The organism is Cyanobium sp. Maggiore-St4-Cus (genome assembly GCF_024345615.1).
Lineage (GTDB): Bacteria > Cyanobacteriota > Cyanobacteriia > PCC-6307 > Cyanobiaceae > Cyanobium_A > Cyanobium_A usitatum.
Genome location: NZ_JAGQBL010000007.1, coordinates 55,511 through 170,056, shown reverse-complemented (window position 1 = coordinate 170,056; position 114,546 = coordinate 55,511). Strand labels below are relative to the sequence as shown.

The following is a 114,546-nucleotide window of genomic DNA, read 5'->3' as shown; positions in this document are numbered from 1 at the left end:
AAACAGGCCCAGCCCTACCTGCTCGAGGATCTCCGTGCTGCTCACGTCTGCATTCCAGCTCCAGTAGGTTATCCCTCCGTCCCTGCCACACTGCAGAGTATGGATCGGAATTTAGGCCGCTTCCCAAGGGATGTAACGCCTGCTTACATCCTGAGCCCTAGCCAAAGCGCAGGGACTTACGCATATTCTAAATATTAAAGCCGGCTAATCCTGCGCAGTTTTTTATAGCATTAAAGACTCAGGGATCGTGCTGGGCGCCATAATTTTTTACTGGTGCGCTGCCGCTTTTGCGACGGTTGCTACTTGCTCCTCAGTGCGTCGTGGATGTATTATCAGACAGTGTATTATTGGACGGTCTTGTTTTTGGCCGTAAATTCCTGCTTCTAGCTCGGGTCTCTATCGAAATTAATTTCCCTTGGGTTGTAGTTTCCTGAGACTATTTTTATCCATTAAATGTGAGATTACTTGGCTCCCTCCTGCTCCCAAGATAGTCTCGCCCGGTCCCAGTTTCCCTTGCCGAAGGCGTCTGTTTTTATTGTGAATATCGGGCGTTTGTTGCAGAAATTTCAGTCGCGTTTGCGTTGGCGTGCAAGCCGTAGCAGCTTTAGCCGCGTCACGGTGGTGAGCCAGTTTTTTCCACCCGATTACGCCGCCACCGGCCAGCTGCTCGACGACCTCACCTCACGCCTGGCTGCCCGCGGCTTGCAGATGCAGGTGCTCACCGGTCAGCCCGCCTATGCCTATTCGCAAGACAGCGCCCCGGCAATCAGCTTTGAGCCCAACCGCTGCATTCGCCGCACCTCCGTTACCCGTCTCTGGCCCCAGCAGATCCGTGGCCGTGCCGTTAACGGCGTGCTCTTCTGCCTGCGCATCTCCCTGCGCCTGCTGCGCTACGCCCGCCGCGGCGATCTGCTGCTCTACACCTCCGAGCCGCCCTACCTGCCCTTAGTTGGCTGGCTGCTCTACAAGCTCACCCGCACCCCCTATCTGGTGCTGGTTTACGACCTATACCCCGATGTACTCGCCGAGCTCGGTGTGCTGCCCAGCGACCACTGGCTGATGCGCCTTTGGCGCCGGCTCAACCGCTGCGTCTACGCCGATGCCCAAGAGGTGATCGTGTTGAGCGAGCCCATGGCTGAGCGGCTGCGGCGCCACTGCCCAGCCGTGGCCGACCGGCTGCATGTGATTCCCAGTTGGGCTGATCCAGCCGAGATTCAGCCCCTCGCCAAGAGCAGCAATTGGTTTGTGAGTCGCCACGGCTTAGAGCACTCGTTCACCGTGCTCTATTCCGGCAACCAGGGCCGTTGCCACGACCTGGTCACCCTGCTCGGTGCGGCCCTGCTGCTTAAGGACGAGTCCAGCTTCCAGTTTCTGTTTATCGGTAAAGGGCCCCAGCACCAGCGGGTGCGCCAGCTTGTCTACGACTGGGGTCTCAGCAACTGCCGCTTCCTGCCCTATCAAGACCTTGATGTGTTGCCCTATTCGCTCACCAGTGCCGATCTGGCCGTTGTGAGCCTGGGCATTGATGCCGAAGGTCTGGTGGCCCCCAGCAAGCTCTACGGCCACCTTGCCGCCGGCACCCCGATCGCGGCGATCACTCCCCCCGGCTCGGATCTGCAGCGCTTGGTGCAAAACCACGGCTGCGGCCGCTGGTTTGCCAATGGTGATTCAGCCCAGCTAGCCGACTGGATCCGCCAGCTCCGGGTCCAACCCGAGCTAGCCGCTGCCTGTGGTGCCGCCGCTCGCGAGCTGCTGCTCAGCTCTGCCTCGCCCCAGATCGTCACCGAGCGCTACTGGTCCCTGCTCCAGCGCCACCTGCCCGCAGACAAGCAGCTCAACACTCTGGCGCCTTAGCCACCAGATGAACCGCGTACGGCATCGGTGGGCAGCGATCTCGCCGGGCAACGGCGCATCGTGATGGTGATTTCATGCGGCTTCTCAATCTGCCCATCGCTAAGTTGCCCGTACTAAGGGATCAGGCTTGAAGTCGCGCTAGAGCTTCTACTGGTCATTACCGGTCATTTCAGCCCCCATTCCCTCTTTCACCCCCATGACCGTGCCCGCCAAAACCGCCCTGATCACCGGCATCACCGGCCAAGACGGCTCCTACCTAGCCGAGCTGCTGCTGGAGAAGGGCTATGCGGTGCACGGCATCAAGCGGCGGGCAAGCAGCTTCAACACCAGCCGCATTGATCACCTCTACCAGGATCCGCATGAGAGCGATCCCAGGCTCGTGTTGCACTACGGCGATCTCACCGACAGCACCAACCTGATCCGCATCATCCAGCAGGTGCAGCCCGATGAGATCTACAACCTCGGCGCCCAGAGCCATGTGGCCGTGAGCTTTGAGGCGCCCGAATACACCGCCAATAGCGATGCCCTCGGCACCCTGCGGATCCTGGAAGCCGTGCGCATGCTCGGGCTCACGCACAAAACCCGCATCTACCAGGCCAGCACCAGCGAGCTCTACGGCCTGGTGCAGGAGATACCCCAGAAAGAAACCACGCCCTTCTATCCCCGCAGCCCCTATGGCGTGGCCAAGCTCTACGCCTACTGGATCACGGTGAACTACCGCGAGGCCTACGGGATGTATGCCTGCAACGGCATCCTGTTCAACCACGAATCACCGCGGCGCGGCGAAACGTTTGTGACGCGCAAGATCACCCGCGGCCTGGCCCGCATCAACGAAGGCCTCGATGGCTGCCTGTTCATGGGCAATCTCGATTCCCTGCGCGATTGGGGCCACGCCCGCGACTACGTGGAGATGCAGTGGCGGATGCTGCAGCAACCCGGCACCCCAGAAGATTTCGTGATCGCCACCGGCCGCCAGGAATCGGTGCGGCGTTTCATTGAGCTGGCAGCCAGCGAGCTGGGCTGGGCTGCTGCTGGTGGGCCCGCCATCGAGTGGCAGGGAGAAGGCGTGGAGGAAATCGGCCGCCGCGCTGACACCGGCGCCGTGGTGGTGCGCATCGATCCCCGTTATTTCCGCCCCGCCGAAGTGGAAACCCTGCTCGGCGATCCCACCAAAGCCCAACAGAAGCTGGGCTGGACCCCCACCACCACCTTGGAAGAGCTGGTGGCCGAGATGGTGGCAGCCGATAAGCAAGAGGCGGCCAAAGAAGCCCTGCTGCGCCGCAAGGGCTTTGCGGTGGTGGGCTCGATGGAGAATCCACCCACCAAGTCTGCCGGCGTGAGTTGATGGCAGAAGACATCCGCTGGCAGCAGCGCTTCAGCAACTACAACAGGGCGCTGGCTCAGTTGGAAACCTTCGTAGAACCACCCGCGCTGAACGAACGCGAACAGCAGGGGCTGATCAAAGCTTTTGAATACACATTTGAACTGGCCTGGAATACCTTGCGGGATCTCTTGCGCAGCCAGGGCAATACGACGCTGCTGGGTTCGCGTGACACCCTGCGGGAAGCCTTTCGCCTTGGCCTGATTGATGCGGGGGAAAGCTGGATGTTGATGATTCAAGATCGCAATCTCACCAGCCACAGCTACAACCGCGCTACGGCTGATGCGATCGCAGCTCAGATCCTCAATAGCTACCTGCCCTGCTTCCAGCAACTAAGCCAGAGATTGAAATTGCGAGTTCTAGAAGAGCAGCAATGACCAACCATTGCACCCCTACACCAGCAACTAGCCCAGCGGCTCTCCTTGGAATCCCAGAGAGCTCAGCGAGCCAACTGCTGAATCTGCTCATAGACCAAGCCCAGCTCGACGCTATCTGGCTGTTCGGCTCGCGGGCCATGGGACGCCATCAGCCAGGATCTGACATTGATCTCTGCCTTGAGGCGCCCCAGTTGGGCCACAGCGATCTCCTGCGTTTGATGCACGCCGTGGATGAGCTGTGCCTTCCCTGGCGGGTGGATCTGCTGCTGCTGCATCAACTGGATGCCGAGGTGCGGGCCCATGTGCAACGGGTAGGGCGCCCCATCTGGAAGCGCCAATGACAGCCTCTCAATCCACCCTGATCACCGCCGCCGACCGCATCTACGTGGCCGGCCACCGCGGCATGGCCGGCAGTGCGATCTGCCGCGCCTTGCGGCGCTCTGGCTATGGCGATCCGGCCCAGGGGGGTGCCCTCCTCAGCGCCACTCGCGAGGAGCTTGATCTGCTCGATCCCTCAGCGGTTGCGGCCTGGTTTGCCATCAACAAGCCCACGATCGTGGTGCTGGCGGCAGCAAAGGTGGGCGGGATTGCGGCCAACAGCGCCTATCCGGCCGATTTCTTGCTGGAGAATCTCAAAATCCAGACCCACGTGATCGAAAGCGCCTGGCGCAGCGGCGTGCGGCGGCTGTTGTTTCTTGGCAGCAGCTGCATCTACCCCAAACTCGCTGAGCAGCCGATTCGGGAAGAAGCCCTGCTCAGCGGGGCGCTTGAGCCCACTAACGAGTGGTACGCGATCGCCAAGATCAGCGGCATCAAGCTCTGTGAGGCCCTGCGGGCCCAGCATGGCTTTGATGCCATCAGCCTGATGCCCACCAACCTCTACGGACCGGGCGACAACTACCACCCCACCAACAGCCATGTGCTGCCGGCCCTGATCCGCCGCTTCCATGAGGCAGCCGAGGCCAACTCCCCCAGCGTGACCTGCTGGGGCACAGGGAAGCCCCTGCGGGAGTTTTTGCATGGGGATGATCTCGGCGAGGCCTGCCTGTTTGCCCTCGAGCACTGGCAGCCCGGCTCTGATCAGCTCCAGTTTCTCAACGTGGGCACGGGCATCGACCTGAGCATCCGCGAGTTGGCAGAGGCCGTTGCGGCCGCCACCGGTTTCCAGGGCGAGATCTGTTGGGACGCCAGCAAGCCCGACGGCACCCCAAAAAAACAGCTCGATGTCAGCCGCCTGGCGGCGCTGGGCTGGCGGGCGCGAATCCCTCTTTCTGAAGGCTTGGCCAGCACCGTGGCTGAGTTCCGCCAGCAGCTGGCCCAGCAGAGCGTTCGCCTCTAGAGACCCCATGCACCAACTTTGTTGTGCTCAAACTATGCGTTTATGCAGCTAGACAGTTGCCGCGATAGGGCCGTCTCCGGGTTGCTCCAGAATGGAAAAAAGCCCCCGTGGTGTCATGACTGACCCTTCCCAGCAACCCGCACCCTCCTCCCCTCCTGAATTGCAACCCGAATCGCAGCATGATTTCGATGTGCAGAAGGAGCTGCACCAGAAGATCCGCAATGATCCCGACTACGACGACTGGGAATACGGCACCGAGCCCCTGCCCCACGAAGCCTGGGTCGCTAAGCAGGCCTCCGCTCAAGAGCAACCACCGGCCTCGGCCTGAGTCGCTTCACCAGGTTGAGGCCAGCCAGGCATAGCAGGGTCATGCCGATCCAGAAGCCACCGGCGTGTCTTTGGGCATCGAGGGCTAAGCCGGCCAGCAGTGGCGCCCCTAGAGCGCTCAGGGCAAAACATTGGGAAAAAAGAGCCATGGCCAAGCCCTGGTGCTCCCTGGGACTGAGCTCGATCACCGCTGCGGTGGCAATCGGCAGGAAAGCAGCTGCCCCTAGGGCCAGGGGCAGCTGGGCCAGCAGCACCAGCCAAAGCCCCTGGCTGCTAAGGGCTGAAAAGGCCAGCAGCACCGTGCCCATGGCAAAGCAGGCCAGGCTCAGCCCCAGCCCCTGCGCTATCGGACGCTTGGCCAGGGCCTGACCCACCGGCCACTGGATCAGCACCAGCACGCCTAGCTGCAGGCCAACTAGTAGAGCCCCCAGGCTTTCGGGCATGGCGGCCCGCTCCAGGCCGCCGCGCACCAGATCCAGGGGCAGGGCGCTCTGCATTAGTGCCGGCAGCGAGGTGGCCAGCAGGCTGATCGCTAGTAGCGGCAGTAGTGGCGGCAACCATTGGCGCCAGGGGGTGTGGTCGGCTGGATCGAAGCTGGCAGGGCTAGCCCGCTGCAGGGGCTGCTTTAGCAGCAGCAATACCACCAGCAGTAGGCAGATGATGTCGATCAGGTAGATGCCCCGCAGATGGCCGGCCGCCGCCAGCAGCGCCCCGAGCAGGGCTCCAGCCGCAATCCCAGCCGCGTCGGCGCTGCGCACCAATGCATAGCCCCGGGCGGTGGGAATCGGGGCCGGCCCCATGCGGCAGCCCAGGGGCACCGCCAGCTCAACCGCCGGCCAGTAGAGCCCGGCAGCGATGCCGATCAGCAATTGCCCCTGCACGTAGCCAGGGAAGCTGGCCGTGCCAAACAGCCGCAGATCCCCCAGCAGGGCTGCTAGGGCGGCCAGTAGCACCGGTATCGAGCAGGCCAGCCCCCGATCCAGCAGCATGCCGCTCATGAAGCGACCAGCCGTGCCCGCCAGCGCCGCCAGCGCCAAGCCCTGGGTCACCGACTGGGCGCTGAAGGCCGCCTGGTGGAACACGATCGGCGTTAGGTACAGCACCCCGCCGGCTCCAAACGAAGCCACCAGTCGCACTAGGGCCACCTGGCGCAGTGCCGCCGGAAACTGGCCCAGCCAGCCGGACTGCGCTGGACTGGCGGACTGCGCCGGAATGGCGGTACCTGGCGGACTGGCGGAAGGGAAGGGGCGCAAACGGGCCGTTAGCTAGGTGAGGTGAGTCTGGCGCCCTGGCGCGGGAGAATAAGAAACCCTTGCCTTTGGCCTTGGCTCGCCGCTCGTTCCGCCTTTGGTGTTGCTTTGCCGGAGCTCTGGCCCTGGGCTGCATGCCTGCTTGGGCTGCCGAGGAGTTGGTGCTGCAACTCGATGGCCTGGAGCTGCCCATCGACCTGGTGGCCCTGGAGTCTTGGACTCGCCAGCCCGAGCAGGCAGGGAATGGTCTGCAAGCGTGGCTCACGCTGCTGGATTCCCAGAGTCGCCGCGACCTGGTCCGCTTGCTGCAGGCGCCGCTGCTGCGGGATCGCAGCTTTGGGCTGCAGCTGCTCAACAGCTGGACCGGTGAGCAGATGCTTAAAGAAGCCGGCAGCCTGCTGACCATTGGCCCTGCTGACCGCAGCACGGCACCGCTGCTGCTCAGCAGCCTGCGTCAGTTGCTGGAACGGCAGAGCAGCGTCTCCGCCCTGGAGCTGCTGCGGGCCCTGCCTGTGGCCAGCGTCACCCTGCGCCTCGATGGGGCGCTTCAGCTGGCTGGACAGTGGCGCAGCCAGCTGAAGCGGCAAAACACTGCCCTCCAGCGGTTGCGCCAGCTGCCCCTGCCCCGGCGTAGCTCCAGTCCTTTGGGGTTTACGAGCGCCGTGCGGCGCCAGCCCCAGCGCCTGCAGTTGCCGGTGCCCCATCGGGTGGCGCCCCTGCCTCTGGAGCTATGGCCTGCCCAGCAGGCCCGCCGTGGCCCTTGGCTACTGCTGATGCCGGGCCTGGGCGGCAGCGCCGACCAGCTCAGCTGGTTGGCGGCGGCTCTGGCCGACCGGGGTTGGCCCGTCTTGGTGGTGGTCCATCCCGGCAGCGACCAGCAGGCACTGCAGGCGTCGCTGCTTGGTGATGCCCCACCGCCCGGGGCCGAAACCCTGCCCCAGCGCCTGGCAGATCTGCAGGCCGTGCTTGAGGCCCAGCGGGAGGGGCAGCTGCCTGCTTTGGGCCCGGCGCCTGCGGGGGAGCAGGGAGTGGTGCTGGGGGGGCACTCGCTTGGTGGCCTGGCTGCGCTGATGGGGGCTGGCCTGGTGCCGGAGCGGGGACTTGGTCGCCGTTGTGAGCTGGCCTTGGCGTCCTTGCCGCTCACCAACCTGTCGCGGCTGCTCCAGTGCCAGCTGCCTCGGATCACCGGTGATGGCGACGCCAGCGCAGGCCCCTTGCGGTCCCAGGCCACGCCCTTGCTGGGAGTGGTTGCCTTCAATGGTTTCGGCAGCCTGCTTTGGCCCCACCGCGGCCTGCAAGACCTCAACGTGCCTGTGCTGCTGGTGGGCGGCAGTCTCGATCTGGTGACGCCTCCGGTGCAGGAGCAGCTGGCCGTGTTTGCTGGAGCCACCCATCCCCACAGCCGGCTGGTGCTGGTGGAGGGAGCCAGCCATTTCTCACCGGTGCGTATCGACAACCGCGGCGAAGCGTTGTTTCGACTCGGTGAGGAGCTGGTGGGCATCGAGCCCCTGAAGGTGCAGGCGCTGCTGCTCAACGTCACCAGCGAATTTCTGCAGGGCTTTGAGCATCCATTGCTGCTTTCCCCCCAGCGGCGCGAACAGGACGGCGTCCGGGCCTATGTGCTCGATCGCCACCAGGCTCGCCGCTGGCAGGGGTTGCTGCCGGCGGAGTGAGCTTCAGCGGCTGGCCTGCAGCAAGGTGCAGAGCTGGCTGGGGTTGATCCTCTCGATTCCATCGCCGATGCCGTATTGCTCTTCACCGGCGTAAACCAGGAAGCTCCGCTTTGGCTGCAGGTCGGCCCGGGCCTGATGGAACCCCTTGCCTGGTTTCGCGGCCAGGCCGCGTTTCACCTCGATCGCCCAGCGCTCGGGCCCAGGCAGATCCAGCACCAGGTCCATTTCAGCTCCGGCAGCGCTGCGGTAGAAGCAAGCCTGTGTGCGCTCGGGAGCGACGCTGAGCAGCTGCTCGATCACGAAGCCCTCCCAGCTGCCGCCGGCCACCGGGTGGCCCAGGACCGCTTCCCGGTTGTCCAGGCCCAGCAGGGTGTGCAGCACGCCACTGTCCCGCACATACACCTTGGGTGATTTCACCAGCCGCTTGCCGGTGTTGCTGTGGAATGGTGGCAGACGTCGCACCAGCAGCAGGTCAACCAGCAGATCTAGGTAGCGAGCGGCCGTTTTGCCATCCACTCCCAGCGCCCGGCCCAGCTGGGCGGTGTTTAGGAGGCCTCCCTGGTCGTGGGCCAGCATGGTCCAGAAGCGCCGCAGGGTTTCCGCTGGGATCCGAGCACCGAGCTGGGGAATGTCCCGCTCTAGGTAGGTACGAATGAAGTTGCTGCGCCAGATCACGCTGCCGGGTTCATCACCGGCCAGAAAGCTCTCCGGAAAGCCGCCGCGAATCCACAGCAGCTCCTGCTGCGGTGCTCCCACCTCCAGCAGGTTGAAACCCTCCAGTTGCAGGTAGGCGATGCGTCCCGCCAGAGATTCGCTCGATTGGCGCAGCAGATCGAGGGAGGCGGAACCCAGCAGCAGAAAGCGATGGCTCCGCCTGCCGCTGCGGCGGCCCTGGTCGATCAGGCCCCGCAGCACGGCAAACAGCTCGGGCAGCCGTTGCACCTCATCCAGGATCACCAGCTTGTCGGCATGGCTGCTCAGATACAGCTCGGGGTCGCTCAGCCTGGCTCGATCGCCTGACGATTCCAGATCGAGATAGAGACTCGTTTGATCAGCGGCGATCTGTTCCGCGAGCGTCGTTTTGCCCACCTGCCTGGGGCCCAGCAGAGCCACGGCGGGAAACTGATTCAGCCGCTCGCGCACCAAGGCCAGCTTCTGCCGCTGCAGCACAGGTTCCTCTGCTTTTCCACACTATTTATCCTTGCATTTCAGGAGCAAGGCTCCCGATTTGCAAGGATTTTGCAAGTTTAAGACTCAGGTTTGAAGCTCAGGTTTAAGGCTCAGGGTTGAGCCTCAGAGACAAGGCTCAGGGTTGAGCCTCAGAGACAAGCCTCAGAACTTGATGCGCGGATCGAGCACGGCCACCAGTAGATCCACCAGCACCGTCACCAGCACCACCAGGCCGGCCACCACCACCACGATGCCCTGCACCAGCGGGTAGTCGCGCTGGCCGATCGCTTCCTGCAGCCGGAAGGCGATGCCGGGCCAGGAGTAGGTGACCTCGATCAGCAGCGCTCCGCCGATCAGCGACGCCACGGTGATGCCCGTGATCGTGAGCACCGGCAGCAGGGCATTGGGCAGGGCGTGGCGCAGCACCACCCGGGCCTCGCCCAGGCCACGGCTGCGGGCTGCTTCCACGTAATCGGAGCCGAGGCTGCGGCGCAGATTGAGTCGCAGCGAGTTGGCGAAGATACCGCTGAGCAATAGGCCCAGGGTGGCCGCTGGCAGCACCAGATGGCGCACACTCCCAAGCAGCTGCTGCCATTCGCCCGTGGCCAGGCCACTGCGCAGGCTGTCAAATAGGTAGAAGCCGCTGCCCTCGGGCGGCAGCAAGGTGGGCGGGAAGCGCCCCCCCACCGGCAGCCAGCCGAGCCACACCGCAAACACCAGCTGCACCACCATGGCGGCCCAGAAGGGCGGTAGGGCGTAGGTGCCGATGCCGTAGAGCCGGCCGGCTAGATCGAGCTTGCCTTCCGGGCGGGCAATGCCGGAAAAGCCCACCGCTATACCCACAACGGCAGCCAGCAGCAGGGCCACCACCCCCAGCTCCAGGGAGGCCGGCAGGCTTTGTCGAATCACTTCCGTCACCGGTTCCTGGTTGGTGAGCGAGGCGCCCAGGTCGCCATGCAGCAATTTGCCCAGGAAGCTGCCGTATTGGTGCAGCAATGGTTGATCCAAGCCCAGCTGGGCCCGCAGCGCAGCGCGGGCGCTTTCGGGAGCGCGGGTGCCGAGCAGGGCGTCGATCGGATCCCCTGGCGCCAGCCGCAGCAGCAGAAAAACCAGGCTGGCGATCAGCCACAACATCAATGGCGCCAGCGCCAGCCGGGCGGCCAGGTAGCGCAAAAGGGCCCGGCGGCGGCTCATGGTTTGGTGCTCCCTTGGGGGGTGTGCTTACGGGTCAATTCCTGTAGCAATAGGCGGCCGGAGCCATCGAAACGGGGCTGGCTGATGCTGGGCTTGGCCCAGGCCCGCGGTGCCACCAGCCACACCGGTAGGTAGGGGTTGGCGGCTGCCGTTTGGCGCTGGATGCGGCGCAACAGGGCGGCGCGGGCGGGGCCGGCTACGGAAGCACTGCGCTCCAGGTCTTGTTGCAGGCCGGGTTTGGCCCAGAAACTGCCACTGGCGGCGCTGGCCCCCTTGAGACAGCGCTCCCCTTGGGCTTCCTCACAGCCCAGCAAGGGCACCAGGTAGTTGTCGGCATCGGGAAAGTCGCCCATCCACTCCAGCAGGATTAGGGGGAAGGCCCCTTCCCCCAGCTGGCGGTAGGCGGTGGTGGCCTCCATGCCGGTCACCTCGAGCTCAACGCAATCGCCCAGATCTTGCTGCAGCTGGGCCTGCCAGGTGAGGGCAAACATCCGGTCGGCGGGGATGTTGGAGCGGAAGGTGAGCGGCAGGGCCAGGCGCTTGCCCTGGCAGTAACCGGCCTGGCGGTAGAGCTGGCGGGCCTTGGCTGGGTTGTAGCTGGGCCAGGCCTGGGGGTCGGAGCCCTTGAGGCTGGGGGGTACCAGCTCGCGCAGGGGCGGCCGCAGGCCCAGGGTTACCCGGCGGCTGATGGTGTTGCGATCGAGGCTGTAGGCCACTGCTTGGCGTAGCCGGGGATCGTTGAGGGGCGGCTGGTCGGTGAGCATGGTGAGGTAGCCGATCTCCAGTGCCGGACCGCTGCCCACCTGCAGGCTGCCAGCTGCAGCCTGGCGTTGCAAGGCGGCCTGCTGGTCGATTTCGAGGCTGGTCGAGAGCAGCACATCCACCTCGCCGCTCTGCAGGGCGCCGTAGAGGGCGGTGGAATTACTGAGCGACACCAGGTCGATACCGCCATTGGCGGGTTTGGCCCCCCAATACCCCGCAAACGGCTCTAAGCGTTGCTGCTGGCCTGTGAAGAAGCTGAGCCGGTAGGGCCCGGTGCCCACGAAGCGGTCATTGAGGAAGCGATTGCGGTGGTTTTTGTAGGCGCTGGGGGAGAGGGGCGTCAGGTTGACGGCGCTGAGCAGCTCGGCTAGGGGGCTGAAGGGGCGCTTGAGCGTCAGCTCGATTGTGTAGGGACCCACGGCCCGCGCTGCGCTTACCCGATCGCCCAGCAGGTAGCTGAGCTTGCCGATAGCTAGGAAGCGCTCCAGGCTGAACACCATGGCCGCGGCATTGAACGGCGTGCCGTCGTGGAAGCGCACGCCCTGGCGCAGCTGCACCTGGGCCTTGAGCCCGTCGGCGCTCAGCTTGGGCAGCGCCACTGCCAGGCGCGGCTCCAGCTGGCCAGCGGTATTGATCGCATAGAGCGGATCGCCGATCGCGCTCAGCAGCTGCATGGCGCCGAAGGTGTAGGCGCCGCCGGGATCAACCGTGTCGATGCGGTTTTTGCTGGCAACTACCAGCCGGTTGGCCGACGCCTCGTGCTCGGGCCGGCAGCCGGAAAGAGCCAGACCAGCTGCCAGGGCGCTGGTCAGCAGGGCTGCCGCCAGGGTTTGGTTCAGCCGCGGAGCGCGGGGCAAGGGGCGGCAGTCAAATCAACGCCATTCAAGACCGATGAGGCCAGGCAGGGCGCACCTGTTGCAGGGAAATTTCAAACACTTCAGATCCCTGGCGCGCCAGGGGCCAGCGGCGCAGCCAGCAGCGGTCGTGGTGGTCGTCGACGCCAATCACTTGGTAGAGCTGCTCATCGCTTTCAAGCTGCACGCAGGCGCCTTGGTGAAGGTTGAATGTGCTCGAGGCCTGGGCACTGGAGCAGGTGGGGCCGTTCATGGGATTAGGGGTTAACTGATTGGTGCTTGCTGGGCAGATGCTGCGGGGGACAGGGGCTAAACACTGTTCGCCTCGCTACAAACATCGACCTGGGTGTGGGGATCTCGACAGGGCTTGCCGCAGCAGCTAGCCCCTCCAGATCGGACCCCGCTGGGGTCTTAATAATTACTTTCGATTTATGCACCCACTGTGGCCTGCCGCTGGCCCCAGTGGCCAGTTGATGGCGATTTGGAGACCTGATGGAGTCAATCAGGCCCGCTGCTACAGGGTGCGCAGGCAGGCGGCCACGGCCTGAACGTCAGACAGGGCCTCGATTGCGGCTAGGGCCTGGCGGAAGTTGGCTTCGCAAACCTCGTGGGTGATCACCACGATTTCGGCGCCGCCGGCGCTCTGGGTTTCGAACTGCACTATCGATTGAATCGACACCCCCGCATCGCCAAAGCAGGTGCCGATCGCACCGATCACGCCGGCCCGGTCGCTGGTGCGCAGCCGCAAGTAGTTGCGGTGGCTGGTTACGGCGCTCTCTACCAGGCGGCAGTCGCGCCAGCTGCCAGCTGCCAGCAGGGGATCGAGGGGCGCCTGAGTTCCCCTATCGCCAGTGGCCTGGCGGATGCCGGCGATGTTGAGAATGTCGGCCACCACCGCCGATGCGGTGGGTCCTGCTCCAGCCCCAGGCCCGTAGAACATCACCTGGCCCACGGGGTCTCCCTCCACCAGGATCGCGTTGTTGACCCCGTTCACCCCGGCCAGCGGATGGGCCTTGGGCAGCAGGGTGGGATGGACGCGCACATCGAGGAGCTGCTCGGCTTGCTCGCCCGGCATGGCTTGCTCATTAGGCATCGCCTGGGCCACGGCCAAAAGCTTCACCACATAACCAAGCTGCTCGGCGTAGGCGATGTCGCGGGCATCGAGCTGGTCGATCCCCTCCGTTGGGATGGCCTCGCGGGGCACCGGACCGCCGTAGGCCAGGCCAGCCAAGATTGCGATCTTGTCGGCTGCATCTCCCCCCTGCACATCAGCGGCGGGGTCGGCTTCGGCGTAGCCCAGCCGCTGGGCGTCAGCCAGCACGTCTGGGTAGGCGGCTCCCTCTGCCGCCATGCGGCTGAGGATGTAGTTGGTGGTGCCGTTGATGATGCCGCTCACCCGCTGGATCCGGTTGGCTCCCAGGGACTGCTTCAGGGGCTCGATGATCGGGATGCCGCCACCTACTGCGGCTTCGATCAGCACGTACACCCCACTGCGGGCGGCGGCGGCGGCGATCTCCTCGCCGTAGCGCGCAATTACGGCCTTGTTGGCTGTTACTACCGGTTTGCCGGCCGCAATCGCCCGCAGGATCAGGGAGCGGGCCGGCTCCAGCCCACCCATCACCTCCACCACGATGTCGACCGCCGGGTCGTCGACCACGGCTTCTGGGTCGGTGCTGAGCAGTTCGGCTGCCAATTCCACCGTGCGAGGCCGGTTCAGGTCGCGCACGGCCACCCGCCGCAATTCGAGTTCGCCCACCAGCGGGTGGCGGCCGGCAGGGGTCGCCAGGATGGCTGCCACACCAGCCCCCACCGTGCCGAGCCCGAGCAAGCCGATGCCGATGGTCATTCGTTGGGGGGTATCAATTTGTCGATCCTAGAAATCAACTGGCTTTGCCTAGGGGGTGGCCGCCAAGGACTGGGCCTGGGCCTGCATCAGCCGCAGGATGTTGAGAAAGCCGTTCGCCCTTGAGGGAGTCAGGCTGGCCTGCAGGCCGGTGGCGGCGATGAAGGCCGGATCGATGGAGGTGGCCTGCTGCGGTGTCAGCCCTTCGAGCCCTTCGATCAGCAGGGCCAGCAGTCCCTTGGTGATGGCGGCGTCGGAGTCACCGCGCCAGTGCAGGGCGCCATCGACTAACTCCGCCACCACAAATACCTGCGAAACGCAGCCCTTCACCTTGAAGGCGTCGTGGCGAAATTCATCGGGCAGGGGCTCGAGCTTTTTGGCCAGCCAAAGCACGTATTCGTAGCGGCGGCGGGGATCGCTGGTGCTGGCGAGTCGCTCCACCATGCGGTCGAGGGCCGGGCTGCCACTGGGGGCAATGCTCATCAGCGCCGGCCGCCGCGGCGGCGCCAGCTCAGGGCTCCTCCCAGGGCGCCTGCTGCGGCACTGAGGCCGAGCAAGGCCAGCCCATGGCTGGCTCCCATTCCCTGCCCTGTTCGGATCCCTTGCCCTGGTCTGGAGCTGTTGAAGCCCGTTGAAAGGGCCGGTGCTGCCCCTGGTAGCTCGAGATAGTCGCGGTGGCCTGGGCCGCGGTCTACTTGCAGTTCCCAGGCGGAGGTTGCATTGCTAGGCAGCTGGAAGCGGAGTTGGCCACGGGCATCGGTGCGACCTACTTCGATCGGTTCACCGTTGGGTGGCACCAGCCTCACCACCGCATCATCGGCGGGTTCCCCATTGCCGAAACGGCTGTCGAGCACCAGTTGGTCCGTGAGGCTGCTCAGGCGCTCCAGGCTGCTTTCAATCGCGTGGCTATGGGCCGGGGCGGCGCTGAAAAGCAGCAGCAGGGCCGGAATTACACGCAGATTCATGGCTGAATCAGGAAGCTTGCCAACGACTATCGCTACTTTTGCCGGCCTGCACCATCCGCACCATCGAGCTCACCATCATCGAGAGGGCGTCGTGGCTTTGGCCGCGCTCCTGAAGTTCGGCAGCCAAGACCCTCTCTGGGACCGAGGCGTAGCTGCAGGGAGCAGTAAAAGCTTTGAGATCCAAGGCGTGGCCTGTTCTATGAGGTGATCCTGGCAAATAGCTGCTCGCAGTGCGTCCCGTGTAAAGGCATTGTCAAGAAGGGTTCCCTCAAGAACAGTGCCCTCAAGAAGGGTTCCCCCAAGAAGAGTGCCCGAGGCCTTCTTCATCGATCCAGCCCTGCAGGGGCACATCCCAGGGGTCGCGCGGCAGCTGCTCAACCCGGCAGCCGCGGGGCAGCACCGCCAGCGCCGGCACTTGGGCCCAGGTGGGGTCGGCCCGCAGCCGGTCGTACCAGCCGCCGCCGTAGCCCAGGCGGATGCCCGCCGCATCGCAGGCCAGAGCCGGAACCAGCAGCAGCCCCAGCGCCTGGGCTGGCAGCTCCCCGGCTCCGGCCAGCGGTGCCGGGATGCGGCAGCTATCGGGCTCCAGGGGGTCGCCGGCACGCCAGGGGCGGTACACCAGCCGGGCCGCCGGATCGCCTGGGGCGGCGATAATCGCCGGCAGGGCCAGCTGGTTGGGCAGTAGGGCCTGCAGCGAGCGCAGGTCGACCTCGCCGGGCAGGGGCCAGTAGAGGCCCAGGGCTCGGCCGGCGGGCAGTAGGGCGGGAACGTGCTGGCGGGCCTGGGCCACGATCGCGGCCTCCACAGATTCGAGCAGGGTCTGGCGCAGGGGTCGAAAGTGGCGCCGCAGGCTGGCTTTGGCGCTCACCGCTGGAACCAGCCGGTGAGGGCGGCGGCTAGGGCATCGGCGGCGTCATCGGGGCGGGGCGGGGTGTCGAGGTTGAGCTCCCGCATCACCGCTTCGAGCACCTCATCCTTTTGGGCGTGGCCATGGCCGGTGAGGGCCTGCTTGATCTGCATCGGCGGAAACTCCACCACCGCCACGCCAAAGCGGGCCAGGGTCATCATCAACACTCCTCTGGCTTGCACCACGGCGATGGTGGTGCTGGAGCGGTAGAAGAAAAACTTCTCCACCACCGCCAGCTGGGGCTTCCAGGTGCGGATCAACACCCGCAGGTCGCGGGCGATCTCCACCATCCGCTCCCCCTCGCTGCGGCCCGGTTCGGTGCGGATGATGCCGCAGTCGAGCAGCCGCTGACTGCCCGCCCCCCCAGTCGCGCTTCGCTCCTGCACCTCGATCACGCCGTAGCCGACGCGGGCCAGGCCGGGATCGATGCCGAGGATGATCATCGCGGTGGGGCTGTGGCGTGGGGGGCTGTGACGTGGAAGCCGTGGCGTGGCAGCTGTGGCGTGACAGTGGGCGCCTGGCGGACGATGGCACGGCAGCACAACAGTGAGAACGCCGTCACGGGGCCATCCAGCCGGCGGAGGGAACGCAGCTTGAGCGAGGGGATGCAGCAGCGAGGCCCAGACCGGGCAGGTGCACGCCCCATCCTGGGTCGAATCCCGGCTCGGACTCGGTTGAAGACCCTGAAACCCACCATTCCGGCCAGCCCCCGAACCACCAGCCGGTCGACCTCTGCTCAGGCACGGTCCCGAAGCAGCACAGCCAACCGTGGGGATGGCGTGCCCGGCAGGCGGAGAAGAGAGGCCGGCGCCCCTCGAAAACCCGGCCGCCGGCCGCTGGATCAACCCAGAAACCGGCGCTGCCGGCGCCGCTCAGAACAGCGGCACCGTCACATTGCGGATCGTCACGATCACGTCGTTGAAATCGTGATCGGTGGGTCCTGAGCCTAAAGCGATCGACTGATCCTCGAAGCCCACCACAAGGCCATTGGAGGCGCTGCCGAGGCTGATCATCTGGGCGGCACCATCGGGGTTGGCGCCGGCGAAGGACGAGAAGATTCGCTGGCGATCGCCATCCACCAGCAACAGCATCCCGTACGCGCGGTTGAGATCCAGCGGCAGATCCTCGAAGCTCACCTGCTTGCCAAAATCAGGCAGCCGATCAGAACTGAGCAGCAGTCCGCTCGACTCGGAACGGGCCAGGGCCGCCTGTAGGTAACGCTCATGGCCGGGTGCCAGGCCATCAACCAGACCGGTGACCGAATCGACGGCGTAGAGGCCGAAGGCGTTTTCGTACCTCCCCAGGCGCTGAATCTGCACCGACGGCAGGATCGGCGCGGGCGAGGGGGCGCTGCCGGTGGCCTGCGGCGCGTACACGGCCGACACACCTCCCGCAAACTTGGCGGTGATCTGGTTACCGGCGACACGCAGGTCGAGCAGTTTCAGCGCCTGGCCCTCCTGGGTGGCCGTCGGCCGCCAGCTGGTTCCGGCCAGCGACAGGCCCTGGATGACAGCGCGGCTGCCCACGGCCTTGCCCTCCGTGCTCTGCCAGCCGAAGGCGGAATCATCGAGAGCCTTGGTGGCGTCGAGGCTGCCTTCGCTGCCGGCGGAGGCATTGCTCAGCAGGGTGAAGCTCCTGCCGCCGCTCTCGAGCCCGAAGCTCACCGCTTCGCTGCCCGTGTCGGAGCGCCACAGGGTGAGGGGTACATCAGGCAGGAGGCGGAACGTGAAGTCGGCCGACAGCTGCAGCGGTGTCTGCCATTGCAGTGCGGGCGCCGCCAGGCTCACGGTCGGCTGGCCGTTGGCGGCCGAGAAGTTCAGCTCCAGATGGCCGCTGATCTGGCCGTTATGACTATCGTCGTTATCGAGCGCCAGCGCACCGGTCACCGCGTCGTAGGCCGGCACCTGCGATCCACTGCTGGCGATCGCATCCAGCACCGACACGGTCTGGCTGGAAACCGGCTCACGGGCATCGGCGGTGAGCCGTTGGCTGATCGTCAGCCGCAGGCTGTCGAGCGTGCTGCTGCTGCCATTGGCATCGGCCCGGAAGCGCAGGCTGGCGCCATCACCCCTGGCACTGGGTGTGAGCTCGAAGCCTGAGAGCACCGGCGGGGCGCCATCGTCCTGCGCAGCGGGCTGAATCAGCAGATGGCACGCGTTCTTCTGACCCACATCGGGCATGTCGTAGACCTGCAGTGACAGGCGGCCGCCGCGGAGGCGCTGGAAGGCTTCAAGTTTGATCGGCACCGTGATCTCCTGGCGCGAATCGCCAGGCTCGAAGATCACCAGACCGACCACCGGGGTGTAATGAATACCGGCTTCCGCATTGCTGTTCACCGAAGTGGTGGTGTACATGACCACCCGACGTCCGCTGGCATCCGATCGCTCAAGCACGAAGCGAACCGCATCACTGGGATCCAAGGCGTTGAAGGACAGCAGGCGGAGGCCCTTGCCGAGATCCACCTCAGAAGCGATGGCCCTGGGGAGCAGGGGATCGGCCGGTTCACCACTCACCGATGCCTCCGCCAAGAGCGCGGCAGCCGGAGCCTGCGGCCCGACAGCACCGACATGGCTCGCCAGCCAGACGTTCTCACCGGAGGCGGTCAGCGCGGTCTGCGAACTGGGAACGGCCACATAGAGAAGAGCCGCATTGGTGGAGCCGGAATAGGCGTTCCAGCGCAGCCCGGAATACACCGTGTCGCGGGAGGGATCTCGTTGCAGATCATCACTGAGCAGGATGCTGTCAGTGGCATCAGGCGTGAGGAACACGGTGTGGTTGCTGTTGATCGCGTTGATGGCTGCTGCATCGAACTGCAGAGTGTTAGCGCCAAAGCCCTGACTGGAGATCGCCTCGATCGAACGAAGCCGATTACCCGGACGAATCGAAAAAGCTGCAGGATTGATGGCGGCCGTATTGAGACTGAAGTTCCAGTCCTGATTCGCCTGCCCCTCGAGCTGGAGGCTGTCCACGCCGATGCCACCATCAATGCGGCGGAAGCGCGCATTGATGATGCTGATCGCGTCGTTACCGGATCCAGCCAGGATTATATCACGACCTCCATTGCTGATGATGACATCGGAACCCTCCAGTGCATAGATCACATCACCCAGCGGGGTGCCAATCTGCGTATCATCGGCGGGCGTGCCGATGAGGGTGCCGATGTCGAAGTAATCACCGCCAAATATGGCGTATTGATTATCCAGACCAAGCGAGGGATTGCTGGGATCACTGATCAGCAGATCCTGGAAGCCATCGCCGTTGATATCGAGGTTGGCGTCGATGGAGTATCCAGCCAACGACTGCTGTGCAGCCGCAGCGAGGCTGGGATCGAGCGGCGAGACCGCATAACCATTGACATCTGAATAGACCGTCGAGACAAGACGGCCACCAACAGTTGTCAACTGTGGAATCCCGAGAACACCGGTGAACGACTTCCCCGAGGACCAGTTCAAGGCCGGCGCACTGCTGGAACTGGAACGGGTGGCGCTTGCCGTGTACAGCCGCGAAGACGCTCCATCATTGGCGGCCAGATAGAGCTGGGTGGACGTTGCCGCCAGGGACAGCCCCCCACCTGAGGTGGCATTGGCGCTGACGAACTGCACGTTGCCCCAGTTGTTGTTGAGCCAGGGGGTCGCCGTGGGCTGCACCGTAATCCCGATGCCGCCTTCCGGCTTGCTGTCGGTACCACTGAAGTAGGCCAACACCGTTCGCCCCTGGAACCGCGCCGCCGTCAGCCGGCCAGAGCTGGTCTGCACACCGCCGCTATAGCGGAGTACACCGCTGGTATTGACAAACGTGTCGCCTGACGGGGTGCTTCCCGCCTGGAGAGAGCTACCCCAGGACGAGCCACTGCTGCCGCTGCTCGACTGCGTTTGGCTGGAGGGGTCGTTGGAGAAGAGGTAATGAATCTTGCTGTCCGTACCCACGAAGTAGAGGGCCAGATAGGAACCCTCATTCACAAGAACAGGCGCTGTCAGGGCCTGTTCACCATTGAGCGTGCTGATGACGGTCCAGGCAGGATCGGCAGCCGTGGGATCGGAGCAGTAGGCAAAGCCGATGACATTCTCCTCGGCACTTTTACCACTGCCAATCGTGCTGGTGAAGGCGGCGTAAAGCTTGCCCTCAAACCAGGCAAGGTTTGTGAGGGATATACCAGGCAAGCTCAGCGCCTGACTTCTGACCTGCCAGTTGGAGTTGGCAACCGTACCGAAGCTATAGCTCCCGGTCGGACTGGGAGCAAAGATCAGCCCGGAACCATCCTCGGCCAGGGCAATCACGCCACCCGCTGGACTGATCGCACCCGTCGCCAGGCTCGGCGCTGCCGTCAGGCTGCTCGCTCCCTGATAGCTCTGGATCCCTTCAAACCAGGTCTGCAGGCTGGGGATGCTGTCGCCGCTGGTGGGATCGCTGTAGGCATAGGTGTAGGGATCGAGCGCTGCCTTCAGACCTGGGGTCGTCCAGATCGCTCCACTGCTGCTGCTGCTCAGGCCGGCCTGATTGAGGCTGAACTGGTTGTCGACCACATGGAACAGGGCCCCATCCACGAGCACCGACTGGATGAACTGACCAGCGGTCTCCACTGGACTGAGGGCCAGGAAGACATCGTCGCAGCCATTGCCATTGACATCGCCTGCGGCGCGGATGCTCCAGACGCCATAGCCGCTGCCGGCGGGGGCATAGGGATTGAGCAGGCCATCGGCGGCGAGGTAATCGGTATAGCCATCGCCGTTGAGATCGCCATAGCCCGCAGCACTGTTCAGCCCCCCCTGACCCGTGCTGGCGGCAGCCGGTTCCGGCAGCATCACGCCACTGGGAAGCAACAGGTTGCTGACCTTGAGCAGGGAGGCAGGATCGCCCGCCTTGGCCAGCATCTCGGCCGCCGTCACGGGCCGTGACGGACTCAGCAGATTGCCGGCGGGGGTGCGCTGCGCAAACGCCAGTGAGGTCGCCACCTGCAGCGGCATGGCGGACGGATTCGGAGCTCCAGTCGGTCGCAGCAGGGGCGCCTCCGTGCCCAGGGCGGGCGCCTCGAACGCCTGGATCAGAGCCTGGCTGGCACCCACCTGAACCTGGGCGGCCAGGCCCGCGGGCGTGGCGGCACCGAGCAGCAGCCGAGCCGTGCTCAACAGCCTGGCGTCAGGGCCGGTGAACTGGCCCCGGCCGGTGGGGTCGTAGCCCACGTTGGCGGAGGTGACCATCAGATCGTCGTAGCCGTCGCCATTCACATCACCGACCGCCTGCAGGCTCGACGCGGTCTCGCTGGCGCTGAGGCTGTTGCTGTTCAACGCCCCGAAAAACTGAATCGCTTCCGAGGAGGTGATCGCCGCTGCCACCAGGGCAGGGGCACTGGCGCCGGCGGCCTGGCTATAGCCCAGGGCGATCGCTGCGCTGGAGTCAAACGCGGCCAGACTGCCGAAATCAGCCACCCAGTTGGCGCCATCACCGCTGCGGAGCAGCTGTGTCTTGTTGCCATTGGCCGTGTCGGCGTAGCTGAGCACGAGGTTCGTCCCATTGCTGGTGAGCGCCAGGCCCAGGCCATTCGCCAGCACCGGCGGCGTGGTGCCCTCATTCAGGGTCGAGGGGATCTCCCAGGCCGCGCTGCTGTCAACCTGGCTGTCCGGGGTGGTCGTGATGTAAACCGTGCTGCTGCGATTGCTCCTGGTGCCGCCGAGATAGGCGAGATAGGTCTGGCCGTTGAAGCGGGTGGCGGCAATCGCGGAACTGGCAGTCTGGGGTAACGTCTGGGTGCCATCGGCATAGTTGATCCCCGTGGTGCTCCAACCGGAACTGCTGGATGGGGAGGCGCTGTAGGCCTTCAGGATCAGATCGCGGGAATCGTTGGCGGTGAAGTAAACCGCCAGCTTGTCGCCCTCGGTCAACAGCATGGCCGCGGTGGCCGACTGGCCGGGAATCTGATACTGATTCACCCAGGATCCGTTGACATAACGGGTGATATTGATCTGATTATTGTCTTTGCCCAGATAACAGAGATAGAGCTCACCGTTGAACACAGCAATCGACGGGCTCTTGTAGGTGGTCATGCCCGGCGGCAACGCCACCCAGCCCTTCCAGGTGCTGCCCGCATCGGTGCTTTGATTCCAGTAAATCTGGTCGTCGGTGCCGTGGACGGCAAGACTGATCGTGGCGCCGCTGGTGGCCATGCTGGGGGCCGAGGGCGAGGCACCCCCAATGGCATCACTCCACACCGGCTGGTTGACGGGATTGGCCGCACCGGCCCGCTGGCTCAGGCTCTGACCCTGACCGGCGCCCAGCTCGGCAGTGGTATTCAGCCAGGTGACGCCACTGCTGGTGCCGATCGCAGTGAGCTCAACCGCATCGCTGGCAGCGAGGCTGCTGTTGATCAGCAGGGCCCCTTGGTGGAAGAGCGGCGTGGTGGCCAGCTGGGTGTTCAGGCCGGCCACGCTGACGAAACTCCAGGCAGGCTCATCGCCGGAGCTGCTGGCCGCGGCCAGATCCAGGGTGCCGAGCTGCACCGAGCCCGCGTTGGTGGTGTAGGTGAGGGCAAGGCCAGTGCTGGTGCGCGTCAGGCCCGGTGCCTGCTCCGCGACCCGATCGGCACTGAGCAGCGATTCCAGACTGGTGAACGCCAGATCACTCGGCGTGGAGGCGATCAGCTCAACGGTGGGCTGACCGAGGCTGGCGGCGTCTGTGCTTCTGCCGCCATAGGCCAGGATCGTGCGGGTGTCGGTCACCACCCCGGCCAGAGCCGTGAGGCTGGTGATCGGCTCTCCGGTGGGCGTGCTGATCGCCTGGGGGCTGGTCCAGCTGCCGCCGGAGCTGCCGACAGGTGTGAAGAAGGACTGCTGGATGGTGCCAGCCTCACCCAGCCAATAGAGGGCCAGCCGCGATCCCTCATCCAGGAGCAACGGTGGTGCGCTGGTGCTGAACCCAGCCAGGCGCTGCGGCGCACTCCAGCCATCCGGTTTGCCATCGGGATTGAGGCTGGTGACGCTGATCGTGCCTGTCGTGGCGTCCACATAGGCCAGCTGCAGGAGGCCATCGAAGTAGGCGATCGAGGCACCCAGATTGGTGGCCACACCCGCCTGACTTTCAGTGGTGATGTCAAACCACGACTGCCAGGTGTTGCCCCCATCTCTGCTGGTATTGATGTAGAGGTTGGTGTTGCCTAGTCCCTTGACGACGCTGTAGAGGGTGTCGCCCACCACCGTCATCGCCGGGGCCTGATCCGTGAGGCCGTCAGTGATCTGCTGAGCGAGCGGGGCGCTGTAGGGATCCACCAGCAGGCCAGCATTCTCGCCCAGCTGGAGCGAGCTGTTGACATCGCCGAACAAGAGACCGGTGAGGCTGCCGGCGCCGGGGGAGTTGTCGCCTGGCACATCCACCTGGCGGAACAGGGCCAGATCGGAAAGGCCATCCCCATTCACATCGCCAGCAGCCAGAACCTGGGTGTCACTACTGACACTGAAGCTGATGAAGCTCTGGGCGGCCTGAGCAAGAATGTCATCCGTGGAGGCCCCCAGCTCGATGCGGATGGTGCTGGTCAGGCCGCCGTCCTGGCGGGAGAAGAAATCCCCATAGCCGTCGCCGTTGATATCACCGATGGAACGCAGAGACCCCTGCGTGGTGCTGGCCAGGCCCTCGAGAATGAAGCCATTATTGCCGGCGAGCTTGTTGAGCTGGAAGCTGCTGATGTCGGCGAGATACTCCTTGCCATAGGTGATGTAGGCGCTGCCTGCACCACGGGCGCCAAGCAGGATGTCGGGGATGCCATTGCCATCCACATCCTTGATGTTGAAACTGCCACGCCCTGTCTCAGCGTTGGCCACGGCATTGGACTCCACCAGCACATCCAGGGCCAGGCTGCCGGCATTGTTTCTGACCGAGCCGATGCCACCGGCACCGATCGTGCCGGTGTAGGGACCATTGCCAGCGAGAAAGGCATTGGCGTAATCGATGCTGTCGGTCCCAAACACCAGATAGCCGGCACCCTGGCTGCTGCCGGCATTGGGGGCCTGGATCAGCACATCGTCATAGCCATCGTTGTTGACATCACCGCTGGCAAGTCCATAGCCGAATTGGTCTGTGGTGGCATTGCCATAGAGGGTGAGGCCGGCACTGAGATAGGCCAGATACTGGGGGCTGCCGCTGCTCGCATCGACCAGGGCCGTGCTGGGGAGCTTCTCCGGAGCAATGAAATAGGTGGCGCCCGGTCCACCACTGCTGGCGGCACCGATCACCAGGGTCTTGCTTTGGGTGTTGTTGAGATCGGCGAGGGTCAGGCTGGAGCCGAAGCCAGTGGCGCCCGTGTTCCAGGGCGAAGGGCCATAGAAGGTGGCTGTGGGCGCGCTGTCGGCGGCCGCGCCGGCGGCGTAGTAGTAGACCGCACCGACAGCATTGGCGGTGAGGCTCTGATCGGCATAGGCGGTGGCTTTGACGATCGGATCGGTCATCAGAGCCTTGAGCCGCTGCATGTAGCCGCTGGCTTCGGCACTGTTGCCCTGGCTGGCGTTGGCGACATCCGCAAAGCTGCCGCTGCCCGCCGTGGTGTTGAGCGCGGAAGCAAGCTGCAACCTCAGCAACGCCCCATCACCAAAGGGGCCTGGGCTGGAATTGGCATCCAGCTCGTTCTGGACCGCCTGCTTGCCGCTGTACTGGAGAGCCGCGGTATAGCCACTGGCGGCGATCGCCACCTCGCCCGTGTTCGGCGCCGCGGTGATGGCACTGCCGAGCTGCTCACCCCAGTAGCTGAGGACCGTTTCGCCGAGAGGATCGCGGGACTGGAGACTGCCGCCCTGCCCCAGCTGCTGACTGAGCCTGGGGGATAGGCTGCCGAGGCTCTGAACCTTGGTGTTGAAGCGATAGACGGCGCCGATGCTGACGGCCGTGCTGTTGTCGCCGCTGACCATCTGCCGTTGATAGCCAGGCGCGCCGATGATCAGATCGGTGCCATCGAAGGCCAGGGCGGTGCCAAACAGGGCATTGCTGCTGTCGTCACCCGCCGGCAGGCCGCCGGCAGCGGCGGGGGTGAGCACGGTGACAACATCACCGAGGTTTTCGGGATTACTGAGATCAAGAATCTCAGGATTGGTGGCGAGATTCGTCTGAATCCAGCTGCCATCGATGATGTAAACAGTGCCGCCAGCATTGGTGTTGGGGGCGGCGATGATCAACTCATCATTGCCATCGCCGTTGAGGTCCACCACCAGCATCGTGTTGCCGATGTTGCCACCCCAGCCAGCAGTGGGATCCGCCTGGATCAGCAGGCCGCCACCACTGCTGGGATTGCGGGCGTCGTTGAGGAGGGGCAGGTTGGGTGCCGCATCAGAGAAGCTGCTGCGGGCCAGCGCATTCAGCCAGGTGATCGGTGATTCAGCGGTGCTGGGATTGCCGCTGCTGGGATACTGGCCGGTGTACTGAATCCAGATCCGGCCGGCCGGATTGCTGCCGGCCGTGGGGGTGAAGGGCTGGGCAATCGCCAGCCAGCCGGAGGGGGTGCTGGTGTCGCTGTTGTAGCGACCAGCCATGGTGGAGTAGCCGAATCCCTGGACGGGAGTGGGTAAGGCCCCCGGCGTGGAGGCCGATGGCACGCTCTGGCGTTGGATCACCTCGCCGCTGTCGATGTACTGCAGCTGGCTGGTGGCCTGCTCGAGCACATCGGCTGTGGCGATGGCGCTGGGGTAGAGGGACTTGCCCTGCAGAGCCGATGGATTGAGCTGCTGCCGCACCGGCAGCAGCTGCGATGGCGTCACCGTGCCCGACAACACCGTGGGGGGAGGCGTGGTGCTGGTGAGGTTGGGCGTGAAATTGAGCTTGTATTGGACGGAATAGGTGTTGCCTGCTTGCCGCTGTTGCAGCGCCAGCTCCTCACTGAGGGGCACCAGCAGGTTGAGCTCCGGCGTATTGGTGAGGAAGGTGTAGCTGAGGTTGGTGTCGCTGCCGGCGGGCTGCAGCTGCTGCAGTGTGCTGTTGCCCAGCAGGATCTGGTCGGGCGCCAGGTTGAAGGCGCTTCCCACGGGCGTGAACGCACCATTGACCACCGTGCCGTATTGCGCAGTGACCGAAGCAAGAGTGCGCTGGGCGGGGTTGAAACTGCTCCAGTCGCCGCCCGACAGGGTCACGATCGCCAGATTGTCAGCCAGCGTCGGCCGCGTGGCACTGGGCAGGGTGGCGATGGGGGCGGCCTGCAGGTTGAGGGACTGGGCCTGCGTCCAGGCCGCATCGCCGCTGGCATCCGTGGCGTAGGTGGCGGTGAAGGTGGCCTTTTCGGCACCATTCGGATCCACACTGCGTGCCTGCCAGTGTTGATTGATCGCACCGATCTCAACACCGGGATTCTGATTGAGCTGGGCGATGTTGTAGCCCAGTGCCTGCACCAGTTCCAATGCATCCTTGCCGGACATCATCGGCCAGGGATTCTGAGGATCGAAGACGGCTGGCTTGGCCTCCACCGCCGTCAGGGCGGTGGTGTAGAGGGCCACCTCATCGATGCTGCCACCGGCATTGCCATAGAGCAGCAGGGCTGAATCGGCCTCCGTAGTGGGGGAGAACACATCATCGATCGCCAGAGGCGTGGCGGCAGCCTTGCCGTCGATGTAGAGCGAGGCCGTACCGGTGAGCTGCGGAACCTGATATTGCTTATCGGCAATCGTTGCCAGGACATAATCCGGCAGGTAGGTGGCGACGACATAGTGCCAGTTGCCATCATTGATCGCTGCGTCGCTGAGAAGACTGGAAGCAGCGCCCACATCAAAGACAAGCTTGCCGTTGGCGTCGATGGAAACGGCCGTGGATTGGTTGAGCTGGAAGTTGAGCCCGTAGGCCGCGTATTGCTCCTGGGCGGTGGCGGATGGGGTCGAGGCCGAAGGCGCGATGCTGCTGGCAGGATCAAGGCTGAAGTTCACCTTGGGCTTGCCATAGCTCTGCTGATATGACCACAGCTGTGCGAACAGCGTCTGGAGATTGGCATTATCTGTCCAGGTGCTGCTGGCGGCGGTGACCACGCCGGAGTTGATCAGGGCCGAACTCGTGTCCACCGCGATGCCATTGAGGCTGGAGCTGGGGCTGCCATCAACCAGGGCATTGTTGAACTGCAGCGCGGTGCCTGGCACCGTGGCCAGAACACTGGCACTGACCCCGGAGCTCCCCTTCAGCACATCGCTGCTGAGGCCATAGCTGGCCAGAAACTGGGCCATACCGGGCAGGGCAGTGCCGGCCACCAGGTTGGTGATGCTGAGGGCGTTGCTGTAGAGGTTGCTGCCGCCGGGATTGCTGGCGCCGCTGGCGGTGCTGTTGGCGCCATCGGCCACCAGGCCCCAGTTGTAGCCGTAAAGGTCATTCTCCTGGCCGCTGGGGATGGCGCTGCTGGCGATCAGGCCCTTGGCGACGGCCTGGGCCCAGGTGAGCTGCTCCACCACAAAGCTGGAGGTGAGCGACCAGCCCGCGGGCAGAACGGCGGCGCCCACGGCCGCCTCGGAGGGTTGGCCCAGCGCGAGCATGCCCGCGCCCTCGGGGTTCTTGCCGGCGGGAGCCTTGACCCAGAACTCCAGGCTGTAAGGACTGCGGGGCAGGGCTTGACTTGGGGTTGTGCTGGCCACGCCGGACTGGGCCGCCAGGGCCTGCTCATAGCCATTGAGGGAGCCCACGCCGATGCTGAGCACACCGGTGCCATCGCTGTTCTGCACGGCGGCATCACTGTTGATCTGCAGAGCGCCGGCGACACCGAACTGCAGACCGGTGCTGGAGGCACTGGTGAAGGTCTGGGGGGAATTGGCGAGGCTGCCGAGGTTGTTGTTGCTGAGCCCGGGACCCTCCAGATTCAACGGGTCGTAGACGACGGGGCTGCTGTTGAGCACCGAGAGCTGGTAGGGCGTGGCGACGTACTGGCTCCAGCTCAGCGAGGGTGTCTGCACCAAGCTGCCGTCGGCCGCCACGCTCCACTGGCTGCTGAGGTTGAGATCGGTGACGCCGAGTCCCACCTCGGTGCTGGGATCCCAGGGCACCACCTGAGGCGTGGAGAAGCGGGCGTTCTGGGGGTCGAACTGGGCGGATTTGATCACCGTGGGGATGGACCCGTTCTGCAGGCTGGAGAGCTGGGGTTTGAGCCCCTGCATGGCCTCAATCGAGGTCTCCGTCCATACCATCAGCACCTGAGGGCTGCCCGCACCCACGGGGGTGGTGTTGACCACCTGCAGGTTCTGAATGATCGCGCCGTCAGCGGGGATGTAATAGAGCGGATTGGTCTCCCATTCGCCGCGCGCATTCTTGTAGGAGTAGGCGATGCGTTGATTGCTGTAGACGTCCCCGATGAATTTCTGGTAGCTCTCCAGGCCATTGGCCCCTGCGGAGGGAACGGCCCGTTGCACAATCCCTTGGCTGGTGAGGTTTTCCACCCAGGCCACCAGCGGTTCACCCGTGCTGCTCACCTGGGTGGACACCGGCTGGCTGGCGAGGGAGAACTCCGGCAGGGTGGATTGGTAGCCATCCACCGGCAACACGGCACGGTTGTTGGTCACGCCCCAATACGCTGGCCGCGTTGGGGTGGCCGCCATCCAGCTGATGGCATTGAGGTAGGTGCTGTTGCCTTTGGAATCGCGGTACACCACGCGGCTCTGCAACGGCAGCGCCTTCTGATTGGCAAAGAGGGGAGCGCTGTCGGTGTTGCCGGCAGCGATGTAGACGCCGGCGCCGGTGGGCTCGCTGCCAGGGGCAAAGGCCTGGGCAGAAAAGCTGCCGTCGTCAATGAAGTTGTTGTAACTGGCGCTGGAGGGCGTAAGGCTGAGGCTGGCGGCAGCCGTGGGCACAACATCCGCAGGAAGCTGCAGATCAAGGCTGTAGCCAGCCGCACTGGCCGCGGCCGCGGTATAGAACGGCTGCTCGAGGATCACCTTCTGGATCTTGCCGGCCACGAGCACCACCGTGGCGTTGGTGGTGGTGGCACCCTGCAGATTGGCGATGGGCCCTGAGCCATCGGCCGCAGTGATCGTGCAGGAGACGCCGCTGTAGGTGTAGGGGGTGTTGTCACCGGGCACGGGGGCCGTGGCGGTGGCGGTGCTGGCATCCCAGAGGGGATAGCCCGAGCCCCCGGAGCCCACCTTCACCTGGTTGAACACGGAGATCGGCGTCTTGCTCAGCTGGGCGGGCGGGTCTCCAGCCGGAGGGTTGGTGGTCACCAGGATGGTGGGCAGCACAACGATGCCCTGGGCCACGGCAGCGGGGTCGGCCAGGTTGGTGCCGGTGGCGGGATTGACGGTATAGAACTCAGGCACCAGCACCACTTCACCGGCAGAACCGGTGTTGCCGATGGTGCTGTAGGGGGGCAGGTAGAGGTAGGTGCCCGTCTTGGTGATCACCACGCTGGTGATGGCACCACCCGTCACCACAATGCTGGCTTCCGCATAGCTGTCGCTGCCCTCCGGCACCACACCCAGCAGGCGCACATTCGTGTAGCTGCCATCATTCAAGCCACGGCCACTGCTGCCACTCAGCTGGAACAGCCTGGTGCCGACCAGGTCGGTGGGCCCTGCAGACACCACCAACGAATAGAGCGTGCTGACCGTGCTGCTCAGCGTTGAGGCGCCCGCCCCGTCGCTGGCCGTCGATCCGAGGCTGGGGTTGTAATAAAAAGGCGAAGGGTCCGTGCCTGCCACGGGCTGCGCATCACCCACATCCTCTCCGGGAAGGCCGGCAGATTCCTGCGGCCCAGGCCCCGAAGCGGACGGCGGCGCCGGAACAACGGTGGGATCGCCCGAGGCGGTATAGCTGGTGGAGTAGCGAAGAATCGGCTGGAAGGCGCCCAAGAGACTGAAGCCGACTTCAGCGAGAAACCTGTCATTAAAAAAGGCGTTATTACGGTCCGGGCCCAAAGCAGCATTGAAGCTAATATTATTAAAAAGATTGGCCTCAAAGCCCAGACCGTTCCAGGCGACCGTGGCACTCAGCGTCGTGGCATTGAACAGGCTCTGCTTGCTGGCCTGAGTGGCCGGCTGCCGCACAGCCACACCCACGGGAGCGAGCAGGGATGTGGCCGTGCCAACAAGGCCAAGCGCCAAATTGGTATAAAGAAGAGTATTCGGCTTGTCCCTGTTATAGAGAGGCACATCTTCTCTTGCGAGTCCGTAGGTGTTATACTTGACAAGTCGCGACAATCCATCCGTCTCCCCACGCAACTGCGTGAATCCATAAATACTGTAGAGAAAGCGAGCCGCGGTTGCACTGTCCGCCGCCAATCCCGCCACTTCGGGCAGGATTCCACCGGCGCCGGCAATGGGCAACCCGTTATTGGAGAGCGTCTGAACCCACTGATAGCCAAAGGAATCAGAACCCTTGATATTGAAGACCCGAACGACCGGAAAATCACTGGTTTTAACGAACTTTCTCTGGGTATAACTGGCACCCAGATCAACGGCAAGCGCCTCACGACTGACAACCTTGATCGGCGCCTTGGGCTGGGCGCTCAGACTGGCATACAGAAATTCGGAAGCCACCGATCCTGAAAAACCGAATGCATAGTTCTTGGTGACTTTCTTGGTTAAATTATCACGACGAAGGATGAAATTGACCGCGTCACTGAAGCTTCGCACTTGATCCGTTGTAGCGACGACGAACGCAAGCTTGGTAAAGCTATCAAATGCCGGCCCCTCTCCCGTGTTGAGCAAGCCGAACGATCCCCTGCCATAGATGCCCCAGCGCCAGTCGCCACTACCGCCTGTCGCTCTAGAGATATCACCTCCGATTGACGGGAGGCCCGTGAGCGTGAGGAGTCCGCTATCGCGCAAGCCTTGGCTGAGAAATTTAACCGAACGACTTCGCGGCCTTTCGTCGTCAAGAACACCACTGAACACCTTTTCCGCTTCATATAAATCCTCAAACGTGCGAATCGGCTTGAAAAGTATGGGCTGGGAAGAACCATATTCCGCGATATCATTGCCACTACCAGACGAAGACGAAGACCTGCTGTAGATGTCAGACACCTCATCTCGTCCCGTGGTGTAGAGAGGCACACTGATCTGCCACTTCACAGGCCTCCCCAACACGCCAAAGTTCAGAAAACCATTGCCGCCCGTGCTCGCCTGGCCGCTCAGGCGGGTGCCACTCCACACCGCGCCTCCCACGCCGCTGCCCGGCAGGGCGCCTGGCAGCGCGTTGCTGCCGCTGAACACCAGGGTGCTGCGGTTGAACTGGATCCCCTCCCCCGTGGTCACCCTCGGCGCCGCCAGGGGCGCGCTGGCGGGATTGAGCACCAGGCCCTGCAGGCTGCTGCCGGCCGCCACCTGCAGGCCATAGCCGCTGGGGCTGTCGGCATCGCGCTGGAGGGCGAAGTCCTCCCGATACAGCTCGGTGTCGGGCCTGGCGATCCCCAGGCCGGTGGCCGTGCCCTCGGCTCCAGGCCGTTCCTCCTGCTTCTGGCTCACCAGCGAAAAGCCGCCGTTCACCCCCGCCACCAGGCTGAACTCCTTTTCGTTGACGCCATTGCTGGTCAGTGCCTGCGGAGCGCTCCACTGCAGCTCGCCGTTGCTGTTCCACTGCCCGAACACCGCCTGGATCTCACTGCCGTTGCCGCGGCCGGTGCGGTAGGCCACCACCAGGCCCGGATTCCAGGTGCCCGAACTGGAGGTGGAACTCGTCGGCCAGAGCTTGTCGAGGTAGAGCACGCTGAGGCTGTCGCCCCCCACGGCGCCCGGCACCGCCTCGCCCTGCTCCCAGCGCCCCGCCTCAGGATTCCACTGGCACTGCAGCAGCAGGCCGTTGTCCACCAGAAAGCCATGGCTGGTGCCGTTGGCATCGATGACGGACTGAAAGGAGCTGGTGGTCGGCATGGCAGTGCTCGGCTAGGGAGGGGTTCGCAGCGAAGGCGAGGCCGTCTGCTGTGTATGTGCCCGCATCATGGTGGATTTCCTCTGTTCTTTGTACCCACCGAATGGGGGGAATGTCTTTCTGCTCCTGGCCGCTCAAGGCTCCGATGGGAGCCTCAATCCTGGTTGAAACGCAGGGCCATCCAGCTCTGGCAGCGCCCTGCCTAGGGGAGGCGTTCTTCCTGCTGCCTGGTTTCTGGGTCGTTCCGGGTATCGCTGAACTGCAGCCGCCTGGCCACGACCAGTAGCACCGCTGCGCTGGCAGCCACAGCCACCCAGCGAGCCGTCAACGACAGTGGGCTCAGGTTGCCCCGCATGGATTCAGCCCCAGTAGCCCCTGCCAGCACCATCAGGGCAAAGCGTGGGATCAGGGCCAACGAGGCCAAGGCATAGGGCTGCAGCCGGGTGGGCCCCAGGGCACAGCCGGCATTCACCAAATTCATGGGGATCAGCGCCAGCCGCAGCAGCAGCAGAAACTTCAGGCCGGCCGGTTGCCCGATCAGCTGCTCCAGCAGCCTGGCTTTGGGCGTTCGGGCCAGCCAGCGCTCCATTCTCGGCCGCAGCAGCCCACGGCACAGCCGCCAGTTGAGCAGCAGGCCAATGGCTTGTGCGAGCAGCACGGTGAATAGCCCTAGCCAGGGTCCGAATAGGGCTCCAGCGCCAACAACAAGGGCACCGCCCGGCAAACCCAGCCCCACGGCGGCGCTCAACAGCAGCAGATACAGCCAGGGGTTGATTCCTGACATCAGGGCTGCTTCATCGGCCAGCCCCGTCTTAAGTGCTGTGCTGCAACAACAGGCCCAGTTTCATCGCAGCGCCCACCGCCATGGTGCGATTGCGTGCATTCAACTTCTGCAGCACCGAGCGGGTGTATTCGCGGGTGGTGGTTTCGGCGATGCCCAGGCGCTTCGCAATCTCCCGGTTCGATAGCCCCTTGGCCAGTTCCTCCAGCGTTTGCTGCTCCCTTGGGGTGAGCTGGGGCCGGCTGCCAAGGGTGTTGGCCTTGAGGGCGGAGAGCAGGGCTGGTTCCACGTAGCGATGCCCCTGGTTCACGGCGATGAGAGCTTCAATCAACACGCCACTGCCGAAGCTCTGCGTTTTGACCACGGCGTCGAGCCGATCCAGCGGGTAGGCATTCACCTGCAGCCACGCCGTACTTTCGAGCAGCAGCACCACCGCCGGAGGGCGCGGCAGGGCGCGCAGTTGGTTGATCAGCGCTTCGCCATGGTCGGGCGCGATCGAATCCACCAGCATCAGCAGACAACGCTCCTTACGGCTTTCAACCAGGTCCATCACCTCCCCAGGGGTGACGCAGCTGCCAATCATGCGATCTAACTGAGCGGTGAGGGCCGCGCGCGTCATCAGCTGCGCTTCCAGATGGGAGCCTGACGCGCCGATCAGGGTCCAGGGCTTGAACAGAGCATCGACCGCTTCTCGGCGGGCGCGGAAACCTGGATCCAGCGGGTCAAAGCGAGGCAAGGCTGGGTGAGGAGCGGGGTGGCTTTTGGCGGAGCCGCCCTGGCACCAGCCGGCCGGGATCGATGCCGAGGATGATCATGGTTCAGCGCAGCATCGGCGGCAGGGCCTTGGCTGGAACTGCCCGCAACAATTCGAGCTCCGCCCGTAGCGCCGGATCCTGCCGGAAGGCTCGCCACTGGGGACTGGCGATGATCTGCAGGGCGGCATCGGCCCCGAGGCGCTGGCCTGCCTCCACATCGGAGGGGTAATGCACGCCGCAGAGCACTCGGTTGGCTCCACCCTGGCGGCCTACGTGATGCAGGCGCTCGCGACGCTCGGGAAGTAGGTCAGCGAGCAGCTCGGCTGTGCTGCGGAACCACACGGCATGCCCAGAGGGAAAGGAGCCGGTGTTCTCCCGTGGCAGACAGGGCTCCAGCCCAGGGTGGGCGATGTAGGGACGGATGCGGCCCTGTTGTTGCTTGATCCCCCGATAGGCGCTGTTCACCGGCGCCATGAACGCGTGAAGGCCGGCGCTGAGCATTGGCGTGGCCTTGCCGAGCTCAGTGCCCACAGCGCTGCTGAAGACATTGAGGTCGCGGTCTAGTAGCAGCCAGGTGGTGGCCACGATCTCCGGGCTTCGGAAGCGCTGCAGCCACTCCAGGATTGCCAGATCAGCGGCTTCCGCGGCACTGCCTGGCGCTGGAGGGAGGCCAGCGATTGCGGCCAGTCGGCGCTGGTCGAGTTTGAGCTCCGCTGCTGCCGGTTCGGCCTGGGCGGCCAGGCATGTTTGCTGCAGGGCTAGGGCGGCCAGCAGACCAGCTACCCACTGAGACCGCCGCAGGGTGGTGGACCGGTGTGGGGCACAGGTGGGCATGGCGGTGAACGTTGCAGAAAATTGGGGGGAGGCAATATCTGAATCTGAGGATCTGAGGATCTGAGGATCTGAGGACTTCAGGGCCGGCGATGGTCAGCTCCGCGGTTGCCGACCAGGCTCCAGGAGTGGATCACAGCGCTGCTTGCCATCGAGCAGCTGGGCCTGGCTGTAGGTCCGCACCTCGGGCTGCATTAGGGACGGCCGGTAGCGGAGCACAACCAGCTGGTCGAAGTCGTCGTCGGCGATCGGCGCCATCGCTGGCCAGCCCAGGCCTGCGGCGAGCTGGGGCAGGCGACGGTGTTCCCAGAACAGCACCACCCTGCCGCCGGCAACACTCGGATCGGTGAGAATTTGGCGTCCTGACCGGAAGGAATCCTCGCGGGAGGCGAGGTCGATGGCGATGTCTACGCCGGTAGCAACCGCTAGAGGCACGGCCGTCTGGTAACTGCGGGCGTTCTTGCCGGAAATGGGATCGAGATAGAAGCTACGGATCTGGCTGGGGCGCCCAAAACATTGCGGCAGCAGCGAGGCTAGGGCAATAGCGCGCTCGAATCCCTGCGCCGACAGGTTGTAATTGGACCCCCCAGGACCTTTGTGGCCATGGCGCATCAGCACCACCAGCTCGGGCGTGGCCCGAGCGGAGGGGGCCAGTGGCATCAGGCCGATACAGGCGCTGACAAGCATCACCCGGCCGATGTAGTCAGCAGATGAGGCCATGGAGTGCTTCACCCCACCAAAGCCAGCTCGAAGGCGCTGCGATCGCTGCTGTCGGAGCGCTCGAACACCTTGCAGAACACCTTCACCACCCGGTCGCCGGAGTCGATCGTTTCCAGCGGGTCTTTGCGCAGGCGATGGCGCAGGCAGCAGGCCACGACGCGAGCCACGTCGTTTTCGTCCACCTCGGTGCGACCCTCGAAGGCGGCCAGGGCTCGGGCGGCCCGGTTGGTGACGATGTCGCCGCGCAGGCCATCCACATCCAGCTCACCGCACACCGCCGAGATGCGAATGCGTAGGTCGGCGTCGATCGCCACTTGATTCAGCAGCTTCTGCGCCGCAATCACCCGATCCTGCAGGGCGTCCTGGGTGGTTTGCACCCCATTGTTGAAGCCGTCTGGATCACTGTCGAAGGCGGTGCGCTGATCCACCACCTGCACCCGCAGCTCTGGATCGCGCACGGTGCGCACCTCCACGCTCATGCCGAAGCGATCCAGCAGCTGGGGCCGCAGCTCCCCCTCCTCGGGGTTGCCGGAGCCGATCAGCACGAAGCGGGCTGGGTGGCGCACGCTCACGCCTTCGCGCTCCACCGTGTTCCAGCCGGAGGCGGCTGAATCCAGCAGCACGTCCACCAGGTGGTCGTCGAGCAGGTTCACCTCATCGACGTAGAGCAGGCCGCGGTTGGCCTTGGCCAGCAGGCCGGGCTCAAAGGCCCGCACGCCTTCACTCAGGGCTTTTTCGATGTCGATCGTGCCGCAGAGGCGATCCTCCGTTGCACCTAGGGGCAGGTCGACCATCGGCACCTGGCGGGGCTCCACCGGTAGCTCCTCACCCTGCTCGGCGCGGGCGCGCACCTCCGTGCTCTGCAGGTCTGGGTCGCTGGGTGAGCTGTTGTACGGGTCGCCCGCCACCACATCGATTTCGGGCAGCAGGTCGGCCAGGGCCCGGATCGTGGTCGATTTGCCGGTGCCCCGGTCGCCCATGATCATCACGCCGCCAATGCGCGGATCGATCACGTTCAGCAGCAGGGCCAGCTTCATCTCCTCCTGCCCGACGATCGCGGTGAAGGGGAAGACCCTGCGCTTGCGAACTGGCGTCACGGACGGCTGGCTGGAGTTGATTCGGATTGTTTCACAGCTGGGTTCATAGCTGGATCTGGAAGCGGCAGCAGGCTGAGCACCTGGGGCGGGGTGGCATCGGCCGGATAGATCAGCCGCACCTGCAGCTGGCGGCTGGCCCCTGGCGCCAGGCTGATGGTGCCAAAGGCGGGGCTGGGTTCACCAGCACGCTGCACCAGATGGAAGCTGCGCCGGCCAACGGGCCTGCTGCCCGGGCTGGCACCATCAAGGCCCGTCACCTCCACCGTGCCGCGGAACATCACCGGCCGACTGCCACTAGCGATGCCGTCAATGCTTTTGAAGCGCAGGCCCCCAATGGCGGCATCGCCTTTGAGCGGCGATTCCAGGGCCAGCTGCAGGGTCACCGGCTTGGTCGTGTCGTTGCGCAGGGGGATGCTGAGGTCGTATTCGACGCCGTAGTTGCCGTGGGCGGCCCAGGCGGTGCCTGGGTAGAAAGCCTGGAGCTCGGCGGTTTGCACCTGGCCGGTGCCCAGGGTGCCGCGCTCCAGGCTGCTGATCGGCCAGGAGATCGGCGCCCGGCTCACGCTCAACCAGTTTTTACCCGGATCGCTGAGGCGGCTGCGCCAAACGCTGCCCACCTGCACCCCACTTACCCGCGAATACACCATCCCCCCCTTGCTGCCCCGCGGGGTGGGGCTGTGCTCCCGGGGGCTGAGATCCCCCTCCTCCAGCAGGGCGGCCCAGCTGGAGGGGGCCGGCGGCTGATTGCCGCTGCCGAAGGCCGCCAGGGTGGCCAGGCTCACGGGGCCCGAGCTCTCCAGCCGCAGCTGCAGGTTGCGGCCGTTGAGCAGGGGATCGAGGCCCCGCACCGGCAGGGGCAGCACGATCAGGGTGGTGGGAGCGCCTGGGGGCAGGGTCCAGCTGGCGGGCAGCTCGGGGCTGCGCTGGCGGGCCAGCAATTCGGTAGCCACCCGGCTGCCGGGGCCAGCCCACACCGGCGTAGTGCCCTGAACCATCAGGGATGGCAGGGGCAGGAAGGGGGCGCCGGCCTGGCCGGGATCCACCGCCTGAGATAGGGCCGTTGAGCCAGCCAGCAACTTCAGGGTCACGGGGCCGGGGCCGCGGGGAGCGGCCAGCACCGCCAGCCACAGGGTGGAGTCGAGGCTCTCCGGCTTGCCCGCATACACGTGATGGCTGAACAGATCGAAGCGGCCGTTTAGCGCCACATCCAGGTGGGCTGCAGGCACGCCGCGGCCGGCGCCGGGGAAAGTGGAGAGCAGGATCCCGGGCGCGCGAATCAGCTCGGGGTTGTTGTCGTTTACCAGCAGCAGCCGATCCAGCCCGCCGCTCAAAGGCGCCACGGTTTGGGGGCGCAGCAGCGGGGCCGCTGGGTTGGCTTTGGTCTGGCTCAGGGCGGGGGCAGCCAGGCTGGTTAGCAGCAGCAGGGGCAGCCAGCTGGTATGGAGCAGGCGAGGGGGGTTCATTTGCGGCCTACCAGGGTTTTTGAAACTTCAGCGGCCATGGCGCGGATCAGATCGGTGGAGCGGGGGTCGTTGAACGGACCTTTAACCATGAAGGCCGCCACGGCGCGCTGGCCGTTGGGGAGCTGGATTAGGGCCGCATCGGCGTAGGCAATGCCTATATCACCGGTTTTGTTGTAGACGCTGATGCCGAAACTGAGCAGCTCGCTGTCGGGGTCGGCGGCATCTTTACCGAGTCCCTGGAGTAAGCCCAGGGGAATCAGGGTGTTGGTGCGGGAGCTGCCCATGATTTCCCTAAACAGGTCCCGAGCCCGAGGACTCAGGCTTTCGCCGATATCCACCATGGCGATCGACTTGGCCAGGTCGCGGCTGCTGGTGGTGTTGGTGCCTTCGAGATCGGGCAGCCAGTTTTTGACTGCCGTCGAAGGCAGGCCCATGGCGGCGAAACGCTCATTGAGCGTCGTTTTGCCGCCTAGACGCTTGATCAGCAGGTTGGTGGCGCTGTTGTCGCTCACCCGGATCATTTCGGTGGCCGCTTCAAAAAACGGGAAGCGCGTGCCCACCGGTTTGTTGGCCATCCAGCCGGCTCCGCCACCCACCACTTCTTTGGTAAGGGGCAGGGGCTCGTTCCAGCGCAATATGCCGTTGTCGAGGTCTTCCAGACCTGCAAGAAGGATCGGCGTTTTGATTGAACTGGCTGCCGGCAGGGGTAGGTCGGGCTGCAGCTGGGCAAAGCGGCCGTCGTCGAGCACCAGCAGGAAGGCGCTGGCGGTGAGGTCTTTCTGGGCTGCCGCCAGCTCGCCCCAGCGCTTGCTCACAGCTGTCAGCTCCGTGCGGGCTTCGAACTGCCCCGGATCGAGGCCCTTGCTGTTGCGGGCTGCGGCGAGGTCGAGGCTGGGGGCCTTGCTGGCGCCTTGGGCCAGGTGGGGGGCCAGCAGCTTGAGGCTGGTGCCGGTGACCACTCCCAGGCCGATTCCCATCACCACCAGGCGCAACACCAACCGAAAGGGGGATCCCCAGCGGTTCTTGGGGCTGCGGGGCTGACGGCCAGCGGTCACGGGCCACTCCAACGAAGTGACCTGAAGTTAAGGGGTCTGGCCAGGGTTGCTCCCGCGCTCACTGGCCCAGCGCAGCTGGCGCACCATGCCGCGCACCAGGGCTACCTCTTCAGTGGAGATTTGGGCCCGTTGCAGCAGCCCCCGCAGCTTGGCCATGCGGGCGTGGGCAGTGTGGGGATGGAGGAAGCCCACGTCGAGCAGCAGGGCCTCGGCATCGCCGAGCATCGCTTCAAGGGCCTGGCGGTCGCTTGGCTCCGGCAGGGCGCCAACCTCAGGGCTGCTTTCTAAGCCGTTCCCTAAGCAATGCCAGCTATGCAGCACCAGGGCTGCAGCGTGGGAGAGGTTGAGGGAGGCATAGGCGTCGCCGCTGCCCAGGGTGAGCAGCTGGCCAGCCTGGAGCAGCTCGTCGTTGCTGAGGCCCCGATCCTCCCGGCCGAACACCAGGGCGCAGGGCCCCCTGGCCTGGGCCAGCCAGCGCAGGGCCGGCTCCGGTGCTTGCAGGGGTAAGGGCTCGCCGGAGCGCCGGCCGCTGGTGGCCACCACCCGGCAGCAGTCGGCCAGGGCGGCGCTGAGGCTTGGGAACAGGCGGGCCTGCTCCAGCAGCCAGCCGCCGTGTACGGCCATGCGCCGGGCCTCCTCGCCGAGGTGGTCGCAGCGGGGCGCCACCAGGCGCAGCTCACCTACGTCGAAGTTGGCGCAGAGGCGAGCAACGCTGCCGACGTTGAGCGGCCCGGAGGGTTCCACCAGCACTACGGCCAGCTGGGCGGCGCCGCTCACACAAGACCGTTCAGATAGGCCAGCAGGTCCGCCATGGCCTGGGGTTCCGGTTGGAAGCGGGGCATCGGCGGCGTGCGGCCACTCACCACCTGCTGGATCAGCTGGCGGGAGCTCTTGCGGGCGGCGACCCCGTGGAGATTGGGGCCCACCAGCCCTTGGGCGGCGATGCCGTGGCAGCCGGCGCAATTGAGCCGAAACAGCCGGCCGCCCTTCTCGCTGGAGCCGCTGAGCTCAAGGGTCTGACGGCTATAGGGATCGGCCTGGGCTGCAGGCAGCACTAGCAACACCGCCACAATGCAGGCCGCGGCCGCCATGCCCACAAGGGCAGCGATCAGGCCGCGGCGCCCTTTGGCGGCATCTGGGTTTAGGGGTTGGCCGGTCACAGTTGGTGCGGGGCGCTCGCGGTGTGGGGGATGGGCGTGGAACAATTGTGCCCTGAACGCCTTGTCAGTGCTCCCATGATCGAACCCCTGCTCTGCGGCATCGTGCTCGGTCTGATCCCCGTGACCCTGGCTGGTTTGTTTGTAGCCGCCTGGAACCAGTATCGCCGTGGCACCCTGCTCGACTGAGCTTCAGTTGGCTCTTCAAGCGGTGCTGCAGTTGACTTGTCCCAGCAGCAGCAAGCTGGTGGTGCCGTAGCGGCGTTCATCGCGCTTGCTCCACCCGGCTGGAATCGCTGGCAGCTTGGAGCTGGCGCATTCCCAGATCAAGGTGCCGCCTGGCTTGAGCCAGCCTCCTGCCAGCACAGCACTGGCTATCTGGGCATAAAGGTCTGCGGCGTAGGGGGGGTCGGCATAGATCAAATCAAAGGCTGCATGTTGATTTGGCTCCGCCAGCCAACGCCCCACCTCGCGGCAGTGCACCGCCCAGTCGCTTGCTTGGCGGCCGGCGTCACCTAGCCCCTGATGCACCGCTTCGAGATTGGTGCGGGTCACGGCGGCGATGCGGCGGTCCTGCTCGATGGCCACAACTCGGCTAGCACCCCGATGCAGGGCTTCGCAGGCCATAGCGCCGCTGCCGCTGCATAGATCCAGCCAGGCGCAGCCGGGCAGCTCGGCTGCCAGCAGGTTCATTACCGCCAGCCGCACCCGGGAGCTGGTGGGGCGAGCAATGCTGCCAGGTGGACTCTGCAGCCGCCGGCCCCCGCTAAGCCGCAGGCTCATAAGGCATCGAGCCAGGCCAGCCAGCGGCGCAGGATCGCCTCGCCGTGGGGGCCTGATTTTTCCGGGTGAAACTGGCAAGCTCCAATGGCTCCTTGCCAGACAGCGGCGGTGACAGCGGTGTCGGCGAAGCGCACCAGGGCGGTGTTGCAGGCCGGATCACTGGGCTCGGCGGCGTAGGAGTGCACGAAATAAACCCAGCTCTCCGGGCTGCCGGCCGGTAGCAGGGGACTGGGGTTTGCTGGCACCAGGGGCTCCCAGCCCATGTGCGGAATCGGGTGGCCTGGCCGGCGGGGCAGGGCCCTCACCCGCCCCTTGAGCAGGCTCAGACCAGTTGCTTCGCCCTCGTCACTGGCCTCAAACAGCAGCTGCAGCCCCAGGCAAATGCCCAGCAGGGGCCGGCCGGCATCGCACCAGGTCGTGATCGCCTCGGCCAGACCACCCTGGCGCAGGCGCTCCATCGCCGGATCAAAGGCTCCCACCCCTGGCAGCACTAGGGCCTTGCAGCCCTCCATTTCGGCGCCGCTTTGAACGGGCTGGACCGTTGCGCCAAGCCGTTCGAAAGCCCGCTGCACAGAGTGCAGATTGCCCATGCCGTAATCGATCAAGCCGAGGCGACTCATGGGGCCGAAGAACTGGGTTGGCGGCGGCCGGGCTCCGTAAGCAGCTGCTCTGGAGGCACCTCCAGCCCGTTGAGTGTGTCGAGCAGCTGGTAGAGCCGGCCGATGCGGCGGCGATTGAAGTGGAAATTCAGGCAGGGGCGCAGCAGGCCGGCATCGTCGACGGTCTCGCTCGCCTGGATAACGCCCTCATCCACCAGATCATCGAACTGCAGGTTGAGGGCAGCTAGCTGATCTGGCTGCAGGGCGCAGTTGAGCAGCAGCTCAATGCGGTTGTCGCCCAGCCTGGCGGAGTGAAACAGGCGATAGAAGCGGCTGATGTGGGCCACTGCCTCCTCGGCACTGTGGGCCTCCCTCAATATGTCGCCGTCTTCGGGGGAGATCAGGCCGCTGGCGGCCAAACCCTGGCTGACATCCCGCTGCCAGCCGCTCCAGAAGGGGTTGCCGGGAGGGGCAAGCAGCACCAGGGGAATCGGTGGGGTGCGGCCGGTTTGGATCAAGGTGAGCGATTCGAATAGCTCGTCGAGGGTGCCGAAGCCGCCTGGCATCACCACTAGGGCATCGCTCTCACGCAAAAAGAAAAGTTTGCGGGTGAAGAAATAGCGGAAGTGGAGCAGCCGGCCATCGCAGCTGCTCACAAAGCGGTTGGCGTTCTGCTCAAACGGCAGGTCCACGTTGAGGCCGATGCTGGCCTCGCAGCCGGCACCGCTGTTGGCGGCCTCCATAATGCCGCCGCCGGCGCCCGTCATTACGTCAAATCCAGCGGCCACCGCATAGCGGGCCAGCTCTTCGGCCAAGGCGTAGCTGGGGTCGCTTTGCACCGTGCGAGCTGAACCGAAGACGGTGATCTTGCGGGTTTGGCGGCGGGGGCGAAAGACCTCAAGGGCCTCACTGATGTCGGCCAGGGCGCCACTGATCAGCCGCCATTCATCTAGGCCACGCTCGTGGCGACCCACCTGCAGCAGGGAAACCAGGGAGCGCTCGATCAGATGCCGCTGGGGGTGGTCTTCGAGCTCATGGGCCAGAACCTGCAAAGGGCTCTGGCCGAAATGGGATGGGTCGCTCAGAACTAGATGCTCAACTGCGCTCAGAGGTACTTGGAAATTGTGGACGACAGGGTTGTTTTCGGCACGGCACCAACCACCGTGTCGACCTTCTGGCCCCCCTTGAAGATCATCAGGGTGGGGATGCTGCGGATGCCGTACTGGCTGGCGACGTTGGGATTTTCGTCGGTATTTAGCTTGAACACTTTGATCTTGCCTTCGAATTCGGTGGCTATTTCGTCGACGATTGGCGCCACCATGCGGCAAGGGCCGCACCAGGGGGCCCAGAAGTCGATCAGCACGGGCAAATCACTTTTGAGCACGTCTTGCTCAAAGGAGGCATCAGTGACAGCAGCGGCGCTCGACATCCTTGCAGGATCAGGGTTTGGCGAATCTAGCAAGGTTGTTTAAGGCCTACCCACGACCGTTGCAGGTCGTGATCCGGTGAGCCTGGGAGGGAGAAGACAAAAGGCCCGGACGCGCCGGGCTGGAGGGTGTGAGGAGTGTGAGAGCCGAAGCTCGCACCTACTGAGGCTAACGCTGCAGTCTGTCCCGCCTGTAGAAACAACCGCCCTTGCTTATTTGCCCATGCCTAGCTGCTGGGCTTTTTGGTAGACCTTGCCTTCAGTGAGCAGGGATGGGGCGACCACCACCTCCACTTTCTGCATGTCTTTGATGGTGCGGGCGCCGAGGGTGCCCATTGAGGTGCGAATGCAGCCCAGCAGGTTTTGGGTGCCGTCATCGAGACCGGCCGGACCCCGCAGAATTTTTTCCAGGCTGCCGGTGGTGCCAACTTTGATGCGGGTGCCGCGGGGCAGCACCGGGCTAGGGGTGGCCATACCCCAGTGGAAGCCCCGGCCGGGGGCCTCGCTGGCGCGGGCAATGGGGGAGCCGATCATCACGGCGTCGGCGCCGCAGGCCAGGCACTTGCAGATGTCACCGCCGTTGACGATGCCGCCATCGGCCACGATCGGTACGTAGCGGCCGCTCTCGGCCAAATATTCGTCGCGGGCGGCGGCACAGTCGGAAACTGAGGTGGCTTGGGGAATGCCTATACCCAGCACACCGCGGCTGGTGCAGGCAGCACCGGGGCCGATGCCCACCATCACGCCGGCGGCGCCGGCCCGCATCAACTTCAGTGCCACCTCATAGGTGACGCAATTGCCAATGATCACGGGCACCCCGAAGGTGCGGCAAAGGTGCTCGAGATCGAGGCTCTCCTGGCCCTCAGGGCCGATGTGCTCGGTGCTGACCACCGTTGCCTGCACGAAGAAAAGGTCAGCGCCGGCTTCGGCGATGGCCTTGCCGAATCGCAGGGCGGCCACTGGAGTGGCGCTCACCGCCGCGATGCCGCCCTGCTGCTTGATCTCGGCAATCCGCTGACGGATCAGGTCTTCCCGCACCGGCTGGCTGTAGAGCTCCTGCATCAGGGGCACGAAGTCCTCCTTGCCCACCGCGGCGATGCGGTCGAGGATGGGATTGGGGTCGTCGTAGCGGCACTGGACGCCCTCCAGGTTCAAAACGCCTAGGGCTCCCTGTTTGCTCAGTTCCACCGCCATGGCCACATCGACCACCCCGTCCATGGCACTGGCGATGATCGGAATCTCGCGGCTGATGCCGCCGAGGCTCCAACTGCTGTCCGTGATAGCTGGATCAACCGTGCGGCCACCCGGCACCAGGGCGATTTCGTCGATGCCGTAGGCACGACGCACAGTGCGGAAGCGACCGAGCTGAATGTCCACCTGGAGTTAACTAATTCGGGACAAGCTATCAACCAGCCGCCCGCAGGCCGCGGGGCAAGGTGGGATCAGGCCTTGCCGCGGAAGGCTTTCCAGCTTTGGCTCAGACCGCCCAGCAGCCGTTCGCGCTCGCTGCTGCGCAGCAGTTTGGGAATGCCGTAGCGCACCGCCCACACCACCCCAGCTAGCTCGAGCAGGCCGGGCACCAGGGGCAGGCTGTCGAGGGCACCCAGCACGGCGCTGTAGACCCGCAGCACCAGCAGCAGGCCGACCAGGCCAGCGAGGAGGGTTACCGGTTTGCGGGCCTGGGCCCACAGGTTGTTGAGCTCGTTTTGATCGAGCCACTGGCGCAGCTTGCCCAGCAGGAGTTCCCACTCACCACCTTCGCCGCTTTGGGGCCCGGCTTCGTCACTGAACGAGTTGGAGCCTGCGCTGGGACTGGCTTCAATCACCAGGGTGGCGGCAATGCTGGGTTCGGGGGGCGCCGCCTCTGGAGCGGGCTGTTGAGCTGGCTGTTCAACAACCTGTTCAACGACCTGCTCAACAATCTGTTCCACTGGCTGTTCGACTGGCTGTTGAACAGCCCCGTCGGGGTTGGTGTCGGGGTTGGTGGTGGTGTCGTCGGCCATGGCGGCGCGGCGGGGATAGGAATGTGGCGGGAGCTTAAGTGCGGCTGGCTAATACTCCAAGCCCTAGGCCTCAATCGGCAGCAAGCTCGGGCGACTGCTCAGCGGCACGACCGGCAGGCGCAGGGGGAAGCTGCCGTCGATCAGGGCTGCTATCAGGGCCTCGCTGGCGGCGGCGGCCAGGCGCGGGCTGTGGGAGGGCGCACAGGCCACCGAGCGGCCTGCCAACTGGATCGTGCCGCTGAGCAGTTCGGCGTAGCTCACCGAGCCCAGGCTGGGTTTGATCCGCCGCGGCACCGAAAGGTCGAGCACGGGCGCCTCCAGCTCCTGGGGGCCAGCGGCGGCCTGGCGCGCTACCTCGGCATTGATCAGGGGCACCGGCGCCGCAATCGCAATCAGTAGGGCGCTGCCATGGCCCTCAAAAAAACAAGGGCGCACCCACTCGGGCCGCAGGCCGTGCAAATCCACGCTCACGGCGGCGGCCGCGCCGGGGGTGCGGGCATGGCCGCTGGCCTGGCGCCGGCAACCGGGCTGGTGGCCGCTGCCAGCCCCTATCACCCAGCCGATGGCGCCGCCTACCAGCACCGGTGAGCCAGGCCCCAGCAGCGACAACCCCGGCATGGTGAGGCCGATGCTGCCGGCGCCGCCGCAGGAGTAAAGGGCGTTGGCGGCTGGACCCAGCAGGGTGCCGTAGGGGCTGGGGCAGGGCCCTTCCGCCTGGCTGAGGGCGACTACGCCGTTTTCACTGATGGCCCGCTGCAGCAGCAGCCGGCCAGCGCCGATCTGCTCCAGCCCCAGCTCCGTGTGCAGCTCCCGGCGGGGGTGCAGGGCGGTGGCCTCGCCGCTGGCGTTGAAGGGCAGGGCCCGGCCCTGTAGCAGGGCGCCGAGCAGCTGGGCGCCGCCCATCGCATCGCCTAGGCCGCCGCCGATCGGCAGCACCAGATCGCCGCTGCCGCAGCCCGCCAACCCCGCCACTCCGGCCAGCTGGCCGTCGCGCAGGCGGATCGGTGGATCCGTGGGGCCGAGGCTTAGGAGCAGGCTGGCCTGGTCGCTGAAGCCCGCATCGGCTGCCACCACCACATCAGTGCTGGCGTAGGCCTCGGCCAGCCCGGCTTGCAGCACCAGGCTGCGAAAATCAGCGGCGGCGCGCACCTGCAGCTGGCCCCGTTGCTGCTTGAGCCTTAGCCCCGCCTCCTGGCGTGGCGGGAATGGATCGGATTTGGGCATTCCCCCTGGGCTTTAGATAAACTGACCACTGGTAAAGACGGTCATCCATGGCGGACCCCAGCGAACCCGGTGCTGATATTCCGGGGGAGTCCGGTGGCAACGGTGATTCGCGGATCATCCTGACCGATCTGCGCAACGAGATGTCGCGCTCCTATTTGGAGTATGCGATGAGCGTGATCGTGGGTCGGGCCCTGCCCGATGCCCGCGATGGCCTCAAGCCGGTGCACCGGCGCATCCTTTACGCCATGTATGAGCTGGGTCTCACCAGCGACCGGCCCTACAGGAAGTGCGCCCGTGTGGTGGGTGAGGTGCTTGGTAAGTACCACCCCCACGGCGATACGGCCGTCTACGACGCCCTGGTGCGGATGGCCCAGGACTTCAACATGCGCATGCCCCTGGTCAATGGGCATGGCAACTTTGGCTCGGTGGACGGCGACCCCCCGGCCGCCATGCGTTACACCGAATCACGGCTGCAGGCGCTGACCACAGACAGCCTGCTTGACGACATCGAAGCCGAAACGGTCGATTTCGCCGACAACTTTGATGGCTCCCAGCAGGAGCCCACCGTGATGCCGGCGCGGATTCCGCAGCTGCTGCTCAACGGCTCCACCGGCATCGCCGTGGGCATGGCGACGAACATCCCACCCCACAACCTCACTGAGCTGATCGACGGCACGCTGGCGCTGATCGCCAACCCCGACATCGACGATCTGCAGTTGATGGCGATCATCCCGGGGCCGGATTTCCCCACGGGAGGCCAGATCCTGGGTCGCCGCGGTATCCGTGACACCTACACCACCGGCCGCGGTTCAGTGACCATGCGGGGCGTCGCCTCGATTGAAACGCTGGAGGTGAAGGGCCGCCCCGATCGCGATGCGGTGATCATCACCGAATTGCCCTTCCAAACCAACAAGGCCTCGCTGATTGAGCGGATCGCCGAGCTGGTTAACGACAAGAAGCTGGAGGGGATCTCTGATATCCGTGATGAATCCGACCGCGATGGCATGCGGATCGTGATCGAATTGCGCCGTGATGCCTACCCCCAGGTGGTGCTGAACAACCTGTTCAAGCTCACGCCGCTGCAAAACAATTTCAGCGCCTACATGCTGGCGTTGGTGAAGTCGGAGCCGGTGCTGCTCACCCTGCGCAAGATGCTGCAGGTGTTTCTCGACTTCCGCATCGAGACGATCGAGCGCCGCACCCGCTACTTCCTGCGCAAAGCCGAGGAGCGCGACCACATTTTGCTGGGCCTGCTGCTGGCCCTAGACCAACTCGATCCGATCATTGCCCTGATCCGGGCTGCTTCCGATGCGGCCACGGCCCGCTTGCAGCTGCAGGAGCGCCACGGCCTCAGTGAGATCCAGGCAGATGCAATTCTGCAGATGCAGCTGCGGCGTTTGACGGCCCTCGAGGCCGACAAGATCCGCCTTGAGCATGAGGATTTAGTCGTCAAGATTGCCGACTACAAAGACATCCTGGCCAATCGCGAGCGCGTACTCACGATTATCACCGAAGAGCTCGGTGCGATCCGCACTCGTTACCACTCCCCCCGCCGCACTGAGATTCTCGATCTCGAGGGCGGCCTCGAAGACATCGACCTGATCGCTAATGAGCGTTCGGTTGTGTTGCTCACCGAGAACGGCTACCTGAAGCGGATGCCGGTGAGCGAATTTGAGGCCACCAGCCGCGGCACCCGCGGCAAGGCCGGCACCAAGACCCAGGGCGAGGAGGCGGTGCGGCTGTTCATCAGCTGCAACGACCACGACAACCTGCTGCTGTTCTCCGATCGCGGCGTTGTTTACACGGTGCCGGCCTATCGGGTGCCGATCTGCAGCCGTGCTGCCAAGGGCACGCCGATTGTGCAGATGTTGCCGATTCCCCGGGAGGAGCAGATCACCTCGCTGCTGGCGGTGAGCGAATTCACCGATGACGGTGTGCTGGTGATGCTCACCAGTGGCGGCACGATTAAGCGCACCCGTCTATCGGCCTTTGCCAACATCCGCTCCAATGGCTTGATCGCCATCGATCTGGTGGAGGGGGATGCCCTCACCTGGGTGCGCTTGGCCCTGCCCGGCGACAGCATCCTGATCGGCTCGCGCAACGGCATGACCATCCACTTCCGTCTCAACGACGAGGAGTTGCGGCCCCTGGGCCGCACCGCCCGCGGCGTGCGGGCCATGAACCTGCGCCCCGGCGACCAGCTGGTGAGCATGGATGTGCTGCCCGCCGAGCTCGCCGATCGGGTGGCTAGCTCGGCCAGCGCCGAAGACGATGAAAGTGAGGAGGTGGCGCCGAGCGAGGGTCCTTGGGTGCTGGTGGCCAGTGCCAGCGGCCTGGGTAAGCGGGTGCCGGTGGATCAGTTCCGCCTGCAGAAGCGCGCCGGCATGGGCCTGCGGGCGATCAAGTTCCGCAATAAGAGTGATGTGCTGGTGGGCCTCAAGGTGCTCGGGGCCGGCGAGGAGCTGCTGCTGGTGAGCGAGAAGGGGGTGATCGTGCGCACCCAGGCCGATGCGGTGCCGCAGCAGTCGCGGGCGGCTACGGGCGTGCGCTTGCAGAAGCTCGATGCCCGCGATCGCCTCAGCGAAGTGGTGCTGGTGCCACCGGCTGCTGAAGATGAGGAGGTGCCCGTCGACGGGGAGGCGCCCCCTTTGGAGGTGGTCGCCCTTGATGAAGCTGTCGCCCTCACCACCGAAGACGCCGGCGCTTCCCCTGCCGAACTTGAAAGCCCAGCCAGCGAAGGGTGAAGTCCTGGCACGGCTTTTTGCTGCATCATTAGGCCACTTTCGACCGGTGTGATGCCCACTGATGTGCTGGTGGTGGGCGCAGGCCCGGCGGCCCTGGCCATTGCCGCTGAGCTGGCGGAGCGGGGGCTGGCGGTGGCCGTGCTGGCTGCGACTGATCCTCGCGACCCCTGGTCCAACACCTACGGGATTTGGGGAGACGAGGTGGATGCCCTCGGCCTGGGCCACCTGCTGGAGCACAGCTGGAGCGACACCTGCAGTTACTTCGGCTCCGGCAGCAGCGACCCTGCCGATCCAGCCAACAGCCCCACCCGCCACGGCCGCGACTACGGCCTGTTCGACAAAACGCGCTTGCAGCAGTTCTGGCTGGAGCGCTGCGAGGCCGCCGGGGTGCAGTGGATCCGGGGGCTTGCAGAGGAGCTGAGCCATGGGAGCGGCCGCAGCCAGGTGCGCTATGCCCCTGCTCTTGCTGCCGATGTAGCGCTGATCGAGGCGCGGCTGGTGGTGGATGCCAGCGGCCACAAGGCGGTGTTTGTGCAGCGGCCTGAGCTGGGGCCGGTGGCGGGCCAGGCGGCCTACGGCGTGGTGGGACGCTTCACGGCGCCGCCGGTGCAGCCCGGTCAATTCGTGCTGATGGATTACCGCGCCGATCACCTCAGCGAAGCGGAGCGGCAGGAGCCCCCCACTTTTCTTTATGCGATGGATCTGGGCCAGGGACGGTTTTTTGTTGAGGAGACCTCCCTGGCCCTGGCGCCGCCTGTGCCCTACGCCACGCTCAAGCAGCGCCTCGAGCGGCGGCTGGCCCATCGCGGTGTGGCGATCGAGCAGGTGGAGCACGAGGAGTTTTGCCTGTTTCCGATGAACCTGCCCCTACCGGATTTGGATCAGCCCGTGCTGGCCTTTGGCGGGGCTGCGGCGATGGTGCATCCGGCTTCCGGCTACCTGGTGGGGGCGCTGCTGCGCCGGGCGCCGGTGCTGGCGGCGGCGGTGGCGCAGGCCCTGCGCGCCAATCCAGCCGCCGCTTCGGCGGAGCTGGCCCAGGCGGGCTGGCAGGCGCTCTGGCCCCCGGAGCTACGTCGTAAACACGCCCTCTACCAATTTGGGCTGGAGAAATTGATGCGCTTCTCCGAGCCCCAGCTGCGCGCCCATTTTTCTACTTTTTTTAGCCTACCCAAAGAGCAGTGGTATGGCTTTTTGGTTAACACCGCCAGCGTGCCTGAATTGATCGTGGCGATGCTGCGGCTATTTGCTACCGCCCCTTGGAACGTTAAGGCGGGGCTGATGGGCATGCAGGGGCGGGAGTTGGCGCTGGGTATGGGCTTGATCTTGACTCGCTGATGTGGGAAATCAAGAGGGATTCAAGTCATAGTAAAGGGTTCGGTAGCATCGATGTTCACTATGGGCCGCCAGGGCTGCTGAAGGGGCTATAACTACTAGCTGGCTAGTTCATGCTAAATCTGATGAACTGTGACCGGTGAAGATTTGCTTCATCGGTATTCAATGATTGTTTTGCTGGCTAAGGTGATGAAAATGATATTTAATCTGTGCGTTTATCTGTCGGACGTCTTTTTAAATCGGCAATCTTGCTTGCAGGCGTAGCATGGTGCTTTGAGCCTTCGCGGGCAATATCCAGCTCTCCACCTGCTGAAGAGCGTTCACTCGATTTAGGTCATTTGGCTAGGGCGAAGTCGCTTGACCAGAAGCCAGCGGTTCTTAATCCAGTCGATTTAGAGCATCGCCTATTTTATTTCGATATTCAAAACTCATTTGTTTATTCTTTTGTTATCTTATTTTCATCCTTGGGCGCGGCCGCAATTGGCTTTGGTATTCAGCGCACAGCTACTTTTGGATCGTTAACTGATGAACACCGTTCGGCTTCCCGTGCAGCCCTCGGTTTGGCAACAATATTGACTGCCATCGTTATTGGAGTTGTTTCGGACGATGCTATAAGTACATTTAATCAGGCTAATGATAATATCCAAGGCTTGGCAGTTGATACACTTACTCTCGATAAAGTCCTTGACAATTATGGGCCTGAGGCTTCTTCGATTCGCAGGCAGCTCAGGGAGGATATTCGCTACCGTATTGCACGGATCCAGTCAATGAAAGGTTATGCTGTCGCTGATTATCAAGCCGTAGAGCAGCTGCCTCGCATTGAGCTGTTGTTCAGTGATGTTGCAGCTTTAAAGCCTAAAACTGAGATTCAAAAGGAGCTTCGATCCCGAGCAATTGCCATGATCGGTGGGACTTCTAGTTTCGGCGTTCGCGGAAACATGGCCCAGAAGCGCTGGTTGTTCACGGTTGGAGATGCAAATGCTCCCAGGCCAGTATATTTACTTGTAATACTATCACTGGGTCTTGAATTCCTTTGTTTTGGGCTATTAACTAAGCCCCATCGCTTTACATATCTATCAACTGCCTTGGCTGGACTAGTTGTCGCCACAACAATGCTTGTGGTGGTTGAGCTGGATAATCCAATGGATGGCTTCTTTACGGTGTGGGTTGAGCCTTTGCAGAAAGCTGAGCTGTTGATGAATCAGTAATCATCATGGTTGTCTCTGCTTCCCATTCTCTCAATGCGGCGCTCCTCGGAGTAGGTCTCTTTGCCAGTACGAATATCGATGACATCTTCCTGACCATGGCATTTTTTGCCGATCCCAGACTCCGCCGTTCCGCGATTGTGGTTGGCAAGTTTGTGGGTATCGGTTCGTTAACGCTACTCAGCACGATTGCCGCGGCAGGTTCTTTGGTGGTGTCGCCAGAGTGGATCGCGCTGCTGGGCTTTGTGCCCCTGGGACTCGGGCTCCATGCTCTTTGGACGAATCGCCGCCCCGCCGTGGCACTAGAGGATGGTGATGGCATTGAGCAGGCACCTACCGCTTTTCTCGCTCAAGTTGGCGCCGTCGCCGGTGTCACGGCTGCAAATGGGGGAGACAACCTGGGTGTCTATGTTCCTGTTTTTGCTGAAGATTTTTCGGCGATCCCAGTCTTTGTGCTCGTCTTTGCCTTGATGACGGTGCTTTGGTGTGTGGCAGGCAACCTACTGGTCAGTCATCCGCGCTTGATCGGCTCTATGCGCGGCCTCTCTCGGCGATTGTTGCCCTATGTGCTGATCGTATTGGGTGTCTGGATTTTGAGTGGCGCCATCGGCTTGGTTCTGCCTACTGCTAAAGCTGCAGCTATTCAATATTGATCACCCTGAAGACTTTCTCTTCTGCCATGATCTCTCCCATCAACCGCTCCCATGTTTCAAGCCTCCGCCGCGGCTCCCGGCGGATCAAGTTGATTTCAGCTGACATAGCTCTTAGCTGCAATCTGTCTGCTGACACTGTGTGGGTGGTAGATAATGAAGTGCATGTTCTAGATGGAGTCAAGCTCACCATTGATGATGGCGCGAGGATTCTCATCTTGAATGGCGTTGTGTCTAGCAGCCGACTACAACGGGCTGCCTTAATCTTTGATCCGGGCTCGATGCTTTCGGCCGTACGCTTTGCTGTTTACGCTGGAAGTTCGCAGCACCGCATCTCGCGCACTTCCGACAATGGCGGCCTCTGGTTCCTTGGTACATACGCTGGAGGCGCTAGTGATGGTATCCATGTTTCAAAACAACCAGCACAGCGGCCTTCTCTTTTTCGAGCCGTTTCCATCACTGCCTCCCACCTTGGTCGCAAAGATACGTATGTGAACACCAGCAAAGGGCGTGAGGTTGATGTTGGCGACGATATTGATGCTCTAAAATTAATTGGTGTTGGACCTGATGAATGGCAGGTGTCTCAGCTGCGCAGCCTGCATTCTGCCGATGATGGTGTCGATCTAACCAATAGCTACATTCGCCTTAATCGCCTCGAGGTGCGTCAGCCCACTGAGGATGGCCTCAACCTCAGCAGTAGCCGCATTGAGATTCGGCGGAGTCTTTGTTTGGATGTGCAGAAAACGTCAGCTACTGATCGTGATCTTTTCGACTTTGAGACGGATGATGGTGGCTCCTTCGTTGAACTGCCGCGTGGTTGCTGGGTTCGTCTGAATGGTGTATTTGGTGACCAACTATTCCTTTCCTCTCAAGACATGCATCCTCCTCTAGTGGCGGATGACAACGAGGAGCCATATTCTTTTTCTGGCCGACTCAAATCGGATGCAATTGTTTATTCGATTTCTCGGGACTGAGGGTTTTTAATTATTTAAGGCCTGAGTTTTGCTGCAGAAAGTTCTGAGTTTCCTACTGAGATTGGCTCATCCAATCGGCCGCATTGAGCAGGGGGAATAGGCCGTCTTCGATGGCTATTGCCTTGAGCCATTTGGCGGGTAGCTCGGTGCCGTTTTCGATCGCATCCAGCAGGCGCCAGAAACGATCCAGGTGGCGCTCGATCCTTTCTTTGGCCAGTCCGGTGGTGGTGCCGGCCCGCAGAATGAAGCTCCAATCAGAGCTTTGGGCCAGCAACAGTTCCCGGCCCGCCTGGGTGAGCAGGTCCCGCTGGGCTGGGCTGCCAACGCCGCGCCTCACGCGAGCCACCATGGCCTGGGAGGCCCTCTGCCACTCGGCCACCACCCAGGCGTTGGTCTCGTTGAGCCAGTAGTCGTGGTAGCCCCCCTGGCCCCAGCTGCTGGGGGAGGGGCGGCATACCTGCAGGGGGTCGCTGCCGCCGAGGGCCTCCCGCAGGGTGACCAGGCGCACGCCGGCCCCATCGGCCTGGCGGAATAGGGCCGCCAGAAACTGGGGCCCCTCAAACCACCAGTGTCCAAATAGCTCGGCATCGAAGGGGGCCACTAGCAGGGGCCGGCGCTCCATCGAGCGGGCCAGGCTGCCTAGCTCCTCGGCTCGGCCCTGCAGGTAGGTGGCGGCATGCTCTTCGATTCGCTCGGCCGCAACTGCGGGTTCGTAGGGCTGTTTCTGGTCGAGGGGGCAGCCCTGGGCCGTGACCCGGTGCAGCTTCAGGCCAAGGGGCCGGCGGCTGGCGATGGCATGGCTGGCTAGTTCGCTATCGGGCAGATCCCAGCCCAGGTCGCGGTGGAATTCCCGGTAGGCGCCATCGCCGGGGTAGCCCTCGCGGGCGCTCCACACCGGCAGGGTGGCGCTGCTGTCGCGGCCGAAGAAGGCGGCCCCGGCCGGCGAGCAGATCGGAGCGAATACGCCATAGCGAGGGCGGGGCAGGGCGTGCAGCAGGCCGTGGGCATCAAGCACCGAGTAGCGCAAACCGCAGCCCACCAGCTGCTGGTCGAGGCCTTCGTAGTAGGCGCATTCCGGCAGCCAGATGCCCAGGGGCCGCTCACCCAGCAGGCGCTCGTGCTCGCGCACTGCGGTGACCAGCTGGGCCCGCACCGCCTCTGGCACCTGGCGCAGCAGGGGCAGGTAGCCGTGGGTGGCACCGCAGGTGATCAGATCGAGCACCCCCTGTTGCTGCAGCCTGCGGAAGCGTGGGATCAGTTGCCCTTTGATCTGACGCCACTGGCTCACCACCGCTTCCAGTTGTGCTGACAGGTGGCTGGCGGCTGGGCCTAGGGCTTGCGGGGCTTGCAGCAGCAGCTCCTGGCGGACGGCAATCCAGGCCAGGAAGCGGCCATTGAGCTGGGGATCGGCCAGCAGGGAAAGCAAGGTGGGCGAGAGGCCGAGGGTGAGCCGGGGGCGCTGGCGACGGTCAGCGGCGGCGGCCTCGAGCACGCCCAGCAGCGGCAGGTAACACTCCTGGAGCGCCTGGAAATACCAATCTTCTTCCAGCGAACCGGGTTCGCTGGAGCGCACGTAGGGAAGATGGGCGTGGAGGACTAGGGCCAGATCGCCTGCGGCCATAACCATCCTGCGATAACAGCACTCTAGGCGTAGTGCCCGCATACAATGGGCTATCTCATAGTCATTCCGCCTAGAGGGGCTCCCCTATGGCCCGCGATCCCGGCCGCGTATTGATCTTCGATACCACCTTGCGCGATGGCGAGCAGTCGCCTGGCGCCAGCCTGAACCTCGAGGAGAAGCTGGCGATCGCCCAGCAGCTAGCCAGGCTGGGGGTGGACATCATCGAGGCCGGTTTCCCCTTTGCCAGCCCCGGCGACTTCAACGCCGTGCAGCGCATTGCCGAAACCGTTGGCACCGCCGATGGGCCGGTGATCTGCGGCCTGGCTCGGGCCGCTGCCGGCGACATCAAGGCCTGCTCTGATGCGGTGGCGCCCGCTGCTAAGCGGCGCATCCACACCTTTATTGCCACCAGCGACATCCATCTCGAGCACAAGCTGCGCAAGAGCCGCTCCGAGGTGCTGGCGATCACCGCCGAGATGGTGGCCTACGCCCGCTCGCTGGTCGACGATGTGGAGTTCTCCTGCGAAGACGCCGGCCGCAGCGATCCGGAGTTCATGCATCAGGTGATCGAGGCGGCGATCAGCGCCGGTGCCACCACGATCAACATCCCCGACACCGTGGGCTACGCCACCCCGGCGGAATTCGGTGAGCTGATCGCCGGTATCAATGCCCAGGTGCCCAACATCGACCAGGCGGTGATCTCGGTGCATGGCCACAACGACCTGGGCCTGGCGGTGGCCAACTTCCTCGAGGCGGTGAAAAACGGCGCCCGCCAGCTGGAGTGCACGATCAACGGCATCGGCGAGCGGGCTGGCAATGCCTCGCTCGAGGAGCTGGTGATGGCCCTGCACGTGCGGCGCAGCTACTTCAACCCCTTCCTGGGGCGGCCCGCCGAGAGCACCGAACCGCTCACGGGCGTGCGCACCGAGGAGATCACCAAGACCTCGCGGCTGGTGAGCAATCTCACCGGCATGGCGGTGCAGCCCAATAAGGCGATCGTGGGCGCCAACGCCTTTGCTCACGAGAGTGGCATCCACCAAGACGGCGTGCTCAAAAACCGCCTCACCTACGAAATCATTGATGCCCGCACGGTCGGTTTGGCCGACAACCGCATCTCCCTTGGCAAGCTGAGCGGCCGCAGCGCCTTCCGGGCCCGGCTCGAGGAGCTGGGCTACACGCTCGAGCGTGAGGATCTCGACGATGCCTTCGCCCGCTTCAAGGAGCTCGCGGATCGCAAGCGGGAAATCAGCGACCGCGATCTCGAGGCGATCGTGAGCGAGCAGGTGCAGCAACAGGATGGCGGCAGCTTCACCCTCAAGAGCGTGCAGGTGAGCTGTGGCACTGGCTTGCAGCCCACCGCCACCGTCACCCTGGTAACTGCGGATGGCGCCGAGCTCAGCGAGGCGGCGATCGGCACCGGGCCGGTGGATGCGGTGTGTCAGGCGCTCAATCGGCTGGCCCAGGTGCCCAATGAGCTGGTGGAATTTTCGGTGAAATCGGTGACCGAAGGCATCGATGCCATGGGCGATGTGACGATCCGGCTGCGCCACGAGGGTGTGCTCTATTCGGGCCACTCAGCCGACACTGACATCGTGGTGGCTGCCGCCCAGGCCTTCGTGAACGCCCTCAATAGGCTTGTAGCAGGTGGGCGTCACCAGCCGCTGCACCCCCAGAAGGCGCCGCTGCCGGTAGTGGGCGACTTGCCCCTGGCCGACCGGCCGCGGGTTTAGGCAGGTGGGTTTAGGCCGCTGGGTGGGTGTGGCGTTTCAGCTTGGGATCACGCCTTGGGCTGTGTGTTGTTTTTGTTGATTAGCTAAGCCAAGACTAAGCTAGGCGCCCAAATACTCGTTCCCCGGCCCGGCCAGCCGCCCCCCCCCTGAGTCATCTGATTCCCTTCAGCTCCCCCCGCCATGAGCCTGCCCCTCTCCGGACCGCGCCGCTCACGGCTCAGTGCCGCCGCCCAGCTGATTTTGCTGTTGCTGGTGGCCCTGGCGATGCTGGTGCCCCTGCTGTGGCTGGTGAGCACCTCGCTCAAGGGTCCGGCGGAGGACATTTTCACCAGCCCGCCAGCCCTCTGGCCCAGTCAGCCCAGCTTTGAGGCCTACAGCCGCCTTTTTACCGACAACCCAATCGGCACTTACCTGCTCAACAGCACGATTGTGAGTGGCCTGGCGGTGCTGGCCAACGTGCTCTTCTGCTCGCTGGCGGCCTATCCCCTGGCCCGCATGAATTTTCGCGGCCGCGGTTTGGTGCTGGCCCTAGTGGTAGCAACGATTTTGATCCCCTTTCAGGTGGTGATGATTCCGCTCTACCTGCTGATGGTGCAGATCGGCCTACGCAACACCCTTTGGGCCCTGATCATTCCCCAGGCGGCCACCGCCTTTGGCATCTTCCTGCTGCGGCAGAGCTTCCTGGGGGTGCCGGTGGAGCTGGAGGAGGCAGCCCGTTGCGATGGCTGCACGCCGGTGGGCGAGTGGTGGAACGTGATGATCCCAGCGGCCCGGGCCGACCTGATCACCCTGGCGATGTTCGTATTTATCGGCACCTGGAGCGATTTTCTCTGGCCCCTGGTGATCCTCGATGAACCCGAGCTCTACACCCTGCCGCTTGGGCTGCAGCAGCTGGCCAGCAGCTTTTCGCTCGATTGGCGCCTGGTGGCAGCCGGAGCGGTGATTTCGATCCTGCCGGTGCTGGTGGTGTTTATCGGCCTGCAGCGCTACATCCTGCCCAGCGCCGCCGGCGATGCAGTCAAAGGTTGAAAACCAGTCCAAGGTTGAAAACCAGTGGAAAAGGTTGAAAACCAGTGAAAAGATCCTCTGGTTGATCAGTTACCAGTTGAAGGGGGGCGCACAGGCGGCAGGGCTGGCACTCCCAAAGGCAGCTCATCGATTTTCGGGTCAGTCGTTTCGCTGGGGCGGGCTGCGCGCAACTTGCTGAGCTCGGCCCGCAGGTTGGCGGTTTCGCGGCTCAGCCCATCGATGCGGGTGCCGTTGCGCTCCACCGCTTGCAGCCGCTCCACCGTGGAGCGCAGCTGCTGTTCCAGGCCAGTGGTGCGATCAAGGGCCCGGCTGTTCTCCAACCCCTGCACCCGCTCCTGCAACTGGCGGATGGTGGCGCTCTGCTGGCGGGATTTACCCACGATCACAAAGAAAAGCACCACCAGCATTGCCGTGACGCCGGCCTGCAGCCAGGGCACCCAGGCTAGGGAAGCGCCGTTGGAGCTGGCTTCGGTGCTGATCGCGACTTGGTCAGGGGCTGGGGTCATCAAGGCAAGCTGCCGAGGATGCTTCGATCCTGCCGGCAAGCAGGACTTTTGTCAGGGATGTGAACTCCTGTGGGAGGGTGAATGTATTGGAAAAGGAGAGCCGACTGTGCTGGTGGCTGGCCCAAAACTTAGGTCGCTGCCAAGGCCATTTCTGGTCATGTGGGCGGGCCAGCTGCTCTCAAACCTCGGCACTCAGGTGAGTCTTTACGCCTTGGGGCTGTGGCTGTTCCAGCAGCATGGCCAGCTGAGTGCCTTTGCTGCGGTGGCGGTTGTGGTGCAGCTGGCCAAGTTGGCATCCCTTTCGCTATTGGGCCGTCAACTGGAACGTTGGCCGCCGCGACGGGTGATGCTTGCCGCTAACGGCCTCGGCAGCACCTGCACTTTGGGCCTGGCCTTCACCTTGATGATGCGTCCAGCCACCCTGCTACCGGTGTTGCTTTGCATTGGGCTGGCAGCGGCAGCAGAGGCGGCTCTGGTGGTGACCTGGTCCAGCCAACTGGCCAGATTTGTGTCTACAGAGCAGCTGGGAGCCGCCAGCGGGCTCTTCGCTGGGTCGGATGGCGCTGTGGTGATGGCAGCTCCTCTCCTCGGCGCTGTGCTGGCGGCGACGGCCGGGTTGCCGGGTGTACTCGTCACTGACAGCCTTACGTCACTTATTGCTGCGGCCTGCACGCTTCTGGTGGCCTGGCCGCAGTCGTTGTCAGCCCCGCTCACTACGGCTGCTGGTCATGGGGCTTCCCCTCCGCTAGGGGTGCGCCATGCCTTGAGCGAGTTGTGGAGCAATCGGCGCTGGCGCCCCCTGTTGCAGATCAACAGCGTGGTGGTGGGCGTGTTTGCTGCTATTGAGATCGCTTTCCCCGCCTGGGTGGTGGCGGCAAGCGGCTCCCAGCGTCTGATCCTGGCTCTGGCCCTGGCCGGATTGGGCTATGCCGGTGGGCTCTGGCTATGGGCCCGGGTGCCTCGCTGCCATTGGCTGGACTGGCTGCGCATCGTGTTGCTGCTCCAGGCGGTGCTACTTACCGGGGCTGGGCTGGTGTGCTTTCAGCAGTGGCAGGGGGTGTGGTTTTTGGCCGTGGCCCTATTTGCTGCTGCGGTTCCGGTTGCTCTTGGCGCCCTCCAGAGTCTTTGGTTGTGCTGGGTGCCTTTGGCTTTACAGCCGCGGCTGTTTGTTGGCCGTTATGGCCTGGAGTGGATCTCCCGTCTAGGAGCTCTGCTGGGGATGAGTTTGCTGGCCGATGGGGTGATAGCCCCGCTGATCCGGGGGAGCTACTGGCCCGCTTGGCTGTTGGACGCCCTTGGCCGCGGCCCGGGGCGCCCGACGGCGATGGCGATCGGCTTGCTTGGCTGGGTTTTGCTGATTCCCCTTTGGCGGCTCTGGCGTCCGCTGGGACGCCTTCACCTGGATGAAAATAGATAGTGATGAAAGTTCTGATTTATACATCCAGTGGCGGCACTGCTCACGACTCGGCCGCCGAGGCAATTCGGCATTGGTTGGAGCGTGAGCGGCCGAATATCGAAGTGCGTGTCGATCAGGTGTTGGAGCGCTCGAGTAGCACCTATCGAGGTGGCGTAGAGCTCTACAACTGGATCCAACGCCGACGCCCCTGGCTGCACCAGATCTACTGGCGGGCTATGGAACTGGAAGATCTGGTCAAGCCGGGCACCGTTCTATTCGGGCGCCGTTACTTGATTCGTGAGCTTCAGGACTTCCGCCCGGATGTGCTGATCTCCACCCACCCTCACACCAATCGTGGCCATTTCGATTTGGCTAAAAGGGTTTTGGGTAACCAGCTTCGATGCATCACTTGCTGCACTGAGCTCGATGGTGGTTTTGGCTTTAGCCGCAACTGGCTCAGTCGCAGAACCGATCTGTTCTGGGCCCTTACAGAGGAGGTAGTCAAGGAAGTGCGGCGACGACGTCCAGGGGTTCCAGTGGAGCTGCTTGGGCCTCTCCTTTACCCGGACTATCACGATGGTGGGCCGGCGCCTGCTGCTGCTGAAGGCCTGCCCCTGTTGGTGCTCGGCACGGGCTCAAATGGCGCGAATAACCACATCCCCCTGCTGGAGCAGCTACTGCCGTTTGCTGGTCAGCTGACGGTGGCGGCCCTATGCGGCCGACGACAGATTGTGCGGGAGGAAGTGCAGGCCTGGGTAGATCGGCACCCAGCGCTGGCTGTTCAGGTGCTCGACTATCAGGGACCGGCGGCGATGGCTGATCTTTATCGTCGCGCCTGGGCCATGGTTAGCCGCCCAGGTGCCCGAACTGCCACTGAGGCTCTGTTTATGGGATGCCCACTGGTGTTCAACCATTACGGCACAACCATGCCTCAGGAATTGCTAGCCCCCCGGTATTTCCATGCCCGAGAATTGGAGTCTGCCATTAGACAGCCTGAAGAGCTGTCAACCTTGGTGCACCAATGGCTGACCAATCCACCTGCGTATTTGGCCCTACGGCATCGCTATCAGCAGCACCGCCTGTCGGCCGATCCGGGCACAATCCTCGAGCGCTTAGCCCTTAAGCAACAATGAGATGAATTTGACAGGCCCCATGCCAGAGCCGATTGCAATCGTGGGCATGGGATGCCGGCTTCCGGCGGGTATCAATTCACCTGAAAGTTTTTGGAGATTTCTAAGGGAAGGTCGTGAGGCGATCACAGAGGTGCCCCCCGACCGCTGGAATTTGGATCTCCACTACAACCCTGACCCTGGCCATCCGCTCACTCAGCATGTGCGCCACGGTGGTTTTGTAGAGGGCATAGATCAGTTCGATGCGGCCTTTTTCGGCATTACGCCCAGGGAAGCGGTCTGTATGGATCCCCAGCAGAGGCTTTTGCTTGAAGTGGCTTGGCGGGCCCTCGAGGATGCAGGCAAGCCCCTCGAGCATGTGCGCGGCTCGGCGGTGGGGGTGTTCATGGGCATCTCCAGCTCCGACTACAGCTCCTTGCTTTGGGCTTCGCGGGAGCGCTTCATTACTCCGGACAACGAGCCATTCGTGTTGCCAGGCAACACAGGTTGCATAGCTGCAAACCGCATCTCGTATTTCTTTGATTTCAAGGGCCCCAGCTTCACTGTGGACACCGCTTGCTCCTCCTCCCTGGTAGCGGTGCACTTGGCCTGCGAAAGCATCTGGCGGGGCGAATCCGAGGCTGCCCTCGCCGGTGGTGTGCAGGCGTTGATTCACCCCGGCATTCAGATGAGCTTTTGCAAGGCCGGCCTGCTGGCGCCAGATGGGCGTTGCAAGAGTTTTGATGCCAGTGCTGACGGATATGTGCGTTCGGAGGGAGCCGGGGCGGTGCTGCTCAAGCCCCTAGCCGCTGCCCAATCAGAAGGAGATTCGATCTACGCGGTGATCCATGGCTCAGCCGTCAATTCTGATGGCCGCAGCAATGGCATGGTTGCTCCCAATGCTCGGGCCCAGATCGCCTGCGTGCGCGCGGCCTTTGCCAAGGCAGGCATTGACCCATCGGCTACCCAGTACGTCGAGGCTCACGGTACGGGCACTCGCCAGGGAGATCCGATTGAACTTCGGGCTCTCGGCACCGTGCTTGGCGAAGGGCGTACTGAGGGGGAGTCCTGCCGCGTGGGTTCGGTGAAAACCAACCTTGGTCACTCGGAAACTGCCGCTGGCATAACCGGATTGATCAAGGCGGCCCTTTGCGTAGCTAAGCGACAACTACCCCCCAGCTTGCATTGCCTCCGCCCAAATCCTTCCATTGATTTTGCCGGCCTAAAGTTGCAGGTTCAGACCGAACTGGAGCCGTTCCCCCATCAGGATCGAGCCTTGGTGGTGGGGGTTAGTTCCTTCGGTTTCGGTGGAACCAACGCCCATGTCGTGCTGGCAGATGCTCCCCGCCAGAGCGCGCCTATTCGCTTTGGCGCGCGCATGCCGCTGCAGCTAATCACCCTCTCGGCTCGTACACCTGAGGCTCTCAACAGGATTGCCTTCGAGCTAGTTCAGCAGTTGCAGGAGCAGCCCAACATCAAGCTCACCGATTTGGCCGCTTCCGCAAACCTAGGTCGCACTGGCTTTCGAAGGCGGGCGGTCTTTCTGGCCCGAGATAAGGATCATCTGGTGTCCCAGCTCCAATCCCTGGCAAGCGACCGACGTCCTCTTCCTGAAGGCGTCTACTGCGCCACCGCATCAAGGCGCCTTGGCAAGCTGGCTTGGCTTTTTACTGGACAGGGTTCTCAGGCCCTTGGCATGGGCCAAGAGCTGCTGGCCCATCCCACTTTCCTTGAGGCTTTTGAAAGGGTTGCGGCTCTGCTGGATCCACAGCTAGATAAACCCCTGCGCGAGTTTTTGACGCCCCGGGATGGGGATGAGGCCGAGGCTGCGGCCCTGCTTAATCAGACCGGAGCTACCCAGCCAGCTCTGTTTGCTGTGGGCTATGCCCTCAGCCAGCTCTGGCAAAGCTGGGGGGTGCGACCTGATCTGCTGATGGGTCACAGCATTGGCGAGGTCCTCGCCGCGCACTTGGCCGGTGTTTTTTCCCTGGAGGATGCCTGTCGCCTGGTGTCGGCTCGTGGCCGACTAATGCAGGCTTTGCCTACAGGGGGCGGGATGGTGGCTTTGCTGGCTCCGCTTGACCAGGTCCAAGCCTTGCTAGCGCGCCACCCAGAGTTGGTGGTGGCTGCTTACAACGGCCCGTTAAACACGGTGGTGGCTGGACCCAGCGCTGCCTTGCGGCAGCTACTGGCGGATGCTGATGCAGTTGGCTGCAACGCCCGTCAGCTGTCTGTTTCCCATGCCTTTCACACCCGGGCAATGGCTCCGATGCTTGAGGCCTTCGAGCTCGAACTGCGCCAGCTCAGTTATGCGCCCCCCAGTAAGCCGCTGGTGAGCAATCTCACTGGTTTGCTAGCTGGCGCGGAGATTGCCCAGCCGGACTACTGGTGTGACCAAATACTCAGCCCTGTGCAATTTGCCCAAGGTATTGACACCCTTGTCTCACAAGGTGCCCAGGTGTTTCTTGAGATCGGTGCTCGCCCCACGCTCATTGGCATGGCGCGTCAATGCACTCAGGATCAATCCCTCACCCACTGGCCTTCCCTGGAGCAGGGAAAGTCTGACTGGCAGGTGCTTTTCACGAGCCTCGGTGGCCTCTGGCGCGATGGCTACGGCATTGACTGGGCCGGATTCCATCGCCCCTTCCCTGCCCTCCGCATCACCCTGCCCGGCTACCCCTTTGAGAGGCAGCGCCATTGGTGGAGCCGCCAGGGAGAGGGCCCAGCTCCAGGTGGCTTCTGGCTCGACCATTTGGGGATCACGGCTTTAAACAGCACGCCTCAAGCCCCTGTTTTCCAGCCTGGAGTGGATAGGCCATCCTCCAGTGGTTCGCGTTCTGCTGCTGAGAGGTTCACTCGGATCGATCTGCCTGGCGAAACGGAGGTGCACCAGACGCGTTTGTGTAGTGAGGGAACCGACCTAAGCGACCACCGGATTCGCACTCAGGCGGTGTTTCCGGCTGCGGGGTTCATTTTGGCGGCACTGGCCCTTTTGGATCAAGCCGAGCAGCCCCTGAGGCTGGGTTCGATGAAACTGGATCAGCCGCTGAAGTTGGTCGCGCCAGGTGCAGCGGCCTGGCTCCAGGGCCATTGGTGCACCGATGGACTGACTTTCTACAGCCGGCCCGATGCTGCCGAGCTCTCCCCCTGGCAGCGTCATGGCGAGGTGTCCCTAGCTGGGGACTTGCCGGTAGAGCCGCCATTTGCCCTGTCGCCGGCGCCGGACTCGGTTCAACAGGTGGAGCTTGATGGCTTCTACGAAGCCTTGGCGCAGGTGGGTCTGGAGTACGGCCCTACCTATCGCGGCCTGCGGCAACTCAAGCTGGCGGAAGGTCAAGCCTGGGCTGAGCTGGAGCGACCGGAGAGGGGCCAGGACCGGGGGCTACTCGACAGTTGTTTCCAGGCTGTGGCTGTGCTCCTGGATCCAGCGGCCCGGGAAGGCCAGCTGCTTCTCCCCGTGGGGCTGGAGCAGCTTTGGCTGGCGGCCTTGCCCCTACCTGATCGTTTGCAATGTCAGGTGCGGCTTCAGCCGAGTCAGGAGCCGGCCTTCGTTCTCGCTGACCTAGTGCTCCATGAGGGCGGCGCTCCCTTGGGCTGGATTCGGGGCTTCCGGCTGCGGCGCCTGCCTAGGCAGGCGATGGAGTGGTTGTTTCCCCTGCCGGCGGCTAACCCCCAGCCAGGCGCGCAGAACTGGTTGCTGGAAACAAACTGGCAGGAGGCAACGAACTTCAATTCACAGCCGCTGTCAGGCCCCACACCGCTGAGAATTGCTGAAGGTGAGGTGATCCCCCCAGGAGTAGGGCCCCTTTTGCTCTGGCCTGATCTCACTAAGCCTGCCTGTGAGTTGGAGGCGTTGGCAGCCCAAATGCTGCTTTGGGCCCAGCAGCTGGCAGCCGTCCCGCCCCGGCCTGTTTGGCTTGTGCTGCAGGGAGAGGGGCCTCTCGCTGCCGGCTTAGCAGCGTTTGGGCGTTCGGCTGCGCTTGAACAGCCCGCCCTGGGTTGGACAGTGCTTCTTATTCAAGAAGGCAGCCCGCCAGCTGCTGCCGATTGGTCAGCCCTGTTTGCGCTAGGTGAGCGCGAACCTTTGCTGGCCTGGCGTGATGGCAGGGCTTGGGTGCAGCGTCTTAATCCCCTGGCCGATGCGCCCTTCCGCTTGGAAAGCGGTTCGTTGGGCAGCCTGGAGACATTGCGGGCAGTGCCCCTGGAGAGGCGGTCGCCTGGCCCCGGGGAACTGGAACTGGCGGTGGAGGCAACGGGCCTCAATTTCCGCGATGTGTTGAACGCTCTGGGACTGCTGGCGGGCTACAGCCGTGAACTTGGCATGGATGCTGATGCCCGCATGCCCTATGGCGGCGAATGTGTGGGTCGGGTGGTGGCCGTTGGTCCTGGTGTGGATCCGGGGCTGGTGGGTGAGCGGCTGCTGGCCGCCTTGGCGGTGGGCAGCCTGGCTAGCCACGTTGTCTGCCGCGCCGCCCTTTGTGTGCCACTGCCACCGGCGCTAGATCCGGCCCTGGGTGCCAGCGTCAGCACGGCTTTCCTCACAGCTATCTACGGCCTCCAGACCCTGGCCCAGCTGCTCCCTGGCGACACTGTGCTGATCCATGCGGCCGCTGGGGGGGTTGGTCAGGCGGCCCTGCAGGTGGCCCGACGCTGCGGTGCCCGGGTGTTCGCTACCGCCAGTGCGGCTAAGCAGGCGGGTCTGCTGCAGCAGGGGGTGGAGGCTGTGTTTGATTCCCGCAGCCTCGACTTTGCCGAGCAGGTGCTGGCCGTCACCGGCGGTCGGGGAGTGGATGTGGTGCTCAACAGCCTGAAGGGCGACTGGGTGGAGGCAAGTTTTGCTGCCCTGGCTGACGGCGGCCGTTTTGTGGAGCTTGGCAAAATTGAGATTTGGAGTCGGGAGGAGGCCCTCCGCCGCCGGCCCGACAGCAGTTACCTGCCCTTCGATCTGCTGGAGGTGGCCGCTGCCGACCCCGGCCTTGTGCGCGGCTTATTGCTGGAGCTGCTGGCCGATCTTGAGGCCGGCCGCTACGCGCCGATCGCGCTGCAGGCGTTTCCGATCGAGCGCGGCGTGGAGGCGTTTCGGCTAATGGCCCAGGCCCGGCACGTGGGCAAGGTGGTGATCACCCAGCCAGAGCGGCCGGCTGCCTGGGCGATCCGCCCTGAGGCTAGTTATTTGGTGACGGGGGCTTTTGGTGCAATCGGCCAGCAGCTCTGTTTCTGGCTGGCTGAGCAAGGTGCTCGTTCCCTTCTGCTATTAGGACGCAGACCTGACCCCACGTTGGTGGAGCGCTTGCAGGCCCAAGGAGTTGGCTGCGAAGTGGTCGCCTTCGATTTGGCTGCCGATCCGGTAGAGCGCTTAGTCGAGGCTCTGCGGGGCCAACCCTTGGCGGGCCTATTCCACGCCGCCGGTCATTTGGATGACGGTCTTCTGGAGGGGCAGACCCCCGCTCGCCAGGCGGCGGTGATTGCGCCCAAATTGGCTGGCTGGCAGAAGCTGGAGTTGGCCTGCCGGCTGGCCGACTGCCAGCCGGAGTTTGGAGTGGCCTTTTCATCGATGGCCGCTCTGCTCGGATCCCCCGGGCAAACCAGCTATGCCACGGCCAATGGAGCTCTCGATGGCTTGGCGGCCACTGCAAACGACTGGCCTCTGCTCTCGGTGCAGTGGGGGCCTTGGGGCGGGGCCGGCATGGCCGAGGGGCTTGAGCGCCGCTTTGCCGCCCTGGGGGTTGGCCTGCTTCCACCTCCTCAGGCATTTGGGGCCCTGGGATTGCTGTTGGAGCGGGGCAGGTCTGGTTGCGTAGCCGTGCTCAACAATGACTGGCCCAAGCTGGCAGCCCAGCTTGGTAACCGTCAGGCGGCCATGCTGCAACCGCTGCTTGATGTTGACGGCCGCGGCGATCAAGGGGGCGAGGGTGAGATCCTGCGCCGCCAGCTCGCCGAGGCCGACTCTGACCAGCGCCCGGCGCTGGTGGTTGCGCTGCTGCAACAGCGCTTGGCGATTGTGATGGGGCTGGAGGATGGGCGCAGTCTTGATTCCGGTGATTCCCTGTTCCACATCGGCCTCGATTCGCTCATGGCTGTGGAGCTGGCGGCAGGGATCCAGCGGGACCTGGGGGTGAAGTTGGAGCTTGAATCCCTCGCTGGCGATCCCACGATCGAAGCCCTGGCGGCGGTATTGCTAGAGGCTCTGGTAGATCCCCAGGCTGGGGCAGAGAGGGTGTTGGATTTGGGCCGGGAAGCCCAGTTGGCATCTCACTGGAGCTTGCCAGCGGTCTCCACCACTACCGCCTCCGCAGCAGCAGGCCCAGGGGAGGCGATTTTGGTTACGGGCGCTTCCGGCTTCCTGGGGGCATACCTGCTGGCGGGCCAGCTGCAGCGCTGGGATCAAGTGCGGGTGCGGTGCCTGGTGCGGGCCAGCGATCCCTCCCAGGGGCTAAAGCGGATTCGCGCCAACCTTGATCACTACGGTCTCTGGCAGGACAGCTGGAGCGAACGTCTGGTAGCGGTGCCCGGCGATCTGGCCCAGCCCCGCTTCGGTCTCTCGGAGCATGGCTTTGCTGAGCTGGCTCAAGGCCTAGGGGGCATCCTGCACAACGGTGCCCAGCTCAGCCAGATGGCCCCCTACAGCCAACTGGAGGCGGCCAATGTGGGCGGCACCAAGACGGTGCTCGACCTGGCGGTGCATCCGGCCGCCATCGGCTCCCTGCCCGTGCAGCTGATCTCCAGCGTGGCGGTCTTCGAGGCGGCCGCCTACCGCAACCGGGCGGTGCTGGAAACCGACGACGTGTCGGGGTGGCGCGGCATCCATGTGGGCTACTCCCAAACCAAATGGGTGAGTGAGCGGCTGGTGCTGGCCGCTGGGGCTGCCGGGTTGCCGGTCACGGTGTATCGCCCGCCGCTAATAGGGGGCCATTCCCAGACAGGCGCATGGCACCAGGACGACCTGCTGCACCGGCTGCTGCGGGGTTGCCTAGCTCTGGGTATGGCGCCCGATCTGCCCTGGGAGCTGGATCTGGTGCCGGTGGACTACGTGGCCGATGCGGTTACGGCTCTGGCCTGGACGCCGGAAGCGGTGGGCCGCAACGTGCACTTGCAACACCCCCAGCCGATGCTGCTGGCCGATCTGCTTAGTAACCTGATCGAGCGGGGGGCACCGCTGGAGCTGGTGTCGATGGAGCGCTGGCTGGAGGCGATCGATGCTGATCCGGCCAACCCCCTGCACGGCATTCGCGCCTTCTTCGTGCGGCGCTGGGGCGACGAGCAGCTCACCTACCCCGAGCTCAATCAGGCCGGGGTGCGGGCGCGGCCCAGCTGCCTGGCCACCGTGACGGCCTTGGCGGCCCATGGCGTGCGCTGCCCGGGCTTCGAGGAACTGATCGGGCCCTATGCCCGCAGCCTGATCACCGGCATGGCATCGCTGTGATCAGTTTCCAGTGATCAGTTTCCAGTGATCAATTGCCTGTGATCGCAGCGCTTCTAGCCGGCGCCCTGCTGGCCACCCTCGGCTTGCAGCTGCTGCTCACGCTCGCCTTCGCGCTGGTGGTGCGGCGGCGGCTGCGGCGGCTCCCCGGCCTGGCCCAGCCAGCGCCGGCGGCCGAGGTGGTGTTGTGCCTGCGGGGAGCCGACCCCAGCCTGGCTGATGCCCTCATGGCCCTGGCGGGGCAGACCTACCCGGGCCCCTGGCGACTGTTGGTGGTTGTCGATTCCCGCCAGGATCCGGCCTGGCCCCTGGCGCAGCACACGATCGCCCGGCTGGAGGCGGCGGGCCAGGCCGGCTGGCAGGCGGCCCGGCTCACCCCCCTGGCGGCCCGGCCGGCCCAGGGCTCGCTCAAAAGCGCCTCGCTGCGCCAGGCCTTCGGCGAGCTGGATGCAGCCACCGAGCTCGTGGCCCTGGTGGATGCCGATGCGGTGGTGGCGCCCGGTTGGCTGGCGGCCCTGGCGGCGGGCTGCGGCCAGGATGGCGTCGGGGCGGTGTCGGGCAACCGTTGGTATGCCCCGGAGCAGGGCAGTGGCCCCGGGCTGGTGCGGGCGATCTGGAATGGCGGCGCCTTAGTGCTGATGACCCTGCTGGGCATCCCCTGGGGGGGATCGCTGGCGGTGCGACGCGAATTAATCGAGCCCAGTGGTTGGCGGGAGCTGCTGGCTACCAGCCTCTGCGAGGACACCGCCCTGGCAGCACCCTTGGCCCGCAGCGGTTGGCGCTACCAGTTTCGGCCGGAGCTGCTCGCCCTCGACTGCGACGACAGCATCGCCCTGCGGCCGTTGCGGCGCTGGATCAGCCGCCAGCTATTAACGGCGCGGCTGCACCACCCCGCCTGGCCCCTGGTGGCACTGCATGGCTTGGGTAGCTGGCTGCTGCTGCTAGCTGTGCTGGCAGCGCTGCTGGTGGCGCTTTGTTTGGGTCTCTGGTCTGCGGCAGCCGGATTGTTGGCTGCCCTGCTGGCCTACGAGCTGGGCTGTGTGGCCCTGTTGCTGTTGATCGAGTCGGTGGCCTGCCGGTCGCTGCGCCCTCTAGGGAGAGAGCTTCCCCCGCAAGATCTCGCCCACGCCTGGCAGTTGTTGCGTTGGCTGCCCCTGGCCCAGTGGGTATATGGCCTGGCCACCCTGCGGGCCTCCCTGGCTAGGAGGGTGGAGTGGCGCGGAGTGCACTACGAGGTGCTGGGGCACGGGGTTAGGAGGGTGCGCGGTTGACGCTATTAATCATCGCCTTGGCCAGTATTTGCATCGATTGGCGCAGGTTGGTTTCGGTGAGTTCGTAGTAGGTGCCCAGCAGGAAGCCGGGAATTTGGGGCACCACCTGCAGCTGGTGCTTCAGCAGCACGCCGCCTTTGACCGGGGTAATTGTCCAGTTACCGCTTAGTTGCTTGATGCGGTCGCCGCGGATCAGGGAGTAACTCATCTTGGTGGGAGGAGTCTCTTGCACCTGGAGGTTTGCCTTAATGCTCAGCCCAAAGGTGTATGGGGCTTTGTAAGTTTGCGAGAGTTCAATATGGCGTCCCGAGCGGCTCAGTACCTTGGTCTGCTGGATGTCGGGCATCAGCCCTGGCATGGATTCGTAGTTGGAGAGCACGCTCCAGGCTTGCTGGGCTGACACCGGCACCATGACGGATGCGGTGTAATTTCCCTGGCTTCCCTTCAGGTTGACTCGAGCAGCGGGTGAGGCAAGTATCGGCATTGCCTGCTGAGATGCTACTAATGCCAGTGCGAACGGGAGACAGAGTCGTTGCGGCAGAAAAGTTGCGAGCACGGCACTAGGAGCGATTCCGACATTCTTGACCAGGATGGCCCCCGTCGGCGCGTCTATTTTTTAAGTGGCTTCGATCCCCGCGGGGCCAGTTTTTACTACCGCATGTTTGGCGAGCAGGTGCGTCAGCTCAAGCATTGGAGCGGCCGTTGCTTGAAGACAAGCCACCGTCGTGGTCAAAAGCAGGACCACCTGATCAGCCGTTGGCAGGTGCAGGAAGATTTGGCCTTACGGCTGGATTTCTGTTTCCTGCACTGGGACGACATCGCCCGGGCCCATTGGCCCAAGAATCCACTGGTGCTTTTGCGCGATGGCATCAGCATCTATTGCTGGTACGTCTTTGCTGGTGGATATTTAAAGATGCGCCGCTTGTCGGAGCAGGTGGCCTTGTGTGGCCTCTATCCAGTCCTCTACGTGGGCACAACGCTGCTTGTACTGCTTATTGCCTGCAGTTTTTTGGGAATATTGAGCTATTTGCAGCTGCTGCCAGCCAGCTTGCTGTTGCTCCTGCAGCTGGTTGTCGTGCTTTCCGGCTGCGCGCTGGCCTGGCGCTTGGCCAACCACCTCGGCGTGGTGTGGTTGTTTCGCTCAATTCGCTTCACCCACCGGCTGGGTCAGGCGCGTGACGGCGATCTGCGGCGCCGGGTGGCGGAGCTGGCTCAGCGAATCGGCGAGCTGGAGGCCAGTGATCCTGCTGCTGAGGTGCTGTTGGTAGGCCACAGCAGCGGCTCCTTCGTGATGGCGATGCTGGCTGCAGAACTGCGTCGCCAGGGTGTGGACCGGCAGCTGGCCGGGCGGTTGCAGTTGCTCAGCCTGGGCCAGAACCTGGCCAACCTGGCTGTGCATGGCAAGGCCCGCGCCTTTCATGACGATCTGGCTCTGATAGCAGAGGAACCGCGGCTGCCCTGGCTGGATATCACCTCCCGCGACGACTACCTCTGCTTCGCGGCTGTTGACCCTTACCTCAGCTGCGGCGTGGCCCGCCAGGGCCCCGAGGCCTACCCGGAGCTGCGGCTAATCCCCCTAGCCCAGCGCCAGGGCCTCAGCAGACTGGTTGATCTGCTCAGCCACCAATTTGATTTGCACTTTGAGTACCTGCGCACCGCGGAGCCAGGGCGCAGCGGTGGCTTTGATCTGATCGAGCAGCTGCTGGCGCCATGAACCAAGAGCCCGTCTATCCGCCGCCAGAGCCCTACACGCCGAATTTTCTGCGCCGCATCCGCCGGGGCCTTTATTCCTGGTTTGGCCTGCTCAATGAATGGGACTTCCGCATTCCGGTGGGGGCGTTGCGATTCATGGGGCTGAACCTGTTGCTGGTGAACGAGCCGGCGGCAGTGCGCCAAGTGATGGTGAGCGAGGTGGAGGCTTTCCCCAAGCATCCCTACATGCTCTGGATCCTGGAGCCCCTGATCGGTCGGGGAATCTTTGCGGTCAACGGCGAGGAGTGGGCCCAGCAGCGCCGGCTCCTGGACCAGGCCTTCCAAATGGCCCAGCTGCAGCGGGTCATGCCTCAGATGGCAGCAGCTTGTCAGGCAAGTTTGGCGCGGCTGGAGGCCCAGGTGGCTGGTGATCTGGTGGCTGGCCGCTCGGTGGATGCCGATGCCGAGATGACCCTGGTGACAGCCGATGTGATCGTGCGGACAATTTTGTCTCGGTCGCTGGAAGGGGCGGAGGCTGAGGCGATTTTTGCGGCCTTCACTCGCTACCAGAAGCGCGCTGGTCGGGCGCTGATGCTGCGCTTGCTGCGGTTGCCGCGCCGGCGCCTGCAGGGCTACCTAGCCAGGGATGCCGCCCCGATCCGCGCCTGGCTTGCCGCTGCGATCGATGCCCGCTTGAACGCCCCCGCTGCCCACACTCCTGGCGACCTGCTGGCTGCTCTGATCGAAGCCCGCGATCCGGAAACTGGTGCCTGCTTCAGCCGCGAGCAGTTGCTCGATCAGGTGTGTGTTCTGTTTTTGGCGGGCCACGAAACCTCCGCCAGTGCCCTGGGCATGGCGGTGTATCTGCTGGGCTGTTTCCCCGAGGTGCAGCAGCGCCTGCGCGCTGAGGTGCTGGAGGTGTTGGGCTCCCGGGCCGGCGCGCCGGATCGACCGTTGGGCTTCGAGGATCTGCGCCAGCTCTCCTACGGGGCCGCGATTTTTAACGAAACCCTGCGTTTATACCCACCGCTAAGTTTTTTCAGCCGCGAGTCTCAGTCCAACACCGAGCTGGCGGGCAGCCGCTGCCCGATGCGGGCCTTGGTGACGATCTCCCCCTGGGTAATCCAGCGCCACGAGCAGCACTGGAGCGAGCCCAACGCCTTCAGGCCTGAGCGCTTCCTGAGTGATGCCAATGCGGACGATCGGCGCTGGGCCCGCGATGCCTTTTTGCCCTACGGCCTGGGGCCGCGCAAGTGCCCGGGAGCGGCTTTTGCCCAGCAGGAAGCCCTGCTGGTGCTGGCCGAGCTGGTGCGCCGCTTTGAGGTGCTGCCGGATCCGGAGCACGAGCCGGAGCTGGTGGCGCGGCTCACCCTGCGCTCCCGCAACGGCATCCGGGTGCGCTTGAGAGCTAGAAGCTGAAACCGAGCCGGGCGCCCACGCGCACTTGGTCGTTGCCGAGCAGCTGGCCGAGGTCGTAGATGCCGGCGGCATTGGACACGTAGACGTCGAGGGTGGTGGACGCCGAGGCCAGCCAGCGCAACGCCAGGCTGCCGTTGGAGCCGTTTTCGCCGCCGAGATCGGTGGCTACCAGGTTGATTTCTGGGATTAGTTGAAAGCGGCGACCCAGCTGCAGGTTGGCGGCCAGACCCACGCCCCAACTGGTGCCGTCGCCGTTCAGGGCGAGCTTGGGGTTGAGGTGGAAGGCCAGCGTTGGGGAGGCCTCCCAGGTGTTCATGGTTTCAAAGAAGAGGTAGCCCTGCTTGCTGCTCTCGTCTTCGTTGCGGCCAACGGAGACGCGGCCGGCGGCCCAGAGGGGCAGCTTCTTGCTGGGCCGAAACACCATGGCCTTGCCGCCAAAGCGCAGGTTGAGGCCACCGTTGCCGGCAAAGGTGTTCACGTAGCTGTTGCGGGGCTCGATGCCGTTAAACAGGCCGCCGGCGATCTGGAACTGGAAGTCGTTGGACACTGAGTAGCCGGCGCCGCCGAAGAGGTTGCCGCGGCTGTCGCCGTTCAACCACAGCTGGGTTGTGCCGTCGGCGGGGGTGAGGGCGGTGTTGACGCTGAGGCCGCCGAGGGCCAGGGAGGCCTGGCGGCGGGTATAGCGGGGGCTGGGGGAATCCATGGCGCCGGGATTCCAGGTGAAGCGCCCATTGAGCATGGGCTCGGTGGGCGCGCTGGGTAGGGCCAGGATGGCGGTGGCCGGGCTGAGGCCAAAGCCGTTGGTGATGCTGGCTTCCAGGCCGATGCGGGGGTTCACCGCAATGTTGGCGCCGGCGCTGAGGATCGGCACGCGGGAGTACACCAGATCGCCGTCAAAGGCATTGGTGCCGGGCCCGAAGGGCAGCAGCGCCGAGGTGACAAGCTGCACCTGGTTGCCGAGCCGGTAGCTGGCCCCCAGGCCCAGGCTGATGGTGGTGCCGTAGAACGCCCCGGCCCCGCCCTGGTCGGAGCCCTGGGAGTCGGGCAGGAAGCTCACCGCCGGCACAAACGAGAGCTGCAGCTGGCGGCTGGCCTGCCAGGTGAGGGGCAGGGAGAGGGCCCCCACCCAGTTGCGGGTGAACACCAGCTGGCCAGAGTCGTTGAAGATGTTGGGAGTGCCGGGCCCATCGCAGCTCACGGCGCCGCCGCAGCCACTGCCCACGGTGAAGAGCTCGAGGGCTCCTTCGGCGGCGAGCTGCCAGTTGGGGCCCCCGGCGAGGCGGCCGCGCAGGCTCGCGCCGGCTGCATTCCAGTAGTTGGCCGGCTGGCTGGGCCGGCTGGGGATGGCGGCGTAGAGGGGGTCGTCGGCGTAGGTGTAAGTGAGTGAAAGCAGCAGCCCTTTGGAGAGGCCCACATCGGCGCGGAAGCCGTAGTTCTGGTTGCCGCTGCCGCCGGCGGCACCGCCATCGCCGGGGCTCACCTGCTGGAAGCTGAGCTGGGCCAGGCTTTCATCCAGGAACCAGGCGGTGGGCAGGGGGCCCAGGCGCAGCAGGGGCAGGTAGTCGGCCCGGTTGGGCAGTAGGCCGGCGAGCACGGCCTCAGCCTCCGCTGCGCTAGCTGGGGCGCTCGCTCCAGTGCTTGGCGCGGCCGGGGGCGCCAGGGAGGGATCACCTTCAGGCACAGGAGCCCATTGGGGCGATGTGCTGCTGCCGGGATCGCCGGGGGGCAAGGGCTGCCAGCTGGCACCGGGCAGGGCCGGATCGGTGGCGGGCGGCACGGGGTTCCAGCCCTGGGGGCTGGCGGTGGTGCTGCCGGGGACGGGTGCCAGGGGCTGCCACTGGGGCTGGGCCCAGCCGGGCTCCTCCAAGCTGCTGGAGCCCAGGCTGAGCAGGGCCGCGGCGACGGGCAGCAGCTTGGCCAGAGGCCTAGGCATCCGTGCTCTGGAGCAGCAGCCAGCCCAGCGTGGGCCTGCCCTGGAGTTGGAGCTGCTGGCGTAGGGCGTCGAGCTGGGGGCGGGTGATGGCGCCAGGGCGGGCCACCAGCAGCTGGGCCTGGCAGGTGCCGGCCTCCACCAGATCACTTGTGCAGAGCACCTGGGCACCGGGGGTGGCCTGCTGGAGCGCCAGTTGCAACGCCTCAGCCAGCTCAGGTTCGCCTTGACCGGCTACAGGGATCAGGGCCACGGTGGACGACCCGGCCAGGGGGCCTGAGGCCAGCAGGGCCATGGTGGCGGCCCAGCTTTCTGGAGCGGCGGGATCGAGGCGGGCCAGCAGGGGGCCGGGCAGGGCGGCCTGGAGCTCGTCGGTGGCAAACACCCGGCCGCTGCGGCGCTCGGCCACCAGGGCGGCGCCGGAGCCGAGCACCAGGCCGGCCAGCAGCCCCAGGGCCAGGTTGCGGCCCTTGCTGGGGGAAACGGGCTTGTCGAGCAGGGTGGGGGTGGAGATCAGCTGCCAGGGGTCGGGTTTGCGGGCCTGCTCGAGGGCCAGCACCCGGCGCTCGTCTTCCAGCTTGTTGAGGGTGGCTTCATCGCGGGCGGCCACGCGCAGCAGTTCGCGGTAGCGAATCAGCACGCCCTTGGGGCGATCGGCGGCGGCGAGGCGAGCTTGGGCGGCACTGCGCTTGGCCTCTAGGAAGCCAAAAGCTTTGATTTTAAGTAGGCCGATCAGCAGGGTCCGCTCCTGTTTGAGTGTCCGGATCGAATCCTCTCTTTCAGTGAATTTTGAGCGCAGGAAAGCAAGCTGGTTGTCGATCGCGTTGAGGCGCTGGGGAAGCCCCTGGGCGGCGAGCTCGGGAATCAGCAGGCCCTGGAACATGACGGTGTTTGGGTCGCTGCCAAGGGATCTCAGTTGTTTGAGTTGTTCATTGATATTGCGGATCTCATTGGCGGCCTGCACTCGAATGGCTTCGATGTTGAGGGAATTAACCACCTCTTCGTCCCCTTTGCCGCCACCCTTGAGGGCGGTGAGGTCCTGTTCGATGGCGAACCGCTGGGCAGCGCGCAGGGAGGCCACGGCGCGGCGGCGGTATAGCTCGATCTGCTGGTCGAGGTAGGCCACGCCGCGCACCAGGCCGCGCTCCCGATCGCGACCGGAGTAAACCTGGTAGGCCTTGGAGATGCGGTCGATCACCGGCAGCACCAGGGGCTTTTTGGTGTCGCGGTAGGAGAGGTTGAGCACGGAGGTGCCCTTCTCGAGCTTGATCTTGAGGTCGTCCTTGAGCCAGTCGGCGTAGCGCAGCCGATCTACGTTTTCACCGGCCCGCTGCTTGCTGGTTTTGACGAAGTCGAACACCGGCTTGAGCACCGAGGGGCTCTCGAGGATCTTCACCTCGGTATCAAGGCTGTCCTTGCCGCCACCCCCGGAGCCGATCAGGGAGGCCAGGGCAGGATTCTGGGCCAGCAGTTGGGCGGCTCCTCCGCCCTGTTTCTTTTCGGGATCGGCCAGCACGATCTGAAATTCACCTTCCCACACCGGCTTCTGCAGCAGGGTGATCACAGCGGAGAGCAGCAGGGTGCCGCCGGCCACCTTGGCGATCAGGCGCCAGCGGCGCCGCAGGGAGGCGGCGAGCTGGCCGAGGTCGATCTCGTCGTCGGCTGGGGCCGGCTGGGGCAGGGAGGGACTCATCAGCGGAACAGGCTGTACACCGAGTACACCCCCACGAAGGGGCCGGTGAGCTCGTTCATCACGTTGATGCTGGCGGAGAGGGCCGAATCCTGCACGCGGATGATGTCGCCGGCCATCAGGATCGGATTGGCCGCTGAGTCGCTGGCGGCGTTGGGGTTGTAGGTGAACAGGCGACGATCAAGTTCCCCTTCTCGGGTGAAGCGGATGAATTCCACTTTGCCGCGCAGCAGGGAGGGGCCGCCAGCGAGGTTTAGGGCCTGGTTGAGGGCTGAGGCCTGGGGCAGGGTGATGCCACCGGGGGTCTTGACCCGGCCACTCACGTACACCTGGATGAACTGGGGGCTGAGGTTGGTTTGCCCTGCCTTAAGCAGCTGCTCGCGCAGCACCACGGGGCTCTTGGCCACGCTCACCACATCGCCGTCGAAGAGGCGGATGTTTTGGGATTCATCGCCCTCGGTGATCAGGCTGAGGAAATTGAGCTGGGTGCGGATCTTGCCGCCGCCGGCACTCACGGGCTGGCGGCGGGTCACCTGCACCTCGGCGAGGTTGGAGTAGGGGGTTATCCCCTGGGCGGTGCGGATTGCGTCGAACACGGTGGGGAATAGGGCCCCGAAGGTAGTGATGCCGCCGCCAGAGCTACTGGTGCCCGAGCCTGGCGAGGAAGGGCTGTCGGGCCTGCTGTTGAGCTGATCGCCGCCGCTGGCCCGGATCGCCGCATCTGCTTCGCTGGACACACTGCCCAGCTCCTGGGTGCCACTGAGGGTGTAGTAGCCCGGCCGCTTCACCTCGCCGCCCACGTAGATGCGGATCGGGCGGTAGCCCACCGGGCGGATGTAGATCTCGGGCTGGCGCACGTAGCGCTTGAACTGCTCGGTGAGGAAGTAGCGCAGCTCCTCCACCGTGAGCCCTTCGACATAGAGGGCGCGCAGGCGGGGTAGGTAGAGAGTGCCGTCAGGGCCGATCGACACGGTGCCGCTGAGCTCGGGGATGTCGACCAGCTCAATCTGCAGGGTGTCGCCCGGGCCGAGGATGTAGCTGTCGTATACGACTCGGCTGCGGCTGGCGGCAGCAGGTGTTGGGGTGTTGGCCAGGCTGGGTTGCAGGCCCAGAACAGCCACTGCCAAGGCTGTGCCAGCCCACCAAGCTCGTCGTTGCAGCGGTTGCACCGGGATGGAATGACGCTTCTGACACTGACCCTATCTACCGGAGCGGGCAGATCTGCTGTTGCAGTGCCGCTGTGATGACTGGGAGCGAGAGAAGCGATTTAGGCTAGCCTTTAATCTACGAATTGGAAGTTATGCACATAACGAGATCTGGCTCTGTTGATGTGCGATCTTTGGGTATCAGATTCGAGAAGGTTGAGTTCCGCTCCCTTCCCTTCTGCGTTCATACGCCATAGTTGTACCCATTCAGCAACTAGCGCAAAGCCTTGGAGCCCCTGGAGGATTTCCTGGAGCCTCCAGCGTTAAATGAACGCGAGCAGCAGGGGCTGATCAAGGCGTTTGAATACACCTACGAGCTCGCCTGGAACACCCTGCGCGATCTGCTGCGCAGCCAGGGCGAGGCCTTCCTGCTGGGATCGCGGGACACCTTGCGGGACCGCAATCTCACCAGCCATACCTACAACCTCGCCACGGCGGATGCCATTGCGGCTCAGATCATCGATTGCTACCTGCCCTGTTTTCAGCAGCTACGCACCAGGCTGGAGCAACGGGTTCAGGAGGAGGCGCCATGACCATCCCGGCACAGCCGCAGGTTCAGGGCATCTGGCTAAGTTAGCTAAACAGAGGGTTGCTGATCGTGCAGGTCAACATGCTCGATGCCAAGAGCCAGCTCTCGTGCCAGCCCATGTGGATGCCGCTTTCAGTGAGGCTGTGGATCAACAGGTTGCACGGCTGTTTGGTAGCTGAGATGTTTGGCAGCTGATGCGCCTGCTGCTCGACACCAGTGCCTCGCTGCTGGTGCGCTGCTTTTGCCTGTGCTGGATGGTCATGTGATTCAAACTGCCCAGCTCCCTCTGGTGCACCACGATCCTTTCAGCCGCCTGTTGATTGCCCCTGGTTGCGAGGTGCCACTGCGATGCCCTCGACACTCCAGTACTGTTTTAGGTACTAAGCTTTAGGCTCCAGCGATCGCTGTGCCATGGATCAGCAGAACGCGCTCACCTCAGCTGAGCTCAAGCGCCGTGGGATTGCAGCGATTGAGCAGGCGCTGCAGCATGGACCAGTCCATTTGTTAAAGCGCAACCGATCGGCTGCTGTGGTGCTGAGTGAGCAGCACTATCGCCAGCTGCAGCTGCAGGCATCACGAGCTCCTGTGGCTGAAGCATCGGCGTTGCAGTGGCTGCTGGCCCTGCCGCCATCCACGAGCCCGCGCAGCAAGGCTGAGATCGATGCTGAGCTGGCAACTGAGCGCAACTGGTGATTGCCTTCCTGGATGCCAGCGCACTGATCTATTTGGTGGATGGTGAGGCCCGATGGGCCGAAGCCACCCAGGCAACCCTCCATCAGCTTGCTGTCGAGGCACCTGATCTCCCACTGGCTGTGAGCCGCCTCAGCCTGCTGGAGTGTCGTGTGGCTCCACTGCGGCAGGGTGATCAAGCCTGCCTGGATCGTTTTGAGGCGTTGTTTTCCCAGCCGGATCTGCTGGTTGTGGAGCTCAGCTCATCTGTGGTGGAGCTGGCGACGCAATTGCGCGCCAACCATGGGCTGCGTACACCCGATGCCCTGCAGGCGGCTTGCTGCCTGCAACTGGGGCCTGATGCCGTGATCATCACGGGTGATGCCGGATTTCAGCGGGTCCAGGCTTTGCAGGTGCGCTTGATTGCCTGCGCCTGATGCCCTGCTCGACTTTCAGGGTCCGGCCGACCTGGCCGCCAACGCCTGAAGCGGGGCCTTCGCGTCATAGCCGATCTGCCAGATCTAAATCTGGGGCTGGCACTGGCCTGCCCCTCAATCCGCACCGAGGGTGATGAGGGTGCTGGCGTGAACGTTCTGCTCGCCACCAACGTGTTGCCTGAAACGATCAAATGGCTTACGGCGTGTTTGAGCAGCCAGCCAGCACGGAGACCTAATTGAAGGCCCCCACCCGCTGCTGCATCAAGCCAGCCCACTGCATCACTGCCGCACCGCAATCGGCGCACTGGCGTAGCGGGCTGTGTATTTGGGGCTGACACCCGAGATCATCGTTCTGGAGGTGCTGGTGCATCTCAATCCTGATCAGTGAAGCCGAACCTGAAGCCCTGTTTGGCCAGGCCTAAAACGTGGGCTGTGGCCCTACATTAATGTCATTGACATCTCCGCGACTTCGCGGTGACTCCCATGGTTCAGGTCACGGCCAGGCTTCCCGACACCCTCGGCGCCGAGCTTGATGCAGCGGCACAGCAGCTCAACCGCTGCCGAGCCGACATCATTCGTCAGGCAATCGAGTACTACCTCGACGACATCGAGGATTTGCGCTGTGGGGTGGCAGCCCTGAAGGACCCTGCCGACCCTGTTCTCGACTGGCTTGAGGTGCGAGATGCGCTGCTCGCTGCGGATTAAACGTTCTGCGGCAAAGGCGTTGGCCGCGCTGCCGAAAGCTGACCGGGTGCGGCTGGTTGAGGCCATCAACCTGCTCTGCGACACCCCAGCCGCCGGCTCTGCCCTCAAGGGTGAATTTGAAGGACTGCGGCGGTTGCGTGTAGGGAACTACCGCGTTGTCTATGAATGGCAGCGCAGCGAACTGGTGATCCTGGTGGTGCGCATCGGCCATCGACGCGAGGTCTATCGCTGACCTGCCTCCAACAAGTGCACGCAGCCAGTGAACACCGACCGCTGGTACTACCGGGTCTTCCATAGCGCCCCCGATCTGATCCGCTCGGCCCAACCCTGCCTGTGCGGCCTGAGAGCGAGCTGGCGGCCAGCAGTCAGCAGATCCTGGCCAGTCGGCCTGATCTAGACACGGTTGTGCTGCCTATGCTGGTGCAACGTTTTCCCCAGCTCACCGAGGCAGAAATCATAGTGATTGCCGGCACCCCCCGGGAAGAAATCCGCCACTACCGCCCAGTTCCAGGCCCTGCCGCTGGAGCAGCTGGAATCATTGGCCGACGCCCTGCTCGACTTCCAGTGCCCAGCCGACCTATCCGCCTGGCTGGCCGCCAACAGCTGAAGCAACACCTCTAAGGTTGTTTTTGAGCGTCCGGACTTAGCGTCGCCAACGCAGCCCACCAATCCCTCTGCCGTAGCGGCCGCTGGAGAAAAGAGCTGATGCCGCTACCAGAGAAGCCTGCAGGGGAACGACTGAAGCGCTGGATCCACGCTCACCAGGGTGAGCCTGGCCAGCTCAGCCTGGGCGGCCAGCAGACGATCAAAGGGGTCGCGGTGGGGCATGGGGTAGCTGCCAGCATGCAGGCCCTGTTGCAGGGTGATCGGCAACAGCTGAAACCCTTGGGCTGCAAGCAACCCGGGCAGATCATCGAGCAATTCCTTGGCCGCTGGCAGCTTGCCCAAGCGCACCTTGGTGGCGATCTCCCAACCGGAGGCGGCGCTCACAACGACCGAATTGGCGGGATCGCTGATCGCGGCGTGTGCGGCAGGGGAGAGACAATCCGGCTCAGCCAGCCACCACAGGAGGGCATGGGTGTCGAGCAACAGCTGCGTCATCACGAGCAAGGTCAGAGGAGAGGCTGCTCCAAGGCAGCAAGCTCCTCCTCTGGCAGAGGTTCCAGCAGTAGCTCCGGTGCTGGCAGGGTGATGATGCCAGCCAGGACTCCGGCCTGGCGGCGCGGGCGAGGCTGCTCGAGAGGCACCAAGCGCGCCCAGGGCTTGCCTCCTTTGGCCACAAGGATCGTTTCGCCGGCGTGGGCGGCATCGATTAAGCGTGAAAAGTGGGTTTTGGCCTCATGCACATTCACAACACGCTCAGCCATGGGGTGCGGATCCATCGGCAACCAACTTAGTCCACTTGTGGACCAAGCGGGAGGCATCAGCTGATGGATTGCCTGATCAACCCTGCCGACCGCATTTTCGTGGCCGGCCACGCGGCCCGGCTGTGCAGCGCTGGTTCAGCGAGCACAAGCCCACGGTGGTGGTGCTGGCGGCGGCCAAGGTGGGCGGCATCCAGGCCAACAACACCTATCCAGCTGATTTCCTGCTCGATAACCTCAAGATCCAGACCAGCGTGATAGACACGGCCTGGCGCAGCGGCGTGCGGCGCCTGCTGTTTCTGGGCAGCATCTGCATCTATCCGAAGCTCGCCGAGCAGCCGATCCGCTAGGAAGCGCTGCGCACCGGGGCGCTTGAGCCCACCAACGAGTGGTAGGCCATCGCCAAAATCAACTGCATCAAGCTGTGCCATGCGCTGCGTCTGCAACACGGTTTTGATGCCATCAGCCTGTAGGCGAAGCCTTCTGCGAAGCAGTTGCCCACCAACCTCTACGGCCCGGGAGACAACTACCACCCCACCAACAGCCACGTGCTGCGCCGGCAGCGTGACCTGCTGGGGCAGCGGCACCCCCCTGCGGGAGTTCCTGCATGTGGATGATCTTGGCGAGGCCTGCGTGTTCGCGCTGGAGCACTGGCAGCCAGGGCCGGAAGATCAGCAGTTCCTCAATGTGGGCACCGGCGTGGATCTGACGATCCGTGAGCTGGCCGAAGCGGTGGCCGCTGCGACAGGCTTCACCTGCGAAATCCTTTGGGATGCCAGCAAACCCGATGGCACCTCGAAGAAACAGCTGGATGTGAGCCGGCTAGCTGCGTTGGGATGGAAGGGGTGCATACCACTGGCGGAGGGATTGCGGAGCACGGTGGCCCAGTTCCGCGAGGAGCTCCGCCAGCAGCTGGTGCGCCTCTGATCTTGATTGTTATTCAGCAATGAAAAATCGCATCCACCTCCGCGGCATCGGCCTGACCACGACCGGCGCCATGCGATTGGATGCCAGCAAGATCGAAGCGGAGCCGGGCTGGACGCCGCAAGTAAACGTGCAGGAGGGCTTGCGGCGCACGGTGGAGTGGACTCTCACCCACCAGGGCTGGTGGCAGCCCCTGCTCGAGCGAGGAGCGCCGTCATGCAGATCCTTCCCCAGGCGATTCGGGAGCTGGTGCAGCCCCAACCAACGCTGGTGCGCTGCGCCATGTGAGTTTCGATCCTGAGCACTGCTCCAGCTCTCTTCCTGACCCCTGCCGACAGCCAAGCTCTTAACCCAGCCCGCCGCATCACCCCAACAGTGACCATCCACCCCTCAGCCACGATTCACCCGACGGCCCTCGTTGATGAGGGTGCGACGATCGGTGCCAACAGCCGCATCTGGCACTGGGTGCATGTTTGCGGAGGTGCTGTGATCGGTGAGCGCTGTTCACTGGGGCAGAACGTGTTTGTGGGCAATCGTGTGCGGATCGGCCACAACGTGAAGATCCAGAACAACGTTTCGGTGTACGACAATGTGACCCTGGAGGACGACGTGTTCTGCGGACCAAGCATGGTGTTTACCAACGTGTATAATCCACGCTCGGCTGTTTCCAGAAAGGACGAATACCGCGACACCTGGGTGGAACGTGGTGCCACTCTGGGCGCCAACTGCACGATCGTGTGCGGTACGCGTATTGGACATCACGCCTTTGTGGGCGCAGGTGCGGTGATCAACCGGGATGTGAAACCCTTCTCGTTGATGGTGGGTGTGCCCGCGCGTCAGCTGGGTTGGATGAGCGCTTATGGAGAGCGGGTTGACCTGCCGCTGGCCGGATGCGGTAGCTGGATTTGTCCCCATACCGGCGATTGCTATGAGCTCAAGGGTGAGCAGCTCCTTCACAAGCCAGCCGACCAAATGAGCCCGATGAGCTGACCAGGGAGATGGCACTGGGTCATGTTGGTGTTGTTGGAGGCGGCGTCAACGGCCTCTGCATCGCCTGGGAGTTGGCCAAGCGCGGTTGGGATGTCCAGCTGTTTGAACGGGGGCACTGCCTGGCGCAAACGAGCAGCGCCAGCACCAAGCTGTTGCACGGGGGCCTTCGCTACCTCGAACAGGGCCATCTGGCTTTGGTGGCCGAGAGCCTGCGGGAACGGGCCTCTTGGCTACGGGAAGTACCTCAGCATGCCCATTGGCTGCCACTCCTCCTGCCGATTTATCGCCAACAACACAGGCCCGCTTGGCAATGGCGAGCAGGTCTTGGCCTCTACGACGGCCTCGCTCTTGGGCGGTTGCCAGGCTTTGCTCGTTGGCTGAGGCCGGATCAAGTCTTGGAGCTCTATCCGCAACTCTCCACTGAAGGTCTGAAGGGAGCCTGGCAGTTCTGGGACGGCCAGATGGATGAGCAAGCCCTCGGTTGGTGGGTTCTTGATCAGGCCCAGCGCGCCGGCGTGGAGATCCATGAAGGCTGCGATGTTCGTGAGGTCACCACCAAAGGAGAGCTCACTGTTCAAACAAGTGCCAACGGAATCACGTCCAATCATGCTTTTGCGTGGGTAGTCAACGCCTGTGGACCATGGGCAGTTGATCTGCTCGAACGATCCGAGATCCCAAGCTCTGTGCAATTGGATCTGGTACGCGGTAGCCACCTTCTGGTGCCACCATCACCGGCACTTGCATTGCCCAAGCACGGTTTGTTCGTGGAGGTGCCTTCCAGTCGGCGTATCGCCTTCCTGCTTCCTTACAAGGGCGAGTTATTGGTAGGCACCACCGAGGAAGCCCAATCGCTGAACGAGCCGGTACGGGTGAGTGAAGCGGAACAAAAGCAGTTGTTAGGAGTGCTAGAGCATTACCTGCCGGCCTGGTTGTCGATGGCTCAACAACAGGGCAGATGGTTTTCGGGCCTGCGGCCGATCATCGTGCGCAGCAGGGCCGATCTCTCCAGCGCCAGCCGTGAGGCGGATGTGCAACGGGATGGCCGCTTGCTCTCCGTTTTTGGTGGCAAGTGGACCACCGCCCGTTCCCTGGCTGAACAGCTGGTGAATCGAGCTCCTTTCAACGGCCAGCCCTAAACATTTCATGCAATTCATAGACCTTGAGGCTCAGCAGCAGCAGCGGTTGCCCGACGGCCGCACCATTCGGGAGGCCGTGGATGCCCGCATCGCCGCGGTGCTCAACCATGGCCGCTACATCCTCGGCCCGGAGGTGGAGGAGTTGGAGCACACCCTTGCGGCCTACGTGGGCGTGGACCACTCCATTGCGGTGGCCAGCGGCACCGATGCCCTGCTGATCGCCTTGATGGCTCTAGGGGTGAAGGCCGGTGATGAGGTGATCACCACGCCGTTTTCCTTCATTGCCACATCGGAAACAATCGCCCTTCTTGGTGCTACGCCGGTGTACGTGGACATCGATCCAGCCAGCTACAACCTCGATCCAGCCAAGCTCGAGCAGGCGATCAGCCCTCGCACCAAGGCGATCATCCCGGTGAGCTTGTATGGGCAGCCGGCTGATTTCCCGGCGATCAATGCGATTGCCGATCGGAATGGCTTACCCGTGGTTGAAGACGGCGCTCAAAGCTTCGGGAGCACCCAGCAGGGGCGCCGTAGTTGCAGTCTGAGCACGATCGGCACAACCAGCTTTTTCCCCTCCAAGCCCCTGGGTGGCTATGGCGATGGCGGCGCCTGTTTTACAAACGATCCTGCATTGGCCGACAGGATGCGGCGCATCTCCCGGCACGGCCAGGAGCGTCGCTATTTCCATAGCGACCTGGGTGTGAATGGAAGGATCGACACGCTTCAGGCCGCGATTCTTTTGGCCAAATGGCCCAATTTCCAGCAAGAAGTGGAGGCCCGGGGCCGGATTGGTGCGGCCTACAGCCACAAGCTCAATAAAACCGGGATTACTACCACCCCTCAGCTCACTGAAGGCAACACCAGCGTTTTCGCCCAGTACACGGTGCAGGTGGAAAACAGAGCCGAGGTGCAGGCTGCGCTTAAGGAAAAGGCCATCCCAACGGCCGTGCACTACCCCACCCTGCTGTGCCAACAACCGGCGCTCACCTGTAAGCACAGCCGTTGCAGCAACGGTTGCCATACCCCGCTAGCCCAGGCCGCCAGTGAGCGGGTGATGAGCCTGCCCATGCACCCCTGGCTCAGCGTCGCCGATCAAGATCGTGTGGTCTCCGCCCTTGCCGGCGCTTTGCAACTCACTTTGATTCACTCTGCAGCATGACCCATCTCTCCCCAATTCAATCCTCTCCCAGTGGAAGCATCCAGGCTGAGTTGCTCGAGAAGCTGCGCAGCAAGCAGGCCTTGATCGGGATTGTGGGCCTCGGCTATGTGGGGCTTCCCCTGTCGCTCACCTATGCGGAAGTGGGCTACCGAGTGCTTGGGCTTGATATCGATCAGACCAAGGCCGATGCGATCAACCAAGGCAGCAGCTACATCCAGCACATTGATGGTGAGCGGGTGGCTCTGGCCCAGCGGCAACAGCTGCTTGAGGCAACCACCGATTTTTCACGGGTTGCAGAGTCTGATGCCCTGATTCTGTGTGTGCCCACACCGCTGAATCAATACCGGGAGCCCGATCTGAGCTACATCCGCGACACGATGGCAGCATTGCTGCCGTATCTTCGCCCTGGCCAAGTGCTCAGCCTTGAGAGCACCACCTATCCAGGCACCACGGAGGAAGAGCTGCGGCCCCTGATCGAGCAACGGGGCTTCACGGTTGGTGAGGATATTTTTCTGGTGTATTCGCCGGAGCGCGAAGATCCCGGCAACGCTCGCTTCAATACTGCCAACATCCCGAAGGTGATGGGGGGCAGCACGGCTGCCTGCGGTGTGGTGGGTGTGGCCTTGTATGAGCAGGCGATCAGTGAAGTGGTGGCGGTGAGCAGTACCCGCGCCGCCGAGATGACCAAGTTGCTAGAAAACATCCACCGGGCGGTGAATATCGGGTTAATGAACGAGCTCAAGCCCTTGGCTGATCGGATGGGTATCGATCTCTATGAGGTGATCCGGGCTGCAGCCACCAAACCCTTTGGATTTGTTCCCTACTACCCGGGGCCTGGCCTGGGGGGGCATTGCATCCCCATCGATCCGTTCTATCTCACCTGGAAGGCTAGGGAATTTGGGATGCACACGCGCTTTATTGAATTGGCTGGCGAGATCAATTCGGCCATGCCGGCCTATGTGATCGAGAAAACGATGGATGCGCTCAATGACTTGGGCAAACCGTTGAAGGGCAGCAAGGTGCTGGTTCTGGGCATTGCCTACAAGAAGAACGTCGACGACATGCGGGAGTCGCCTTCGGTGGAGGTGATGGAGCTTCTCCGGGCCAAGGGTGCCGAGGTGCACTACAGCGACCCTTTCTTTGCGAGCTTTCCTCCAATGCGGAAACATACTTTTGCCCTCCGTAGCGTTGACCTCACGCAGGAGACCCTCGCCGCGTTTGATGCGGTGGTGCTCGCCACCGATCACGATGCTTTTGATTATGAGCTAATCGCCTCCCACAGCCAGCTGCTGATTGACACGCGCGGGCGATTGACCCCGGGCGCCCAGATCGTGCGGGCCTGATCTCTGGTGCACGCGTCAGCATGGTTGGGGCTCACGCTTTGACCAAAAATTCTTCTTTCTATCGACCCTTGCAGGCGGCCTTCTTCAATGCTTCATCCCATCAACCCAATCACTGATCGCCGCATCCGTATCGCCCTGGTGGGGTGCGGTCGGATCAGCGCTAATCACATCAAGGCGATCGCCGCCCACCATGATCGGGCCGAACTCATCGCTATTTGTGACACCCAGCCCGAGCGGCTGGAGCAAGCCCAGAATTTCATTACTGAACAAGCTCTAGAGCACCCAGGAGCTACCACCAATCCGGCTCAGTTCAGTAGCCTCCCAGATCTGATAGCTGCCGCCCAGAACGGAACAACTCCAGTGGACCTGGTGGTGCTTGCCACACCCAGTGGCCTGCATGCGGGCCAGGTGATTGCGGCGGCTGAGGCGGGGCTGCATGTGTGTACTGAAAAGCCGATGGCCACCCGTTGGGCCGATGGGATAGCGATGGTGAAGGCATGCGATCAGGCCGGCGTGCATCTGTTTGTGGTGAAGCAAAACCGCTTCAACAGCACCTTGCAGCTGGTGAAACGTCAAATGGAAGCAGGCCGCTTTGGGCGGCTGGCAATGGTGGCAGTGAATGTGTTCTGGCAGCGCCCCCAGAGCTATTACGACCAGGACAGCTGGCGCGGTACTTGGGAGTTTGACGGGGGAGCTTTGATGAACCAGGCCAGCCACTACGTGGACCTGCTCGATTGGCTAGTCGGGCCAGTGGAAAGCGTGAGCGCCTCGATTGCAACTCTGGGACGCTCGATCGAAGTGGAAGACACCGCTGCCCTACAGCTTCGTTGGCGTAGCGGTGCTCTAGGAACTATGGCCGTGACAATGCTTACCTATCCAAAGAACCTTGAGGGTTCGATCACACTGTTAGGCGAAACTGGTACTGTTCGCATTGGTGGGCCTGCAGTCAATAAGATTGAACATTGGGCTTTTGCCGATCAGAGCCCAGATGACGCTGAAGTTGAGCAGGCCAGCTACGCCACCACCAGTGTCTATGGCTTTGGCCATCCTCCCTATTACGCCAACGTTCTCGATGCTCTGCAGGGGAAAGGAGAAGCCCAATGTGATGGGCGCGAGGGTCTGCGTAGCTTGGAGTTGCTAAGTGGAACCTATCGCGCAGCGCGGGATGGATGCACAGTGCATCTGCCACTAGAGTATTGACAATGTTTTCAAAATGCCCAAAGATCTTTAAAGGTTAAACATATGACCTTTTCTTCTTTTCTGAGTTAAGATATTAGGAGCAGATCTTGCAGGGGTAGCCATCTGAGATGGGCAGAGATATTGGTTCGCTCGAGATAGCCACTAAGTGCATAATATCTTCGCCCAACTTTTCATAATGCTCAGCTAACTGATGGCTTCTACGGTGCTGGCGCCTAGCTCGTTTTTTTTGCTTGCCTGAAACTCAATCCAACAAAATCACACAAATGTCAACTTTTTTAGATAACAAGTTTGTTTTTGCAGGTAAAAAAACTCTTGAGTACTATAAAGGCTTGTTGATTCGTGCTGATAAGGGGCTTCACCGTGACATTGCCAACGTTATTCAAAGCCTCTGCCCTCCAGGTTCAAGGATATTGGATATGGGAGCGGGGCAGGGAGCTCTTTCTCTTCGACTTTCAGAATTAGGCTATAAAGTAAAAGCCATTGATAGCAACCTCGAAGATTTTAAGACTTCTGGTACTGATTTCGAGTATGAATTGATTGATTTTGACGAGCCCGGTGCTCTTGAAGCATTTGTTAAAAAAAATGAATCTGCGTTTGATGCTGTGCTTGGCATCGAAGTTATAGAGCACCTTGAGAATCCCTGGTCTTATGTTCGAAGCCTTGCATCCTTGGCAAAGCCAGGTGGATTAGTTATTGTAAGCACTCCGCACACAGCATCATGGCTAACCAGAATCTATTACTTATTGACGGGTACATTTTTCGGTTTTCAGAAGCATAATCTTTCCTACGGCCATATCAACCCAATAGCGCCTTTTGAGCTTGCTCTGATAATGGAGAGGTCTGGGTTGATCAACATAAATGTAAGAGCTGCTGGCACGCTGCCCCCTCTCTACGCAGATTCCTTGCGACACTTAGCGCTATCTATCGTTGGATTATGCTTTAGGCCGTTTCAGCAAGGTCTACTTGATGGCTACTGCGTGATTGCCGTAGGCGAGAAGAAGTTTTAACGTCAATAAATCAATAAATTAATAATTTAGTAAATCAAATGAAAGTTCTTATTCTCCCTTCGTGGTATCCATCTAGCCCCGCCGATTGCAATGGTGTCTTTTTCCGCGAACAGGCAATTGCCTTATCAAGAATTGGTTGTCAAGTGTCCGTATTGTCTGCCAACCTGTCTTCATTCAAGAATATAAGGCAATGGCGTTTAAAGGTCTCAAAACCAAAGGTATTTGAAGACGAACTGGTACAAACTTTTCGAGTCTATGGCTCAAATTTATTTCCATGTCTACCCCGCTTACGAGAGAAATGGCAAGCTCACCTACTTAAGAATCTTTATACTTGCTATGAGCGAGATAATGGTCGGCCAGACTTAATCCACGTTCATTCGATGCTTCCTGCAGGCCTAGCGGCTCTTGAACTGTGGAATAGCCGCCGCATCCCGTATGTCATTACTGAGCACAGTACCGCATTTGCTCGTCGACTTCTATCTGATGATCAGATTTCTAAGTGTCGGAAAATTGCGTCATGCGCTCAGGAGCGTTGGGCGGTGAGCCCAACGTTTGCTAGGAAGCTCGAGCAGGAGTTGGGCTCTGTTGGAGGCCGTTGGGGAGTTATGCCAAACATCGTTGCACGCCCATTTCTCGAAACTCCTCTTCCTAATCGATGCCGGTCACCTTTTGTTTTCCTAAATGTTTGCTTCCACACCCCAATTAAAAAAGTTGATCTACTATTGAGAGCCTTCGCCCAGGAGTTTCGTAGTTGTAATGATGTAATTCTTCAATTGGCTGGCAGTGGTCCTCATACGGCCGAACTGATCCGGCAATCTTCTCAGCTTGGCATTGCAGATAAGGTGCAGTTTCTTGGGATGCTTAGCCGTGATCAAGTTCTTTCTGCCATGGCAGGCGCTCATGCTTTTGTGCTATCCAGTCAGGTAGAGACATTCGGGGTCGTGCTTATCGAAGCCTTGGCTATGGGCCTACCTCTTTTGGCCACCCGCTGCGGCGGACCCGAATATATTGTTACAGAATCAAATGGTATTTTAGTGGAAAACGGAGATATAGAGCAACTAGCGGCGGCGCTGCTTCATCTCAAATACAATATCAGTAGGTATAAAGCCAGTGAACTTAGACGTGAATGCGCAGAGCGGTTTAGCGAAGATTCAATCATCAGAATCCTCAATGAAAGCTATCATTCCGTTTTAGCAAATCACCAAAAAGTCGACTCGAGAGCTGCGCATTGAATAATCTTGGCTTACGGAAATTAATTGAAAATATAAGCTACACAATGGGCAGGCAAGTAGGTGCGGCTTTCTTTTATCTTTTGTCGCAGATTCTAATTGCCCGTTTCTATGGGCCAGGTGGCAGTGGAGTGATCGCTATTGCGATGCTGCTGCCAACTACCTTGGCCACCTTCCTAAACCTGGGCATCAACCCTGCAAATGTTTATTTTGTAGCAGCCTCAAATGTTTCTCTGCGAAAAGCATGGGACACAACTTTACGGCTTGGTTGTCTGATTAGCTTTGTTGGTATCTCAATCGGCATCTCCCTGTTGGAGCTCCGGCCTCAATGGTTTACAGGTGTTCCTCAATTGGCACTTTGGCTTGGCCTTGCAACTTTTCCACCTAGTCTCTTTGTTGCTCTGATTTCTGGGTTACTCCAGTCTAAGCAGAACTTTCAGCTATTGAACAGGCTAGGCTTTGTGCAGCCAATTGCTCAGCTCTTAATTGTAGTTTTGCTACTTTACTTTAATGTAAGCAATCCCAGCTGGTTAATTGCTTCCCTGCTTTTTTCGGTCCTCATTACGCTTGTATTCAGCTTTAACGCTTTGCAAGCTGAGCTTCAGAATTGCTCACAGCTTTTTCCAAGTTCATACCTATGGAAAGCTCTTTCATATGGCTCCAAAGCACATCTAGGCAATATTGTGCAGTTTCTGAATTACAAAGCAGATATATTTATCGTTAACTTTTTTCTTGGTACTGCCGCTACAGGCTTTTATGTTGTCGCTGTCAATATAGCTGAAAGCCTATGGATTCTTTCTCAGGCTACTAGCTCTGTAATCCTTCCGAGATTATCCGAGTTGTCTAATGACGAGGCCAAAAGGAGCCTCTTGACGCCATTGCTTTCACGATGGATGCTTGTACTATCCATTTCCGTTGCATTATTTGCAGCTCTACTTTTTCCTCTTCTGATTCCCATTACTTTTGGATCTGCTTTTTCTGGATCTGTAGTGCCTTTTTTAGTACTTCTCCCGGGAATCACTTTATTGTCTTGCTCGCGTGTCATGGCTAATGATGTAGCAGCTCGTGGCAAACCCGAGTTTAATATGTTTTTGGCGGTAGTGGTTCTTTTTGTAAACATTGTATTTAACTTAATTTTAACTCCAAGAATGGGGTTAAATGGCGCCGCTCTGTCGACATCAATTTCTTATTCACTAGATTTTTTGATAAGGATATTTATGGTCCAAAAGCTCACCGGAGTTAGCCCCGCTCATTTTATTTTATTTCAGAAACAAGATCTAGAATTGATTCACCTTCTGTTGCGCACTTTGAAATCTTTATGGGCACAAATCTTACCTTTCAGATTTTATAGATGATTAGGTTATTGCTTTTATTGATTTTTCTGCTTTCCTTATCTGCACCAATTTTAGGGAGTGCTGGACTTGCTTTTTATTATGCGTCAGGTCTTCTGCTGGCATATCTTTTCTTCTTTGTACTTCGAAGAAAATGCCCTATCAGGGCTGCAAGTCTTTTTCTTCCATTTAATGTTTTAGTTATCGCCATTTCCATTCCTCAATCGCTTGTGTTTAGGCACATATCAGATAATACCCAAGATTCGCTGAGACTTATTGCCTTTGCCACTATCTGCATAGGCTGTTATGCATCACTTTCTAGCTTAAAAAAGCCTCAAATAACTATTTGTTTTCTTTGGTCGATAGTCCTTTTGCTGGCCGGTGGACTAGGGTTATATGAAATGATATCAGGATTCAGATTCCCTTCTCCTTATTTTGATAGTTTGCCTGAAAAAGTTTATGGTAGTATTTTCCTGGGATCTGCTAGTGTCTTTGGTAACCCAAACACATTTGCATCGTTCCTACTTTTGTCCTTTCCATTTATGGAACTAGGCTCGGTAAACGCGATAAAACAGCGAGAAAAATTACTGTTTAGTTCGCTAGGGTATGCAAGCTTAATTTTAGTCTTCCTCACTGTCTCACGACTTGCCTGTGTACTTGCTGGGGCATTATTGTTATATAAGTTTTCCGTCTATATGCTGAGTTCAACTGGGGCCTTGCCGCCTTATGTCTCAGTGATTATTAAATCTTTTATCCTTATCGCTTGCACTTTTCTTGTCTTTTACTTTCTAGCAAATGTAGTTAATTTTTCACGTTCTTCTCTACTGGTCTCCAGGATTGCAGATCAACTCGATGGTGCTAATGACACCTCTACGGACATGAGGCTTGCTATTTATTATTCGTCTCTAGAATTATCTGCAAGTTCGGGATTTCTTGGACTTGGTGTAGGTAGGTTCGCAGAAGGTTTGATAAGTTTTCTACCGGCTGGCAAAGAACTAGTAGGTAGCCCTCATTTTGTACTACTTGAGATGCTTGTTGAGTTAGGTCTATTGCCATTCGTGCTCTTCTGTGCCTGGTTGTATGAAACATGGAAAGCCTTTCGAAATTATCCACTTAGATATATTAATTGTGCAGATATTCACTCTTTTTTGATTGTTTCTCCATTTTTGAGATTTACTTGGATTCCAATCTTTGTTCTTTCTTCCTTTTTGGGGAGTGGCATGTTGAATCAGCCATTCTTTTGGCTTAATATTTCTTCTATAGCTGTAATAGCAGATATTTGTATTCGTGACAAGACAAATTTCATGAAATTCGATCTTACTGCCAATCATTAATTCTCCCCTATTTCCAGCCTCATCCTCAGGGCTGCATAGCTCCTTTTCCTGATTTTATGTCCTCTTTTAATATATTTAAATTTTAGGCAAATAATGCCTTCCGATTTATGCCATTAGTTACTTGTGGCTTTGGCTCTGCTAGCAACATGTCTTTTTCAACTATTGAAGCCTCTATATCATTTTTTAAATTGTTTAGAATGCCACAGTCTTCTCTTGGTCTGTCCTTTTGAATTTATCGAGAAGCTTTGCAATACCCTTTATTAATCATTCTATTTGCAACTCACAATGTTGGCCAAGTTTCTGAGCGCGTCGTTAGTAATATTTCTCTATGTTATCTGTCATTTCAGCTGTTGATTTGAAGCTTTGCCTCTGCAATGGGAATTATCTTTGACTTTTTTCCATCGATTTCTGCTAAGTATGGTTGATCATGTTGATTTTTGTATTATCCAAGTTTACGTTCTTTGCCAGTTACCTTTTGGGAAATCACCAACATGAAACATGCTCTCCACATTTCAAATACCGACATTCATAATGACAGTCGCATTGCCAAAGAAATTGCTGCTCTTATTCAAAGTAGTGAGATTATAGTAACAGCAATTGGCTTGGCAGATGGCTTTATTTCAGTCTCTCAATATGTTAATGATGCATATTGTTTTAAGATGCCCCTTTTGTCTGGGTCGTTGAGTCTCTTTCCGCGACCGATACTATACTTATTTACGCTTATAGAATTCACTGTACGTATAACGCTGATTTCCAAAACGCTTTTCCCAAAGCCTGCAATTGTACATTGTCACGATACTTTTGCACTCCCAGCTGGTTGGTTTGTCAAAAAACTTTTTGGCAGCCACCTGGTCTATGACGCACATGAACTTGAGTCAAATAAGAATGGGCAAAGCATCATTCTTTCGAAGGCGACACTTGCTATTGAAAGATTTTGCTGGAGCGAGGTTGATCTTTTGGTTTCTGTAAGTGACTCAATTATCCGATGGTATCAAGATACTCTTGGCCGAAAGGAGAGTATTTTAGTCCTTAATTCACCGGCCTATGATCCCAACAGCATAAGGCAATCCTATAAAATTTGCGATAACTATTGGATTGAAAAGTTCGGAATTCCGCAGGGTCTTCCAATTTTTGTTTATCTAGGAATTTTAGGACCGGGCAGAGGTATTGAGCTCTGCTTGGAAGCCTTTAGCACTCTTCAGGGAGTCGCACACGTAGTCTTTATTGGCTTTGGGCGCCTTACAGGTGTTATCAACGAAGCCTCTGAGAAATATACAAACGTTCATTATCATTCTCCGGTAAAACATGAGCAAGTTGTGCCCCTCGTGTCTAGTGCCGATTTTGGCCTTTGTTTGATTGAGGATGCTTCTCTAAGCGACTACTTATGTCTTCCGAATAAGCTGTTTGAATATTCCTTTGCTGGACTTGGGGTCTTGGCTTCGAATTTCCCTGAAATAGAGAAGGTTGTGACTACATATGAACTTGGGGTCTGCTGTAATCCTGATTCCAAATCAATCAAGGAAGCCATTTTAGCGATTGTTGACTCGCCTCTGATCAGGTCTCCAAGAGATATATCTGAGCTTGGCTGGGAAGTCCAGGCTGCAAGGTTGCAAAAAGCTTACAAGTATTTGCTTTAGATTGTTGAAATGCCAAGTTCAAATTTAAAGTCATCAAATCAAATTTTATGTGCGGCATTTTTGGAATTATTTCTGAATCACCGGTCTCCAAATCTGAATTTTCTTTGCTGGCTCAACATGCCCAGCAGAGGGGTAAGGATTCCAGTGGTCTTTTTCTGGTATGTGATATGCACTGCCAGATCTATAGAGCGCCATTTGCGATCTCCAAGCTGTTGAAGACCCTTGATCTCAATTCAAGCAAATGTCTCATCGGCCACAGCCGCCTTGTTACTAATGGTTTAGCAGATAATCAGCCTGTCTATCGCGATTCAGTCTGCGTGATCCACAATGGTATTGTAGTTAACGACGAGTCTGTCTGGCCCGTTCTAGGTAGACAGCGTTTACAACAGATCGATACTGAGATAATCGCAGCAATTGCCGCTGATGTCTTGGATCATACCGGTAAAGTAGAGGATATTGCCTCTAAGGTCCTTGAACTTTGTAAGGGTGTCATTTCTTGTGCAATAGCCCTACCACGGCTCGGCAAGCTATGCCTTTTATCCAATAACGGCAGTCTTTTTCTTGGCCGCAAGGGTAACAGTTATTATTTCTCTTCTGAGAAATTTCCACTTACTGAGCTGGATTGTGTAGAAATCGAGCAAATCAAGGACACAAGCAGAATTATCGACATCCCTCAATGTAACGGTGAACCCTCAATTAAGGATCTTGATTGTCATACAACTAATCTCATCCCCACCTTGGGTTGCCATCTTGGTGAGGAGAAAATGCTGGAGTTCAAGCCTTACAGCGGCAAGCGATGTGTGCGTTGCATCCTCCCGGAAACCATGCCGTACATCCGTTTTGATGTTCATGGTGTTTGCAATTACTGTAGGAACTACAAGCCGCGTAACCGGCCAAAGCCAGTTCAGGAGATATTCAATTTGGTGGAGCCATATCGTAAGTCGCATGGTGATGATTGTATAGTTCCATTTTCTGGTGGACGCGATAGCTGCTACGGGCTGCACCTAATTGTCAAAGAGCTGAAGATGAAACCCATCACCTACACCTATGACTGGGGTATGGTGACGGATTTGGGACGCCGCAACATCAGTCGCATGTGCGCTGAGATGGGTATAGAGAACATCATCGTGGCTGATGATATCGCTCTCAAGCGCCGCAATATCGCCAAGAACTTTCATGCCTGGCTGAGGTCGCCGAATTTGGGAATGGTGAGCATCTTGACGGCGGGCGACAAACACTTCTTCCGCCATGTGGAGACTGTCAAACAGCAAACTGGTATTTCCCTTAACTTGTGGGGCGTGAATCCACTTGAGGTAACGCATTTTAAGGCGGGATTTTTAGGGGTTCCACCTGACTTTGAGGAAGAAAAAGTCTATTCAAGTGGTGCGATGAAACAGCTGCGCTACCAGTGGTTGCGTCTCAAGGCCATGTCGCATAGTCCAGGCTATTTTAACAGCTCCCTTTGGGACACTTTGTCGGGCGAGTATTACCGTAGCTTTAACAAAAAGACGGACTATTACCATATCTTCGACTACTGGCGCTGGGACGAGAAAGTCATTGATGATACCTTGATCAACCAATACGACTGGGAAACCGCTCCGGATACCAACACGACCTGGCGCATTGGTGATGGAACTGCCGCCATTTATAATTATATCTATTATACCGTGGCGGGTTTTACTGAGCATGACACCTTCCGCAGCAATCAGATTCGCGAGGGCGACATGACCCGCGAAGAAGCGCTGGTATTGGTGAACGACGAAAACCGCCCACGCTATCCCAATATCAAGTGGTATCTGGATGCGATTGGCATGGAATTTGACAAGGTTATTCCAGTGATCAATGCAATCCCAAAGCTTTGCAAATATTGACCCACGCATGAGCACCAGCATTTGGTACGTATCGAAGTACGTTGCACCGCCTGGCAGTGGCACGGCGGGTGGCCGTGGCTATTTGCTGATGAAAGAATTGTCCCTTATGGGGCACAGGGTGGCGATCATCACTTCCGACTCCAACCAGTTGGCGGAACCGCCACATTTAGAGACTGGTTTTTTGTTTCAACAGGTGGATGGCATACAGCTTTGCTGGGTGCGCACTATGAAGTACTCGGTGGCCAAGTCAGCGCGCCGCATTTTGAGCTGGCTGCACTTTGAATGGCGGTTGTTATGGCTGCCTACGCACAAATTGCCCAAGCCCGATGTGGTTGTGGTGTCCAGCCTTTCTTTGCTAACCGTTTTGAACGGACTGTGGTGGCGTATCCGCTACAAATGTCGTCTAGTGTTTGAGGTACGCGATATTTGGCCACTTACCCTCGTCGAGGAGGGTGGCTTCAGGCCGTCTAACCCCTTCGTTTGGAGTTTGGGTGTCGTTGAACGATTGGGCTACAAGTATGCCGATGCCATTGTGGGGACTATGCCCAACTTGGGTGAGCATGTCCAGCGTGTGCTGGGTTACCCAATGCCTACGCATTGCATACCCATGGGCATTGATGCTGAAGCTTTTGCAACACTAGAGTGCTTGCCAGATGACTACGAAGCCACTTATTTTCCTCGTGGGAAGTTTGTTGTGGCACATGTGGGGTCTATAGGTATCACCAACGCGTTAGGCACCTTTTTGGATTGCGCTGAAGCCATGAAAGATCAGTTAAGCATCCATTTCTTGGTGGTGGGGGATGGTGATTTGCGCGATGCCTATCGAAATAAATACGCACACCTCAACAACTTGACCTTTGGGCCAAAAGTTTCAAAGGCCATGGTGCAATCTGTTTTGGCCAAGTGCGATCTGCTGTATTTTTCTGTCCATCTTTCCAAGGTTTGGCAATACGGTCAGTCTTTGAATAAGGTTATCGATTACATGATGGCTGGCAAGCCCGTGGTGGCTTCCTATACAGGTTATCCGTCGATGATCAACGAAGCTAATTGCGGAACCTACGTACCTGCTGGTGATGTCGCCGCCCTTGTACAAGAGGTCCATCGTTATGCCCAAATGGACCCCCAAGAGCGGTTGCTAATTGGTGCTCGGGGGAAGGCTTGGCTGTTGGAAAATCGCGGCTATCCCAAGCTTGCCAACGAGTATTTGGGCATCATGTCGAACGGGGTACGGCACTCTTGACGTCCTTGAATGTAATCTTGAAAAGACGACTTAATACGCAGGGTGCTGAATGAAGCGTTTTTTTGATATCTTGTCCTCAACTATGACCCTTCTTTTGCTGGCCTTTCCTTTGCTGGTCTTGGCCTGGCTGATCCGCCAAAAATTGGGAAGACCGGTTCTTTTTTGCCAGGTGCGGCCGGGTTTGCAGGGGCGGCCGTTCACCATGGTCAAGTTCCGTACCATGACGGACGAGCGAGGTCCCGATGGCGCTTTGCTCCCCGACGCGAAGCGCCTTACACCTTTTGGCTGCTTTATGCGCGCCAGCAGTCTGGACGAACTGCCCGAGCTTTGGAATGTGCTGCGCGGTGACATGACTCTGGTGGGGCCTCGCCCTTTGCTGATGGAATACCTGCCCCTTTACACCTCTGAGCAATTTCGTCGCCACGCAGTGCGTCCCGGCATCACCGGCTGGGCCCAAATCAACGGGCGTAATGCCCTTTCCTGGGAAGAAAAGTTTCGCCTTGATGTCTGGTATGTGGATCACCAGAACTTCTTGCTCGACCTTCGCATCGTCCTGTTCACCATTTTGAAAGTTCTCCGCCGCGAGGGCATCAGCGCTGCCGGTGAGGCCACCATGGCGCCCTTCACTGGCAACACCGCTGATCAATGAGCCTTCTGCTGATCCTTGGGGCAGGCGGCCACGCCAAGGTAGTTGCTGAAACGGCCATAGCCAGTGCTCACTTCTCAGAGGTTGCCTTCCTCGACGATCGCTGCAACGGCCCCGATCCCCTGCCCTCCGTGCTCGGTTTCCCCGTTCTTGGCCCCCTGGCCCTGGCCCTTGAACCCGCCCAGCGTGATCAGTTCGCCTCAGCCGCGGTGGCCTTCGGTAACGCCACAGCTCGCCTGAACTGGATTGAGCAACTTGTTGCAGCAGGTTATGCACTGCCTGTGCTGATCCACCCCACCGCCTGGGTGTCGCCCTCAGCGCAGATCGCTTCCGGTTCGGTGGTTTTTGCCCATGCGGCCGTGCAGGCTCTGGCCTCGATCGGGGCTGGTTCCATCCTCAATACAGGATGCAGCGTCGACCACGACGCCCAGCTTGCAGGTGGCGTCCACATCTGTCCCGGCGCTCGTTTAGCTGGTGAGGTGCAGGTAGGTTCCCGGAGCTGGATTGGTATCGGCGCCTCCGTGATCCAGCAGGTGTGCATTGGCGCCGATGTCACCGTTGGTGCCGGCGCCGCTGTGGTGCGTGATCTCCCAGATGGCGTTACCGCCGTGGGGATACCGGCCCGTGTCTTGCCCAGACCCTGATCTATCCCTGATTCCTGTTTCTTCGCCCGTGACCCTCGCCCCCTGGCCTCACTTCGATACCGAGCAGATCGACGCCGCTTCCAGTGTGCTCGCTTCCGGCAAGGTGAACACCTGGACCGGGCAGGACACCAAGGCCTTCGAGCAGGAGTACGCCCTCTGGTGCGGGAGCAACCATGCCATCGCCATGGCCAATGGCTCCTTGGCCCTCTCTGCCGCGTACCTGGCGATCGGGCTGGGCAAAGGCGATGAACTCATCACCACGCCGCGCACCTTCATCGCCACCGCATCCAGCGCTGTGCTGCTGGGCGCCAATCCGGTGTTTGCCGATGTGGATCCCGATTCCGGCGCCATCACCGCAGCCACCATTGCTCCGCTGATTACCACCCGCACTAAGGCCATCGCCGTGGTGCACCTGGGTGGCTGGCCCGCAGACATGTATGCCATCTGCGATCTGGCCAGAAGCCACGGCATTGCCGTGATCGAAGACTGCGCTCAAGCCCACGGCGCCCGGATCAATGGCCAGTCCGTTGGCAGCTTCGGTGATGTGGCCGCCTGGAGCTTCTGCCAAGACAAGATCCTCAGCACCGCTGGTGAAGGCGGCATGGTCACCACCTCCCGCGCAGATCTCTGGGATGCCATGTGGGCCTTCAAAGACCACGGCAAAACCCACGACGCCGTGTTCGGCCGCGAGCACCCGCCCGGCTTCCGTTGGCTGCATGAGCGCTTCGGCTCCAACTTCCGCCTCACCGAACTGCAAAGCGCCATCGGCCGCATCCAGCTCCAGCGCCTGCCGGAGTGGACTGCCGCTCGAACCCGCAACGCGCTGCAGTTGGCCGAGGCTTTGCGCGACCTGTCCGCCGTGCATGTCCCCCTGCCTCCTGAGTGGCTCACCCATGCTTGGTACAAGTTCTATGCCTTCGTGAGACCGGATGCTCTCGCTGATGGCTGGAGTCGTGATCGCATCCTTTCGGAGATCGCCGCGCTTGGTTATCCAGCGTTCTCCGGCAGCTGCAGCGAGATCTATCTGGAAAAGTGCTTCCAGGAGGCAGGTTTGGCCCCCGCCGAGCGCCTGCCTGTTGCCCGCGAACTCGGTGACACCAGCCTGATGTTCCTCGTGCACCCCACCATCACTCCCGAGCAGATGGCGGGCTATGCCGAGGCTGTGCGGACGGTGGTGCAGCGTGCTTGCCGCTAGTGCTGTTTGGCCAGATGCGTCGCCAGGTGTTGGTTGCCCTGTTGCTTGGAACGTCGGCTGCAGGGCTGTGGCTGACCTGGCCCTGGATTGTTCCGCTTGTTTCTCCGGTTCCCAAGCCTGGTCCTGGTAGCGATCTGGTGGTGGTGCTGGATGGTGGCTCAGGTCGCTTCGCCGCAGCCGATCGCATCGGCCAAGCGCTGTCTAAGCCCCCTCGTCACCTGTTAATTCGCTGCCCTAGAGGTACGCCGCCACCCCAGCCCACACCCGAACTGCTCCAGGGCTTCGACACCGCCACCCAGATCACCGCCCTCGCCCACTGGTTGCGCCACCAGCCCTCGCCTCGCATTGCCCGGGTGTGGATTGCCACCGATTCCGATCACACCGCCCGCGCCGTAGTCCTTGCCCGCATTGCCCTCGGCAGCCAGGGCATTCGCGTTGGCCCGGCTGATTTGCCTACCCCCAGCCCCAGCGAGCACCGCAAGCTGCTTCGGGATGCCCTGCGCCTCACCCTTTGGCGGGCCACCGGCAGCACCGGCGCTTGGCTGGCGCCCGAGGTTGTTGCCCGTAAGCGGGCGGATTGTGGGGTTTAAGCCAGAGACCGTGTGAAAGCGGCTCGGGAGTTGTTCCGGCTGCAGGTCGTGAGGGCTCTGCTGGTTTGAGTGTTCTCGGCTGCAGGTGGCCCAGGTTTTGGTTCCGGCAGGATGCGCTAGTGGCCGCGAGGGCGCCTCCCCTCCTTACCTGCCAGTACAGGTGTATTATTGGCTGAGCGGCGAGAGCTCGGCGTGGGTAGGGTTTTCTTGTTCGACATCCAGGGTTGGATCACCCTGATCCTGGGCGGCCTGCTGGCGCTGATCACTCTTTTCTCGTCTTACAGCCATGTCCACATCCCCTTCATCGGCGCCGTCGCCCTCAATCAGCAAATCGGAGTTCTACTCCTCTTTGCCCTGGTTCCGCCGCTTGTTGGCGACGCTCAACTGGCGACCCGTTGTCGACTACGAGCTGAGAGAGATCGAGTTCGATCGCAGAGAGATCGAGTTCGAGAAGAGGAAGAGGCAGCTCGAGAGCGAGGACGCGCAGCTGAGGAAAGACGACGAGCAAAGGAAGATCGAGCACGAGCAGCGAATGAAGCAGCTGAAGAGCGAGAACGAGCGGCTTGCCGAGCTCAACGCCAAGCTCAGTGCAATCTTGTTCAGCTCCGACACCAGCTCGACCCCTCCGAACGCAACGCCAGGCGAGTCCGAGATGTGATCTCGCTGCTGGAGGAGTACGGGGGAATGGCTTGAGGCCCCTAGACCTGCCGCGGCGCTCAGGCCCCCCATTGGTGCCGCACGAAAGCCGCGATAGGCTGAAATGCTGTCGCCCTCGCTCGCCATGGCTTCCGCGCTCCATCCGCCCGCCATCAAGCTCGTCGGCAGCAATGGCCAGATCTCGCTGGGCAAGCAGTACGCCGGCCGCCATGTTCTTGTGGAAGAGCCTGAGCCGGGTGTCTGGATCGTTCGCACCGCCACAGTGATTCCAGACAATGAGCGCTGGTTACACGAACCCGCTGCCGCAGCAGCCCTGCAGGCTGCGATGGTCTGGTCCGCCAGTCACCCACCAGCGGATGCCGATCTGGATGAAACCCTGACGCGCCTTGGCTGTGATTAAGCCTGAAGGCTGCATCAGGCTGGATCTGAACAACCCGGTGTTTCAGGAGCAGTTGCTCACGCTGCAGAAGGCTGAGCGCCATGCGGCACTCGACACCCTCAACAAGATCCGCCAGCTCACCTGGAACCAGCTCTATCGCGACCCAGGGATCAAGTGGGAGAAGATCACAAGCATCAAGCCACCGGCTGGAATCGATGCCGTCTACTCTCTGCGGATTAGCAGTTCACGCAGGGCAACAGCTCATCGTGAGGGTGAGTACATGCGGCTACTCACCATTGCCCCGGATCACGACGCGACCTACGGGAGGAAATGATTCATAAGTTTCAGGCTGCAGCAAAGTGCACCCCAGTTCGACTCCTAATATCCCCGACGGTGAAGGAAGCATGGATGCCAGAGCAGGCACCTCAGCCTCTAGCGGGCGACTAGGACGCAGGCGCCTGGCTGGTTCCCAAAGTTGTTGCCCGCAAACTGGCCGATTGTGGGGTGTAGGGGGTTTAGGCCTGCGGCCTTGTGAAAGCGGCCCAGGTTTTGGTTCCGGCAGGTTTCGCTGGTGGCTGCGAGGGCGCCCCTCCCTGCCGACCAGTACAGGTGTATTATGAGCTGAGCAGCGATGGCTCGGTGTTGGTAGGTTTTTTGTTCGACATCCAGGGTTGGATCACCCTGATCCTGGGCGGCCTGCCGGCGCTGATCACTCTTTTCTCGTCTTACAGCCATGTCCACATACCCTTCATCGGCGCCGTCGCCCTCAATCAGCAATGGCTGTTTCGATAAATCTGTCTACTGCTCCTCGCTGCCCTGGTTCCGTCGCTGCTTGGCGTAGCCGCAGGCTTCTGCGAAGCAGTTTCTCAACTGGCGACCCGTTGTCGACTACGAGCTGAGAGAGATCGAGTTCGATCGGAGAGAGATCGAGCTCAACGCCAAGCTCAGTGCAATCTTGTGCAGCTGCGCCACCAACTCGAGCCCAACCAATCCAACCCATCCGAGAGGCGCTCGGCTGCACCACGCCCACCATCAGGTTTCGGCTTCGGGGTATTCCGGGCGTCCCATGCTTATGACCGTACAGTGTCCGTACATCATCGGTCTCGTCTGATGGCAACGACCAAGCAGCCCACTAAGACCAGCCGTATTGAGCTGCGTGCATCGGAGGGCGACCGTGAGTTGCTGGATCGTGCCGCAGCTGTCATCGGCACCGACCGGAGCTCTTTCCTTTTGAACCAGGGACGACTCGCCGCCCAGCGCGTTCTGGCAAACCGTGAGCAGTTTGTGCTGGATCAGCTTGGTCTGGAGGAGTGGGAGCGCATCAACAACCGCCCCGCTCGCAACCTGCCCGGTCTGATTCGTCTGCTCCAGCGGCCATCGCCGTTTCACCGGCAGGCATGACAGCGTTTAACCCACCTGTTCTGCTGGCAGCCAATCACCAGCTGGATGGTTTTCGTTGCCGCTCGCCTGAGCAGACCAGCTGGTTGGTTGCGATGGCCAGACAGGCTCACGGATCGGGAACCACTCGCGTTTTTGTGGTGACGGAGGTCGACCAGCCGGATGTTGTTGCCTATTACGCGTGGTGCATGGCCAGCGTCGCGATTGCCGATCTGCCCGAGCGCCTCCGCCGTGGTGCCGGTCGCTATCCCCAGCCTGTTGCGTTGCTTGCTCGCCTTGGGTTTGACCAGCGCTATGAAGGTCAAGGCCTCGGTGCGGCTCTGCTCGCTGATGTGATCACACGGGTCGCGGACTTGAGTGACGCCATTGGTTGCCGTGGCTTGCTGGTGCATGCCGAATCAGAGCAGGCCCGAGCGTTCTACGAGCATCTGATTCCTGAGTGGGAGCTTTCGCCAACGGACCCCATGCACCTCGTTTTGCTTCTCAAGGACATTCGCCATACCCTCTCCAGCTCGCGCTGAGCTCGCCCTACCTATCCCACCAAGCCCCTGTCGCAACCGCGGCGGGGGCTTTTTTTATGACTTTTCGAGCTCTCACCTCCCAGCTGTTGCGGCTCGCGCCCCTGCCGCGCCGCCTGTTGCTGATCGCCGCCGATGCCCTGTTCATTCCCTTGGCGGTGTGGCTCAGTTTCTGGCTGCGCCTGGCCCATCCCTTCAACGCCAACTTCATCCAGAGCCTCTGGATGATGCCGGCCGCCCTGCTGATCGGCGTTCCGCTCTACGCCTTCACCGGCCAATACAAGGGCCTCACCCGCTATGTGGGTAGCCAGGCCCTATATCGCCTTGCTGGCCGCAATGGGCTGCTGGTGGTGTTGTTGGTGCTCGTTGGCGTGATGCTGCGGCTGCCGTTGCCGCCCCGCAGTAGCTGGCTGCTGCTCTGGCTGCTGCTCACGGGCTTCACCGGCGCGGTGCGCTTCGCCTTGCGTGATTTGTTGGTGAGCCTCCAGAACAAGCCCCGCCATGCCCTCATCCGCGTGGCCGTCTTCGGCGCCGGCGCCGCGGGAGTGCAGCTCGCTGCAGCCCTGCGCCACGCCGGCAGCCACAGCGTGGAACTGTTCCTCGACGACGAGCCCCGGCTCTGGCGCCGCGAAATCAATGGCATCGCCATTCAGCCGCCCCAGATCCTGCGCGAGCGCCGCGGCGATGTGGATCAGGTGTTGTTGGCGATCCCCTCCCTCAGCCGCAGCCAGCGCCGCCGCATCGTTGACGATCTTCAACCCCTCGGCATCCCCGTGCTGCAGGTGCCCTCGGTGGAGGAGATCACCAGCGGCCGCACCCGCATTGATGCCCTGCGCCCGGTTGCTATCGAGGAGCTCCTCGGCCGCGACGCCGTGCCGCCTAACGCCCAGCTGCTCGGCCCGGGCATCGCCGGCCAGGTGGTGCTGGTGAGTGGCGCCGGTGGCTCGATCGGCGCCGAGCTATGCCGTCAGATAGTGGCGCTCAGGCCCCGCCGCCTGGTGCTGCTTGAGCGCAGCGAACCCAGCCTCTACGGCATCGATCAGGAGCTGCGCCGCAGCCTTCCGGCGGTTGTGGAGCTGGTAGCTGTGCTCGGCAGCGTCACCGATGGCCAGCTGGTGAGCCGCGTGCTGCAGGAGCAAGCGGTGCAGGTGGTGTTCCACGCCGCTGCCTATAAACACGTGCCCCTGGTGCAGGCCAATCCCCTCGCTGGCCTGGCCAACAACGTGCTCGGCACCCTGGTGTTGGCCCGCGCTGCGGCTCGCTCTGGTGTGGCCAGCTTCACGCTGATCTCCACCGATAAGGCCGTGCGCCCCACCAACGTGATGGGTGCCTCCAAACGCGCGGCCGAGCTGGTGATCCAGGCCCTGGCTCAAGAGCTACCAGCCACCCGCCTGGCCATGGTGCGCTTCGGCAACGTGCTGGGCTCGTCCGGTTCGGTGGTGCCGTTGTTTCGTGAGCAGATTGCCAAGGGCGGGCCGATCACCCTCACCCACCCCGAGATCATCCGCTTTTTCATGACCATCCCGGAGGCTGCCCAGTTGGTGCTCCAGGCCGCCGTGCTCGCCCGCGGTGGCGATCTTTTCTTGCTGGATATGGGCGAACCTGTGCGCATCCTCGATTTGGCCAAACAGATGGTGCGCCTAAGCGGCCTTTCGCTGCGCGATGCCCAGCACCCCCAGGGCGACATCGAGATCCTGTGCACCGGTCTGCGGCCCGGCGAGAAGCTCTACGAAGAACTGCTGATCGATGCCGAAAGCGAACCCACCACCCACCCCCTCATCTACCGCGCCACCGAACGCGCCATCCCCCCCGAGCAGCTCTGGCCTCAGATCGAGGCCATGGAAGCTGCCATTCGCCGCCAAGATGCCCCTGCCGCCCTCGACTTGCTGGCCCAGCTGGTGCCCGAGTGGCAGCGGGGTGAGGTTGGGGGCCAGCCCCAGGCGGCCCATCCGGTGGAGGTTTCCCACGGCTGAAGGATGGGGCTGGGGCTGTTGAGCCATTGCCCATTTTTGTTGCCTGGGTTATGTGTTTATGCTCATAAAGCAGATGTGTTCTGCATGTTGCGCTCGTGAGGCCGGCGTGGGCAATCCAGCCCCATCCCAGAAAAGCGAGCCGATTGGGCTTTGATGCTGCAGGCGTGGACCGTGGGCGATGTCAGAAATCAGTTGGTGCGAAGTAAAATGCCATCGCTAAGCTTGCGAGGGTTGTCGGATCAGACCTATGAGGGCCTGCGGCAGCTCGCCACCAGCAACCACCGCAGCATGCAGGAGCAGGTGCGGCTTCTAATTGAACGGGAGGTGCGCTACGCCCAGGTGGGTGGGGTTAAGCGGGCCCGGCGATGGCGTTCGCTGCTTGCTGGGCGCCATTTCCTTGATCTAGCTGCCGACATTCAGGCCGACCGCAGCCGCTGAAGCGATGAACCCATCAGCACTGACCCCATCAGCACAGACCCAACCCGATGCGTTTGTACTGGATACCTCTGCCCTGCTGAGGCTTTATCTGGCCGACGGTCCATTGCCCCCCTCATTGGAGCTCGCCATGCAACGGGGGTGCAGTGGCGATGCCTTGCTGTTGAAACAGGTGCAGCGCTAGAGCAGGCTATGGCTCTCTCGCTAAGTGTGTATGACGCTAGTTTCCTTGCTCTCGCGCTCAAACATGACGCACTTTTAATCACAGCAGACAAACAATTAGCCAAGGCAGCAGCTTCCCTTGGTTGTCTCGCGGATGCTGAGCGGGGAACCATCCGCTGAGCCTGTATGCGGCCAACCAGCACGCGTCGCTTACCTGAACGCATGATTCGCAACGCTTAGTTCCACCCTCTGATTTGCAGCTGTGCGGCAATCTGTACACGCTGTACATATTTAAGATGTACAGATTCAAGATATACGGATTCAAGGTGTGAAAAAATCGAAGAGGCGCCCAAATCTTCATGGCGGCTGGCTTCCCCCTGAGAAATACACGCTCACTAACTCCCGATCATCACCGAGCGCTACTTGTCCCTGCTCCAGCGCTCCCTGCCCGCCTACAAGCAAATCAACATCTTGGCGCCTTAACCAGCGTCAAACACCCGTTTGCCATCGGCCCGTTTCTGGTTGAGGCGCCGAGCTTCCCTGCGCGTGAATTCACTCACCGTTGGGTTGGCCACCACCGGATCCACGTGGGCCACCTGCTCCCACAGCTCCCGTGGCGCCCAGCGCACCGTGTGCTCCACCCGGTCGTGCTTGGTTATGTGGCACCAGCGGTTGCCACCACAAATTGGGCAGAACAGCTCTTCAAGCCACTCGTTGCTGAGCACCAGCACCGGATAGGCCTGGATCACCAGCTTGGCTCTCTTATCCGCCATGCCTCGGGCCTTGAGCTGCTCGCTGGTGAGCAGGTGCAGGAAGTACTTCCTGCCATTGCCCTCGATGCGTTGCTCCGGGTGGGCAGGGCAGCAAAGCTGCCGCCGTTGTGGCCGCCGCGAACGGGAAGGGGATCTTTCGACCATGGAGGAGCCAGAGCCGACTGATTTTAACGGAGCTCTACCGCGGCAAGTTGCTGCGGATCGCACCGACTCCAGGCGTTGTGATCCGCAGTTGTGCTGCCAACTCCTAGGGCCAGCAGGGCTTTTTCGGCTTGCTGCTGGCGGGCAGCGCTGCGTTGCCGCTTGGCCTCCTGCTCGCCCTGCCAGTAGCGGCGCTCGGCCCGATCGCTGCTGCGCCAGGCGGCCAGGGCCTGCTCATAGCGCTCCTGCTCCAGCTCCTGGTCTTCGCGGGTGAAGCGTGCCATCAGCTCCGGATCTGGTGCCGCGGGCCTCCGTAGGGGGGAGTAGGCCTGTTGCTTGAGGTTGGCCAGCTCGCTGCTGCTGCGCCGCAGCTCCTGCAATTGACGCTGCACCGCTGGCTGCTGGCCGCGGCAGCGGCTCATCAGGGAACTCAGCTGCCGCTGGGCTGCAGCGTCCTGCTCGCGCTTTTGCCGCTCCGCGCCACTGCAGCCCAGCAGCGTTAGCGCCAGAAAGGTGGCGAAAATAAGGCTTGCTGAGGTGCGCCGTTGCTGCATCGGTGCCCTTAGGCAGCCCTACGGTCTAATTCGCCAGCGGGCGGCAGAAACTGCCACAGGCGCCTGTAGGCCTCCAACTCCAGATAACCCCAGCCCACTAGCTCGGGGTTGCTGCTCTGGACCGCCTGATAGAGCTCCTGCCGGCTACCCGGCAGGGCCTTCAAGCGATGGATGGAGAGGGCCTCCGTCCGCTGCATGGGTGCTCAAAAACTTCCTCCAACCAACCGGATCTCCCTATCCCTGTCAAGCCACCCCGGCCTGCGGCAGCTATTGGGCTAATGCCCCAGCCGCCGGGCGGCTCTCAGTAGCTCCGCTTCCGTGGCGGCATACACCGCTTCTGCTTCCGCGGCGCTGCGGCCGATGCAGGTCATGCCGAGCTTGCCGTATTGCGACAGGCAGCCCAGCAGGTGAAACACGCTGCCGCGCAGCTGGGCCTGGTCGAAGTGCAGGCCCGCCTCAGCCACGATGTCGATCAGATCCACCGGCAGCAGCCCGCGCAGGTGCGGCGCCGTGAGGTTGTCCGTTGCCTTGTAGTGCAGGGAAGGGCCGCTGGGGGCGTGATACAGCCCGCTGGCTGGATCGAGGCTGCCGCTGGTGATGGCGCTTAGCGCCATGTAGGGGTGGGTGGTGCCCCCCTGGCGCAGGTTCACCTCGATCGCCTGCAGATCCCAGCGATCGCCAAAGCGCCGGGCGATGAAATCCACCGCGTAGCGCTCCAGCGCCCCCTCTGCCGCTAGCGCCTCCCCCACCGCCTGGCCGTGGCGCATCAGCTCGGCCCGGTAGGGCTCGGCCGCCGGGAAGCTGCAGCCCAGGTAGGTCTGGCCGCTGGCGCCGCCCAGCACCTGCTCATGGCTTGAGAGCACCTCCACCTGGCCCGCTTGCCCCACTGATCCGGCTGGGCCGGGATAAATCGTGCCCTGAACGCTTGGTGAGCTGAGCTCCTCCCCGCCCTCCAGCCAAGCCTCCACCAGCGCCCCCTGCACCGCCAGCTGCTCCTTCCAGCTGGCTGCAGGCATCGGCAGCACTTCCAGGGCCTGCCGCAACCGCCGCCGCCGCTCAGCGCCGCTTAGCCCGTCCAGCTGCAGAGGTTCGAGCGGCAAAGGCGCATTGCCCTCGCCGCTGAAGCCCTCATTGAGCTTCACCACGCACTGGCGCAGCTCGGGGTGGGCTTCCCACAGCTCGGCGGTGGCTTCGCACAGGTCGTCGAGGTTGTGGGTGAGGGCCGAGCCGGGGGGGTGGGGCACGCCGCAGCGGGCGAACAGCTCGCGGCTGCCGGCCTTGCTGCCCCAATAGCCCAGGGCTGGATCGGTGCCCAGCAGCGGTACCTGCAGCCGCTCCGAGAGCTGGCGTTCCAGGTCGCTCACCACAAAGCAGTTGATGAAGCTGCGCCCCGGCCGCAGCAGCTCGGCGATGCGCCCCAGCAGGGCCGGCCGCTCCAGCAGCTTGGCGGTGAGGGGCCGGTTGGAGGCGTCGTCGGTGTCGACCAGGTGCAGCCGCCGCCGTGCGTGGGAGGTGGGCACCCCCGGCAGCAGCTCCAGCACCGCATCCACCACCAGCTCCCCCAGCGGTTTGCTGGTGGCGTACACCATGCGCACCCCCGGATCTCGCAGCCGGATCAGCGAAAACAGCTGGCGCTCCTCGTAGTGGTGGGCGCCGGTCACCAGGTCGATCTGGTTCTGGTCCATCGACAGCGACGGCACCATCAGCACGTCCACATCCGGCCCCTGGGCTGCGGTGCTCTGGCCCCACTGCGGCTGCAGTTGGGCCTGGAGCTCGCGGAAGCTGAGCAATGTCATGGGAGTGGGGGCAGGATCGAGTGCCAGCTCCCATGCTGACGGCACGCTCGCCCAATCCCCATGGCAGTTCCTTTGGTTAGTCCTGCTGTGCGCGCCCTTGGATACCTGGCGGCGTTGCTCACCACCTTGAGCTTCTTCCCCCAGGCCCTCAAGACCCTGCGCAGTGGCGACACCAGCGCCATCTCCCTGCGCATGTACGGCCTATTTACCGCCGGCATTGCCCTGTGGGCCATCTACGGGTTTTACACAGGCGATGGCCCCTTGATCGTGGCCAACCTGGTCACCCTGGTGCCCGCGGGGATCGTGCTGGAGCGCAAGCTCCAGTCCCTGCGCCCCCCGCGCCGATGAGGGGCCGGATTCTCCCTGCCCTGGACTCGCTGCTGCACGGCCTGATCAGTCTTGGCCTCGCTGCCCTGCTGACCGCCTTCATCCTGGTGGGTGCCAGCCAGCATGGGGGGCAGGGCAACTCCCAGCTCGCTGCCGACAGCCTGCGCATGCTCTGGTCGCCGGCGATATTCGCCGGGGTGGGTGTCCTGCTAATTGCCAATGGGCTGCTGCGCTGCCTGTGGCTGCTGCTGAGGAGGCCGGTTTCGCCGGCTGCAGCGGCTCCGGAACGCCCGGCCGATGCCTACGAGCGGGCCTGCGCCGAACTTGGAGTGGAGCCAGGCAGCGACTGGGCCGTGGTGCGCTCAGCCTGGCGCCGCAACCTGCCCAAGTGGCATCCAGATCAGGGCGGCGCGGTAGACGTTTGGCGGCGCAAACTGGCGGCCTAGACCCTGCTCGAGGCCTGGAAGGAATTTGAGGAGCCGCCCTAGGCGCTATAGCCCTTTCTGGCTGGGATCGGGTAGGCGATCCGCCGGTGGCGCATCCGCCGCCACACCCGCACGAAGGCCCGGATCAGTAGTTCCAGTTCGGCCCGACTGATGCCACTTTCTGCTAGCTGGTTGTCATCCTGGCGCGCTTCGATGATGCGTCGCACCATCTGGCGAGCCTCGCTTTCGCTAGTGCCGGACGGCAGGGAGCGCAGGGCTGCTTCGCAGCCATCGGCCAGCATCAAGATCGCAGTCTCCCGGCTGCGGGGCGTGGGCCCCTGATAGCGGAAGCGCTCCTCGGCAACGCCCGGATCCCGTTCGCGGGCATGGTGCAGGAAGTAGCCCATCTTCAAGGTGCCCTGGTGCTCTGGGATGAAGTCGGCCAGGGGGCGCGGCAGCCGGTAGCGGCGGGCCAGCTTCAACCCCTCATCCACATGGGCCTGCAGGATGGCGGCGCTGGCGAAGGGGTCGTCAAGGCTGTCGTGGGGATTGGCGCCCTCACCCTGGTTCTCGATAAACCATTGGGGGCCGTGCAGCTTGCCCACGTCGTGATAAAGCGCCCCGGTGCGCACTAGGTCGATGTCGGCCTGGATGGCCCGCGCCCCCTCCTCAGCTAGGCCCGCGATCATCAAGGTGTGCTCGAAGGTGCCGGGTGCTTCCACCGAGAGCCGCCGCAGCAGGGGCCTTTGCAGGTCGGCCAGCTCCATCAACCGCGCCCGCGTCACCAGGCCAAAGAAGGTTTCCACCAGCGGCGCCAGCAGCAGGCCCGCCATCAGCAGCCCCCCCAGCAGCAGGGCTTCGCTCACGAGGTCCACCCGGGCCACCGCTCCCGGCCCCTGCAGCCCCCATTGCAGTAGGAGCCACTGCAGCAGCAGCCCCGCGCCGGGCAGCAGCACCGCCAGTTGCAGTAGTTCGGCCCGGCTGCGCTGTCGTCCGGCCGCCAGGGCCGCCACGCTGCCCACCGCTGCCGCCACCAGCAGCCTCCCTCCCATCAGGGCCGTGATCGGCATCGGCCACAGGAAGCTGGCTGCCGCCAGCCAGGCCAAGCCGCAGGGGGTGCCCAGGCCTTGGGCCAGCAGCAGCGCCGGGGGCACCAGCAGCACCAGCGGACTCGCCAGCGGCCCCAGCCACAGCGCAAAACCCTGCACCACCAGCAGGGCCCCCAGGGCCAGCAGCGCTTGCCGCGGCTCCAGGCAGGCCCGCCAGCGGCGCAGCACCAGCACCAGCACGCCAGCCATGGCCAGCGCCTCTAGGAAGTGACCAAGCCAGGCCATGGGCCGCGGCCGCCGGTTCACCAGGCCGAAGTAATCGAGAACGTCAAAGGCCTGGGGGCTGATCGTGTCGCCCTGACGGGTAATCAGATCTCCCTGCTGCACCTTGATCGTGGGGATCCCCTGCTGGGTGATCAACGCCTCGATGCGTCGCTGGCTCAGGCCTGGATCACTGCGCAGGTTGGAGTGGCCCTGTAGGGAGCTAGCCAAAAGCCGTGCCCCCAGCCCCCGCGGTAGCGGTGCCAAGGGCTCGAGCTGCAGGGTGGCCGCTTGCAGCAGCTGGCCTTCTGCCACCCCAGCTGCCAGCCCCTGGCTGAGCATGCGCAGCTGGGCTTGGCGCACCTCCCGGCCCCAGGCCGTGAGCTGGGTGCCCCCTGCCCCCCGCAGCCAATTGCGCTCCTCGGTGGTGATTGCCACCGGTTCGATGCGTTGCTGGTCTGATTTGGCCTGCTGCTCCACAGCCTGCAGATCCTGCTCCAATTTCTGACGCAGCTGCCCGTTGGCCTGCTCATCCACCACCTGCACCGTGCTGCGAGGCACCAACTCCTGGCGCCGCTCCTCCAGGGCGTTGCTATCCACCACCATTGCCGCCTGCGGCGCCTTAGCAGTGAAGGGCGCCTCCATGCCAGGTCGCAGGTTTGGCTCCACCAGCCAGGGCCAACTCGATACCAGTGCCACCAGGGCGCACACCAGCAGCACTGACGCTGTATCACGATTGCGCCAAACCCCCGGCGAATGCCGCGGGCGCTCCAGCCGCAATAGCTGCCGCCACAGGGTTCGCAGCCGCCTTAACACCATTCCAAAACGCTAGCTGGCCCCAGGCCGGGCGGGATTGCAAGCTGGGGAGGCGTGCTTGCTTTCTGCACCATGGCCACCCGTATGGACGGTCGCCAGCTGGCCGGTGAGATCGAACTCCGGTTGCAGGCGACGATCGCTGAGCGACTGGCAGCGGTGGGTCGCCCGCCTGGTTTGGCGGTGTTGCGGGTGGGCGACGACCCGGCCAGCGGCGTCTACGTAGCTAATAAGGAGAAGGCCTGCGCCCGGGTGGGCATCACCAGCCTCGGGGCCCACCTCGATGCTGGTTCCAGTGCGGCCGAAGTGCTGGCCGCGGTGCAGCAGCTCAACGCCGATACCGCCTGCGACGGCATCCTGCTGCAGCTGCCCCTGCCTGCCGGCCTCGATGAGGGCCCGCTGCTGCTGGCGATTGACCCGGAGAAGGATGCCGACGGCCTGCATACCCTCAACCTAGGCCGCCTGCTCAAGGGTGAGTCGGGGCCGCGTAGCTGCACCCCTGCTGGTGTGATGGCCCTGCTGGCCCGCCACGGCGTGGCCCTTTCCGGCCAGCGGGCCGTCGTGGTGGGCCGCAGCATCCTGGTGGGCCAGCCGATGGCGCTGATGCTTCAAGCAGCCGATGCCACCGTGAGCGTGGCCCACTCCCGCACCACTGATCTTGCTGCCCTCACCCGCCAGGCCGACGTGCTGGTGGTGGCCGCCGGCCGGCCCCGCATGATCGGCGCTGAGCATGTGAAACCCGGCGCCGTGGTGATTGATGTGGGCATCCACCGCGTCGAGGGTGGACTCTGCGGCGATGTGCGTTTTGAGGAGGTGGAGCCCCTAGCCAGCGCCATCAGCCCCGTGCCAGGTGGCGTCGGCCCGATGACCGTCACCATGCTGCTGGTAAACACCGTGGTGGCCTGGTGCCGCCGGGCCGGCGTCGCCCACGACCTGGGCGATCTGGTGCCCTGAGCGGGGCTTGGATGGTCCCTGGGCTGATAAGGGTCGAGGGGGTGAACAAGACCGGGGGGTGATGTTCTGCTGCTGTCCTTGATTCTGTACAGCTGTACAGAATCAAGGACACTGTGCCCAAAACCAAGGACACTGGGCTCAGCGAAGCCAGAGCTCTAGGCCGCAACGTTGCGCGCTCTTGAGCACCCTGCGCCACCCCGCCTGAGAGAATCCCGCTAGCACGGAGGCCCCTGGCCGAAGCTCCATGACCGCGGCGGACTCCAGCCCCTTTGACTTCGCCGCCTATCTGGAGGCGACCCGCCTGCGGGTGGAGGCGGCCCTTGATGGCTCCCTGGGGCCGGAGCGGCCCGAGTCCCTGCGCGAGGCGATGCGTTATTCGCTGCTGGCTGGTGGCAAGCGGCTGCGGCCGATCCTCTGCCTGGCGGCCTGTGAGCTGGCAGGCGGCGACAGCGCCTTGGCCATGCCAACGGCGGTGGCCCTCGAGATGGTGCACACCATGTCGCTGATCCACGACGACCTGCCGGCGATGGACAACGACGATCTGCGCCGCGGCCGCCCCACCAATCACAAGGTGTATGGCGAAGCCAACGCCATCCTGGCCGGCGACGCCCTGCTCACCCGTGCCTTTGAGATGGTGGCGCTGCGCAGCCCAGGCGTGGAGGCCGAGCGATTGCTGGCGGTGGTGGGCGAGCTATCCCTGGCTTCCGGCGCCCCCGGCTTGGTGGGCGGTCAGGTAGTGGATCTGGAGTGTGAGGCCAAATCCGTCGATCTCGACACCCTCGAATACATCCACCTGCACAAAACCGGCGCCCTGCTGCGGGCCTGCGTGCTCACCGGCGCCCTGATCGCCGGTGCCTCCGAAGACCTGCTGGCCGCCCTGAGCACCTACGCCCGCGGCATTGGTTTGGCCTTTCAGATCATCGACGACATCCTCGATGTCACGGCCAGCAGTGAAGTGCTTGGCAAAACCGCAGGCAAGGATCTCACCGCCGACAAAACCACCTACCCCAAGCTGCTGGGCTTAGAGGAATCGCGCCAGCGGGCTGATGCCCTGGTGGCCGAGGCCCAGGCCGCCCTGGCGCCCTGGCACGAGAGTGCCGCGCCCCTGCTTGCCCTGGCCGACTACATCACGAGCCGCGACCGATGAGTAACTCCGTGCTGATAGGCGTCTTCGACAACGGCGTGCTCTGGTGGGGCCTGGCGGCCTGTGGCGTTGCCCAGCTCTCCAAGCTGGTGATTGAGCTGGTGGTGCACCGCCGCTGGAATCCGCGGGTGCTGGTGGAAACCGGTGGCATGCCCTCGAGCCACTCGGCCCTGCTCACCGGCACCACCGCAGCCCTGGGTTGGGTGCAGGGCTTTGAGGGGCCCCTGTTTGCCCTGGCGGCCGTGCTCTGCTTTGTGGTGCTCTACGACGCCTCCGGTGTGCGCCGCGCCGCTGGCCTCACCGCCGCCCGCGTCAATGAGATGGGTGACAACTCCATGGCCAGCGCTTCTTCCTCCCCGAAACCCCTCAAGGAAAATCTCGGCCACACCCGCCTTGAGGTGCTGATCGGTGCCCTGATCGGGCCACTGGTGGCCTTGCCTGGTTTGGTGCTGGCTGGCTCGCCGCTGCATCTGGCCCAGGGCCTGGGCTGGTTCACCGCGGTTGGTTGACCCCGATGCTCCCGACTCAGCCGCGGCCCTAACCGCCGACCAGCAGGCCGCCGCTGCCGCCTTCGCCGATTGGCTGGGGGCGCCAGCAGATGGCACGCCGTTTGTGCTGAGCGGCTACGCAGGCACCGGCAAAACCTTTCTCTCGATGCGCTTTCTGGCCCAGGTGGAGGCCACCGGCCTCTGCTGGACCGTGGTGGCCCCCACCCATAAGGCCGTGGGTGTGCTGCGCTCCTATCTGGCTGGGGCTGGCCTTTCGCCCACCTGGTTTCCTTCCACCATTCACCGCCTGCTGCGGCTGAAACTCAAGCGCCAGCGCGATATCGAGCGCTGCGAGGAAACGGAGCAAACCGCCGTCGCCCTCGAGCACCTGGGCCTGGTGCTGATCGATGAGGCCTCGATGGTGGACTCCACCCTGCTGGAGATCAGCTTGCGCTGCGCCCACCCTTTTCGCACCCGGCTGGTGTTTGTGGGCGATCCGGCCCAGTTGCCGCCGGTTGGTGAACCCGTTAGCCCGGTGTTCAGCCTGGGCCGGGCCAGCCGGGCTGAGCTGCGCCAGGTGGTGCGCCACCAGGGGCCGGTGCTGCGCCTGG

101 protein-coding genes and 1 pseudogene (1 of these 102 running past the window's edge) are annotated in these 114,546 nt (G+C 62.4%); 61 read left to right on the top strand and 41 right to left on the bottom strand.

From position 1 onward, the window contains the following. Window positions 1-576: 576 nt before the first annotated feature. The 6 genes from KBY99_RS08750 to KBY99_RS08725 all read left to right on the top strand — a co-directional run bounded on the left by KBY99_RS08750 (window position 577) and on the right by KBY99_RS08725 (window position 5,279). Entirely contained in the window at window positions 577-1,854 is a 1,278-nt protein-coding gene (locus tag KBY99_RS08750; RefSeq protein ID WP_254998601.1) for a glycosyltransferase family 4 protein, read from the top strand. Window positions 1,855-2,050: 196 nt separating this feature from the next. Beyond that, window positions 2,051-3,199 (top strand): GDP-mannose 4,6-dehydratase, encoded by a 1,149-nt coding sequence (gmd, locus tag KBY99_RS08745; RefSeq protein WP_254998599.1) that lies wholly within the window; start codon window positions 2,051-2,053, stop codon window positions 3,197-3,199. Further along, complete coding sequence (locus KBY99_RS08740) at window positions 3,199-3,612, top strand: nucleotidyltransferase substrate binding protein (protein ID WP_254930827.1); 414 nt, start codon at window positions 3,199-3,201, stop codon at window positions 3,610-3,612. The genes gmd and KBY99_RS08740 overlap by 1 nt, the downstream gene beginning before the upstream one ends. Then, window positions 3,609-3,953 carry a nucleotidyltransferase family protein gene (locus KBY99_RS08735; protein WP_254998597.1) on the top strand — a complete coding sequence of 115 codons (345 nt, stop codon included), beginning with the start codon at window positions 3,609-3,611 and terminating at the stop codon, window positions 3,951-3,953. Before KBY99_RS08740 ends, KBY99_RS08735 begins: the two co-directional genes overlap by 4 nt. Continuing rightward, window positions 3,950-4,951 carry a GDP-L-fucose synthase family protein gene (locus KBY99_RS08730; protein ID WP_254998595.1) on the top strand — a complete coding sequence of 334 codons (1,002 nt, stop codon included), beginning with the start codon at window positions 3,950-3,952 and terminating at the stop codon, window positions 4,949-4,951. The genes KBY99_RS08735 and KBY99_RS08730 overlap by 4 nt, the downstream gene beginning before the upstream one ends. Before the next feature lie 115 nt (window positions 4,952-5,066). Then, window positions 5,067-5,279: a hypothetical protein gene (locus tag KBY99_RS08725; protein WP_254998593.1), complete on the top strand. Its 213-nt coding sequence runs from the start codon at window positions 5,067-5,069 to the stop codon at window positions 5,277-5,279. On the opposite strand, the gene KBY99_RS08720 is transcribed toward KBY99_RS08725, so the two are convergent. Next, window positions 5,236-6,531, bottom strand: coding sequence for an MFS transporter (locus tag KBY99_RS08720; protein ID WP_254998592.1), 1,296 nt, complete (start codon window positions 6,529-6,531; stop codon window positions 5,236-5,238). The genes KBY99_RS08725 and KBY99_RS08720 overlap by 44 nt on opposite strands. A 131-nt stretch (window positions 6,532-6,662) precedes the next feature. Here KBY99_RS08720 and KBY99_RS08715 point away from each other — a divergent pair, with 131 nt between their 5' ends. Continuing rightward, entirely contained in the window at window positions 6,663-8,201 is a 1,539-nt protein-coding gene (locus KBY99_RS08715) for an alpha/beta hydrolase (RefSeq protein WP_254998591.1), read from the top strand. Between the two features lie 3 nt (window positions 8,202-8,204). On the opposite strand, the gene KBY99_RS08710 is transcribed toward KBY99_RS08715, so the two are convergent. The 20 genes from KBY99_RS08710 to KBY99_RS08615 all read right to left on the bottom strand — a co-directional run bounded on the left by KBY99_RS08710 (window position 8,205) and on the right by KBY99_RS08615 (window position 39,484). Then, window positions 8,205-9,371, bottom strand: a complete 1,167-nt coding sequence (locus tag KBY99_RS08710; protein WP_254998590.1) for an ATP-binding protein — start codon at window positions 9,369-9,371, stop codon at window positions 8,205-8,207. A 162-nt stretch (window positions 9,372-9,533) separates the two neighbouring features. Continuing rightward, window positions 9,534-10,565 (bottom strand): ABC transporter permease, encoded by a 1,032-nt coding sequence (locus KBY99_RS08705; protein ID WP_254998588.1) that lies wholly within the window; start codon window positions 10,563-10,565, stop codon window positions 9,534-9,536. Further along, the gene (locus KBY99_RS08700) at window positions 10,562-12,001 is read right to left on the bottom strand and encodes an ABC transporter substrate-binding protein (protein WP_409996553.1); all 1,440 of its coding nucleotides are present in this window, start codon (window positions 11,999-12,001) and stop codon (window positions 10,562-10,564) included. Before KBY99_RS08700 ends, KBY99_RS08705 begins: the two co-directional genes overlap by 4 nt. 208 nt (window positions 12,002-12,209) lie before the next feature. Further along, the gene (locus KBY99_RS08695) at window positions 12,210-12,434 is read right to left on the bottom strand and encodes a hypothetical protein (protein WP_254998584.1); all 225 of its coding nucleotides are present in this window, start codon (window positions 12,432-12,434) and stop codon (window positions 12,210-12,212) included. Window positions 12,435-12,695: 261 nt separating this feature from the next. After that, entirely contained in the window at window positions 12,696-14,027 is a 1,332-nt protein-coding gene (locus KBY99_RS08690; protein WP_254998583.1) for a homoserine dehydrogenase, read from the bottom strand. 48 nt (window positions 14,028-14,075) lie between these two features. Next, window positions 14,076-14,507: a SufE family protein gene (locus KBY99_RS08685; RefSeq protein WP_254998582.1), complete on the bottom strand. Its 432-nt coding sequence runs from the start codon at window positions 14,505-14,507 to the stop codon at window positions 14,076-14,078. Beyond that, a complete protein-coding gene (locus tag KBY99_RS08680) occupies window positions 14,507-14,989 on the bottom strand; it encodes a hypothetical protein (protein WP_254998580.1) in 483 nt (160 codons plus the stop codon). Before KBY99_RS08680 ends, KBY99_RS08685 begins: the two co-directional genes overlap by 1 nt. Before the next feature lie 7 nt (window positions 14,990-14,996). Beyond that, complete coding sequence (locus tag KBY99_RS08675) at window positions 14,997-15,173, bottom strand: hypothetical protein (protein WP_193486089.1); 177 nt, start codon at window positions 15,171-15,173, stop codon at window positions 14,997-14,999. 99 nt (window positions 15,174-15,272) lie between these two features. Continuing rightward, window positions 15,273-15,857 carry a 5-formyltetrahydrofolate cyclo-ligase gene (locus tag KBY99_RS08670; RefSeq protein ID WP_254998579.1) on the bottom strand — a complete coding sequence of 195 codons (585 nt, stop codon included), beginning with the start codon at window positions 15,855-15,857 and terminating at the stop codon, window positions 15,273-15,275. Then, complete coding sequence (gene ruvC, locus KBY99_RS08665) at window positions 15,854-16,339, bottom strand: crossover junction endodeoxyribonuclease RuvC (protein WP_254998578.1); 486 nt, start codon at window positions 16,337-16,339, stop codon at window positions 15,854-15,856. The genes KBY99_RS08670 and ruvC overlap by 4 nt, the downstream gene beginning before the upstream one ends. A 429-nt stretch (window positions 16,340-16,768) precedes the next feature. Further along, entirely contained in the window at window positions 16,769-31,693 is a 14,925-nt protein-coding gene (locus KBY99_RS08660; protein ID WP_254998577.1) for a DUF4114 domain-containing protein, read from the bottom strand. A 200-nt stretch (window positions 31,694-31,893) separates the two neighbouring features. Further along, on the bottom strand, window positions 31,894-32,475 hold the full coding sequence (locus KBY99_RS08655) for a TVP38/TMEM64 family protein (RefSeq protein WP_254998576.1): 582 nt from the start codon (window positions 32,473-32,475) through the stop codon (window positions 31,894-31,896). Between the two features lie 28 nt (window positions 32,476-32,503). After that, complete coding sequence (locus tag KBY99_RS08650; protein ID WP_254998574.1) at window positions 32,504-33,208, bottom strand: helix-turn-helix domain-containing protein; 705 nt, start codon at window positions 33,206-33,208, stop codon at window positions 32,504-32,506. Window positions 33,209-33,290: 82 nt separating this feature from the next. Then, window positions 33,291-34,061 carry a phosphatase PAP2 family protein gene (locus KBY99_RS08645; protein WP_254998573.1) on the bottom strand — a complete coding sequence of 257 codons (771 nt, stop codon included), beginning with the start codon at window positions 34,059-34,061 and terminating at the stop codon, window positions 33,291-33,293. Window positions 34,062-34,154: 93 nt separating this feature from the next. Then, entirely contained in the window at window positions 34,155-34,778 is a 624-nt protein-coding gene (locus KBY99_RS08640; protein ID WP_254998572.1) for a hypothetical protein, read from the bottom strand. An 8-nt stretch (window positions 34,779-34,786) separates the two neighbouring features. Continuing rightward, window positions 34,787-35,875: a magnesium chelatase ATPase subunit I gene (bchI, locus tag KBY99_RS08635; RefSeq protein ID WP_254998571.1), complete on the bottom strand. Its 1,089-nt coding sequence runs from the start codon at window positions 35,873-35,875 to the stop codon at window positions 34,787-34,789. Continuing rightward, window positions 35,872-37,338: a DUF3370 domain-containing protein gene (locus KBY99_RS08630; protein ID WP_254998569.1), complete on the bottom strand. Its 1,467-nt coding sequence runs from the start codon at window positions 37,336-37,338 to the stop codon at window positions 35,872-35,874. The genes bchI and KBY99_RS08630 overlap by 4 nt, the downstream gene beginning before the upstream one ends. Beyond that, window positions 37,335-38,393 (bottom strand): serine hydrolase, encoded by a 1,059-nt coding sequence (locus tag KBY99_RS08625; RefSeq protein WP_409996551.1) that lies wholly within the window; start codon window positions 38,391-38,393, stop codon window positions 37,335-37,337. Before KBY99_RS08625 ends, KBY99_RS08630 begins: the two co-directional genes overlap by 4 nt. A 27-nt stretch (window positions 38,394-38,420) precedes the next feature. Next, complete coding sequence (locus tag KBY99_RS08620) at window positions 38,421-39,170, bottom strand: RNA methyltransferase (RefSeq protein ID WP_254998568.1); 750 nt, start codon at window positions 39,168-39,170, stop codon at window positions 38,421-38,423. Next, the gene (locus tag KBY99_RS08615; RefSeq protein WP_106501704.1) at window positions 39,167-39,484 is read right to left on the bottom strand and encodes a c-type cytochrome; all 318 of its coding nucleotides are present in this window, start codon (window positions 39,482-39,484) and stop codon (window positions 39,167-39,169) included. Before KBY99_RS08615 ends, KBY99_RS08620 begins: the two co-directional genes overlap by 4 nt. 144 nt (window positions 39,485-39,628) lie before the next feature. Here KBY99_RS08615 and petG point away from each other — a divergent pair, with 144 nt between their 5' ends. Beyond that, a complete protein-coding gene (gene petG / locus KBY99_RS08610) occupies window positions 39,629-39,739 on the top strand; it encodes a cytochrome b6-f complex subunit V (protein ID WP_094559756.1) in 111 nt (36 codons plus the stop codon). A 15-nt stretch (window positions 39,740-39,754) separates the two neighbouring features. Here the strand turns inward: petG and rsmD are convergent, their stop codons facing one another. The 7 genes from rsmD to KBY99_RS08575 form a co-directional block, all read right to left on the bottom strand. Beyond that, window positions 39,755-40,333: a 16S rRNA (guanine(966)-N(2))-methyltransferase RsmD gene (rsmD, locus tag KBY99_RS08605; RefSeq protein WP_254998567.1), complete on the bottom strand. Its 579-nt coding sequence runs from the start codon at window positions 40,331-40,333 to the stop codon at window positions 39,755-39,757. Continuing rightward, window positions 40,330-40,953, bottom strand: coding sequence for an imidazole glycerol phosphate synthase subunit HisH (gene hisH, locus KBY99_RS08600; RefSeq protein WP_254998566.1), 624 nt, complete (start codon window positions 40,951-40,953; stop codon window positions 40,330-40,332). The genes rsmD and hisH overlap by 4 nt, the downstream gene beginning before the upstream one ends. Next, the gene (locus tag KBY99_RS08595; RefSeq protein ID WP_254998564.1) at window positions 40,950-41,984 is read right to left on the bottom strand and encodes an LOG family protein; all 1,035 of its coding nucleotides are present in this window, start codon (window positions 41,982-41,984) and stop codon (window positions 40,950-40,952) included. The genes hisH and KBY99_RS08595 overlap by 4 nt, the downstream gene beginning before the upstream one ends. A 53-nt stretch (window positions 41,985-42,037) precedes the next feature. Continuing rightward, window positions 42,038-42,361: a thioredoxin gene (gene trxA, locus KBY99_RS08590; RefSeq protein ID WP_106501486.1), complete on the bottom strand. Its 324-nt coding sequence runs from the start codon at window positions 42,359-42,361 to the stop codon at window positions 42,038-42,040. Between the two features lie 210 nt (window positions 42,362-42,571). After that, window positions 42,572-43,735 carry a GuaB3 family IMP dehydrogenase-related protein gene (locus KBY99_RS08585; protein WP_254998562.1) on the bottom strand — a complete coding sequence of 388 codons (1,164 nt, stop codon included), beginning with the start codon at window positions 43,733-43,735 and terminating at the stop codon, window positions 42,572-42,574. A 65-nt stretch (window positions 43,736-43,800) separates the two neighbouring features. Beyond that, complete coding sequence (locus KBY99_RS08580) at window positions 43,801-44,361, bottom strand: CAAD domain-containing protein (protein WP_254998561.1); 561 nt, start codon at window positions 44,359-44,361, stop codon at window positions 43,801-43,803. A gap of 63 nt (window positions 44,362-44,424) precedes the next feature. Next, entirely contained in the window at window positions 44,425-45,585 is a 1,161-nt protein-coding gene (locus KBY99_RS08575; RefSeq protein ID WP_254998560.1) for a homocysteine biosynthesis protein, read from the bottom strand. A 47-nt stretch (window positions 45,586-45,632) separates the two neighbouring features. Between KBY99_RS08575 and gyrA the strand changes: the two genes are divergently transcribed. The 5 genes from gyrA to KBY99_RS08550 all read left to right on the top strand — a co-directional run bounded on the left by gyrA (window position 45,633) and on the right by KBY99_RS08550 (window position 52,490). After that, complete coding sequence (gene gyrA, locus KBY99_RS08570; protein ID WP_254998559.1) at window positions 45,633-48,329, top strand: DNA gyrase subunit A; 2,697 nt, start codon at window positions 45,633-45,635, stop codon at window positions 48,327-48,329. A 51-nt stretch (window positions 48,330-48,380) separates the two neighbouring features. Next, window positions 48,381-49,664: a lycopene beta cyclase gene (gene crtL / locus KBY99_RS08565; RefSeq protein ID WP_254998558.1), complete on the top strand. Its 1,284-nt coding sequence runs from the start codon at window positions 48,381-48,383 to the stop codon at window positions 49,662-49,664. A 206-nt stretch (window positions 49,665-49,870) separates the two neighbouring features. Beyond that, window positions 49,871-50,869 (top strand): hypothetical protein, encoded by a 999-nt coding sequence (locus KBY99_RS08560; RefSeq protein ID WP_254998557.1) that lies wholly within the window; start codon window positions 49,871-49,873, stop codon window positions 50,867-50,869. A 5-nt stretch (window positions 50,870-50,874) separates the two neighbouring features. Next, entirely contained in the window at window positions 50,875-51,519 is a 645-nt protein-coding gene (locus KBY99_RS08555) for a cadmium resistance transporter (RefSeq protein WP_254998556.1), read from the top strand. 26 nt (window positions 51,520-51,545) lie between these two features. Continuing rightward, window positions 51,546-52,490, top strand: a complete 945-nt coding sequence (locus tag KBY99_RS08550) for a hypothetical protein (protein WP_254998555.1) — start codon at window positions 51,546-51,548, stop codon at window positions 52,488-52,490. A gap of 52 nt (window positions 52,491-52,542) precedes the next feature. On the opposite strand, the gene KBY99_RS08545 is transcribed toward KBY99_RS08550, so the two are convergent. Beyond that, window positions 52,543-54,111, bottom strand: a complete 1,569-nt coding sequence (locus tag KBY99_RS08545; RefSeq protein ID WP_254998629.1) for a glycoside hydrolase family 57 protein — start codon at window positions 54,109-54,111, stop codon at window positions 52,543-52,545. 86 nt (window positions 54,112-54,197) lie between these two features. On the opposite strand from KBY99_RS08545, the gene KBY99_RS08540 reads away from it, so the two are divergent. Together KBY99_RS08540 and KBY99_RS08535 are read left to right on the top strand one after the other, a co-directional pair. Then, window positions 54,198-55,841, top strand: coding sequence for a 2-isopropylmalate synthase (locus KBY99_RS08540; protein ID WP_254998553.1), 1,644 nt, complete (start codon window positions 54,198-54,200; stop codon window positions 55,839-55,841). 180 nt (window positions 55,842-56,021) lie between these two features. After that, on the top strand, window positions 56,022-56,870 hold the full coding sequence (locus KBY99_RS08535) for a carbohydrate ABC transporter permease (RefSeq protein WP_254961840.1): 849 nt from the start codon (window positions 56,022-56,024) through the stop codon (window positions 56,868-56,870). A 65-nt stretch (window positions 56,871-56,935) separates the two neighbouring features. Here the strand turns inward: KBY99_RS08535 and KBY99_RS08530 are convergent, their stop codons facing one another. Continuing rightward, a complete protein-coding gene (locus KBY99_RS08530) occupies window positions 56,936-57,376 on the bottom strand; it encodes a hypothetical protein (RefSeq protein WP_254998552.1) in 441 nt (146 codons plus the stop codon). 157 nt (window positions 57,377-57,533) lie between these two features. On the opposite strand from KBY99_RS08530, the gene KBY99_RS08525 reads away from it, so the two are divergent. Genes KBY99_RS08525 through KBY99_RS08510 form a run of 4 tightly spaced genes read left to right on the top strand, consistent with a single transcriptional unit; the run spans window position 57,534 to window position 68,572 of the window. Further along, window positions 57,534-58,793 (top strand): MFS transporter, encoded by a 1,260-nt coding sequence (locus KBY99_RS08525; protein WP_254998551.1) that lies wholly within the window; start codon window positions 57,534-57,536, stop codon window positions 58,791-58,793. 2 nt (window positions 58,794-58,795) lie between these two features. After that, complete coding sequence (locus KBY99_RS08520) at window positions 58,796-59,905, top strand: MGDG synthase family glycosyltransferase (protein ID WP_254998550.1); 1,110 nt, start codon at window positions 58,796-58,798, stop codon at window positions 59,903-59,905. A 19-nt stretch (window positions 59,906-59,924) separates the two neighbouring features. Next, entirely contained in the window at window positions 59,925-67,304 is a 7,380-nt protein-coding gene (locus KBY99_RS08515) for a type I polyketide synthase (RefSeq protein ID WP_254998549.1), read from the top strand. A gap of 38 nt (window positions 67,305-67,342) precedes the next feature. Next, window positions 67,343-68,572, top strand: a complete 1,230-nt coding sequence (locus KBY99_RS08510) for a glycosyltransferase (protein WP_254998547.1) — start codon at window positions 67,343-67,345, stop codon at window positions 68,570-68,572. Here KBY99_RS08510 and KBY99_RS08505 read toward each other — a convergent pair. After that, window positions 68,553-69,056, bottom strand: a complete 504-nt coding sequence (locus tag KBY99_RS08505) for an SRPBCC family protein (protein ID WP_254998546.1) — start codon at window positions 69,054-69,056, stop codon at window positions 68,553-68,555. The genes KBY99_RS08510 and KBY99_RS08505 overlap by 20 nt on opposite strands. Before the next feature lie 48 nt (window positions 69,057-69,104). Here KBY99_RS08505 and KBY99_RS08500 point away from each other — a divergent pair, with 48 nt between their 5' ends. Next, a complete protein-coding gene (locus KBY99_RS08500) occupies window positions 69,105-70,286 on the top strand; it encodes a hypothetical protein (protein ID WP_254998545.1) in 1,182 nt (393 codons plus the stop codon). After that, window positions 70,283-71,683: a cytochrome P450 gene (locus KBY99_RS08495; RefSeq protein WP_254998543.1), complete on the top strand. Its 1,401-nt coding sequence runs from the start codon at window positions 70,283-70,285 to the stop codon at window positions 71,681-71,683. The genes KBY99_RS08500 and KBY99_RS08495 overlap by 4 nt, the downstream gene beginning before the upstream one ends. Here the strand turns inward: KBY99_RS08495 and KBY99_RS08490 are convergent. From KBY99_RS08490 to KBY99_RS08480, 3 genes are read right to left on the bottom strand one after another with little or no spacing between them, the layout of a single operon-like run. Further along, complete coding sequence (locus KBY99_RS08490; protein WP_254998541.1) at window positions 71,673-73,616, bottom strand: hypothetical protein; 1,944 nt, start codon at window positions 73,614-73,616, stop codon at window positions 71,673-71,675. The two genes, KBY99_RS08495 and KBY99_RS08490, sit on opposite strands and share 11 nt — an antisense overlap. Then, a complete protein-coding gene (locus KBY99_RS08485) occupies window positions 73,609-75,306 on the bottom strand; it encodes a GumC family protein (protein WP_254998540.1) in 1,698 nt (565 codons plus the stop codon). The genes KBY99_RS08490 and KBY99_RS08485 overlap by 8 nt, the downstream gene beginning before the upstream one ends. Further along, the gene (locus KBY99_RS08480; RefSeq protein ID WP_254998628.1) at window positions 75,306-76,424 is read right to left on the bottom strand and encodes a polysaccharide biosynthesis/export family protein; all 1,119 of its coding nucleotides are present in this window, start codon (window positions 76,422-76,424) and stop codon (window positions 75,306-75,308) included. Before KBY99_RS08480 ends, KBY99_RS08485 begins: the two co-directional genes overlap by 1 nt. A gap of 311 nt (window positions 76,425-76,735) precedes the next feature. Here KBY99_RS08480 and KBY99_RS08475 point away from each other — a divergent pair, with 311 nt between their 5' ends. The 6 genes from KBY99_RS08475 to KBY99_RS08450 all read left to right on the top strand — a co-directional run bounded on the left by KBY99_RS08475 (window position 76,736) and on the right by KBY99_RS08450 (window position 79,455). Beyond that, complete coding sequence (locus tag KBY99_RS08475; RefSeq protein ID WP_254998538.1) at window positions 76,736-77,041, top strand: nucleotidyltransferase substrate binding protein; 306 nt, start codon at window positions 76,736-76,738, stop codon at window positions 77,039-77,041. Window positions 77,042-77,448: 407 nt separating this feature from the next. Continuing rightward, entirely contained in the window at window positions 77,449-77,730 is a 282-nt protein-coding gene (locus tag KBY99_RS08470) for a hypothetical protein (protein ID WP_254998536.1), read from the top strand. Further along, a complete protein-coding gene (locus tag KBY99_RS08465; protein WP_254998535.1) occupies window positions 77,727-78,143 on the top strand; it encodes a type II toxin-antitoxin system VapC family toxin in 417 nt (138 codons plus the stop codon). The genes KBY99_RS08470 and KBY99_RS08465 overlap by 4 nt, the downstream gene beginning before the upstream one ends. Before the next feature lie 483 nt (window positions 78,144-78,626). After that, window positions 78,627-78,848: a ribbon-helix-helix protein, CopG family gene (locus KBY99_RS08460; RefSeq protein ID WP_106501115.1), complete on the top strand. Its 222-nt coding sequence runs from the start codon at window positions 78,627-78,629 to the stop codon at window positions 78,846-78,848. A gap of 19 nt (window positions 78,849-78,867) precedes the next feature. Then, complete coding sequence (locus KBY99_RS08455) at window positions 78,868-79,080, top strand: type II toxin-antitoxin system RelE family toxin (RefSeq protein ID WP_254929046.1); 213 nt, start codon at window positions 78,868-78,870, stop codon at window positions 79,078-79,080. Between the two features lie 231 nt (window positions 79,081-79,311). Continuing rightward, the gene (locus KBY99_RS08450) at window positions 79,312-79,455 is read left to right on the top strand and encodes a DUF4351 domain-containing protein (protein WP_106501113.1); all 144 of its coding nucleotides are present in this window, start codon (window positions 79,312-79,314) and stop codon (window positions 79,453-79,455) included. A 104-nt stretch (window positions 79,456-79,559) separates the two neighbouring features. On the opposite strand, the gene KBY99_RS08445 is transcribed toward KBY99_RS08450, so the two are convergent. Beyond that, complete coding sequence (locus tag KBY99_RS08445) at window positions 79,560-79,949, bottom strand: type II toxin-antitoxin system VapC family toxin (RefSeq protein WP_254998532.1); 390 nt, start codon at window positions 79,947-79,949, stop codon at window positions 79,560-79,562. Window positions 79,950-79,960: 11 nt separating this feature from the next. Beyond that, window positions 79,961-80,215 carry a type II toxin-antitoxin system Phd/YefM family antitoxin gene (locus tag KBY99_RS08440; RefSeq protein WP_254998530.1) on the bottom strand — a complete coding sequence of 85 codons (255 nt, stop codon included), beginning with the start codon at window positions 80,213-80,215 and terminating at the stop codon, window positions 79,961-79,963. Window positions 80,216-80,334: 119 nt separating this feature from the next. Here KBY99_RS08440 and KBY99_RS08435 point away from each other — a divergent pair. From KBY99_RS08435 to KBY99_RS14925, 28 genes and pseudogenes are all read left to right on the top strand, one after another. Beyond that, a pseudogene (locus KBY99_RS08435) lies at window positions 80,335-81,139 on the top strand (GDP-L-fucose synthase family protein); the annotation flags it as partial. Window positions 81,140-81,158: 19 nt separating this feature from the next. Next, window positions 81,159-81,437, top strand: a complete 279-nt coding sequence (locus tag KBY99_RS08430; protein ID WP_254998527.1) for a hypothetical protein — start codon at window positions 81,159-81,161, stop codon at window positions 81,435-81,437. Between the two features lie 74 nt (window positions 81,438-81,511). Then, the gene (locus tag KBY99_RS08425; protein WP_315857976.1) at window positions 81,512-82,126 is read left to right on the top strand and encodes an acyltransferase; all 615 of its coding nucleotides are present in this window, start codon (window positions 81,512-81,514) and stop codon (window positions 82,124-82,126) included. Between the two features lie 8 nt (window positions 82,127-82,134). Then, window positions 82,135-83,262 carry an FAD-dependent oxidoreductase gene (locus KBY99_RS08420; protein ID WP_254998526.1) on the top strand — a complete coding sequence of 376 codons (1,128 nt, stop codon included), beginning with the start codon at window positions 82,135-82,137 and terminating at the stop codon, window positions 83,260-83,262. A 7-nt stretch (window positions 83,263-83,269) separates the two neighbouring features. Then, entirely contained in the window at window positions 83,270-84,421 is a 1,152-nt protein-coding gene (locus KBY99_RS08415; protein ID WP_254998524.1) for a DegT/DnrJ/EryC1/StrS family aminotransferase, read from the top strand. Further along, window positions 84,418-85,764: a nucleotide sugar dehydrogenase gene (locus KBY99_RS08410; RefSeq protein WP_254998522.1), complete on the top strand. Its 1,347-nt coding sequence runs from the start codon at window positions 84,418-84,420 to the stop codon at window positions 85,762-85,764. Before KBY99_RS08415 ends, KBY99_RS08410 begins: the two co-directional genes overlap by 4 nt. Window positions 85,765-85,851: 87 nt before the next feature. After that, window positions 85,852-86,964, top strand: coding sequence for a Gfo/Idh/MocA family protein (locus KBY99_RS08405; protein ID WP_254998518.1), 1,113 nt, complete (start codon window positions 85,852-85,854; stop codon window positions 86,962-86,964). Between the two features lie 230 nt (window positions 86,965-87,194). Beyond that, window positions 87,195-87,971: a class I SAM-dependent methyltransferase gene (locus tag KBY99_RS08400; protein WP_254998517.1), complete on the top strand. Its 777-nt coding sequence runs from the start codon at window positions 87,195-87,197 to the stop codon at window positions 87,969-87,971. A 38-nt stretch (window positions 87,972-88,009) separates the two neighbouring features. Beyond that, window positions 88,010-89,203 (top strand): glycosyltransferase, encoded by a 1,194-nt coding sequence (locus KBY99_RS08395; protein ID WP_254998515.1) that lies wholly within the window; start codon window positions 88,010-88,012, stop codon window positions 89,201-89,203. Beyond that, window positions 89,200-90,555: an oligosaccharide flippase family protein gene (locus tag KBY99_RS08390; protein WP_254998514.1), complete on the top strand. Its 1,356-nt coding sequence runs from the start codon at window positions 89,200-89,202 to the stop codon at window positions 90,553-90,555. Before KBY99_RS08395 ends, KBY99_RS08390 begins: the two co-directional genes overlap by 4 nt. 17 nt (window positions 90,556-90,572) lie before the next feature. Beyond that, window positions 90,573-91,865 carry an O-antigen ligase family protein gene (locus KBY99_RS08385; protein WP_254998512.1) on the top strand — a complete coding sequence of 431 codons (1,293 nt, stop codon included), beginning with the start codon at window positions 90,573-90,575 and terminating at the stop codon, window positions 91,863-91,865. Window positions 91,866-92,356: 491 nt separating this feature from the next. After that, the gene (locus KBY99_RS08380; protein ID WP_254998511.1) at window positions 92,357-93,502 is read left to right on the top strand and encodes a glycosyltransferase; all 1,146 of its coding nucleotides are present in this window, start codon (window positions 92,357-92,359) and stop codon (window positions 93,500-93,502) included. Window positions 93,503-93,549: 47 nt separating this feature from the next. Then, the gene (locus KBY99_RS08375; RefSeq protein ID WP_254998510.1) at window positions 93,550-95,373 is read left to right on the top strand and encodes a hypothetical protein; all 1,824 of its coding nucleotides are present in this window, start codon (window positions 93,550-93,552) and stop codon (window positions 95,371-95,373) included. Between the two features lie 7 nt (window positions 95,374-95,380). After that, window positions 95,381-96,613 carry a glycosyltransferase family 4 protein gene (locus KBY99_RS08370; RefSeq protein ID WP_254998509.1) on the top strand — a complete coding sequence of 411 codons (1,233 nt, stop codon included), beginning with the start codon at window positions 95,381-95,383 and terminating at the stop codon, window positions 96,611-96,613. Between the two features lie 49 nt (window positions 96,614-96,662). Further along, window positions 96,663-97,262 carry a sugar transferase gene (locus KBY99_RS08365; protein ID WP_254998508.1) on the top strand — a complete coding sequence of 200 codons (600 nt, stop codon included), beginning with the start codon at window positions 96,663-96,665 and terminating at the stop codon, window positions 97,260-97,262. Further along, window positions 97,259-97,903 (top strand): acetyltransferase, encoded by a 645-nt coding sequence (locus KBY99_RS08360; RefSeq protein ID WP_254998507.1) that lies wholly within the window; start codon window positions 97,259-97,261, stop codon window positions 97,901-97,903. The genes KBY99_RS08365 and KBY99_RS08360 overlap by 4 nt, the downstream gene beginning before the upstream one ends. 28 nt (window positions 97,904-97,931) lie before the next feature. After that, window positions 97,932-99,098, top strand: coding sequence for a DegT/DnrJ/EryC1/StrS family aminotransferase (locus KBY99_RS08355; RefSeq protein ID WP_254998506.1), 1,167 nt, complete (start codon window positions 97,932-97,934; stop codon window positions 99,096-99,098). Further along, the gene (locus KBY99_RS08350) at window positions 99,089-99,688 is read left to right on the top strand and encodes a hypothetical protein (protein ID WP_254998504.1); all 600 of its coding nucleotides are present in this window, start codon (window positions 99,089-99,091) and stop codon (window positions 99,686-99,688) included. The genes KBY99_RS08355 and KBY99_RS08350 overlap by 10 nt, the downstream gene beginning before the upstream one ends. A gap of 286 nt (window positions 99,689-99,974) precedes the next feature. Next, window positions 99,975-100,346, top strand: a complete 372-nt coding sequence (locus tag KBY99_RS08345; RefSeq protein WP_254998503.1) for a hypothetical protein — start codon at window positions 99,975-99,977, stop codon at window positions 100,344-100,346. Window positions 100,347-100,469: 123 nt separating this feature from the next. Further along, the gene (locus tag KBY99_RS08340; protein WP_254931715.1) at window positions 100,470-100,745 is read left to right on the top strand and encodes a hypothetical protein; all 276 of its coding nucleotides are present in this window, start codon (window positions 100,470-100,472) and stop codon (window positions 100,743-100,745) included. After that, the gene (locus KBY99_RS08335; protein WP_254998501.1) at window positions 100,738-101,058 is read left to right on the top strand and encodes a hypothetical protein; all 321 of its coding nucleotides are present in this window, start codon (window positions 100,738-100,740) and stop codon (window positions 101,056-101,058) included. The genes KBY99_RS08340 and KBY99_RS08335 overlap by 8 nt, the downstream gene beginning before the upstream one ends. A gap of 197 nt (window positions 101,059-101,255) precedes the next feature. After that, window positions 101,256-101,516 (top strand): hypothetical protein, encoded by a 261-nt coding sequence (locus tag KBY99_RS08330; RefSeq protein WP_254998500.1) that lies wholly within the window; start codon window positions 101,256-101,258, stop codon window positions 101,514-101,516. Between the two features lie 318 nt (window positions 101,517-101,834). Further along, a complete protein-coding gene (locus KBY99_RS08325) occupies window positions 101,835-102,125 on the top strand; it encodes a DUF1778 domain-containing protein (RefSeq protein ID WP_254998498.1) in 291 nt (96 codons plus the stop codon). Further along, window positions 102,122-102,643 carry a GNAT family N-acetyltransferase gene (locus tag KBY99_RS08320; RefSeq protein WP_254998496.1) on the top strand — a complete coding sequence of 174 codons (522 nt, stop codon included), beginning with the start codon at window positions 102,122-102,124 and terminating at the stop codon, window positions 102,641-102,643. The genes KBY99_RS08325 and KBY99_RS08320 overlap by 4 nt, the downstream gene beginning before the upstream one ends. 56 nt (window positions 102,644-102,699) lie before the next feature. Further along, window positions 102,700-104,613: a polysaccharide biosynthesis protein gene (locus tag KBY99_RS08315; protein ID WP_254998494.1), complete on the top strand. Its 1,914-nt coding sequence runs from the start codon at window positions 102,700-102,702 to the stop codon at window positions 104,611-104,613. 153 nt (window positions 104,614-104,766) lie between these two features. Continuing rightward, window positions 104,767-105,051 carry a FitA-like ribbon-helix-helix domain-containing protein gene (locus KBY99_RS08310; RefSeq protein WP_409996550.1) on the top strand — a complete coding sequence of 95 codons (285 nt, stop codon included), beginning with the start codon at window positions 104,767-104,769 and terminating at the stop codon, window positions 105,049-105,051. Window positions 105,052-105,055: 4 nt separating this feature from the next. Continuing rightward, on the top strand, window positions 105,056-105,232 hold the full coding sequence (locus KBY99_RS08305; RefSeq protein ID WP_254998492.1) for a hypothetical protein: 177 nt from the start codon (window positions 105,056-105,058) through the stop codon (window positions 105,230-105,232). Between the two features lie 8 nt (window positions 105,233-105,240). After that, window positions 105,241-105,390, top strand: a complete 150-nt coding sequence (locus KBY99_RS14925; RefSeq protein WP_409996549.1) for a hypothetical protein — start codon at window positions 105,241-105,243, stop codon at window positions 105,388-105,390. Window positions 105,391-105,689: 299 nt separating this feature from the next. Here the strand turns inward: KBY99_RS14925 and KBY99_RS08300 are convergent, their stop codons facing one another. The 4 genes from KBY99_RS08300 to KBY99_RS08285 form a co-directional block, all read right to left on the bottom strand. Then, window positions 105,690-106,127, bottom strand: coding sequence for a hypothetical protein (locus KBY99_RS08300; protein ID WP_254998491.1), 438 nt, complete (start codon window positions 106,125-106,127; stop codon window positions 105,690-105,692). Window positions 106,128-106,150: 23 nt separating this feature from the next. After that, window positions 106,151-106,678, bottom strand: coding sequence for a hypothetical protein (locus KBY99_RS08295; protein WP_254998490.1), 528 nt, complete (start codon window positions 106,676-106,678; stop codon window positions 106,151-106,153). 8 nt (window positions 106,679-106,686) lie between these two features. Further along, window positions 106,687-106,875 (bottom strand): hypothetical protein, encoded by a 189-nt coding sequence (locus tag KBY99_RS08290; protein WP_254998489.1) that lies wholly within the window; start codon window positions 106,873-106,875, stop codon window positions 106,687-106,689. A 78-nt stretch (window positions 106,876-106,953) separates the two neighbouring features. After that, a complete protein-coding gene (locus KBY99_RS08285) occupies window positions 106,954-108,474 on the bottom strand; it encodes a peptide ligase PGM1-related protein (RefSeq protein WP_254998487.1) in 1,521 nt (506 codons plus the stop codon). Window positions 108,475-108,534: 60 nt separating this feature from the next. Between KBY99_RS08285 and KBY99_RS08280 the strand changes: the two genes are divergently transcribed. Both KBY99_RS08280 and KBY99_RS08275 read left to right on the top strand, forming a co-directional pair. After that, window positions 108,535-108,822, top strand: coding sequence for a SemiSWEET family sugar transporter (locus KBY99_RS08280; RefSeq protein ID WP_254998486.1), 288 nt, complete (start codon window positions 108,535-108,537; stop codon window positions 108,820-108,822). Next, entirely contained in the window at window positions 108,819-109,247 is a 429-nt protein-coding gene (locus KBY99_RS08275) for a hypothetical protein (protein WP_254998484.1), read from the top strand. Before KBY99_RS08280 ends, KBY99_RS08275 begins: the two co-directional genes overlap by 4 nt. Before the next feature lie 38 nt (window positions 109,248-109,285). Here KBY99_RS08275 and KBY99_RS08270 read toward each other — a convergent pair whose 3' ends face one another. After that, complete coding sequence (locus KBY99_RS08270) at window positions 109,286-111,355, bottom strand: HDIG domain-containing metalloprotein (protein WP_254998483.1); 2,070 nt, start codon at window positions 111,353-111,355, stop codon at window positions 109,286-109,288. 69 nt (window positions 111,356-111,424) lie between these two features. On the opposite strand from KBY99_RS08270, the gene folD reads away from it, so the two are divergent. The 4 genes from folD to KBY99_RS08250 all read left to right on the top strand — a co-directional run. Next, entirely contained in the window at window positions 111,425-112,303 is an 879-nt protein-coding gene (folD, locus tag KBY99_RS08265) for a bifunctional methylenetetrahydrofolate dehydrogenase/methenyltetrahydrofolate cyclohydrolase FolD (protein WP_254998482.1), read from the top strand. A gap of 244 nt (window positions 112,304-112,547) precedes the next feature. Further along, window positions 112,548-113,450, top strand: coding sequence for a geranylgeranyl diphosphate synthase CrtE (crtE, locus tag KBY99_RS08260; protein ID WP_254998480.1), 903 nt, complete (start codon window positions 112,548-112,550; stop codon window positions 113,448-113,450). Further along, complete coding sequence (locus tag KBY99_RS08255) at window positions 113,447-113,956, top strand: divergent PAP2 family protein (protein ID WP_254998479.1); 510 nt, start codon at window positions 113,447-113,449, stop codon at window positions 113,954-113,956. The genes crtE and KBY99_RS08255 overlap by 4 nt, the downstream gene beginning before the upstream one ends. Beyond that, on the top strand, window positions 113,949-114,546 hold the beginning of the coding sequence (locus KBY99_RS08250; RefSeq protein ID WP_254998478.1) for an ATP-dependent RecD-like DNA helicase. It continues 869 nt past the right edge of the window; the window shows 598 of its 1,467 coding nt (coding positions 1-598); the start codon lies at window positions 113,949-113,951; its stop codon lies off the right edge, out of view. The genes KBY99_RS08255 and KBY99_RS08250 overlap by 8 nt, the downstream gene beginning before the upstream one ends.

What these genes read in the sequence shown, in the direction of transcription:
- KBY99_RS08520 (WP_254998550.1), top strand. Translation starts at nt 58,796, where the DNA reads ATGAAAGTTCTGATTTATACATCCAGTGGCGGCACTGCTCACGACTCG.
- KBY99_RS08575 (WP_254998560.1), bottom strand. Translation starts at nt 45,585, where the DNA reads ATGCCCAAATCCGATCCATTCCCGCCACGCCAGGAGGCGGGGCTAAGG.
- KBY99_RS08680 (WP_254998580.1), bottom strand. Translation starts at nt 14,989, where the DNA reads ATGAATCTGCGTGTAATTCCGGCCCTGCTGCTGCTTTTCAGCGCCGCC.
- KBY99_RS08295 (WP_254998490.1), bottom strand. Translation starts at nt 106,678, where the DNA reads ATGCAGCAACGGCGCACCTCAGCAAGCCTTATTTTCGCCACCTTTCTG.
- KBY99_RS08580 (WP_254998561.1), bottom strand. Translation starts at nt 44,361, where the DNA reads ATGGCCGACGACACCACCACCAACCCCGACACCAACCCCGACGGGGCT.
- KBY99_RS08325 (WP_254998498.1), top strand. Translation starts at nt 101,835, where the DNA reads ATGGCAACGACCAAGCAGCCCACTAAGACCAGCCGTATTGAGCTGCGT.
- ruvC (WP_254998578.1), bottom strand. Translation starts at nt 16,339, where the DNA reads ATGATCATCCTCGGCATCGATCCCGGCCTGGCCCGCGTCGGCTACGGC.
- KBY99_RS08735 (WP_254998597.1), top strand. Translation starts at nt 3,609, where the DNA reads ATGACCAACCATTGCACCCCTACACCAGCAACTAGCCCAGCGGCTCTC.
- trxA (WP_106501486.1), bottom strand. Translation starts at nt 42,361, where the DNA reads ATGTCGAGCGCCGCTGCTGTCACTGATGCCTCCTTTGAGCAAGACGTG.
- KBY99_RS08535 (WP_254961840.1), top strand. Translation starts at nt 56,022, where the DNA reads ATGAGCCTGCCCCTCTCCGGACCGCGCCGCTCACGGCTCAGTGCCGCC.
- KBY99_RS08515 (WP_254998549.1), top strand. Translation starts at nt 59,925, where the DNA reads ATGCCAGAGCCGATTGCAATCGTGGGCATGGGATGCCGGCTTCCGGCG.
- KBY99_RS08370 (WP_254998509.1), top strand. Translation starts at nt 95,381, where the DNA reads ATGAGCACCAGCATTTGGTACGTATCGAAGTACGTTGCACCGCCTGGC.
- KBY99_RS08445 (WP_254998532.1), bottom strand. Translation starts at nt 79,949, where the DNA reads ATGACGCAGCTGTTGCTCGACACCCATGCCCTCCTGTGGTGGCTGGCT.
- KBY99_RS08270 (WP_254998483.1), bottom strand. Translation starts at nt 111,355, where the DNA reads ATGGTGTTAAGGCGGCTGCGAACCCTGTGGCGGCAGCTATTGCGGCTG.
- KBY99_RS08460 (WP_106501115.1), top strand. Translation starts at nt 78,627, where the DNA reads ATGGTTCAGGTCACGGCCAGGCTTCCCGACACCCTCGGCGCCGAGCTT.
- KBY99_RS08275 (WP_254998484.1), top strand. Translation starts at nt 108,819, where the DNA reads ATGAGGGGCCGGATTCTCCCTGCCCTGGACTCGCTGCTGCACGGCCTG.
- KBY99_RS08360 (WP_254998507.1), top strand. Translation starts at nt 97,259, where the DNA reads ATGAGCCTTCTGCTGATCCTTGGGGCAGGCGGCCACGCCAAGGTAGTT.
- KBY99_RS08630 (WP_254998569.1), bottom strand. Translation starts at nt 37,338, where the DNA reads ATGAACCCCCCTCGCCTGCTCCATACCAGCTGGCTGCCCCTGCTGCTG.
- KBY99_RS08490 (WP_254998541.1), bottom strand. Translation starts at nt 73,616, where the DNA reads ATGCCTAGGCCTCTGGCCAAGCTGCTGCCCGTCGCCGCGGCCCTGCTC.
- KBY99_RS08280 (WP_254998486.1), top strand. Translation starts at nt 108,535, where the DNA reads ATGGCAGTTCCTTTGGTTAGTCCTGCTGTGCGCGCCCTTGGATACCTG.
- KBY99_RS08380 (WP_254998511.1), top strand. Translation starts at nt 92,357, where the DNA reads ATGAAACATGCTCTCCACATTTCAAATACCGACATTCATAATGACAGT.
- folD (WP_254998482.1), top strand. Translation starts at nt 111,425, where the DNA reads ATGGCCACCCGTATGGACGGTCGCCAGCTGGCCGGTGAGATCGAACTC.
- gyrA (WP_254998559.1), top strand. Translation starts at nt 45,633, where the DNA reads ATGGCGGACCCCAGCGAACCCGGTGCTGATATTCCGGGGGAGTCCGGT.
- KBY99_RS08485 (WP_254998540.1), bottom strand. Translation starts at nt 75,306, where the DNA reads ATGAGTCCCTCCCTGCCCCAGCCGGCCCCAGCCGACGACGAGATCGAC.
- KBY99_RS08415 (WP_254998524.1), top strand. Translation starts at nt 83,270, where the DNA reads ATGCAATTCATAGACCTTGAGGCTCAGCAGCAGCAGCGGTTGCCCGAC.
- KBY99_RS08695 (WP_254998584.1), bottom strand. Translation starts at nt 12,434, where the DNA reads ATGAACGGCCCCACCTGCTCCAGTGCCCAGGCCTCGAGCACATTCAAC.
- KBY99_RS08725 (WP_254998593.1), top strand. Translation starts at nt 5,067, where the DNA reads ATGACTGACCCTTCCCAGCAACCCGCACCCTCCTCCCCTCCTGAATTG.
- KBY99_RS08470 (WP_254998536.1), top strand. Translation starts at nt 77,449, where the DNA reads ATGGATCAGCAGAACGCGCTCACCTCAGCTGAGCTCAAGCGCCGTGGG.
- KBY99_RS08640 (WP_254998572.1), bottom strand. Translation starts at nt 34,778, where the DNA reads ATGGCCTCATCTGCTGACTACATCGGCCGGGTGATGCTTGTCAGCGCC.
- KBY99_RS08495 (WP_254998543.1), top strand. Translation starts at nt 70,283, where the DNA reads ATGAACCAAGAGCCCGTCTATCCGCCGCCAGAGCCCTACACGCCGAAT.
- hisH (WP_254998566.1), bottom strand. Translation starts at nt 40,953, where the DNA reads ATGAGTCGCCTCGGCTTGATCGATTACGGCATGGGCAATCTGCACTCT.
- KBY99_RS14925 (WP_409996549.1), top strand. Translation starts at nt 105,241, where the DNA reads ATGGCTCTCTCGCTAAGTGTGTATGACGCTAGTTTCCTTGCTCTCGCG.
- KBY99_RS08255 (WP_254998479.1), top strand. Translation starts at nt 113,447, where the DNA reads ATGAGTAACTCCGTGCTGATAGGCGTCTTCGACAACGGCGTGCTCTGG.
- KBY99_RS08645 (WP_254998573.1), bottom strand. Translation starts at nt 34,061, where the DNA reads ATGCCCACCTGTGCCCCACACCGGTCCACCACCCTGCGGCGGTCTCAG.
- KBY99_RS08700 (WP_409996553.1), bottom strand. Translation starts at nt 12,001, where the DNA reads ATGCAGCTGCTGAGCGCGATCGGCGATCCGCTCTATGCGATCAATACC.
- KBY99_RS08540 (WP_254998553.1), top strand. Translation starts at nt 54,198, where the DNA reads ATGGCCCGCGATCCCGGCCGCGTATTGATCTTCGATACCACCTTGCGC.
- KBY99_RS08375 (WP_254998510.1), top strand. Translation starts at nt 93,550, where the DNA reads ATGTGCGGCATTTTTGGAATTATTTCTGAATCACCGGTCTCCAAATCT.
- KBY99_RS08550 (WP_254998555.1), top strand. Translation starts at nt 51,546, where the DNA reads ATGATCTCTCCCATCAACCGCTCCCATGTTTCAAGCCTCCGCCGCGGC.
- petG (WP_094559756.1), top strand. Translation starts at nt 39,629, where the DNA reads ATGATCGAACCCCTGCTCTGCGGCATCGTGCTCGGTCTGATCCCCGTG.
- KBY99_RS08740 (WP_254930827.1), top strand. Translation starts at nt 3,199, where the DNA reads ATGGCAGAAGACATCCGCTGGCAGCAGCGCTTCAGCAACTACAACAGG.
- KBY99_RS08545 (WP_254998629.1), bottom strand. Translation starts at nt 54,111, where the DNA reads ATGGCCGCAGGCGATCTGGCCCTAGTCCTCCACGCCCATCTTCCCTAC.
- KBY99_RS08285 (WP_254998487.1), bottom strand. Translation starts at nt 108,474, where the DNA reads ATGACATTGCTCAGCTTCCGCGAGCTCCAGGCCCAACTGCAGCCGCAG.
- KBY99_RS08340 (WP_254931715.1), top strand. Translation starts at nt 100,470, where the DNA reads ATGGCTTCCGCGCTCCATCCGCCCGCCATCAAGCTCGTCGGCAGCAAT.
- KBY99_RS08555 (WP_254998556.1), top strand. Translation starts at nt 50,875, where the DNA reads ATGGTTGTCTCTGCTTCCCATTCTCTCAATGCGGCGCTCCTCGGAGTA.
- KBY99_RS08655 (WP_254998576.1), bottom strand. Translation starts at nt 32,475, where the DNA reads ATGTCAGGAATCAACCCCTGGCTGTATCTGCTGCTGTTGAGCGCCGCC.
- gmd (WP_254998599.1), top strand. Translation starts at nt 2,051, where the DNA reads ATGACCGTGCCCGCCAAAACCGCCCTGATCACCGGCATCACCGGCCAA.
- KBY99_RS08685 (WP_254998582.1), bottom strand. Translation starts at nt 14,507, where the DNA reads ATGAGCATTGCCCCCAGTGGCAGCCCGGCCCTCGACCGCATGGTGGAG.
- KBY99_RS08345 (WP_254998503.1), top strand. Translation starts at nt 99,975, where the DNA reads ATGTCCACATCCCCTTCATCGGCGCCGTCGCCCTCAATCAGCAAATCG.
- KBY99_RS08530 (WP_254998552.1), bottom strand. Translation starts at nt 57,376, where the DNA reads ATGACCCCAGCCCCTGACCAAGTCGCGATCAGCACCGAAGCCAGCTCC.
- crtE (WP_254998480.1), top strand. Translation starts at nt 112,548, where the DNA reads ATGACCGCGGCGGACTCCAGCCCCTTTGACTTCGCCGCCTATCTGGAG.
- rsmD (WP_254998567.1), bottom strand. Translation starts at nt 40,333, where the DNA reads ATGAGCCTGCGGCTTAGCGGGGGCCGGCGGCTGCAGAGTCCACCTGGC.
- KBY99_RS08440 (WP_254998530.1), bottom strand. Translation starts at nt 80,215, where the DNA reads ATGGCTGAGCGTGTTGTGAATGTGCATGAGGCCAAAACCCACTTTTCA.
- KBY99_RS08705 (WP_254998588.1), bottom strand. Translation starts at nt 10,565, where the DNA reads ATGAGCCGCCGCCGGGCCCTTTTGCGCTACCTGGCCGCCCGGCTGGCG.
- KBY99_RS08300 (WP_254998491.1), bottom strand. Translation starts at nt 106,127, where the DNA reads ATGGTCGAAAGATCCCCTTCCCGTTCGCGGCGGCCACAACGGCGGCAG.
- KBY99_RS08505 (WP_254998546.1), bottom strand. Translation starts at nt 69,056, where the DNA reads ATGCCGATACTTGCCTCACCCGCTGCTCGAGTCAACCTGAAGGGAAGC.
- KBY99_RS08660 (WP_254998577.1), bottom strand. Translation starts at nt 31,693, where the DNA reads ATGCCGACCACCAGCTCCTTTCAGTCCGTCATCGATGCCAACGGCACC.
- KBY99_RS08290 (WP_254998489.1), bottom strand. Translation starts at nt 106,875, where the DNA reads ATGCAGCGGACGGAGGCCCTCTCCATCCATCGCTTGAAGGCCCTGCCG.
- KBY99_RS08690 (WP_254998583.1), bottom strand. Translation starts at nt 14,027, where the DNA reads ATGACCATCGGCATCGGCTTGCTCGGGCTCGGCACGGTGGGGGCTGGT.
- KBY99_RS08715 (WP_254998591.1), top strand. Translation starts at nt 6,663, where the DNA reads ATGCCTGCTTGGGCTGCCGAGGAGTTGGTGCTGCAACTCGATGGCCTG.
- KBY99_RS08305 (WP_254998492.1), top strand. Translation starts at nt 105,056, where the DNA reads ATGAACCCATCAGCACTGACCCCATCAGCACAGACCCAACCCGATGCG.
- crtL (WP_254998558.1), top strand. Translation starts at nt 48,381, where the DNA reads ATGCCCACTGATGTGCTGGTGGTGGGCGCAGGCCCGGCGGCCCTGGCC.
- KBY99_RS08395 (WP_254998515.1), top strand. Translation starts at nt 88,010, where the DNA reads ATGAAAGTTCTTATTCTCCCTTCGTGGTATCCATCTAGCCCCGCCGAT.
- KBY99_RS08365 (WP_254998508.1), top strand. Translation starts at nt 96,663, where the DNA reads ATGAAGCGTTTTTTTGATATCTTGTCCTCAACTATGACCCTTCTTTTG.
- KBY99_RS08310 (WP_409996550.1), top strand. Translation starts at nt 104,767, where the DNA reads ATGCTGCAGGCGTGGACCGTGGGCGATGTCAGAAATCAGTTGGTGCGA.
- KBY99_RS08525 (WP_254998551.1), top strand. Translation starts at nt 57,534, where the DNA reads ATGTGGGCGGGCCAGCTGCTCTCAAACCTCGGCACTCAGGTGAGTCTT.
- KBY99_RS08430 (WP_254998527.1), top strand. Translation starts at nt 81,159, where the DNA reads ATGAAAAATCGCATCCACCTCCGCGGCATCGGCCTGACCACGACCGGC.
- KBY99_RS08320 (WP_254998496.1), top strand. Translation starts at nt 102,122, where the DNA reads ATGACAGCGTTTAACCCACCTGTTCTGCTGGCAGCCAATCACCAGCTG.
- KBY99_RS08315 (WP_254998494.1), top strand. Translation starts at nt 102,700, where the DNA reads ATGACTTTTCGAGCTCTCACCTCCCAGCTGTTGCGGCTCGCGCCCCTG.
- KBY99_RS08410 (WP_254998522.1), top strand. Translation starts at nt 84,418, where the DNA reads ATGACCCATCTCTCCCCAATTCAATCCTCTCCCAGTGGAAGCATCCAG.
- KBY99_RS08405 (WP_254998518.1), top strand. Translation starts at nt 85,852, where the DNA reads ATGCTTCATCCCATCAACCCAATCACTGATCGCCGCATCCGTATCGCC.
- KBY99_RS08730 (WP_254998595.1), top strand. Translation starts at nt 3,950, where the DNA reads ATGACAGCCTCTCAATCCACCCTGATCACCGCCGCCGACCGCATCTAC.
- KBY99_RS08615 (WP_106501704.1), bottom strand. Translation starts at nt 39,484, where the DNA reads ATGGCGGCCGCGGCCTGCATTGTGGCGGTGTTGCTAGTGCTGCCTGCA.
- KBY99_RS08420 (WP_254998526.1), top strand. Translation starts at nt 82,135, where the DNA reads ATGGCACTGGGTCATGTTGGTGTTGTTGGAGGCGGCGTCAACGGCCTC.